This is a genomic window from Ruegeria sp. AB7, from assembly GCF_056542625.1.
In genome coordinates this window covers 284993-400335 of record NZ_JBQGAC010000002.1, presented here as the reverse complement: position 1 = coordinate 400335, position 115343 = coordinate 284993, and the positions used below count along the sequence as shown (strand labels likewise).

The following is a 115343-nucleotide window of genomic DNA, read 5'->3' as shown; positions in this document are numbered from 1 at the left end:
TTCAAGTTGTTCGGCTGGGATACCTGGTCCTTCATCGTCTATGTGAATTGCGGCCATATCATTCGAGGTGTTCAAAGAGACACTTGTTCGGCCCCCGTATTTGACCGCATTTTCCAACAAGTTTCTAAGAACCCGGGTTAGCGCGTTGTGTCTTCCTTTGACCACCGCAGATTGTTCGATGGTGCAGGTCACATCGCGACCCGCCTCAACCTGCTCGTCTACCAACGCCTCAACCAGTGAGCGCAAATCCAGGCGTGCAAGCTCTCCATCGTGATGCGTTTCACGATTGAGGTCGGTGACGGAGTTCACAATATCGCTGATGGTTTCCAACCGCTTGAGCAGTTGCTCTTTGGGTGCTGTTGGTTCCAATTTCTGGATCGCATCGTGCATCCGGGCAATCGGTCCCTTCAGGTCATGCCCGAGGCTACGAAGCAAGGTTGTCTTGTACTCAAGCGCCAGAACAATCCGGGCTTCCATGCGATTGAACGCAATAATTGTGTGGCGGATATCAATGGCACCCGCCTCGACGAGTGGGCCGACTTCTTCACCCCGCCCGATCAACTCGGCATTGACGGCCATCGCGCTCAGTGGTCGCATCACTTTCTGAATAAGAAACGCAAGTGCGCAAAGCAGGGTAAGCGCGACCAGACTGTCGATTGAGCCAACGATGACCAAAGGTACAATGTTCTTGTTTTTCATAAGCAAATAGCAGTTCAGCCATTCGTCATCATCCTTGAGCCGGACCGAAAAAACGCTCACCAGAAACGCGTCAACGCTTTCTGCATCGATAGGTTCGCCCGAGTGGCTCTTGAACAGTTGCAACAGCGCGCTTTGGTCGTGTTTGGCGTCAACGACCGTGTCTGCCACGGACAGTTCCGCGACGGCGATCCCGCGGTGTTCCAGCCGCGCCGTCAGCCAGTTAGCCAGATTCGGGCGGTCGCGGCCATTGGCCAAAGTGGTTGCTGCATCCTGCGTGCCGACCCTGACACTCCATTCTGCAGGAAAGAAACCAAGCGCTGCTTCGGAGCGGCTGTCAGGAGGCACGCGGGCCAGGGTTGAAACCACCTGCGCAAGAAAGGCATCGCCCCTGTTTCGGATCTCTTCAGCGCGAGAGTTTCGGATCTGGACCACGTCGGTGACTACCGAGAACACGCCGACAATCGTCCAGCTGATAAGCACGATGCTCATAACTTGTGTTCGAAGTGTCAGATCATTCCAGCGCATTGCGCGTAGGCTCCCTGTCCCATCCCCCTCACTTGGGACGCTAATTCAAATACCGCCGCATTCCCAAGCGGAAATTGCAACCACCATGCCGCTGATGACGCAAAGGGGTTTCGCCCGCCGGTACCGCACTCCCAGGCACCCGGTTTCGCCAGCTCGGCAAACAACCGGCCAAATTCGTCAATTGAATCAAAGTGTGACAAGCCCTTGGGGCATCGGCGGCTGGTCTCCAAGTATCACCCACAGAGTTTTTATTGGGAGCCAGCTATGTCAAAGCATTCATCCGTTCATCCACAACTTGCCAGCGCCCGGCGCGCGCTGAGGGGCAATCTGATTGCCACCGGCGTTTTCAGCGGTGTTGTGAACCTATTGATGCTGACAGGGCCGATTTTCATGCTTCAGATCTATGATCGCGTGATGTCTAGCCAAAGCGTGAATACGCTTGTCGCGCTCAGCACACTTGTCGCCGGTCTGTACTTGTTCATGGCCTTGATTGACGGCGCGCGGACCCGTGTGCTGGTTGCCATGGGGCATCGCTTTGAACAAAGGCTCGCCCGCACAGCGTTTGATTGCACTTTGTCCGAGCCGTCGCGCAACCGTCCGGGTGGCAACCCTGCGGCGGCAATTCAAGATGTCGAAAAAATTCGCGGTTTCCTGTCGGGTCAGGGTGCCGGAGCTTTGTTCGATCTGCCGTGGATCCCGGTCTATCTGGGATTGGTTTTTGCCATGCACATGTGGCTGGGTATGGTCGGTGTAATTGGCGCGCTGGCATTGGTTGCCATTGCCATCGTTACGGATATCAAAGTCCGCGCTGCCGCGTGCGTTCAGTCTGAGCATTCAGCCAAGCGCAATCGTCTGGCAGAAGCCAGCCGCCGGAATGCCGAAATGGTTCGCGCGATGGGGATGCAGTCCAATCTGGGCAAGACCTGGCAAGATGTGAACGATCTCCACCTTGGTGCGAGTGCTAAGGCGGCCACTACTGTCGGAGTGTCTGGTAGCTTTACCAAGGTGTTCCGCCTGGCACTTCAGTCCGCCGTTCTAGCGGTCGCCGCTTATCTTGCCATCCATGGACATATATCGGCTGGCTCAATCGTTGCGGCATCGGTCATCATGTCCCGTGGCTTGCAGCCTATCGAGACTCTGGTCGGTAGTTGGCGCAATCTGGTTGCTGCCCGGCAAGCATGGGCTCAGCTGAAGCAAACTCTTTCTGGTGACGAAGCTGACCGTCGTATTTCCATGCCCAAGGCACAGAAGTCGCTGACCGTTGACGGCCTGATCGCTGCCCCTCCGATGGCCACTGCCGCTGTTCTCAAAGGTGTTGGTTTCGATATGAAAGCAGGCGAGGCACTGGCTGTGATTGGGACGACCGGCAGCGGAAAATCAACCTTGGCGCGCGCACTTGTTGGTGCATGGTCGGCGGCCAAAGGCAGCATCAGTCTCGACGGTGTGCCGATTGACCAGTACCTGCCTGAGGAGCTTGGCCCCCAGATCGGTTTTCTGCCGCAGGATGTTGAGCTCTTTGACGGAACGATCGCCCAGAACATCGCGCGTTTTGATCCCGAAGCGACGGACGAGTTGGTGATTGCCGCCGCCAAGGCAGCGGGTGTTCACGAACTGATCGCTAGTTTCAAAGACGGCTATGCCACCTCGGTTGGCGAGCGTGGCGCGGCCTTGTCCGGTGGTCAGCGACAGCGTGTTGCCCTTGCACGAGCGCTTTATGGTGATCCATTTCTGGTAGTTCTGGACGAGCCCAACTCGAATCTGGATGCCGTGGGTGAGGCCGCACTGAACCATGCCATTCTCGCCGCCAAGGCACGCGGGGCGATTGTGATCGTCATCGCGCACCGGGCGAGCGTGCTGGGTTCAGTCGACAAGATTCTGATTATGGAAGACGGTCGCGCCGGAGATTTTGGTCCTCGTACAGAAGTGATGGAGCGGTTGCGTCAACGCAATCAGGCCGCCGCCGGAGCTGCACAGCCTGTCGCTGAACAGAAGACCGTCGAACAACCCCAACAAACAGAAATCGTTGCCGCCACGGGCTGACCCAGTCCCGCGCTGTAAACAGAATGAATGGAGGAAGTCATGAATACCAACAAGAATTCCAGCACGAACAACAAAGGGTTTAGGGATTGTTCTGCCCAATCCATCGGCTTTGGTCTGGTCGCAATTGCTGTGCTCGCCATAGGATTCGGTGGTTGGGCGATGAAAGCCCCGATGTCCGGGGCGGTCGTGACGGCTGGTAGTGTGGTGGTCTCGTCCGACCTCAGAGCTGTGCAACATCCCGACGGAGGTATTGTCGGCGCCATTCACGTCAAAAACGGAGATAGGGTTGAGGCTGGCGATGTTGTTCTGACACTTGATGATCAGCTGTTGTCAGGCAGTCAAGCTTTGGTCGATGACAGACTCGTGGCGCTTGAAGCGCAGTTAGTTCGTCTGACGGCCGAGCGCGATGGTCTGGACGATCTTGTACTGTCCGAGGAGCTTGCGTACCGGAAAGACGAAGACAAAGTTGACCGCGCACTCGCAACGCAGCGCGCGGTGATGGAAGCACGTCGTCTGTCGCAGGATGGTGAGGTCGCGGCCTTGGAAGAGAAAATCGAACAGGCAGAGCAGGAAATTGTGGGCCTGGAGGCGCAGCGCGAAGCTTCCGAAGAAGAGATCAAACTGATCGACAGCGAATTGGAGGGTCTGACGCAGCTCTTTGAAAAGGGTTTAGTGCCTGGTACCCGGGTGACGACTTTGCAGCGTCAAAGAAGCAGTCTTGTCGGTAATAGTGGCGGCCTGACCTCTCGGATCGCAGTCGCCCGTGGTCGTATCAGCGAGACGCGTATCCATATCCTGCAACTGGAAAAGACTTTCCGCGAGCAGGTGATGAACGAGATCTCCTCGCTGGAGGTCGAGCTGGATGGCTTGAAAGAACGTCGGAGCGCGGCCGCGTTGCAGCTGGCGCGGGTTGACCTTCGGGCTCCGGCGGATGGCATCGTGCACGAGTTGGGTGTGCATACAATCGGCGGCGTGGTGTCTCCGGGCGAAACGCTGATGCAGATCGTGCCCGAGGATGACGGGTTGGTGGTGACCGCTAGTGTCATGCCACAGGACATCAACAATGTCGCCTTGGGCCAGGCTGCGAGCGTTATGATCGGGGCGTTCGATCAACATGTTGCCCCTCGGTTGGATGGGCACGTTGAGTTTGTCTCGGCTGATTTAAAAACAGATCAGATGACTGGCTTACCCTACTACGAGGCGCGGGTTGCACTAAGCGAGGAGGCTGTCAGACTTTTGTCTGACCGCCAGTTGAGCCTGCTGCCGGGTATGCCGGCTGACGTCTTCATCGAAACCGGCGAACGTACCCTGTTCCAGTACCTTCTTGATCCTCTCAGTAAACAAATCCGGACCACGTTCCGGGAGGTCTGATCGACCCCATGATGTGAGCTGCCCAATAGGAAGAAACAGCTAAAACCAGCGCCAGAAATGGCGCTGGTTTTTTCGATCCTGAAGGCGAGGAGGGGCGTAGGTGGTACCTGAGCGGGTGCTGGTCCACATCTTGGAAGCGCGTCCTGTCTGAAAAGAGATGATGCCCGGCTTAAGAGCCTATTTTTGTCATACTTTGTAACAATTTAGCCCCCTTTTTCGCGTTGTAATGAAGGGGCCGGATAACCACCTTTTTGTTATACCCGAGGAGGAAGTTTCTAAGATTTTTTGGGTGCTAAACAAAGTGTGTAACAAGGAGAAATACAATGAAACATGTAACCACTACGAGCTTCGAGAAAGCCAACGACGATGTCATCGCCGTGCCCCCGATTCAGCCTTTTCCAATGTGCGGAACCGAGGTGCCAAATGATGGTGAAGACCTGGTGGCTGTAAATCCGTTGCCGATTGATCCGCTGGTTGCCGATCCCATCGAAGATCTGGTTGCCGTGAACCCGCTGCCTTTTGGTGCGGTTCCTGCCGGTGAAGGTGACGACGTCACCGCAGTTTCCCCGATCATGCCTGACCCCCGGTGTGGTACCGAGGTTCCGCAGGATGGTGAAGACCTGATCGCAGTAGCCCCGCTGCCTTATGGAGCGGTTCCTGCTGGTGAAGGTGACGATGTGACCGCAGTTTCGCCGATCATGCCTGATCCCCGTTGCGGCACCGAAGTGCCTCAGGACGGTGAAGATCTGATTGCAGTGAACCCGCTGCCTTTTGATCCGATCGTTCTGGATCAGGGTGATGACGTCATCGCTGTACCCCCGATCCTGCCGCTGCCCAAATGCGGCACCGAAGTACCGGAGGATGAGTATGACCTGACGGAAATGGCGCCTCCGCCGCTGTGCGAAATCGTACCGACTGCAGGCGGCGAAGACATCTGCGGAACCCCCGTTCCGACCGACAGCTTCTTTGTCGATATGGTCGCCTAAGTGGGGCGAAAACTCAGCGATCATCTATCGCTGCACAACCAAAATCCGGGCGTCTTAGTTCCTGTTGAAACGGACGCCCGGGCAAACAAAGGGAAAACCAAACTCACCGGCTGGGGCCTGAAACAGGCGCCAGCCGGATTGCTGGTTTTCTCAGGCCGTGGATTCCATTTTTGTCATACTTTGTAACAACTTAACTGGCTTTCACCTGTTGAGATCAACAGCCTGAAAAACCACATCTTTCCTATGATCTGTGATGCGTATGGGCCCGAACCTCGGGTGTCGACCATCCAGGAAACAGGAGGAAAGACATGAAACATGTTAGCAAATCAAAATTCCAGCCCAACTCGGCGAGCACGCTCAACATATCGGTTGGTCTTGGTGAAACGGTTGACGATCCTATCGTGATCCCGCCGGTTAGTCTGCTGTCGGAAGAAAGCAGCGAATTGCAGGACTACGTCTGGGAAGATTCAGCCTCGGACGACGAGACTGTAGCCAGCAACAAACCTGATATTCCCGTCTGGACCGGTGGTAAATCACCTGGCGATGGCCACAGCGGTTGGTGGGATAACTATGGGACCCATCTGCATGACACCAGCGGCACCTATGTCGGCCGCGATGTCAAAGCCCGTGGTGAATACAAAATGGCAGACGGTGAGGTGAGCTTTGAAAACCTGATGCACCGTCTCTCAAGTGGGCAAAGCAAGGGGACATATCTTTACACCCGTATCGAAGGGAATGATGGGGATAACGTCATCCACGGTTGGAGCCCCGAAAACTGGGATAACTATGATGGCGGCACCTCGATCAAGAACTACTATTCCAACTATCATCATCGGGACAATATCTCGGGCGGTGACGGTGACGACATCATCATCGCTTATCGTGGGAACGACCAGTTGTTCGGTGATGCTGGTAATGATGTGATTTACGGCGGCGGCGGCCACGACTACATCGATGGAGGTGAAGGTGATGATCAGCTGTTCGGCGAATCCGGCAACGACAAGATCATTGGCGGCGGAGGCAAGAACATCCTTGTTGGCGGCGAAGGCGATGACATCCTGATTGCCGGGAATGAAGGCGACAAACTGTACGGTGGTACTGGTAACGACCTTCTTGTCGGCGGTGACGGTGATGATGTCCTGTTTACCGGGCATATCGACGAAACCTCTGCCGACACGCTTTACGGTGGAAAAGGGGCCGACACGTTCGTTATTGGCTCTGTGCCTGAACCAACAACTCATGATCCCAACCATAACCAATCGAATGGTCTGGGCGAAGAGTGGCTGGAAGAGGCAGGTAATCTGGCACTCGCCAAGATGCTGCCGGGCGCGAAGCTGTTCATCAACCTTGCCAGAGGCCTGATCGACGGGATCAAGAACATGTTCAAGACCGAGGAGCAGGTTGTCGAAACCGTCAACCCGCCGAAGGTGTCTCTGGTCGAGATCCTCGACTTCAACCCGCTTGAAGACAAGATCATTGTACCAGTCAACGTGGAGGGGCCAGTAACGCTGGACCTGCAAGCATCGATCGTTGATGGCGCGGCATTCGATCTGGTCGCGCTTGATCCGGCCGACAACAAGTTCAAGGTGATTACAACCTTCTATTGGGATGAGGCGTCGAACATATTTCCGGGCGCAACAAGTATCTCGCAGCAGAACACAGATGCCTTCATTCAACGGTTGAAAGAAACTGCTCTGATCACGGGGCCGGATGGTGCGCATTATGGCTTGGGCCAAAAGATCGACCTTGGCCTGAGTAGTGAAGACCTTGCAGGTCTTGGAACCAGCAAGTTCGTCACATTCGGGGCGTTCGGCGGTGTTTCGATGGTCGGCTTTCATGACGAGGATCGTCAGTTGGGAACAAACCACAACGACGTTCTGCAAGCCTATACGTCCGAGCGCGATACCCACGGCGGAAACGAGGCCGAAATCCGCAATGACGGCAATGATGTTCTCTACGGCTTTGGCGGTGACGATATCATGGCTGGCGGTGGCGGCTTTAATAAGCTGTATGGTGGAGAAGGCAATGACACGGCCTGGTATGGTGACAGTCTGAGCGGCATCTATGTCGACATGAACAACAAGGCGGAAGATGCCAGCGGTGAGTATTACTGGGCCTGGCATGGCAACAGCGCCAATCCGTTCGATCTCAATGACGAGATTCGCGACAAGGAAGGCTATGATCTGCTCTGGAGCGTCGAGAACATCTATGGCAGCGACCATGATGATGTGATCATCGGCGACGACGGCGATAACGTCTTCACCTCGGGTGATGGCAAAGACGTGCTGACCGGTAACGGAGGAGCTGACACCTTCATTCTGAACGGCGGCGAGAACACGATCACCGATTTCGATGCCAATGAAGGCGACCGTATCGAGATTGACCTCGACGCCTACGGGATGACCGGCTGGTTCGATCTGGATCACCGCATTGAAAACGGCCAGATCGTGCTGTTCAACAAGCTGACAGACGAGATCATCGTGCGCTATGACGATGACGGGAACGGATTTGACCCGTCATACATCGACCTGCGCAGCTTGGTTGGCAACGATGAAGAAGGCTATCAGGTTGTCTACGAACCGCCCTTTGGCGCAAACACGCTGGAGTGGTTCGAGAAGTACGGCAACCGGATTGATGCCGAGGTGGGCGAAGAGATCACCACCGTAGATGGCACCGATAGCTGGGACTATATGGTTGGCGATACCGGCAGCGGTGGATTGACCCTGAATGGTGGTGCTGGTGATGACTACATTGTTGGCGGTGCGCTCAATCAGTTCGCTACTCTGAACGGCGGCGACGGCAATGACACCATCGTGATCCGCAAAGGTGCGATGATCACCAATGCAAATGGTGGAGACGGCGACGACGTCATCATCCTTGATGCAGACCAGTCTTCAGAAGCCGGGTTTGCCAATATGTTCGGTGGCGAAGGCAGCGATACTTTTGTCATCACCGGCCCGGGCAGCCAGTATGGTGGTCAGGTGATCCGGGATTTTGAGGCTGACGACTCGATTGTTATCGATCTGGAAGGGTTCGGGATCTCGTCTCTGGATCAACTTCAGATCGAATGGCGTTCCAGCACTCACTGGGTCACGGCAAATGGCCAAAAGGTGATCAGCGTACAGGGTGTTGATGAGCATTTCGATGTCATGCAGCACATCAGCGATCTGACGGCTCAGCAATCACAGGATTGGGGTCTCTGATCATCGCCTGATAACAAAAAAAACGCCTCAGCCGGTCTGGATCGGCTGAGGCTTTCTTAACAGTTCGATCTGGCAATAATGCAAAGTTAATTATTGCGACATTCCAAATTTGGCGAAGACTCGCGCAACTACACCGATCTTTTGCTCAAACCCCGCCATAACCCACTGACCTACAGCGTTTTTTAGCGCATCAAAAGGTTGGCCTAGGCCCGCATCCGCTCAGATTAATTCGTTAATGAACTCTTAACGTGTCCTGAACTTCTGACTTGTTACGCAAGTTGGGCCTGAATTCATCGGGCTAATAAAGCCGAAATACTTGGGCTGAAACAACGACAAGATGGGAGTCTGTTTCAAGATGAGTAATGGAACATATGAAGAATTTCGCGACGCTTTGCGTGCATTTGAATCTGGTTGGGATCGAGATCGATACGACGCAGGAATCATTAAGGATTGGCAGCTGAACCAATGGGCCGGAGGGGCCGTTGCCGACTTCTATCCAAGCTATTCCAGTTGGTCTGATCTAAGCAGTGATGAATGGGACGCGATGTCCTATCGCTCGATGAACTCGCTTGGTTTTGTTGGATATCAGTTCGGCGAGGCGCTGTTAATTGACCTCGGGTATTACACCGATGATGTCTATTATGGGAATGGCGCGGCTTCGAACACCTGGGATGGCACATGGACCGGTAAGAACGGGGTGAATTCGCTGGCAGAGTTCACAACCGCCGAAGCGCAGGAGCGCGCGATTCAAGAAGCGTTTGGCTACAATCTTCAAGTCATCGAAACCGGGCTGGGCTATCAGGGAGAGAGCCTGTCCGACTATCTCGGCACGACACGCACTTATCTGGAAAATGGCCAGGCCGTCTCTGTCACGCTCAGTCTTACTGGCATAATGGCCGCCGCGCACCTGCGGGGGGCATGGGGTACGTTGGCTCTGCTTCAGGGTGGAAGTGTATCCACCGATGAATACGGTACTTCGATCCTGCGGTATGTCTCGCAATTCGGCGGTTATGACGCGCCGAGTATCGAAGACGCTATCAAGGTATACACCGACGGTGTCTTGCCCACGGATACAAATGGCGGCACCGATAACGGGAATACGTCGCCGCCCGTTGTCCCACCGGTTATACATCCGGAACCCACGGAACCGACCGGCAACGGGACTGCTGACACCACAGAAGATACTGCGGATGTGGTGATTAACTGGGCTTGGGGCACGAATGCAACGATCCCGGATTTCGACCCTACGACAGATACGATCTTCATCGCATGGGTCGGTGCCGACGCGTTGGAGGTTGCCGAGGTTGATGGCGCGGTTGTGTTCTCGATCCCGTCCAATAACCAGGCCACGACCCTCAGCGGTGTGACACTTGCTGAGCTGAGCCCGGCAAACTTCGCTATTCTGGACAATACCGCCGCAGCTGAAGTGCTTGGGCTGATAGGCACTGATGGTTCAATGCCGACCAGCGGTGGCGATGGTGGCGGAGATGGTGGTGGCGGTGGCCATAGCCACCAACATATGCACGTCATGCTGGGCCTTGCCAGCGAGGCACAGACGGTCGAAGGCTTCCTGCCCGCGATGGGAGATGTCATTGAAATCGGACCGGACATTGGGACTGATAACTTCTCGATTTTCGAAGAGAGTGGGGACGCTCTGGGGCAGACCGTTAGAATTGAGCTGACCTCGGGCAATGTAACCAAGCAGATCGTATTCACTGGCTTTGGCCTGTCCGATCTTTCGCTCAGCAATTTCTCTATCACGGATCAGACGGTGTTGAACGAAGTGTCCACAGCTTTGGGGCAAGTTATCGTCTCGCCGGGAGACGGAGAGGGCTATGACCTCAGTTATGATGCAGACGGGTCAAACCCGCCCGCGATCACTGGCAATACAGACACGGGCGGGGTGAAATACCGGGCCGATAGCAACGCTGACGACATAACCGGATTCCGCCCCGGTGTGGACGAGTTGGACTTTGGCGGTACGTCGGTTCACGGCATGATCGTCACCAAATCCAAGGCCGGCGAGATTGTTATCGACAGCCCATGGTCGGACGCGGCGCAAATCGTGCAAGGTGTCACCTTCCAGGACGTGACCATCGACAGCTTTGGTGTGGTCGGCAACGAACACCTCCGTCAGGATATGGGCGGCGTTCTTAGTTGGGAGCAGGGCGTAGGACCTCGCGATGCTGACACAGTCTATGTTCGCAGCCACGAATATGGCGTGCACGAAGTTATTGACGGCTTTGATCCTTCAACGATGAAGATCAGCTTTCTGTATTTCGGAACCCGCGAGCGGCTTAGCGTCGAGGACAGTAGCGATGGTCTGGTGATCTCATCCTTGCCGACTGGACAAAGCATCACGCTGACCGGCGTGACCAAGGCTGACCTGATCCCGGGTCTGGTCGAATTCCATTTTGATCAGGTGATGGAAGACAATCTCGAGGTACCATTTGGCTTTGATCAGAGCGATGTGACGTTGGTTGATCGCACCATACTGCTGACCCCACAGGCTCCTGTCGGGGCGACGACAGACGGTCATCAGACACGGGTCGGAGATCTGACAGGGGGATCGACCCAATCAGATATCGGTAGTGGAACCAACGAACCCGGAAACAGCCAAACCCCAGGAGTTGTGACCTTCGGCGCTGAAGCGGATGTGGCAGAGCTTACCTGGAACTGGGGGGTAAAGACCCAGATTATCGGTTTTAATGCCGATGAAGATATCATCGATTTCAACGCTTTGAGCGAAAGCGATGTGTCGGTCACCGAAATTGATGGCGATCTTATCTTTGAAGTTGTCGGAAATGGCGGCCATACCGTTACACTTCAGGATGTTCAGGCCGAGGATCTGGATCTTGGCAACCTGACGGCTGATGACTGGAACAGTGTTGCCGAAGCAGAAAGCGCCCTGACAGACCAACTTGAAGCGCTCGGCATGTCCATCGCCTGAAGCACTCCAATAGGTGGTTCCCGGTCTGCGCTAGGCCGGGAACGAAAACAAACACATGAAAATCGATGGGCACTGGCCTCGTTTCCGGTTCGGTTCCGTGATTAAGCCATGCGACCATAATATTAATGCTCGGATCGCTTGCGCTAGGTTCTCGTGGCTGGCTTTCTTATCGTTTGTCCTTCCGGCTCTACTTAAACATTACTCCAATAGGCTGCCGGACGGAGCGTTTAGCATATCAATTTGCTAAGCCAAACTAATCGGATGTCTTTGACAGAATTTGGCCACCGCTGCAGAGTCGGGTTGCAGGCGTTTCCAGTGCGGAAGAAACCCATGATCGCAACCGTTAGAAGTGTGAATCCGATTAAAGCCTTCTTTTTGTTCGTTTTGTCCTTCGCTTGTTTTTGCGCTACAAGCGCTATGTCCCAAAACTCAGTGCCGCAAGTCGTTCTAACGGATGAGATCGTCCAGCGCATAGAAACACAGCGCGCAGCCGATCAGGTATTCGCGGCTGACTATCAGGCATTGATTGACAGTGCAGAAGCGCATTTGCAGTCGCCTACTATTGTTGAGGCAGTTCGGAATGGAGATGGTCAGCTTCACGAAGCTTTTCGTGGATTTGGACAACGTCCGGTCGAACGCCTCACCACACTGGCTTTGGCTTGGCGATTGACTGGCGAAAGTCGATATGTTGATCGCGCCAGAACCGAGCTCTTGCAGTTTTCGGAACTGGAAACATGGCAGCCCGCACACTTTCTGGGATTAAGCCGTGTCACATTGGCGGTGTCGCTCGGATACAGTTGGATTAGTGACAATCTGGACGAAGAGGATCATCAGACTATTCGATCGGCACTTGTGGAGAAGGGGTTGAAAGAAGCCGCAAAAATCTACGATCTGGATACGCTTTATTATGACAAGGGTTGGATCGCCCCCCAACGCTGGGTGAACCCAGTGTCTGTTCCCGCGTCGCTTCCTGATGGGACGGCTACCGCAGATATCGCCTGGCCCGTTGCTTCCTTCAACTGGAACATCGTTTGCAATGCAGGAATGATCGTCGCTGCTCTGGTTGTGTCAGAAACAGAACCGGAACTGGCTGATCATATTATTGAGCAGGCTCAGGTTTCACTTAGAAATGGGTTGGCAATGTTTGCTCCGGATGGTGCATGGCCAGAAGGACCGATGTACGGGGCTTTGTCCGCCAGGGACGCGGCAGTATCGTTTGATGCGCTTGTTTCCGTCCTCGGGCACGATTTTGATCTTTCGCGAATGGTAGGTTTGGAGGAATTCGGGGAGTTTCTGATCCATGCGTCTGGACCAACTGGCATGCTGTTTAACTTTGGAGACAGCGATACAAGCACTGACCTTGTTGTGTTGACCTGGTTGGCGTCGCGGTTCAATCGCCCGGGCTACGACATTAAAATGAATAGCAAAATGCGGTCTTCCCATCCAGCATTCGAGCTGATCTGGCAGCAGCGACGCAATAGTGAACCAATCACTGCCCGATCAACATCCTATTGGTCTGGAGGGCTTGGGATCGTAACCATGCGGTCTGGTTGGAATGACCCTAAGGCCAGCTATATCGGCCTCAAGGCTGGGCCGCTTAGCAGCCATCACAATGACCTTGATGCGGGCACCTTTGTGCTTGAAGCCGACGGTGTACGTTGGGGGGTGGATCTTGGGCTCGGAAATTACCAATTGCCCGGCTACTTTACTGACAAACGTTTTGACTATTATCGAACCGCCACGATCGGGCAGAATACACTGACCTTTGACATGGCAAATCAAATCGAAACGGGGCGGGCGCATGTTGAGGAGTTGGCGCAGTTTCCAGGTTTCGATTTTGCAATCGCCGATCTTTCAGACGCCTATGGAAAGCCCAAGGGAACGGTTAGACGAGGCATAGCTCTTGTCGATGGAACGACAGTGTTGGTTCAGGATGAAATTAGCCCTGATCAACGGGGGCGGGTGGCGTGGGCAATGCATACCAAAGCGCAGTTAACAGTTGATGGCTCCAAGGCCACATTGCGTCAGGATGGGAAAGAACTAACCGCACGCATACTGTCGCCGCCAAACGCCACCTTCTCTCAACTTTCAGCCAATCCTTGCGAAACGGCATTCAATTCTGAATGTGCGATGCAGAATCCGAATTCAGGCGTTACACGGCTCATGATCCAGCTTGATCTTGATGAAAGTGACAAGCGTGAAACCATTGTTGTTACTTTTGAACCTGATGCACAGGCCGCAACCAAGCCGGTCATCCCGTTAGGTGAGTGGCGACTGAACGCGACCCTCTCGAACGATGTTGTGAAAAAGCACATTGATCGGTTGCCTGCTGAAAACTCACGATAGGTTTGGGTCAAACTTGAACGACCTCAACCCTGGCTTTAGGCGATGCTGGGTGCGCTCAAGGAATGTAGTACGCACCAGAAGTCGCACTATGTTTGGAAACGAATTGAAGACGGCACCCTAGCGCCTGAGACAGCTCATGGCGACCTTCAGATACGATAGACTCCGCTGCAAATTGTCTGGCTGACCTGATCCAAATTTTGAAAACTATACAGCTTCGTGCTCACTACTGCTTAGATATCGACGCAGGGTTAGGCCAAGCCCAAACACAGCTACATCCCCCAGAACCGAGATCGCGCGATGCGCGATCGCAGCGCTTAGACCGACTCCCTGATCAGTGAAAAGGCCAAGTCCGAGAGCAATAATTCCGTCTCGAATACCGATACCACCGGGTGCGCCTGGCATCAGGAAACCGATGACCCAGGCTGTCGAAAAGATTGCGATGCATTGCAATATACCGGCACCACCCTGAGGGTAGATCGCCCGTGCGACACACCAAAGTGACAAACCCAGCATCAAAAAGTTGAAGCTATGCAGAAACAATAGGATCAGGCATTTTGAAAATTTAAGTTTCGGTTTTCCAGCTTTGCGCCAGATCACAATCTGGCCAATCATGATGCAGGCCAGAATTCCGAAGAAGATGATTATCATCTGTCCATCGAGCCAGGATCCTGGAAGGTCTGCAATTACTGCAGCGACAAGATCGGGCATGGTCAGGAGCACAATTCCGACGACCAGAGCGCCGCTGGCGAGCAGAAAACCGATCTCGAGCAACAGAGATGACGCAATAATTGCGGATGGCACTCCATCACTCCTTGCGAGGGCGAAACGTCCCAAAAGGTGGGCAACATTGCCGGGGATGTATTTCCCGATCTGCGATACCATTAACTGACTTTCAGCGCGTGTGCGCGGTAGGGCAACGTCATAGATGTTTAGCGTCACCCCCCAAGCCACAGCACCTACGAGCTGCGACAGCACATAAAGGGTAAACCCACCTAGCAGTGTATAACGGGCGCGGCCTGACCCGAGGTCGAGCACTGCAATGTCTCCTGCGTGTCGAACCAGAATGATTCCGATGAAGATCAGGGCAGCAGCGGTGCCGATATAGCGCAGGGCGGTAGCCATGTGTTTACGTTTTGCGCGCTACTACAAGAAAACCATTTCCAAATTCGGTGTTAAGGAAAGGGCGTTGTAGCTGGAAAAAAAGCCGCATGACCGTGACTGCGGGTATGGAAGAAAACACAGGCCAGAAGCGCCGCTCAATGGAACGATCGCTACCGCTCTCGTTTGTAAGGTCGTTCGCTGTTTTACCAGATTTGGCGTTGGTTTCTAATATCTGCCCATAGGCCCGAGCACGCCAATACTCCATGATATTGGCCAAAGGAAAACCGTAGCACTCAATAGTTTCGACCGTGAAGCCGGCTTCCTGAACCGAATGTACTAAAAGTTCTTTACTGTAGCGTCGAACATGCCCTGCCCAAACGTCGGCCGCATTCCAGCGGGATGGGTGCGCAGGCGTCGACAAGATCATTGTTCCACCGGGTTTCAGATAAGTTTGCCATTCTCTCATGGCCTCAATATCTTGCTCCAAGTGCTCAATCACTTCAAATGACATGATCAGGTCGAAGGAGTTTTTCCAATCCGGGTCAAGCTCGGCCAAGAGTGTCATAGGGCTGGCTTGAGTGTTGAGCTTATCTGCCAGTTCAAGGGCCTGCTGCGAACGATCTACGCCATAAGCTTCAAAACCCTGTTCTGCCAGTTCTGACAATAGCGCAGCCGGTCCGCACCCGATGTCAAGCACTCTGCAAGGCATCAGATTTTTGAGATGCCGCATAACCCGATCACGCCTTAGAAGATACCGCGGCGCGGGTACCCAATTGGATTGCGGCAGGGCCGGGCCAAAGTGCCTGTGATAGATGGCAGAAGCACTATGCTCTGCGGAATTAATGGCGGTATCAGTCATGTCGACCACAGTTTTATCCGGCTTGAGGTGCACAATGAAACAAGTATCCGCAAAGGGTCCGCGCGATCTCATGCGGCTGGGCCATTTTCAGTTTGTCTTCAGGCATTACCGGATAGCCCTCGTGCCTCAATTCAGCGATGGCATCCAGCAGCGCTTCGGGATTTGAATGAGGGATAAGCTTCACCCCGAGAGCTTCGGTGCCGAATGTTTCGATCATGGCAGGTGAGCTTCGGGTGATCACTGAACGCCCTGACAACAGCGCCTGATAAACCTTGTTCGGCACCACTGACGCAGCCTTGCCAGAGGCGCCAAAAATGCCGAGGCAGATGTCGGCATTTGAAATTGCCTCGGTCAGTTCCTCATAGGGAACCCACTTCTGCCAGGAGATATGCTTATGCTCCGCATCCACCAGAGCTGTCTCGAGCAATAGGCGCTCTTGCCCGGTGCCAATCAGGTGCCAATTGATATCGCGACCTCGACCCGAGGTAGCTGCCGTCAATATCGTTTTAAGCCCATGCAGCGGGATGAGCTGTCCATAAAACAACACTCTAGTGGGACCGTCGTGGCGCGCAGGAGGAGGCAGACGCTGGAAGGATCCCGGCTCAGCTCCCACCGGCACTGCTCCAATCCTGGATTCAGGCAAATTGAAGATCCGTGCAATATGCTCGGCATGCGCCTTCGTATCGAGCAAGACATGATGCGCTGCCCGGCAGGCCAGCCATTCAGTGACCCAAAGCATCCGGCCCGGCAGTGACTTGGCCCCAACCATACTTCGATCGTTAACGACAGTGTCGTAAAGCGAAAGGAACATGTCCCAGGTGATCTGCCGCCGACGTAGCAGGGCAAAGGGCCACAACACCAATGTATCGAGCGCGCCAAGATAGGGAACCATCACTGCATCATGACGAGGCGCACGCAAATAATGCAGGATCAGAAGCGGATAGGCCAAGAGCGCGCTGAACAACACTCGGATCATTACAGCCATGTTCAACTGGCTTTTATCCGCGTGTTTGGGCCAAATCTCTGCGTGGATTTCAATTACTTCTACGCCGAGCTCTTGCAATCCAGTTCGGAGAATTCGAGTACGCGGTTTGCTGAGATCATATGTTCCCCAAAAAATCACCCGCTTGTTGCCGGGCTCAGATGGTATCGGAGTGGTGCTGACCACCGGAGGGGAAAGAGGCATATCGGCATTCATGGCGAAAGCATCCGGAAGCCGGTATAAACCTCTCGATCCAAGCTTTCTGGCGCAACCGGAGCCACACCAGTATCCCAGATCAGCCTGACAGCAACACCTTTCGGTCCGTTGATTGTTACTGCCTCTGCCGCAATGCTGAGAATGTCTCCAGATGCGACGGCACTTGTATCAATCTGTACTGGCTGGCTGGTTTCGACCCGATACCTCCCGGGGAACGGAAGTGCCAATTCAACCGGTTCGCCGGTCAGCGTCACTGATCCTCCGGCAAGCCAGATCGATCCCGAATAGTGCACATATGACTCGCGTAATATCTTGTGGTCCTCAGGCAGCAGCACAGGCTCGGCTCCATTGGCCGAACTTGGGTCCATCGTCAGCGTCAGAGCAGTTTTGTTGGCGATGAGCAAAGGCGGCTGCTGTTCTGCGATGATTTTGGCAAATACGGGCTGGCCCGCCGCCTGATAGCGTGCAACGCCCCAGCCTGACATGAAGAAACCAGGATTCGGGAAACTTGCGATCATGTGGCTGTCATCAATATAGGCGACCGGATCTGGGAACAGGCGATGAATTTCCGCAATAGTGGCGCGCTGGTTTCCTGCACGATCTTGCAGTGCTAGGGCTGCCTGGACAAAAAGCCCCGCAAGCATCACCATCACCAGTTGTGCCGAGCGTCGTGATGATCCAAGCCTCTGTGCTCCGATCGCGACGGCTGCCATCAGGAGTGGGGTAGCGAAGGGGTAAAAATAGACAAAGGCATTGCGATAGATCACCACCGAGAGGAGTGGTGCAGCAAAGAGCGCAATCAGCAGAACCCGCCGAGCATTCCGACCGGCATACAGTCCGATCCCCACAAGAATGATCTGTGGGAGACTGAGCATAGCCCAACTCATGAATTCAGTTGATCGTGGGAATATGCCGCTTTTTAAAAGCGTCGTATTCAGCGCGTCCTTTGCATTGTTTGCCGTCTGGTTGCCTTCGGCGACGCGAAGGCCAGACGCATGCCAGAGGTAGAATGACACGCAAATGCCAGCCGCCAAGATACCCGTGATAATGATGCGCCGTACCGCTATTCGATCTTCGATCCTCCATATCAGCACGGCCAGAAATGCGGGCAGATAGAGTGCCGATTTGATCGTAACCAGTACGGCTAGAGCGCTCAGAAGCGCTGCCGCCAGTGTTTGCCAGACAGACAGGCGCGTGGTCAGCAAGATTGCAATCGAAGAAGTCAGTAATGCCGCAGCAATGGGATCGGCACGGAAACTGGCGCCATAGGCCAAAACGTAGCCCGAAGTCAGGAAACCCAGAGCAGCGATATCGGCAAATCGCTGTTCGGTAAAATACAGGGCGATACGGTGCACAGAAATTGTGGTCAGCCCGACGCATGCAACCATCACAAGCCGGGCTGCAAATATCTGTTCCATCTCATGACCCGGCAGCGCATCGAGCCATGTGAAACCATGCACGAAGAAGGTCTGCATTGGACGGTCCAATCGACCGTCGAGGAAGGCATGGACATGTGACAGGAAATAGAATTCGTCCCAATTCACATTGTGAGTATACGCCAGCACCAGCATAAACACGAAGACAACGACAATGCTCGCTCGTACCACTCGATCAAGAGTGATAGCCCCTACCAATCCGGCGTTTCGCTGATCGCCTAGCGCCGGATTATCCATTCTCTACCGCCCTGACCTGGTCGAGGGTAATTACTTCAGTAGGTCTAATCGGCGCGCGCAGTAACTCTCGGGCCCGGATGTCTTCCAGCAGACTACGGTTGGTGGCGATAAGATCGGCGAGGATACCAACGGCGAACAGTATCGTGGCCATTGCCAGCAGCACACCGGACAGAACCAGCGACTGAACATGCCCGGCCCCCCCGTCTGTCGCGTAATAATAGAGAAATCGCCCAACCCCGATTAAGCCAGGCAAGGCGAATACTGCCGAAAGCGTCAGGAAGAACTTCAATGGTGCGTAGATCACAAAAACGCGCAGAATAGTTCTTGCTGAGCGGATGACATACTCTCCGATACCTCTGAACAGACGAGACGGGCGTGTTACCTTGTTGACCCGAACAGGCACCGAGGTCATCGGGATATGTTTGCGTCCGGCCTGAATGATGGTTTCCAGAGTGTAGGTATAAGTGTTGACAACACAGAGTCGGGCAGCGGCATCTCGGGAATAGGCGCGAAATCCGCTGGGCGCATCAGGGATTTCTGACTTGCTTGCCAGTCTCACGACCCAACTGCCCAGCCGTTGAAGGGTTTTCTTCAACGGCGAGAAGCCCTCGATCTCTCTGATCGGGCGAGCGCCGACCACGATTTGTGCCTTACGCTTCAGTATCGGATCAATCAGGGCCGGAATGTCGTCAGCGCAATACTGATTGTCTGCATCGGTGTTGACGATCACATCCGCGCTCAATGAAAGTGCATACTCGATGCCGGCACTGAACGCACGGGCGAGGCCGACATGGCTGCTCATTTCCAGAACGTGATCAGCTTTGGCGTCCCAGGCGACTTCAACGGTCCGATCGGTGGAGCCGTCGTCGATGACCAGTACTTCAACTTTACTGACGCCAGGAATCGATCGGGGAATTGCCGCGATCGCTTCGGCAAGGGTTTCCTCCTCGTTAAGCGCCGGTATTTGGACGACAAGCATCATGATCATGCCACATTGATAACTATTGAGTGCAATTACATTTTATTTTGGGACAAAATTGTGTCCAAAAGGGGTAATTGTTGAGCCATCTGAAACGGTTGAAACGCTCCTTTGAAACAATTCGTATGAATACTCAATGGTTGGTGCGTTATCGGTGTCGACCGAAAACTGCGTTACTCTAAATCCGTGAATTGCGACCAGCCGTCTTTCTTCTCAAATCAACTTGACGCTGTAAATCGCTTCGAGCGATCAAGAGATCAACTCATTGGGGCCGATCAGTTTTACTCACGCCCGGCCTGGAAAATCCATTCTGTGTGAGGATTCGCCTTCACGTCTTCCAACATTTTTAAGACCTCGGCTTTCCATCCAGCTTTGATCTTTAAAGCCAGTTGAGACGGCGGCCGGTGGTTGGGTTCAAGGATCGCGTATTCATATCTGAGCGGTTTCTTGAATGGCAAAAAAGCGACCTTTCCGTCGGACAGGTTCAATTCTTGCTCGGTCACGACGGTCAGCGGATCAACGATGCTGCAACACTGCCCGGAGCTGACGAAGGGGATGAGCGGCTGAAAATACTGGCAGGTTACTGTCGGATTGTACTCAGCACCGACCTCCTCGAATTCCTGCCGGATTTTGCGCTGGAATGGGTGTGACGCATGCAAGCCGCCCATGGGCGTATCGTTCAGATCAGACAGTGTCAGGCTCTTACGCGAAGCAAGTGGGTGGGTGCGGTCAATGGCACAGAAGCAATCTGCTTTGATTAGTTCGGCAGAGTACTGCGGTTCTTTGCCCGCTGAATGTTCGAAATCAGCAAATCCGAAGTCTATGTTCTGGGTCCCTGCAAGCTCCATAATCTGAGGTGAACTGCGGGTGGAAAGAGTGATGCGAATATCGGGGTTTTCTCCGACCGACTGGCTGATGAAACGCGGGAACAAAAAGGCGGACGGGCCGGGCATCGTTGCGATGTTCAGGCTGCCTGCATGCCCTTTGATCAACCCTTCCATTGTGCTGGAGATGGTGGCGAGACGGTCCAGAATGCCTGTGGTTTCGGCCAGAAGGTAGTGCGCTTCAGGAACCGGAACCAGGCGTCTTCCCTTGCGTTCAAACAGCGTCAGTCCCAGCGTTTTTTCCAGGTTTTTCAACGCAAGGCTAATCGCCGGCTGAGTGCGATTCAGTTTCTTGGCAGTTTGCGAGATAGAGCCGGTCTCCATCACTTCGCGAAACACTGTGAGCTGCATAAGGTTCATGGTGAATGTATAAATAAAACCTTAGTTTTGTGAAGTATAAAAAATTTGCATTTATGCGAATCGTCTCTACGCTGAGAAGATCGAATTCGGGAAAACCGAATCCAGCGATCCAACAACGGAGATGATTATGAAATTCGTGAAATGTTTGACCGGACTGGCCTTGGCAGGCGCGCTTGCCGCCCCTGCGCTGGCGCAGGATCCAACATTCTTCCGCATCGGGACCGGTGGCGCAGGCGGAACCTACTTCCCCATCGGCGGCACCATCGCCAACGGAATTTCTGCCCCTCCGGGATCTCGCCCGTGCGAAGAAGGTGGCCAATGTGGCGTCCCGGGCCTGATCGCAATCGCGCAATCCACGACAGCGTCGGTGTTCAACAATGCCGCAGTGCAGAATGGTGAGCTTGAGGCCGGTCTGGCCGCAGCCGATGTGACCCGTTCAATGTATCTGGGTGAAGGCAAGTTCGAGGGTAAACCTCATCCCAACCTCCGCATCGTTGCAAATCTGTTCCCCGAGGATCTGCATCTCGTACTGCCCGCTGGTCAGACGATCAACGACCTGGGCGATCTGGAAGGCAAACGCGTCGGTATCGCACAGGCCGGATCGGGTACGCAGGTTGCAGTTTTGCAGATGCTCGACGCCTGGGGCGTGAATCGCGACAATATGGATGAAGCGGAACTGAACAACAGTCAAAGCGCCGAGCGTTTGGCTGACGGTCAGTTAGACGCCTATTTCTACGCTGCGGGCTGGCCAGTTGCCGCGATGGTACAACTGTCGTCGACCAAAGGCATGAACCTGCATTCGTTCAGCGATGAAGATCTGGCCAAGATCAACGAGATCATTCCGGCCTATATCCCTTCGGCTATTCCGGGTGGTGTCTATGAAGGCATAGATGCGGAAACCAAGACCCCTGCGGTCAGTGCTATGCTGGTTGTGTCCTCGGATCTGTCGGAAGATCTGGTCTATCAGCTGACCAAAGCCCTGTGGAACGACAACACCCGCAAGCTACTGGACAACGGCCATGCCAAGGGTAAGCAGATCACGCCCGATACCGCGCTGGATGGTGTAGAGGCGCTGGGTGTTCCACTGCATCCGGGTGCCGAGAAGTTCTACAAAGAAGCCGGACTTCTTCAGTAAACGCAACAAACTGAACCGTATCGTCGGTGCCCCTATGTGGGGCACCGCACACTGGAACTATGCGAAATCGGGAGGCCATCATGTCCGAGACCCAGAAACTTGATGACCACGAATTGACGGCCGAGGAACTAGCGGCCATCGAGGAACAGTTCGATGAAGGTGCCGCCGTCCGAAAGGTGACGCCCACCGCTGGAAAAGTTCTCCGTGTTGTGGCCCTGATTTTAGCGTTCTACGAATTCTTCACGGCCGGATTCGGCCTGCCCGCAGACCACTGGCACATGGGCATCTACCTCGCCCTGCTGTTCATTCTGGTCTACGCCACAATCCCGATTGTCGGGGCCAAAAGCCTTTATGCCCTTAAGGTCAGCCGGTTCCGCATCGGTAACATCCCGCTCTATGATCTGGTTTTCATGGCGCTTGGCATCATTGCCGCGCTCTATGTTGGCATAGCCTGGCGCGGCATTCCGTTCCTTGGGATCGAGGAACAGACGTTCCGGATGGGCAACCCCAACAACTATGATGTATTTCTGGGCGTCGTCATCATCCTTTTGGTGTTGGACACTGCGCGGCGCACGCTGGGCTGGGTGCTGCCCCTTATCATCTGTGTTTTCATCTCATACGCCCTGCTGGGGCCGTACTTCCCCGGACTGCTGCAGCATCCCGGCGTGAATTTCAAAACCTTCGTATCGTCGATGTATTTTCCGCAGGAAGGTATCTACGGCGTCACGCTCTGGGTGGTTTCGACTATCGTCTTTCACTTTGTTTTGTTCGGCGTCATCGCGCAACGCACCGGTCTGGGGCAGCTGTTCATCGACAACGCGACTATACTTGCGGGCCGTTATACTGGCGGTCCAGCAAAGGTATCAGTCGTGTCCTCAGCTTTCTTTGGCACGATCTCGGGCTCATCGGTGGCCAACACCGTATCGACCGGAGCATTGACTATCCCCAATATGAAGCGCCTCGGATACCCGGGCCATTTTGCGGGCGGGGTTGAGGCTGCGTCTTCGGCCGGCGGCCAGATTACTCCGCCGATCATGGGCGCTGCGGCCTTCATCATGGCCGAGTTCCTTGAGGTTCCGTACACCACCATTGTGATCGCAGCGATCTTCCCGGCAATTCTGCACTATGTCGGCGTCTTCGCTGTGGTGCACTTGATGGCACGCAAGCTGAACCTGAAGGGTCTGGCGAAAGAGCAACTGCCGCAACTCAAAGCCGTCTGGGCGGAAGGCTGGGCCAATATCGTGCCACTGATCGGCCTGCTGGTGGTGCTGTTTACGGGCTACACGCCATTCATGTCCGCTTTTTGCGGTATTTCTCTGGCGGTCATCGCGGGCATGTCGCGGATCAAACAGCCGCCAACGCTGGTCTATGCCGCGGCTTTCCTGGCTTTTGTGCTTTGGAAATTTTCGGATGGCGGGTTCGACCTGACGATGACCGCAATCCTTTGTGGCCTGTCGGTTATTGCCACGCTGAATCCACAGAAACGGATTGAAGTGCCCGAGATGCTGCAGGCGGTCGAACTGGGCGTGAAGTACTCGCTGGCCGTTGGTGCCGCAGCGGCTGCGGTTGGCATCGTGGTCGGAGTGATCAACACCACTGGCATCGGCTTTCGCATTGGCTTCATGGTGACACAGGGCGCGGGCAATCTGGCTTCAGATATTTACAACATGATCTCGTTCGGCAGCTTCCAGCTGTTTGCCATGGAAGACCTGCAACTATTCATCTCACTGGTCTTCATAGCCATCGTCTGTATCCTGATGGGCGCGGGTATCCCGACCACAGCGTTGTACATCATGCTGGTATCGGTCGCACAGCCTGCTTTGGCGCAGCTCGGCGTTCCTCCCATCGCCAGCCACCTGTTCGTGCTCTATTACGGCGTGGTGTCAGAAATCACACCACCGGTCTGTACGTCGGCCTACGCGGCTGCTGCAATTGCCAACTCGAATCCGTTCCGCACTGGCCTGTCGGCATTCACTCTTGGATTGGGCAAGGTGATTGCGCCGATGGCTTTCGTATATGCGCCAGTTCTGCTGTTCGTATCCTCAACCGGCTTCAATTTCTGGGAGTTCACTTACACCGCCGCCAGCTGTATCGCCGGGGTTATCGCGCTGTCGGCTGCGGTTGTGGGCTACTGGCTGAAACCGATGAATGTTGCGGCGCGGATTCTGATGGCCCTTGCGGGGATTATCTTTGTCGCGCCCAGCCTGACGGCAGACCTGATCGCGCTGGCCGTTGCCTCGCCTGTCATCGTCACCCAATTGATCGCGCGCAACCGCAGTCAATCTCCGGCCTGAACTGATGACAGAACAAGTGACCATCATCGGCGCAGGAATCGTCGGCATCTGTTGCGCTTTGTCGCTGCAGGAACGGGGCATTCAGGTTCGGCTGATCGATCGAGGTGAGCCGGGTCAGGAAACCTCGTTCGGGAATGCTGGTGTGGTTTCGCCTTGGTCGATCATTCCGCAAGCAATGCCCGGTATCTGGAAAATGCTGCCCAAAATGCTGCTAGACCCTAAGAGCGCGCTGTCAGTCAGGCCCAGCTTCTGGCCCAAAATGATTCCTTGGGGGTTGCGATTTCTCGGAAACTCAGGAGAAAAAACTGTTCGCGAAGTTTCGGACGCGATGGAGGTTCTTTGTCGCCCCTCCGTCGATCTGTACCGGCGTCATTTACTTGGTACCGGGCACGAGAACCTGATCACCGATAGCTATTACATCCACGCCTTTCGCCGACCAGAACAGGCTGATCTGGACGGGCTTGGATATCTTATCCGCCGAGAAAAAGGCGGCGATCTGGAACGCGTCGACGGTGACGAACTGCGCCGATTGGAGCCCGCTATGTCCGAAGCGTTCAAAGGTGCGATCGTGATCAAAGGGCAAGCGCGTGTAACCGCTCCGGGACGTGTGGGAGCGGTTTTGGCCGAAAAGGCGCAAGTGCAAGGTGCTGAGATTGTGCAAACCGAAGTCACCAAGCTTACCCCCGCGGAAGAGGGTGGTTGGCAGATTGCAACTGCGCAGGATACGCTAACCGCCAGCCATGTTGTTCTTGCGGCAGGCGTATGGTCTGCCGACCTGTTGAAACCATTGGGATTGCCTATGCCCCTCGTGGCCGAAAGGGGCTATCATGTCGAATTCCCAACCCCTGCGGTCGAACTGAACAACTCGGTCATGGATGTGGATGCAAAGGTGGTCGCAAGTTCGATGCTTGGGGGGCTTAGGGTCGCCGGTACGGCTGAATTCGGCAGCGCCGATGCACCCGCTGACCCACGGAAGAAGCAAATCCTGTCCCGACAGGCCAAGGCCATGATGCCCGAGCTTGATACAGGTGAGGCGCGGTTTTGGATGGGTCGGCGCCCGTCATTCCCGGACAGCTTGCCCGCAATCGGGCAAGTAAAAGACCAAGAGGGACTCTATGCAGCGTTCGGGCATTCTCATTACGGGCTGATGATGGCCCCGAAAACCGGCGAGCTAGTGGCGGATATCGTCTCGGATCGCATCCCGAATATCGATTTAGCACCGTATACACCAACCCGGTTTTGAACTTTCAAATCAAAAAAGGACCTGATGACAATGCCAATTTATCAAGGCGGCCAGAATATCTGCGGGGCCTCAATCGGTGTGCTTTGCCTTGAAAGCTATTTCCCAAAGCCACCGGGCCATATCAAGAACCCGTCCAGCCTGCCATTTCCGGTTCTGTATGAAATGATCGACGGGGTGACTGTCCCGAAACTTCTGAACAACCCTACGCCGGAATTGCTTGAACCCTTCATCGAAGGTGCCAGACGGCTTGAGGCCGAAGGCGTGCGCGCCATTACCGGCAGCTGTGGCTTTCTTGCGCTGTTTCAAAAGGAACTCGCGGCAGCGGTTTCTGTTCCCGTCTTTGCCTCCAGCCTGATCCAAGTGCCGCTGGCTTATCACATGACCGGCGCGAACGCTCCGGTGGGTGTTTTGACTGCAGACGCGTCTGCTTTGACCGCCCGGCATTTTGAAGGCGTCGGTGCCGCCGGTGTTCCGGTGGCGGTGAAGGGACTGGAGGACACTAGTGAATTTGCAGAAGTGATCTTGCGGAATACCCGCACCCGTATGGACACAGACCTGATCGAGGCCGAGGTCCTGAACGCAGCCCGTAGCCTGATGCTTGAGGCCCCTGATATCCGCTCGCTGGTTTTGGAGTGTACAGACCTGCCGCCCTACGCATCGCGCCTTCAGGAAGAACTGCGCCTTCCCGTGTATGATCTGACGACACTTGCGCAAATGGCACATTCCGTAGCGGCCCGCGAGCTATACTCTGGATTGATGCCCTGGCAGCGTTAGTGCGTGCCAATCAATTCGAATGAAGGAATGACATGGACCATGGCCGTAACCTCAGGATATCTGAGGTCTTGCAACAATGCCAAAGCTGCAGGAGTGCTATGTGACCATTGATCTGTCTATTTTGATGGCCGCCATTTGCCTCGGGGCAATGCTGCAGGTTGGCGTGGGCATCGGTTTCAGTATCATCGCGGGTCCCCCGATGATGATCCTGCTCGGCACCTCGACGGCGGTTCCCATATTGCTGTTGCTGAATACCCTTGTGTCAGTAGTCGCGACGGACCGTCATGTACTGAAGAACAACAAGCCACTCATTCTTAATGCGATCATCGCATGTTGTGTCGGTGTAGCTGCCGGTCTTACTGTTTATCCGTTGTTGAACGAGACATTTGTTCTGGCCTTGACGGCCTGCTTGTTGTTGATCGGCTTGATCACCACCCTGCTTCCCTTGCGCGGCACAATCGGGCGTTTTGGGTTTTCAGCCATTACAGGATTGTCCGGGCTTGCAACCGTCTGGGCGGCAACACCGGGCCCACTTATGGTGTTTGGTTTGATCGCAAAGGGCCGTTCAGCAAAAGAGGTGGCCAAGCTGGTGCAACCCATCGCGCTGGTGGCTTATGGCATTGCATTCCTGTTGCACAGCCTGTCCGAAACGCAGGCCATCACATACGGGCCGCAACTGCTCGGCTTTGTCATAATCACGCTGGTAGGCAGCCTGCTTGGACGGGCAGGGGGCCCTTACTTGCCGCAATCGGTCGTCATAGCCGCGATCCGCGTGGTTTCTTTCATCGCTTGCTGTGTCCTGTTCCAGCGCGCCTATATGATTGCATAATCCCGGGAGGTACACGATGCAACGAAACGACAATCTGGAGAGATTTCCTCGCGCCCGGCTTATGTCGGGCCCGACACCTCTGGAACGTTTGGACAGGTTGTCAGCGGAATTGGGGATCGATCTCTGGCTCAAGCGCGATGATCTGACGGAGCTTGTGTTTGGCGGCAATAAAACACGGCAGCTCGAATTCTACCTCGGCGATGCTCAGCAACAAGGTGCCGATACCATTCTAATCACCGGTGCTGTTCAGTCCAATTTTGTCCGATCTGCAGCAGCGGCGGCCGCTAAGCTGGGCATGCAATCCGTGCTTCAATTAGAAGAGCGTGTCCCAGATATGGACGAAGAGTATTACAGGTCCGGGAACGTATTTTTGGCACAGATTCTGGGTGCCGAGCATATGAGCTATCCCGAGGGCGAAGACGAAGCTGGGGCCGACGCGGCATTGCACGCGCGTGCTGACGAATTGAAGGCCCAAGGCCGCACGCCATACGTCATTCATCTGGGCTTGAATCATCCACCTCTGGGGGCGTTGGGCTATGTCGTTGGCGGACAGGAATTGTGCGCCCAGATGCCCAATTTCGATGCGGTGGTTGTGCCGTCAGGCAGTGGTGCTACGCATGGCGGTTTGCTAACCGGTCTAGCACTGGAAGGCAGCACGGCCCCGGTATTTGGAATATGCGTGCGCAGAGATCGCGAGAAGCAACACGCCCGCATGATGATCGTTCTACAGAAACTTGCAAACTTGCTGGATGTTGATGCCGCTCAATTGCAGGCGCGGATCGATGTCTATGACGATGCATTGCCGCCAGGTTACGGCAAAGTGAACGCGAGAACGCGTGCCGCACTGGAAAAAATGGCACGGACCGAAGGGGTTTTCCTCGACCCGGTTTATTCCGCCAAGACATTCGCCGGTTTGATGCATCTGGTTGAAAGCCAGAAGATTAAACCGGGTCAGAAGGTCATTCTGCTGCACACCGGCGGGCTGCCGGCCCTTTTTGGATATCAAAATGAACTGGCGGACAATCTGACTTGAATGAACCTCGGCCTCGGAATGCCGGCTTCTGATCTATGGCTCCCATTGGCATTTCAACGCTTGTGCCGTGGGCAGCTCAAATCACTGCTAAATTCAACAATGAGAAAGTACAAGTTATGACAATCACCCGCATCGAAACCGGTCAGCGCATGAGCCGGATCGTCAAACACAACGGCGTTGCCTACCTGTGCGGTCAGACTTCGGACGCGCCGACCGTGGCAGATCAGACGCAGGACATTCTAGCCAAGGTTGAGGATCTTTTGCAAAAGGCAGGCAGCGACAAGACCCGCATCCTAAAATGCGAAATCTGGTTGGCGGATATGGCAGACTTTGCCGAGATGAATGCCGTTTGGGACGCTTGGGTGCCCGAAGGCCACGCGCCCGCCCGCGCCTGCGGAGAATCCAAGCTCGCCCGTGATGTATTGAAGGTCGAAATGATCGTGACGGCAGCTTACGACTGAGCGGCGGCTGATTGCGGTTAATAGGGTAGGTTTTCTGGACCTTTGCAAGTCCAATCCCTCGGAGATTGAGCTATTCACGGTCCAGAAAACACCCTAGGTCTTCGCGTCTGCGTTCGCGTGCCCACATTTGCGTCTCTGAAAGCGATTGCTGACGGGAGATGACGGCGATGCGTTAGTTTCGCAGTTTCACCACCAACTGGCATGTGATGCGCGCCCAGTGGGTTCATATCGATTGACCGAAGTCATCGTCGTGGATTCAAATCCTCACGCATCCTGGGTGAGTCAAGAAACAACGCACGATAAATAGCGCTATTCGAGTGCTATCTCAGATCATTTTGGCCGATTCAGGACTGCGCTATGCCGCTGCTAATACAGCAAATTATTGCTTTCCGAATTTGACCAAATAGCTGCCGCGTATTAATCGACTTGCAACGAAACGAGCGATCAACTCTTTGTCCTTGCAAGATACGTCCAAGTTGGCCCGGCAGTTTCCCCTGATCCATCCGGCAAAGGAATACGCATCAATTTCTGCGCCAGAGACTTGATGTCATACATTGCTGGGACCAATGACCTTAGCGCAGTCTTGTCCGTGTTGAACGCAATGTGCAGACCATCAAGCAGGCCGGACCAGGCCGCGTTAAATTCGGCAGATATTTCTGCGATCTCTGGCGCGTTTTTGAAGTCCTTTTCGGACGGATCATCCCGCATCGGGGATACCGCGCTCCAATCGACGATGAGGTCGCCACCGGTGGGCGGGCCGTCTATGCTATCATCTGGCTTATAATACCGGCTGTGCAGGATTTCGTTGAATTTGAAATAGTGCGCAACATCCTCGCGGTGGTCAGGGCCAGGGATGATGTCATTGTCGCCAGCTCTGTGACCAAGGTCTGCGCCTTCCCCTTCATCCATGATTTTCTTTATCGCCTTCAGCGCGGCCTTACGGCGCTGCGACGGGGTGCCAATCACCTCGATCACCTCACCTCCAGCACCGAAATAGTCGGCGTCGGTGATTTGTCGTGCCTCATTACCAGTAAAAATCGCGGCATCCCCATAAGTATCACAGGCTTTGCGCAACCTTTCCCGGATGTAGATGTAAAAACCTCCGATCGTATGATAATCACCGCTTTTCGCAGCTCTTTCATCTTTTGGTGCCGTTTCAACCGCACGAAAGCTCTTGATTTGGTCTGGCGTAAACCTGCGCAGATAAACAGTTGGACCGCGCCCGTTTAGCAGTGGCTGGGGGTATTTGGGTAGCAGCTTAGGATTGTTCAGCTCCGGAGTTCCGCCTATCGAATTCATGACATTCGCCGCAAGAACCATGTGCAGCATTTCTTCGACCATAACCTGCCGGATCACTTCGATGGGTTCGGCGTTTACGATTGTTGGCTCAGACCGGTCATACTGGCCTTGTTCGAGGATCGAATAACACGCAGTCGCATAGGGAGGAATGGTAGTGAGTTCAAGAATAAGCGCCTCCTGAAACAGTTTACACAGTGTCGCGCGCTCTTTCTCCAGTTTGTCTTTCGAGGTCATTTTGCACCCCCTTTCCGAACAGCATCCGATATTGCTCTGGAGGCTCGGTAAGCCATTGCCGACATCGTGAGTGTCGGGTTCGATGTTGCGATTGTTGGCATCGATCCGGCGCCTACCATCCACAAATTGTCGTGATCCCAGGTTCGCATTACGTCATTAGTCACCGAATTGCGCGGGTGCGTTCCGATCCGATGGGTTCCGACAAGATGACCTGCGCCAAAGAACGTGTATCCCCGGCCGTCATAGGTGAAATATCCGGCGTCAGATGGGTTGTATGCCGTGTGGTTTCGAATACCCAGGCGCTGAAAAATCTGCGTACAGGTGTCGTACGCCGTCGCCAAACCGGCCCGCGAATAGTCATCCAGATCATAGCTGATCACAGGGCGATATTCACCCATCGGTGTGCGATAGGCGGGATCAATCGTGACTCGGTTGGTCGAGCGGGGCAGTTGTTCGACCATCGTACCGATGCGAACCTGTCTTTGAACATCGTGATATAATTTGTCACGAAGCGCTTTGCCAAAGAGGTTCTCCTGTTCAACAAAGCGCGCCACATCCGTGTTTGGGGCCCCGGTGGCAAAGTTCCAGCCCCAGTTTCCGATCTCGAGCCTATGTGCGGCAGTTCTGTCACGAAAGGTCCCGTCCCGGAAATTGGCGTAGCTTGACGTCGATCCCGGCCCACGAAACGGACCAACCGGCTCGGGCGCGGAACCCCAAGTCATCATGTAGGGATGATCCATCAGGTTGCGGCCCAGTTCGCCGCTGGTCCGACAAATCTCGGAAGCCAGCGCAAGAGTTACGTTTTCCACCGCTCCACCAGCAAGGACGTATTGTTTGCCCTTGGCACGGCGCAGTTCGTATTGCGCAACACCGGAGAACGGGTATTTCTTGTACACGATACCCGAAACCCGACCGCTTTCGGCAAGCTCGACCTTGGACGCCACGGCTTGCGTGATTGTCTGCATGTGATGTTTGCGGAGATGCCTGGCATCATCCAGCGTTTTCATTGCATTGTATTTTGCCTGGATTGGGCAGATCGGGATACAGCTTGAGTTGCCCTCGCATCGTTGGCCCATATAAGCAAACGGGCCGGTTGACCCGCGCGGTCGGAATTGGGGCCTCATCTTACGGCCCACAGGTATGCCATTGGCATTTTTTGGCTTGCGCGGGGTTGAGTTGCGGCCTTGTGGAGTGCGTGAGACTTTCAGTCTAACTGTATCTTTAGGGTCTTCGCCAATTTCAATGGGCATGCCGTCTGCCCGGGCAAAGAACCCGTCGATATAAGACGAGGGTATCGAGTGCATGGGGAAGTCATATCCTTTAGCAAAGTACCCCCGGTTATCATGCTTGCCCGAGGTCTTTATTCCCAATGCTCTGGGTGTCTGTTCCTCGGCGTCCGCAGAGACGCCGATTTCCCACTCGGCTCTTTCATAGTCGGATCGAATATCCTTGTAGCCAAATGGCCAATCGACCCCTTGGCCGAACCTGCTCTGCATTTCGAAATCTGCGGGCATCATCCGAAGGCTGGTGCCCAGCCAATGCAAGGAGGTTCCGCCATAGGCACGCAGATAGTTGCTGCCGAAGGGCAACGGGCCACGTTGAACAAAGTACCCGTTCGTGTCCGGTTCGGTGCCGCGAACCGCCGTGATGTCCAGCACCGAGGGTGACGGCAAAGTCGGCAGATCCGGATAGGGTGAGTTCGGTGTTTTCGCCAACGAGAGGTAGTACTGATCCAGATAGGATCGGTAGGTCTCCCACGTTTTACCGTGATCTGCACCGGCCTCGAGGATCAGAACTGTATGCCCTGCTGACACAAGCTCTTTCGCCAGAATGGCACCAGAAAATCCAGCGCCGACAATGACCACATCATAGGTTCTGTCGTCGTCTGTAATCGCGTTCATTGGCCCGCCTCCCGTTTCCGAGGAGGTTCAAGCGCCCAAGCACCAAAACCCTGCTGCTTTGCCCCCATGGGATGGGCACCGATGGCGTCCCAGACCAACCCTTCCTTGTACGAGCGTGTCGAGATGATCTTGACCACATCAAAGCGAGAAGCGCCGTAGCTTTCGCGCCATTCTTGCGAAAGCGGAACCCACTGACCCGTGTACCAAAGCTGAATCAGCGAACGCGCAATCGGGCCAAGGCACCTGTCCGACAGATAAGTTTGGCGGATAATCTGATCATCTTCCCCTTTCCCAAGGGATTGAGCGTGAGACAGAAACCGGCTCAAAATCTCTTCTGGTAGAACCTGTCGGAATTGATGCCAGTATTCCCCGGTGCACCCGGTCCCTTGCAACTCGGCACTATTGTAACCCGTCAATGCCGCGCTGACCGTCAGGAAGGCCTGATGGGCGGGACTGTTGTCATGCTGTGACATGGCGGTCTCCATCAATGGCATCCACGTAGAACCCGCGCGGCTCGAAGCAGGCGGGGGGGCTTTCGAAAACCTGTACGGCGACAGGGGTGAAGTCGGTGAACAACCGATGCATGTCCCGTGTCATCGGGAAATCGTTGTTGCCGAGTTTCAGTTTGAATGTCTTGGCGATGCGCTTGCCGTCCTTGTTGTCCAGCATTGCAGTTTCGAAGAGGCCCGAGATTGTCCAGCGGGTCCAAACAGTGCGGCCAAGACCGGTCGCGAATTCTGGGATCGGAGTGCAATTTGTCGTCGTCCACTGATTGCCACTGAGCTTTCCCAAATCGGCGGTCAAATCGTAGACGATGGTTTGCGGGTCGTCGGGGTTGACCAATTGAATCCACCAGGATTTCGGAGAGATTGGCGGATGGCCTTTCATCTTGGCGTTCAGCGACGGCACCTTGTAATTGAACTGCCCCAGAAACTTGGGCTCACCAAAGGCCTGACGCCCAGCCTTGACTGCAACCGCATTGTCTGCGGCTACGTGTATTCGCAGATGCCCGATGGTTTTGGTCTGATCGCGGCCGTGCAGATACTCGGTCAGGGACATCTTCGGAACGCCGGGCACCCGGTTCGAAGGGTAAGCCAGAAGGTTAAATTCAACCTCGTTCACAAAGCCCAAGGAATTGTCATAGTGGGCGGTGTAGCGTTGAAAATTCAATAGAATGACAGCTTTGTTCTTTCCATTTTCATCGGGGAACTCCGCCACGCACAATCCTGTACCCTTGACGAAGGGTTTGGCGGCTTCGACTGAGGTATACCAATACATCCATTGGCATTGCAGAGAGGCATAATAGAAGGGAAATGTATCAAACTGCTTGGGCAGTTTTGGCATGACACCGGTGACATTCGTCTGATGGCAGCGGTCACCTTTTGATTTCTTCTTAGTCATAATGGCTATGTCCTCCCGACTGGCTTTGACTATCTCGTATTTTTCAAATGTCCTGTGATGAGCTCTCCGTTTTTGCAGTTCCAAGTTTATTCAGAATAGCGCGTGTCTCGGCCAAATCCGGACCATCGAACCCGGCGACTTCTTCAACCGCTTTTTTGATCCGGTTCAGGCAATCGGGGGTTGGATCAAGCTTTGCCAGCTCTTTGATCGTACGCAGCAGTGGACCAAAATGCCCGCGGTCCAGCGCCAAACTGACAGCCTGCTCGAAATGATCGATACACGCTTCTTCATGACCTTGGGCAAGCGACAGACGTCCTCTTAGCCGGGTCAAACCGACAATCCAGAATTGTTCCCCCCCACCCAACGTGATCTGCTCGGCTTCGTCCAAAAGCTCTTCTGCGAGTTCGAGATGTCCGTACAGGATGGCCGCGTCTGCATAAAGATACAGAAAGAAACTCAACCCCAGCCGGCAGCCGGTATCCCGCCATTCCTGAAGACCAAGTTCGATTTCCTTCAGCGCGCCGTCGCCCAACTCGTTCCGGCGTGCCCATCCGTTCATGATCCGCGCCCATCCACGCCAGAACTGAAACGAGTACTCCTCTGACAGCGCAATCAGATTGGCCGAGCTTTCCAGTACAAGGTCTTCATCACCGCGGAACTGCGAGATCCAACCCAGAAATGCATTTGCAAAGGATTGACTGAAGGGATGCGCTGTTTCTTCCGCGTGAAGCACGGCCTTTTCGATCGCGTCCAAAGCGCTTTTCGTGTCGCCCGACAACCAGCAAGACAGCGCACGATATCCCTGAAGCGCGACGGATAGATCAACGACGTCAAAATCCAGCCCCATGAACCGGTGCTCAAGCGACAGATTGACATCAATCCCTGCCTGCAGATGCGTTAGGGCGTCCTGCGGCTGGCCAAGATATGTCTGCAGCGAGCCAAGTGATCTCTCGGCGGATACAATGGCAAGAGGGCTTTTCAGATCCTGACAAAGCGACACCAGGCGATCCGCATTCTGTTTCGATACAGCATATTCGCCCCCCAGCATTGTCGATCGGAACTGGCCATAGACGACTTTGAACAACCGCTCTGTTTCGCCGTATTCACGACACAAGGTTTGCGCCCGGGCATAAGCGGAGAGGACCGAACTATGTGCGTATCCGCGTACAAAGGCCAACGGAACCGCGATAGTGATTTGCAGATCAATCTCGCGCCTGTCGCGGTCTTGCGACGCAGGCAGTTCCTGCAGACATTCCAGGGCGTGTTGCAGATGGGTGATGGCCTCAACATTTGCAGAATGATCCAATGCCTGGCGCGCGGCCCGCATAAGGTTGAGCTCGGCCGCCAAATAATCACCGGCCCGCCAATAGTGATGGCCCAGAATCTCTGGCTCGTGTTTAACAATTTCCTTGTAGTTCTCTTCAAGAACCGCCGCGATTTGACCGTGCCATCTGGACGCTGTCGAACGCAGCATGGATTGATACGCCGCATCCTGTACCAAGGCGTGACGGAACCGATATGTGTCTTCCACGCCTCTCAGCCCTGCGGGAACAATCAACTCTGTTTCAAGTAGCTGCTCCAGCGCTGAGGTGATTTCCTGATCACTCCATTTCAGTACGTGGCCGAGCAGGTTTCTTTCGAAATTGCGCCCGATCGCAGCGGCGACCTGCACGATCTCGCGGCTGGCGGATAACCGGTCCAGCCGGGCCATCAAGGAATCCTGCAGGGATTCCGGAATTGCCATGGACAATTCGGCCTTGCTTTGCCCCCGGCTTGCCAGCAATCCGGATTCCATCGCCATCTTGGTCAGTTCTTCGACAAACAGCGGCACGCCATCGGTTCGGTCAGCCAACTGGCTCAGAACCTCATCTGAGGGGCGGATTCCCGAAATGCTTTCAACCAGTTTGAAGATATCGCGCCGGACCAGACGGTTCAGCTCCAAGGTGGTAACATGTGACTGGTTTCGCCAGGGTGACTGGAATTCACTGCGGGCCGTCATCAAGACCAGGCAGCGTCTACTTGACAGTTGCTCAACCCATCCGTCGACAAACTCAAGCGTGGAAGCATCGAACCAATGTACGTCGTCTAGCAACAACATCAGCGGTGAAGATTGTTCTAAGCCTGCGCAAAGCCGCAGCAACGCTTCGATCAACGCACCCTTTTCCCGTTCAGGCGCCATTGGTTCAGCCGGGATTGAAGTGTCTTCCAGCGCCACTAGGCGCAGAATGGGCATAACACAGTCAGGATCATCGAGACCGAGTTCAGACAAAAACCCGATGATCTTAGCCCGGTTCTGTTCTGGAGTCTCATCAGGTGTCATTCCGGTCAACGCCGTAAGCGCGTTTTTTATCGGGTAAAATGCGCTGCTTTGATGAAGCGGTGAGCCGAACAGAATGAATTGCGACGCATCTTCTTCGGCCAGGTCATCGCTTAGCCCAAAGGCGATCTTAGATTTTCCGACACCCGCATCGCCGGTCAGCAACAGCACTTGCCCTTCACCTTCCAGCGCACCCTCCCACCGAGATCGGACCAAGGCAATTTCCGCCGTCCGACCGATGGTTGGTGTTTTGTCGTGTGAAAAGTCTTTGCGCCCCGTTTCGAACCCCAAAACCTTCTGCCGGGCCTCAAACAGCTCTAGCGGAGCGCTAATCCCTGCCAATTGCGGCGCGCCCAAAGACACAAAGTCGAGCCGTTCACCAATCAGGCGTCGCGTCACCTCGGAGATCACGACTTGCCCGACCTCGGCAACGGACTGAATACGGGCCGCCACGTTCGGTGTGTCTCCGAACAGCCACATCTTTTCGTCCAATGACGAGCTGTTGGCGGTGCCAACAACAACGGGTCCGGTATGCATTCCGATGCGAACGTTGGTCGCAACCGGCTGGCTGGAAAATCCAACTTCAATACCCTCTGCCATCTGGGTAATTTCAAGCGCGCACAGCGCGGCCGAATAGTGACTCGCCTCTTGCGCGACGGGGTAACCAAAGACAGCCACAACACCATCACCTGCATAGTTTGCGATCTCACCGCCAAATTTCGCAACCGTGCTACCGACCAGATCGCGATATTGGGTGATAAGCTCACGATAGTCTTCGGGATCAAATTTTTCGGACAACGCGGTAGAACCAACCAGATCGCAGAACATGACGGTCAGTTGCCGCCGTTCCGCAACATTTTCAGGTGCGGGCGTTAGTGGCGGTGAATTGTCTTGCTCTGACTTTTTGACCGGCGCTGATCCGACCACAGACGCACCGCAGGCCGTGCAGAACTTTGCCTTTTGCAAAGCTGGGGCTCCGCACGCTGTACACGTAAGGGACAGGGCGTTTCCACAGCTTTGGCAATATTTCGATCCGGCAGGATTGGCCGAACCACAATTTGGGCAATTAACGTCAGGACTTACCAAAATGGTCGCCTTCGTAAGTTTAGATAGATCAGGTCAAAATTAGAAACGATAGAACGAAATCACGGCTTCTTATAACATAATATCAACAATGCGTCGCCCAACAATTCCTGATGGATGAACCAGGCTGCAACTTTACCCGGCGCAAAGCCCCGTGGATCAACAAAATTACAGGGTTTCCTTGGGGCGGCCGGGATCGCCCGACCTACCTTTAGCCGTTGCTCGACCCAGCTTCGGGGCGCACGAATCCCTGAATGCGATCAACGTTCATGACCTGAAAGAATGGGCTCTCGCTCCCTGGGGCCGAAAGAAAAAGGTGACCACTTTTTTTCAGGAACTTCGAAAAATCCGATCCTTTGCTCAGGTGTTTTTTGAATGCCTTTTCGTTTTTGTAGATTTCCACGAACACAATCTTATCGTCATCGCATGGCGGGACCGAGTCCGCGCCACCTGAGTGCACAAGGTAACCCCAGGTATCAGGTTCGTTTTTCTTGACGTCCCTAGCAAGCCGCCGGAGTGCAGCAATACCTTTGGACCGGGTTTCTGGGTTCAGATACCAAATCGCAATCGTGGTTAGCATTTCCTCGCTCCTTTCATGGGTTGGACCGATCGTCTAAATGCGGGTCCAACGGTTTGGTTGCCGCTCAATATTGGCAACGTCACCGGCGGAACGGGTCGCTAATCCTGGGCATTTGTTGAGTTCAATTCTTCACTTACTGCGCAGGTCTTTGGCCACCTTGAACCGGTGACACGGTTCCGCCGAAAAATAGTCTTTAACAAGTATCCAAGCGGTGATGGTTATGCATCCAACTGCAAGTCGGCCGCACGTGGAAGAATGCGCCCGAACTCACCGCCACCGAGGCTGTGTTTGACCTGCGTGTATATCATAAAGACGGGCGTAAATCCCGAATTTATGTTGCGACCACGCCTTCTGCGACCCATTCATCGAACTGGGCCAATACATGATCGCAAAACGCGGCATCGTTGATATGTGCGTCTATTTCGGTCATAGGAACGCGCCCGGGCATGACTTTATGGGCCTCATCCATCATCTCGGCCAGGGCTTCGGGATCATACGCCTCTTCACCCTCCTTGTCCCAGGCTTCGACCCCGTGAACGGGCAGAAAAAAGTGAACCGGGCCAGTTGCGGCCTCCAATCGGTTGGCAAGCTCCCGCACCCAGGCACGGCGTTCATCGCCATTGAAGACCGAGCTTTTTATCAGGCGGTTGTGTTCATGAAATGGACGGTCGGCATACTGGTCAGGGATGTCCTGCCATCCGGCAAAATCCAAAAGGTCCAGCGCGCCTGGCGCAACCAGCTGTGGTGTGCCCACACGCCCGGCATTTGTCACGCGATCCTCACCGCTGGAGACCACGGAACCCGCCATCAGGTTCCCGAATTCCTGCATGCAGAAGTCCATGACGCAGGCAAACGCCCCTTCACCCGCCAGTTTTTCGAAAGCCATGCCGCCCATTCCGGTGGAATGAAAAACAGCAACCTCGAACCCGCGCTCTTCCAGCGCTGGTTTGAGCGTTTTCATGTAGCGCAAACACGAGGATCCAAGACTGGTCATCCCAATCAGCGGTTTGCTGCGATCCGGTATTGTGGCAGCCTTTGTGGCACCAACAACAGCGCCGGCCGCTTGCGCAAGCGAAGACTGGCAGATCGAATTCATACCATAGAGCCCCCCGGCCCACAGGATCATCTGAATGTCCGGAGCCAGTCGGTGCGGCGGGATGAGCGGAGAAAAACTGACGGTCGACACGATGTATTTAGGCACCCCCATGGGTAAGGCCTGTGCACAGTCCAGGGCCAGATCGGTGCCCATAGTGCCCCCGGTCGCCAGCATCCCGTCAAATCGCCCATCCGCATAGGCTTGGGTAACGGCCTTTGAGGCACCGTCTGACATCACGCGAAAGGCTTTGTTCTCGTCCCCTTGTGCGATGACATCTTCGATGGTCATTCCAGCCGCTTGGGCGACGTCGTGCTTGGAGATGTCGGTTGGCTCCAAAGGGTCGCCCAATACCGAGACATCCATCGACAACACATCCGCGCCCTGCGCCTTGATCGCCTGTTCGATGAACCGCATCTCGGGTTCCTTCGTGTCGTAGGTCCCAATCAGCAGGATTGTCTTTGTGGTCATTGGTTCCTCCTATTCATGCGACCTATGGGCCTCAGACAAAGCGGTGAAGACATGTCGTTCAGACGCCCCGCAGTCAGAGCTTTATCCAGGCGGTTTTCAATTCAAAGTACTTCTCAAGCGCGTGCAAAGATTTGTCATGCCCGTTCCCGGATTGACCCACGCCCCCAAGCGGAACGGTCAGGTCCGAGCCGCCATAGGTGTTCACATGCATGACCCCGGTCCGCACTTCGGCCACCATGCGATGCGCGCGACTGAGGTTCGAGGTCCAGACTGCGCCTGCGAGCCCATAGACGGTGGCATTGGCAAGCCGGATCGCCTCGGCTTCGTCTTTGAAGGGGGTCACTGCCAGAACCGGGCCGAAGACCTCGTTCTGGAACAGATGATCCGTTTCTTTGACACCTGCCATGACAGTGGGGGACATATAGTACCCGCCGGTTTCGGTCAGAATGCGGTCACCGCCTGTGCGGAGTTCAGCCCCCTCTGTTTCGGCTGTTGAGACAAAATCCAGGTTGGCCTCCAGCTCTGAAAGGCTGTGCACTGCACCGATCTGGCTGTTCAGGTCCAACGGATCACCAACACGAAAGGCTGCGGCGTGGCGCGTGATCTCGGCCACAAAATCTTCGTAGATGTCCTGCTGCACCAGCAGGCGCGAGCCTGCGATACAGACCTGACCGGAATTGCGGAAGATCCCCGCGGCCGAAACTTTGGCAGCTTCCGCCAAATCGGGCGCGTCAGCGAAAACAATATTCGGAGACTTGCCGCCCAATTCCAGATAGCAGCGTTTCAGATTGGACCGCGCCGAGTATTCCAGCAGTCGCCGACCTGTCGCGCCGGATCCCGTGAAGACCATGATGTCCACATCCATCGACAAGGCCAAAGTTTCCCCCACGACCGACCCGCGCCCGGTCACCACGTTGAAGACGCCATCCGGAACTCCGGCTTCGGCGGCCAGCTCAGCGATTTTAAGCAGGCTGAGCGATGCGCTTTCTGCAGGCTTCAAGACGATGGAGTTGCCCGCCGCAAGGGCAGGGGCGATTTTCCAACTGCCGATCATCAGCGGGAAGTTCCAGGGCACAATCGCCCCGACAACTCCGACAGGTGCATGATGCACAAGGCCCAGAACGTCATGGCTGGTTGGCGCAACCTGTCCGTAAATCTTGTCGACGGCTTCGGCATAGTAGCGGAAGGTGGCGGCGGCCGAGAGCGCCTCGGCCTTATAGGCCATATTGATCTCGGTTCCGTTGTCGCGTACGCCCAGCACCGCGATCTCAAGCGCGCGGGATTCGATCAGATCCGCCAGTTTCAGCAGAATCTTCTTGCGTCCTGCAGGGGCCATGCGCGACCACCGGCCATCCTCAAACGCGGTCTGCGCGGCGCGCACCGCTGCATTCACATCCGCCGGGCTGCCCTCGGCGATTTGAGCGAGAGGCTGGCCGTCGATGGGCGACAGCACCTCATGCAGGGCGCCAGTTTCACCGGCACGGAAATCGCCATTGATAAAGTGTCCGCGTGTGGCAATCTCCTGCACGCGCAAGGCATCGATGGAAGACTGATCCATGAAAGCTATCCTTGTTGGTTCGGGTGGTCGGAATCCACGGCTGGGACATGGGGTTCGGGGCGCAGCTTGTTTTTGAACTCGTAGTACAGTGTGCGGAAATGCAGGATCAGGATCAGCACGATCAGGCAGAACAGGATGGCTGCGATGGGCCGGTCGATGAAGTCCAGCGGCGTCTTGACCCGTGCCATTGCGCTGCGAAGCTTGGTTTCCATGATTCCGCCCAATACCATGCCCAGGATGATCGGGACGATCGGCAGATCAAGCCGTTTGAGGATTAGGCCAAAGACACCAAACCCAGCAGCGATCGCGCAATCGGTGATCGAGTTGCGTAAACTATAAACCCCGACAAAGGCTAAGATCAGGATCATCACACCCAGGAAGCGTGTGGGAATCTGAATGATCTTTAACAACAGGTTTGTCGAAAACAGCAGAAAGACCAGAACGATCACATTCAGCAGGATCAGCGCCATATATAGGGCCATGACGAAATCCATCTGGTTCTCAAACAGTTGCGGGCCGGGGATCACGTTGTGAACATAGAAGACCGACAGCATCATCGCCGTAAGCGCTTCGCCGGGTATACCGAGGGCGAGTAGGGGGATCATCGCTGCCCCCGGCACGGCGTTGTTCGCGGCTTCGGATGCCACCAACCCTTCGGGCGAGCCATCGCCGAATTTGTCGGGATTTTTCGAGCTTTTCTGAGCATAGGTGTAGGACAGAAACTGCGAAGTGAACTCACCTGTTCCCGGCACCATGCCCATAAATACCCCGATGCTTGAAGAAACGGTAGCGATCCGTTTCAGGCCCAACAGTTCCTTCAATCCGGCAAAGATATTACCGCTGACGTGAGTGTCTTCTGGTGCATGGTTCTTTTCCAACAGCAAAAGAAATGCCTGGCTGAGCGCAAACAGACCCAGCACAACCACGATCAGGTCAACGCCTGACGCCAGCCAGCTTTGATCGAAAGTGTAGCGGCGCGTATATTTGACGGGCTCCAGTCCGACCGTGTTCAAAAAGACGCCAAAGGCAGCAAGCATACCTGCTGCAAAGATCTGTCCTCGATGGGCTAAAACGACCAGAACAATACCTAGCAACGCGGCCAGAAAAATCTCTCGGCTGCCAAAATGCGGGGCGATCATGGCCAACACGGGCGAGAGGACCATCAAGCAGATGATGGCAAAGACCCCCCCGAAGAATGAAGCTGAATAAGCCAGCGATAACGCCCTGTGGCCTTGGCCGCGCTTGGTCATTGGATAGCCATCATAGGTCGTCAGCGCATTGACCGCCGTGCCGGGCGTGTTGATCAGGATGGCCGGGATCGCGCCGCCATACATGGATGATCCGTAAATCCCCAACAACAATGTCAAACCGACGATGGGCTCAAAGGCAAAGGTTGCGGGCAACAGGATGGCGATGGCAACGGCAGCGCCCACACCGGGCAGCGCGCCGATGATGACACCACCGATCGAGCCGATGAACAAGGCCACGATGACCTGCCATTGCAGCAGGATTGAAACACCGGACAGAAGGGTATCCATACGTGCCTCCCTACAAATATGTCAGCGCAAAGGCGCGGATCGAGTCGGGAAGGTATTCATAGACAGCCCCTGCTGGGATTTTGACTTGCAGAAACGCTCGGAACACGATGGTGACGACGAAGCCGAACAGGGCTGCGATGCCGATCGCGCCCGAGCCTCGAAACCCGGAGCGCAGCGTCAGAAACACCGCGAACAACATGGTGGACGGCAGATAGCCAAGCTGTGGCACCAGTAGGACATAAATCAGGAAATAAGCCACATATTCCAGAGACCGGACCCAAAACCCGACCTCGGCCCAACGACCATCGATCCGATCGGATAAGGCAGAGCTGAGCCAATGTAAAAAGCTGAACAAGACCATGCACCACACGGCAACGGTGGGCCACAGACCGGGTTGAGCAAACCATTTGGTCCGCTTGACGACCTGTGTCTGCTCCCCAAGCTGAGACAGCAGAAACACCGAGAAAGCCAGGAACAATACGGCAAAGACAATATCACCCGGACGGCGATACCGTTTGAACATGTCCTGAAGCGTTCTTGCGATCATTTCATCCTCCCAGCCCTATGAAGAAGGCGCGGAAATCACTGCCCGCGCCTCGATCCGGGGTGTTACTCGCCTAGAATTTCTTCTATTTTGGCGAATGACGCTTTATCTTGCTCGATCTGGGCATTCGAAGCATCGGGATCCTGCCAATAGATCAGCGCACCGGTTTCTTCGGCAAGCTTTTTAGCCTTGTCCGATTGCAGTGCTTTTTGGGCTGCGGCGGTGATTTTTTCGCGAGCCTCGGGCGGCGTGTCTTTGTGAACAAACAATCCGTTCCACAGCGCCAATGGCAGGTCTGGGTTAAGCTCAACCACTGTCGGCGTATCCGGTACCAGAGCGATCCGGTCGCCGCCGATGCTGGCCAGCACGTTCACTTCATCCAGACAGGGCAGAATAAGCTGGAGCGTGGTGTTGATGACATCAACGTCACCGGACGCCAAGGTGTTGCAGTCCAGCGCATCGAACGCGGCTTCGCTGGCAAAGTCGAAACCGCTGCTGACAGCGGCGGCAAAAGTAACCTGCGTGGGTGGCAGAACCGAGCCAAAGTGGCCGAGTGCCACGTCGTTTGACTTGCCGTGTTCCACCAACTCATCCCAGCTTTGGAACGGGGCGTCTTTGCTCGACGCGATTACGAACGGGTAGGTCAGGAAGATGCCGATCGGTTCAAACGGGTTCGGGTTCAATTCAGGAATACCAATCTCGGGCCCGATGACCGGAACACCAATCACAAACGACCCGATCGTATAGCCATCCGCCGGTGCTGTGGCGACTTCGACTGCGCCGGGGAAAGGACCACCACCGCCGCCGGGCTTGTTCACAACAGCTGCCGGTACCCCGTACATCGCCTGAAATTCATCTGCGATCATTCTGGTCAGGACGTCTTCAAGATCACCCGGAGGCCAAGGAACCACAAAGGATACCGGCTTTTCGGGGTATTCTGCCAAAGCGGCCGTTGCAGAGGCGGCCATCACGGCTGCCGCAATAAACTTTTTCATTTACACCTCCCAGTGAATGGTTCATTATTTGAACCGTGTTAACAATAATAATCTTGCTTTGTTAAGTTCATTCTGTCAAGGATAACCTCTGCGGAAGGAGGCAAAACACATGGGTGCCGCACTTAATGCGCTAAAAATGCTGGACTTATTCTCAAACACGATGGCCGAAATCGGCCTGAGTCAGGCCGCGCGCCTCTCAGGGTTGAATAAGGCGACAGCCCTGCGTCACCTACGAGCGCTTGAAGAATTCGGGTTGATCGAACAAAACCCGCAGTCAAAGACCTATACCATCGGACCAGCTGCGCTGCGGCTTGCGGCACTGCGCGAGATTGCCAAACCTGGCCTTGAAGGCGCGCGCCAAAAAATGCACTTGGCCATGCAGGAGGTTGGCGAGAGCCTGCACCTAACGCTGCTGGAACAGGGCAGCCTGCAAACCGCCATCGTGGTTGAGACAACCAAGCACAGCGTTCGCGTCAGCCTTGATCCAAGCGAGATCATCCCGGTCAACGCGACTGCGGCGGGTCTATGTATGCTCAGCTTTGGCCCACCTTTCCTGCTGGATCGTCTGGATCAGGAAGCGCAGGTACGTTTCACCGAATCCACCCTGACAGACCCGGATCTGATCAAGGAAAAAGTTGCCCTGATCCAGCGGGCTGGCTGGGCCAACAGCAACGGCAGCTACGAAGAAGGTGTTTTTGGTTTTGCAACGCCAATCTTCGGCATCGATCAAATCGCCCTTGGAACCATTTCGATCGCCGTGCCCGAGATTAGAGCCACTCATGAGCGCCTGCCCTTGATCCTGAAATCACTTCAATCCCTCTCGCGCGATCTGACCGCAAATTTCGGCGGCCAAATGCCCGAGGCCTTTCCAACCGAGTTCCACCCATAAGCGAAAGTGGACAACCCCCGGAGAACCGCAACATGAAAGACTCCAACTTTCTTAAGGAGAACAACGCCCGCCATTTCTGGCATCCGATGGCGCACCCGGCCGACAGCCGGAACAACCCTCCGACCATTCTGACCGGCGGGGAAGGGGTTAGCATCATCGATGTGGACGGGCACAAGGCCATCGACGCCGTGGGTGGCCTTTGGAACGTTAATCTGGGCTATTCCTGCGATCCGGTGAAACAGGCGATCACTGATCAACTGAATGCGCTGCCGTATTATTCGACCTTCCGGGGCACGAGCAATGACAAGGCGATCGAGCTGTCTTACGAATTGGCGCAGTTCTTTGCCCCTGACGGGCTTACGCGTGCCTTTTTCACCTCGGGCGGATCGGATTCGGTGGAAGTCGCACTAAAGCTGGCACGCCAGTACCACAAAGTTCGGGGTGAGGCCGGTCGCACCAAGTTCATCAGTCTCAAGCAGGGATACCACGGCACCCATTTCGCTGCCGCTTCGGTTAACGGCAATCAGAAGTTCCGCGCCGTGTATGAACCCATGATGCCAGGCTGTTTTCATGTGCCTGCGCCTTGGACCTATCGCAACCCGTTTGACGAAACCGACCCTGAACGCCTGGCTCAGCTTTGCGTCAAAGCGCTTGAAGCCGAGATTGCGTTCCAGGGGGCCAACACGGTTGCCGCCTTCATCATGGAGCCGATTTTGGGCGCTGGCGGTGTAATTCCGCCGCACAAAAGCTTTATGCCCATGGTGCGTGAGGTTTGTTCGATGAACGGTATTCTGCTGATTTCAGACGAAATCATCACGGCGTTTGGTCGAACCGGTAGTGAAAGCGGAGCGAGACATTGGGGCGTCCAGCCTGACATCATGACGACGGCCAAGGCGATCACCAATGGCTATTTCCCGTTTGGCGCCGCGATGATCTCGGGGGCAGTTGCCGAGGTATTTGAAAATGACACAACCGGGTTGGCATCCGTTGATCAGGGATACACCTATTCCGGTCACCCCGTCGGCGCGGCGGCGGCACTGGCGGCTCTTTCAGAAATCAATCGTCTGCGGATTTGGGAAAACGCTGCAGCACGCGGAGATGAGCTGTTCGAGGGCTTGAAGAAACTGGCTGAAAAGCACGAGGTGATCGGTGACGTCCGAGGGGGCGAGGGCCTTATGTGCGCGCTGGAGCTGGTCTCGGACCGCGCAACCAAAGCGCCGATTGCCAAACAACTGCCAATACAGGTGCAAAAGGCAGCTTATGAGGATGGTGTGATGGTGCGCGTATCTGGCAACAACATCATCATTTCGCCACCTCTGATTGTCACATCCGACGATGTTGCGAAGATCCTGTCAGCGCTGGATACAGGATTGTCGAGTTTGTAGTCGTCGCGCGTACCCCGCTTGCCAACTGGCGGGGTCAAACCTTAACAGCTTGCAGCTCTTCAAGCAGGTCCAGTAGCTCATCAAGCTTCTCTCGCCCCATCTGCGCCTCAATACTATTTGAAATGGCCAATGACGCTTGCAGGTTGTCTTTCAAAATCTGCCGACCCGCATCTGTAATCATCACCATCGTCCGCCTTTTATCCTGGCTGTCCTGACGACGTGTGACCTGCCCATCGGCTTCCATACTGCGCAATATTCGCGTCAGGCTGGGCAGCAACAGACAAGCTTCTTTGGCGATAGCGCTTTGCTCGACCTCGCCAAGCTCATCCAGTACGCGCAGGACGCGCCATTTTTGCTCGGATATCTGGATGTCCTGCAGCATGTCCCTGATGGGGGCCATGATCGTTTCGCGGGCGCGCAATAATGCAATGGGAAGCGACCTTGAGGTGCTCTTGGTATGGCTTTGAGTGTTCATGCCGCCTTCTAGTGTGCTGCCCCAGGAAATGCAAAGATTAACAACGCAACTTCTTGACGACATAAACTCATAATGCTAAACATGTTAATTAATAACGGAGGAATCATGCCGCATTTTCACGTCGAATATTCCGGGAATCTGGAAGACAGGATCGACATGGGCGGTCTGTGCGATTGCATCCGTGCAACGGCCGCTGAGATTGACACCTTTCCGCTAGCAGGCATTCGCGTCCGAGCGATCCGTGTTGATCACTATGCCATCGCAGACGGAAATCCAAAGCATGGGTTCATCGATATCTCGATCCGGCTGCGGGCCGGTCGTTCGCAGGCCGACAAGAAGGACGCAACGCAGCGCATCTTCGAGGCGGCCCGAACCTATCTGGAGCCCGCCATGAGCCAGCATTCCATCGCGCTGTCGCTTGAGATGCGCGACATCGATCCCGACCTCTCCCCCAAAACCGGCACGATCCGCGACCATCTGGAGGCCTGACCATGAGTGACCTGCACAAGAATATTGAACGGCTTGATGGTTTCCTTGCCCGTTTCAAGAGGACTGGGATAAAGAACCGGATCGCAGGAGAAGATCAAGATGGGTCAGCAGGGGTGTTCCAGTCGATCTCTCCGGTGGATAAATCGGTGATCTGCGACGTTGCCCATGGCACGGCGGAAGATATCGATACGGCGGCACAGGCCGCGCATAATGCCTTTGCAGACTGGCGCGACATGCCCGCTACGGAGCGCCGCCGGATATTGCTTAAAGTTGCAGATGGCATTGAGGCAAGAGCCGAAGAGATCGCGCTGTGCGAATGCTGGGATACTGGTCAGACCCTGCGCTTTATGTCCAAAGCCGCTCTGCGAGGGGCTGAGAATTTTCGCTATTTTGCCGATCAGGTGGTTCAGGCGCGGGATGGTCAACACCTGAAATCACCGACACTGATGAACATAACCACCCGCGTCCCAATCGGGCCCGTTGGTGTCATCACGCCGTGGAACACCCCGTTCATGCTTTCGACATGGAAGATCGCTCCGGCACTGGCCGCTGGCTGTACGGTCGTCCACAAACCAGCTGAAGATTCACCGCTGTCTGCGCGGCTATTGGTCGAAATTGCGGAAGAAGCCGGTCTGCCCAAGGGTGTGCTGAACACTGTCAACGGTTTCGGTCCAGACGCCGGTAAACGGCTGACCGAACATCCATTGATCAAAGCCATTGCCTTTGTCGGTGAAAGCCGTACGGGCAGCATCATTACCAAGCAAGGCGCAGATACGCTGAAACGGATGCATCTGGAGTTGGGCGGTAAGAACCCGGTCATCGTCTTTGACGACGCCGACTTGGATCGCGCGCTGGATGCGGTGATCTTCATGATCTATTCGATCAACGGCGAACGCTGCACGTCTTCTTCGCGGTTGCTGGTACAAGATACAATCAAGGAAGAGTTCGAAGCCAAGCTGATCGAGCGCGTGAACAATATCAAAGTCGGCCACCCGTTGGACCCTGCAACCGAGATTGGCCCTCTTGTAACGGAAGAGCATTACAACAAGGTCACTTCATACTTTGACATCGCCAAGGAAGACGGCGCGACCGTCGCGGCCGGTGGCGTCAAGGTGGGCGAAGAGGGGTACTTCGTACGGCCCACCCTGTTTACTAACGCTAACAATCAAATGCGCATCGCACGCGAGGAAATCTTTGGCCCTGTCCTGACCGTGATCCCGTTCTCGACTGAGGAGGAGGCGCTGCAGATCGCAAATGACACGCAATATGGTCTGACCGGCTATGTCTGGACCAACGATCTGACCCGCGCGTTACGTTTCACGGACAAGCTTGAGGCCGGAATGATCTGGGTGAACTCGGAAAACGTGCGCCATCTGCCCACACCGTTTGGCGGGGTCAAAGCGTCCGGCATCGGTCGCGATGGCGGCGACTGGAGCTTTGAGTTCTACATGGAACAAAAGCATGTCGGCTTTGCCACAGGCCAGCACAAGATCATGCAGTTGGGTAAGCTATAGCGGCCCCTCAGACGACAATCGCGCGAAAAACCTTAACTCTAGGAGGAGACCATGGGAGAAATCGTTCTTGCCGCCAAAATGACCCATGTGCCGACTCTGCTCATGTCTGAGCAGGAAGGCCCGGTTAAGGGCAAACGCCAGCCTGCCATTGATGGTCACCGCAAAATCGCGCGCCGTGCAAAAGCGCTGGGGGCGACCACGGTGATCATTTGCGACACGCATTGGGTGATCAATGCCGGGTTTCACATCAACGCCAATGAAAAATTCGAAGGTCTGTTCACGTCGAACGAGTTCCCGCAGTTCATCCAGGACCTGCCCTATTCCTATGAGGGCAATCCTGAAATGGGTGATGCCATCGCAAAGATCGCGTCGGACAAAGGCGTCTACACTTTAGCGCATCACTTGGACAGTCTCGAACTGGAATACGGTACGCTGGTCCCGATGCGCTTCATGAGCCGCGAGCATGATATGAAAGTCGTCTCAGTCGCGGCCTGGGCCACGGTGCATAGCCATGACGAAAGCCGGGTCATTGGTGAGGCCATCCGTGAAGCGGTTGAGGCCAGCAATGAAAAGGTGCTGTTGGTCGCGTCAGGCTCGTTGTCGCACAAGATCTGGGCGAACAAGGATTATGCCGCCAATAACGGCACTTTCACCATCAGCTCGGAATTCAACCGTCAGATGGACTTGCATGTGCTCGAGATGTGGAAGAACGGCGACCACGCCACGTTCCTGAAAATGCTGGGCGACTATGCCAATTTCTGCTGCGGCGAAGGCTCGATGCATGACACGTCGATGCTCTACGGAGCGTTGGGTTGGGACGCCTATGACAAAAAATGCGAGGTTGTGACCGAGTATTTCCCAAGCTCCGGCACTGGTCAGACCAACGTCATCTTCCCCGTTTAACAGGAGGTTTCAATGCCCGTTCCAGCCCCCAACCTGTACCCCGACTTCAACACGATCCGGTTGAGCCATGTTTGCCTGAACGTCAGCGATCTTGTTGCTTCGCGCAAATTCTACTCGGAGGTTCTGGGTTTGCAGGTCTCGGACGAAAGCGACACACATGTCTACCTGCGCGCTATGGAGGAACGTGGACATCATTGTGTGATCCTGCAGAAATCCGATCAGCCGGCGACTGTCGAGGTCATGGGCTTCAAAACATTCGACGAGGATGATTTGGATCGGGCCGAGGCGTATTTTATATCCAAAGGCCGACCGACCTCATGGGTTGATCGCCCCTATCAGGGCCGGACTCTGTTAACCTCGGACAATATGGGCATACCGCTGGAGTTCTATCACAGGATGGATCGCCTGGAGCCGATCCATCAGAAATACGCACTCTATCGTGGTGTGAAACCGCTGCGGATCGATCACTTCAACTGCTTCTCGACCAATGTCGATGACAGTGTCGCATTCTACAGTGATTTCGGGTTCCGCGTGACCGAGTATACGGAAGACGAAGACAGCAAGAAACTGTGGGCCGCGTGGATGCACCGCAAGGGTGGGGTGCATGATATGGCCTTCACCAATGGCAAAGGCCCACGGATGCACCACGTGGCCTTCTGGGTGCCAACACCGCTGAACATCATTGATTTGCTCGATCTAATGGCCACCACCGGCTATGTGGACAACATCGAACGCGGCCCGGGGCGACATGGTATTTCGAATGCTTTTTTCCTGTATATCCTCGATCCCGACGGACACCGGATTGAGATTTATTGCTCGGATTATCAGACCGTTGACCCCGATCTGGAGCCGATCAAATGGGACCTGAAGGACCCGCAGCGTCAGACGCTCTGGGGCGCTCCGGCGCCGCGCAGTTGGTTTGAACACGGCACATCCTTTGTCGGTGTGGATGTAAACGAGCCAGACCTATCTGCGTCTCCCATCATCGCACCGTAAGCAAAGTATGCTTGATCTAAAACATCGTAGTATGGGCGGGTTCCATAACGCCGAGGAGGCCTGATGCGCATTGCAACCTACACTGCCAACGGTGAAACATTTTTTGGTGCGATCACTGATGAAGGCGCGGTCGCACTAAACAGCGAATTTGCCGAGTTCAAAAGCCTCTACGAGGTTGTCGCCGCCGGGGCGTTTGGCCAATTGACCAAGGCTGCCGATGGAAAGCCCGTAACCCACACGGATTTCACCTTTGAGATGGTGATGCCGGATGTCCGCCGTATTCTGTGCGTTGGCGTGAACTTTCCAGATCGCAACGCGGAATACAATGATGGCAGTGCCCAGCCGAAATACATGTCGCTGTTTCCACGCTTCGCCAGTGGATTTACCGGCCATAATCGCCCTCTGATCCGCCCGCCCGAAAATCACACGCTGGATTACGAGGGTGAAGTGGCCATCGTGATCGGCAAAGCAGGCCGCCGGATTTCGCAGGACGATGCCTATGAGCATATCGCTGCCCTGACCCTTTGCAACGAAGGTACGATCCGCGATTGGGTTCGCCACGCCAAGTTCAACGTCACGCAAGGCAAGAACTGGGACAATTCGGGTGCCATCGGCCCTTGGCTGGTCCCGTTCACCGATGCCGCCCAACTGGACGACGCCCGCATTCAGACCCATGTGAATGGTGAATTGCGGCAGGACGATACGTTGAACCGAATGATGTTCCCGATCCGGCGTGAGATTGAATACATATCGACCTTCATGACGCTTCAACCGGGCGACATAATCGTCACCGGCACCCCAACCGGCGCAGGTGCACGATTTGATCCGCCAAAATACCTGGCCCCTGGCGATGTGGTTGAGGTATCCGTCGAAGGTATAGGCACCCTGAGCAACACCATCGAGGATGAGCAGATATGACCCCGGAAGACCACGCGCGCGCTGCCGCCGATCTGCTGAACGCGGAAAGGACGCAAGAGCAGGTCGGTCTACTGACATTGCGGTATCCCGAAATGGCGATGGATGACGCATATGAAGTGCAGAATGCCATCTATCGGGCCAAGCTGGCGGAAGGGCGCAAGGTCATCGGCTGGAAGATCGGGCTGACCTCGAAGGCGATGCAATATGCATTGAACATTAATATTCCAGACAGCGGCATTCTGTTTGACAACATGGCTTTCGGAAATGGAGACACCGTTCCCGCTGGTCGTTTCATACAGCCCCGGATCGAAGCCGAGATTGCCTTTGTGATGAAAGATGCCATTGGTGGTGCAGATGTGACCCGCGATCAGGTTTTGCAAGCGACCGACTATGTTACTCCGTCCATTGAAATCCTCGACACTCGTATAAAGCGGGCAGACCCTGAGACTGGAAAGTCACGCACTGTATTCGACACGATCAGCGACAATGCCGCAAATGCCGGCATTGTACTAGGGGCGGAACGCCACCCAGCGGATGCGTTTGACCTGCGATGGGTAGGGGCCCTAACCTTCCGCAACGGTGAAATCGAGGAAACCGGCTTGGGTGCGGGCGTATTGAATGATCCGGTCGAAAGTGTGGTCTGGTTGGCCCGTCGCATGGCGCAATACGGCCAGAGGATTGAACCCGGCCACGTGATCCTGTCCGGCAGCTTCATTCGCCCGATCGAATGCCCATCGGGTGCGGAAATCCACGCCGATTTCGGATCGTTCGGATCCGTCGACATCAGTTTTGCCTAAAGGAGCAGCGACATGCCCGCACCAAAGAACACCTTTAAGGCTGCATTGAAGGCTGGAAAGCCTCAGGTCGGGTGCTGGATCGGAATGGCCGACGCATATGCAGCAGAAATTTCCGCGACCGCAGGGTTCGATTGGTTGTTGGTCGATGGCGAACACGCACCAAACGACCTGCGCTCGACCCTTGAACAGGTGCGAGTGATCGAAAGTTCGGGCAGCGCGCCAGTTGCACGTCTACCGATTGGTGAGACATGGATGATCAAGCAATATCTCGATGCGGGTGTTCAGAGTATTCTGGTGCCGATGGTCGAAAGCGCTGATCAGGCGCGCGAACTGGTGCGCGCGGTGCAATACCCCCCACGCGGCGTCCGAGGTGTGGGATCATCCCTTGCGCGGGCTTCGCAATTTGCCAAAATCCCGGACTACCTCGATACGGCGGATGAGCAGATTTGTCTGCTGCTACAGGTTGAGAACAACGCGGGCATGGCCGCTCTGGACGACATTCTGACGATTGATGGAGTAGACGGAGTTTTTATCGGACCTGCAGATCTGGCCGCCGACATGGGTCATATCGGCAACGCCGGGCATCCAGATGTTGTGGAGGCCATTGAAGACGCGCTGACCCGCATCGTCGCGGCAGGTAAAGCCGCGGGTATCCTAACACTGGACCCAGCAATGCAGCGTAGGTGCCTTGAGATCGGCGTGACCTTTCTGGCCACTGAAATTGACGTCACCCTTTTCGCAAAAAGCATGCGCGCCAAAGCGCAAAAGGGCCTCGCGCTTTTGCCGCGGCAGAACGCAATCGGATCGGCGACAACAGAAAATGCCAGCAAGTACTTACAGCAATTATGCAAACATTGGTCACATAAGGGACAGGTCGAGTTCGATGCAGATACTGGAACCGTTTCTTTTGGCAGTGGCAATGCCGTTGAACTAAAGGCTACGCCAGTAGCACTGGAAGTTTGCGCCTCGGCGCATCAACGCGGTGACCTAGACAGTTGGAAGACGGTGATTTCCGATCACCTAAAACGGTTTGCCTTTCGCGAAGAGTTTGAACTGAACTGGGATGACTAGCGACTTTTGCTAAGCTGGATATCGCAGAAAAACAAAGAGGCCCTACAGGAACTTTGTTTTTGGTCGGAGTGAGAGGATTCGAACCTCCGACCCCTGCCTCCCGAAGACAGTGCTCTACCAGGCTGAGCTACACTCCGACCGTGGCGCGTGATCTATACCTCGTCATATCGATGTGCAAGAGGGATTTTGGGCGTACACACATATGTCGTCGCTGGATTCGAGGGGTGGTTTTAACCCTTCGCCTGATCCGCGAATTCGCTGAGTCACTGCAACGGATCGGTTCGATACAGTCGGATTTTTGTTCCGCCGTGATCAACGATTGGGCCGGGGGGAAGCATTGGCAATCGCGTTGCGCGGGCAAGTCCGGGTGTGGTGGTGATGATGCCCACACGCCATCGCTGGAAACGACTGGATAATACCTTGCCTAAACTGCCATAGAGCGACCGCAGGCGCTTTTCATCACCGATGCGTGCCCCATAGGGCGGATTGACGATGACCAGCCCAGCTGGGCCTTCTGGCGGCTTGATATCACTGACCGAACAGTGCTGAAATCGGGTGGCATGATCCACTTGTGCCTGTCGGGCGTTAGAGCGTGAAGCCTCAATCGCGCCTGTATTGCGATCTGAGCCAAAGAATCTCAGCTCTGTTTCGGGTTGACCGATACGAGTGCGCATTTTTTGCCAGACATCTGGATCGAAGCTTGCCAAATCTTGGAATGCGAACTGACGTGAGCGGCCTGGGGGCAGACCAAGTGCAATTTCAGCCGCTTCGATAACGAATGTTCCAGAGCCACACATCGGGTCCAGAACCGGTTCAGACCCGTCAAACCCACACTCACGCAGGAACATCGCGGCCATTGTTTCCCGCATCGGGGCCTTGGCGACTGCAGGCTTATGACCGCGCTTGTGCAAGAGCTCGCCGGATGTGTCGACGGAGATCGTGCATATGTCTTTTTCGATTCGTAGCAGCACGCGGACTTTGCCATCGAGTGAGATTGAGGTGCCGAGCCCCTCGGATATGGCTTGTTCGATGCGCTGTCGCGCCGCTCCTGCATGATAGATACGAGATTTGCGGCAGGTTGCTTCGACCTTCACGGGAATGTCTGGCCTGAGATAACTCGCCCACGGGAACTTTCGGGCGCGCTTGTCCAATTGCGCCAAATGCACGGCGGGGAAACTGCCCAGTCGCACCAGAACCTTGTTGGCACCGCGCAATTCCAGATTGGCGCGCCAGACTTCCGGCCAATCGCCACGGCACACGACACCACCTGGAACGATCCTGGCGCCTGAGAATCCGCGCTCTATGGCCTCGGCACACAAAGGCGTTTCGAGCCCTGGAGTGGCAATCAGAAAAATCTCGAATTTATCATTGTTGTCCATTGTGGTTGCTTACACCGGTTGATCAGCCTGTGCGACACGCAAATTAAATGGGCAAATTGTTCTGAACGACCGTAAGCTCAAAAGAATGTGACATTCCTTTTCGATTTTGGGCGGTAACAGGTTTGCGTTTGCACTCATCCCCGCGTAAAGGAGCCGTGATCGGAAATACGCCTGCGGATTCTGGTCGGATAATGGCGCTTTCGCGACCGGACAGACGGGAAATTTCGTGTTATTTCCTGGCATCATTGTAAGATGGCGCGCAGCAGGCGCAGGACAAAGGCTTGGAAGAACGTAGCAACATGCAAACTTTCAAACTAAAAAAAGGGTTGGATTTGCCGGTTGAAGGCGCGCCCGAACAGAAAATCCAGCCGGGGCCTGAATTCTCGTCGGTTGCCGTTCTGGGCAGTGATTATATCGGATTAAAGCCCAAGATGCTGGTGCAAGAGGGCGACGCGGTCCAGCGAGGAACGCCGTTGTTCTGCCACAAGGATGCGCCCGACGCGATGATGGTCGCGCCGCTGACCGGTAAGGTCGTGGCAATTAATCGCGGGGCGCGGCGTGTATTGCAGAGCGTGGTGATCGAGGTTTCGGATGCCAATGACGCCGGCATAGATTTCTCGGGCACCGGCGATGCCGAGACCGCCGAAGGTGTTACGGCTAAGCTCTGCGCGGCCGGGCTGTGGACTTCTTTCCGGACACGTCCTTATTCAAAGATGCCCGAACCAGGCTCCAAGCCTACAGCAATCTTCGTGACAGCCATGGACAGCGATCCACTGGCAGGTGATGCGGCATTGGTTATTGCGGATGCGGGCGAGGCATTTGCGGCTGGTCTCGCAGCTGTCTCAAACCTGACCGACGGCAAGACTTATCTGTGCCAGCAAGAGGGGGCATCCATCCCCGGTTCCGATCTGCCAGGTATAGAAGCGGCTGCGTTTTCCGGCCCACACCCCTCGGGCCTTGCTGGAACTCATATTCACTTCCTTGAGCCGCTGGGAGGGGACAAGCAGGTTTGGACCATTGGCTACCAGGACGTGATCGCGATCGGTCGTCTGATGCAGACCGGTCATCTGGATACAAACATCGTGATTGCTCTGTCTGGACCGGGCGCGCGCCAACCGCGCCTGATCCGCACCGTGATGGGCGCGTCGACGGATGACCTGACCCGGGATGAAGTGAAAGTCGACGGGATCGCGCGGATCATCTCGGGGTCGATCTTGTCGGGGCAGCATGCCGATGGTCCGACCGCCTATCTGGGCCGTTTTGCGCGCCAGATCAGCATTATTCGCGAAGATCATGATCAGCACACACTGGGCTGGATTCTTCCTATGCCTTCGAAATATGCGGTACAGCCTGTTTTGGGATCGGCTTTTGCCAAGAAGCTCTATTCATTCACGTCAAACCTGAACGGTGGCCGCCGCGCGATGGTGCCGACGGGTGTATTCGAAGAGCTTATGCCCCAGGATTATCTGCCGACGCAATTGCTGCGGGCGCTACTGGTGATGGACACCGACACCGCGCAGGCGCTGGGTGCACTGGAACTGGACGAAGAAGATCTGGGCCTAGTGGGCTTTGCCTGCCCTGCGAAATATGAATATGGGCTGGCGCTGCGCGACTGCCTCACCAAGATTGAAAAGGAGGGCTGATCCACATGGGTTTGCGCAGCTTCTTCGATCGGATCGAGCCGAACTTTACCAAGGGCGGCAAGTACGAAAAATATTTCCCCATCTACGAGATGGTGGAAAGTTTTATCTACACTCCGAAAACCGTCACGACCGTCGCGCCGCATGCGCGCTCTTACGTGGATATGAAGCGGATCATGACCTACGTCGTGATTGCTACGATCCCCGCAATCCTCTGGGGGATGTATAACACCGGCTATCAGGCAAACTCGGCCATTGCTACGTTGGGACCGGATTCGGCAACAGGATGGCGGATTGCGATCCTGCAGATGTTCGGTATCTCGCTGAACCCTGACAGCATTTTCGCCAATGTGATGCATGGATTGATGTATTTCCTTCCGATCTACATCACCACACTGGTTGCGGGCGGTATTTTTGAGGTCATCTTCGCCACTGTGCGCGGCCATGAGGTCAACGAGGGTTTTCTAGTAACCTCCATGCTTTACACCCTGATTATGCCTGCGACTGCGCCATTGTGGCAGGTCGCGTTAGGCATCATTTTCGGTGTCGTGATCGGTAAGGAAGTATTTGGCGGCACGGGCAAGAACTTCCTCAACCCGGCGCTGGTCGGGCGTGCTTTCCTATATTTCGCCTATCCCGCGCAAATGTCGGGGGATTCAGTCTGGACCCCGGTGGACGGATTTTCCGGTGCGACTGCATTGGGCATCTCCGCTGCTGAAGGCGTTCAGGCACTGGCGGCCGACGGGATCACCTGGGCCAATGCGTTCTTCGGGCAAATTCAGGGTAGCTTTGGAGAGACATCGACGCTGGCTTGCATGATCGGCCTGGCCTTCCTGCTGACGACCAAGATTGCCAATTATCGCCTGATTGTGGGCTGTCTTGCGGGCACCATAGGCTTCACGCTTCTGCTGAATCTGATCGGATCAGACACAAATCCGATGTTCGCGATGCCTTGGTACTGGCATATCGTTCTTGGGGGCTACGCCTTTGGTCTGGCGTTCATGGTAACCGAGCCCGTTTCGGCCAGTCACACCAATATGGGCCGCTACATCTATGGCGCGCTGATTGGTATCATGGTTGTGATGATCCGCGTCATTAACCCCGCTTTCCCAGAAGGTATGATGCTGGCAATCTTGTTCGGAAACGTTTTTGCGCCGCTGATCGACTATTTCGTCGTCCAGGCAAACATCAAACGGAGGGCGCGTCGCCATGTCTGATACGCAATCCAATGAACCCAAGGGAGCGATTGCCAAGTTTCTGGCTGCTTCGCCAGATTCGGTTGGCAAGACTATCTTTGTTGCCGTTGCCGTCTGCCTTGTAGCCTCGATGGTCGTGTCTGCTGCTGCGGTCAGCCTGCGCCCGGTGCAGGAAATCAACCGTTTGAAGGATAAGCAAGTCAACGTTCTGCAAGTTGCCGGCATCTACGAACCAGGCATTGATGTGACCGAGGCATTCGCTGCCTTTGAGCCGCATGTACTGGAATTGTCTACAGGTGAATTCGTTGACGATCAGTTCGACGCGACCACCTTCGATGATATCGCTGCTGCCAGCGATCCAGAACTGAGCGTCGCTTTGGACGATGACCCGGCCGGGATCGGGCGCAAGTCCAAGTACCGCGTGATCTATCTGCTGCGTGATGATGCCGGGGCGCTCGACAAGGTAATCCTGCCGCTTCACGGCTATGGCCTCTGGTCCACGCTCTATGGTTTCATCGCGCTGGAAAACAACGGCAACGATATCTACGGCCTGCAGTTCTATCAACACGGTGAGACACCGGGCCTTGGCGCCGAGGTGGACAATCCTCGCTGGAAGGCGCTGTGGAATGGCAAAAAGCTGCGCGATGATGCAGGCGATCTGCAAATCACCGTTGCCAAGTCGCAACCCGCAGCAGGCCCTGATTTCTATGTCGATGCGCTGGCAGGCGCGACGCTGACTTCGGTTGGTGTCGACAACCTGGTGAAATTCTGGATGGGCGACGCGGGCTATGCTCCGTTCCTGGCCAAACTGCAAGCAGGAGAGCTCTGATGTCTCAGACCAAGAAAGAGATGCTGGTCGACCCGCTTGTCGACAACAACCCGATCACGCTGCAGGTGCTCGGCATCTGTTCGGCGCTGGCGGTAACCTCGTCGCTACAGGTATCGATGGTGATGGCGCTGGCGGTGATCTTCGTGACCTCGTTCTCGTCCTTCTTTATCTCGTGCCTGCGAAACCAAATCCCGGGTTCGATCCGGATCATCGTACAGATGGTTATCATTGCCTCACTGGTGATCCTGGTGGACCAGATCCTCAAGGCCTATGCATTTGAGATTTCCAAGACGCTGTCGGTTTTCGTCGGCCTGATCATCACCAACTGCATCGTGATGGGCCGCGCCGAGGCCTTTGCGATGAAGAACCCCCCGGTCGCGTCCTTTATCGACGGTATGGGCAACGGCATGGGCTATGGTCTGATCCTGCTGCTGGTAGGCTTCATTCGTGAGCTGTTTGGCGCCGGGTCACTGTTCGGTGTCACCATTCTGGAGACCGTCAACAACGGCGGCTGGTATGTGCCCAACGGCATGCTGCTGCTGCCGCCGTCGGCTTTCTTCATCATCGGTCTGATCATCTGGGCCTTCCGCACATGGAAGCCGAACCAGGTGGAAGAGCGTGAATACAAAATCCAGCAGGTAGAGGCCCACTGATGGAAGGTCTGATTTCACTGGCCGTAAAGGCCATCTTTGTCGAAAACCTTGCGCTCAGCTTCTTTCTGGGGATGTGTACCTTCATCGCTGTTTCGAAGAAGATTTCAACTGCGCTGGGTCTGGGCATCTCGGTCATGGTGGTGCAGGCCATCACCGTGCCGGCGAATAATCTGCTGCTGAACTATCTGCTGAAACCAGGTGCGCTGGCTTGGGCAGGTTTCCCGGATGTGGACCTGACTTTCCTTGGACTGATCTCGTATATCGGCGTGATCGCAGCGATGGTTCAGATCCTAGAGATGGTGCTGGATAAGTACTTCCCCCCGCTCTACAACGCGCTTGGGATTTTCCTGCCGCTGATCACTGTAAACTGCGCCATTTTGGGTGGTTCACTGTTCATGGTGGAACGCGACTACAATTTTGCCGAAGCGGCGACTTACGGTCTGTCCTCTGGCTTTGGCTGGGCTCTGGCGATTACTGCGATGGCGGGTGTTCGGGAAAAGCTGAAGTATTCGGACATTCCCGATGGTCTGCAAGGCCTGGGCATCACTTTCATCACCGCTGGACTGATGGCGATGGCCTTCATGTCCTTCTCGGGCGTGAAACTGTAAGGAGGGCGGAATGGAAACCTTTGGCTTAGGTGTAGCCCTTTTCACCGTTATCGTTCTTGGTTTGGTTGCCATCATTATGGCGGCGCGGTCCAAGCTGGTTTCAACCGGTAACGTGAACATCACCATCAATGGTGAGAAAACAATCTCGGTCCCGGCGGGTGGCAAACTGCTGCAGACGCTTGCGGCAGAGAAGCTATTCGTGCCCTCCGCTTGTGGTGGTGGTGGCACCTGCGCGCAATGTCGCGTGCGCGTGCATTCCGGCGGTGGCTCGATCCTGCCGACCGAGGAAAGCCATATCACCAAGCGCGAGGCGTCTTGTGGTGACCGGCTATCCTGTCAGGTTGCAGTCAAGCAGGATATGGACATCGAAGTTCCCGAAGAGGTCTTCGGCGTCAAGAAATGGGAATGCACAGTTCGCTCGAACGAGAATGTGGCGACCTTTATCAAAGCCCTGACGCTGGACCTCCCGGAAGGTGAGGATGTGAATTTCCGCGCTGGTGGTTACATCCAAATCGAAGCGCCTGCACACCAACTCGCCTATACGGATTTCGACGTAGAAGAAGAATATCGCGAGGATTGGGATCGCTTCAATCTATGGCAGTACAAATCCGTCGTCGCCGAACCGATCGAACGCGCCTATTCCATGGCAAACTATCCGGATGAAAAAGGCATGATCATGCTGAACGTCCGCGTGGCTTCGCCCCCTCCTGGGTCCGAAGGTATCCCTCCGGGTCAGATGTCGTCGTATATTTTCAACCTGAAACCGGGCGACAAGGTCACAATCTCAGGTCCCTTTGGTGAGTTCTTTGCTCGCGAGACAGAAAAAGAGATGGTCTTCATCGGTGGTGGTGCTGGTATGGCCCCAATGCGCAGCCATATCTTTGACCAGCTCAAACGCCTTGAAAACCGCAACCGCAAGATCAGCTTCTGGTATGGAGCGCGGTCGAAGAAAGAGATGTTCTTTGTCGAAGATTTCGACACGCTGGCCAAGGAATTCGACAATTTCGAATGGCACGTTGCGTTGTCGGACGCCCAGCCCGAGGATGACTGGAAAGGCTACACTGGCTTTATCCACAACGTTTTGTTCGAGGAATATCTGAAGAACCACCCCGCACCCGAGGATTGCGAATACTACATGTGTGGTCCGCCAATCATGAACCAGTCGGTCATCAACATGCTGCTGGATCTGGGCGTGGACCGCGAAGACATCATGCTCGACGATTTCGGCGGATAAACAGAATCGGTCGGTTCCAACCCTTGGGACCGACCATTTTCATTTTGGGGCTGATGTTGGGCAGGCTGCCAATATCAACGTCTGCATTTGGCGAATTCCGCTTCATACTTTGCCGCATTGGGCAGCAGGTCTTATGTTAACCGGATGGATCAAAAGGCTTATCGCATCTCAAACACCGCCTGATCAGACGGTGAATCTGCATTCATTGGCGCCTACAGAAAAATTCTACGCAATCGGAGACATTCATGGGAGGTTGGATCTTTTACAACGGCTCCTGCCTGCGCTGGATAACGACTGTCCGGTGGTGTTTGTAGGCGACTATGTTGACCGGGGCGGATACAGCGCGCAGGTGTTGCGTCAGCTACATCACCTCGACACGAACCCCGAAACCTGGGCGATCTGCCTGAAAGGCAATCACGAAGATATGCTGCTTGGGTTTTTGTCCGATCCAACACGGATGGCGCGTGTCTGGCTGTATAATGGCGGTGCTCAGACTTTGGCTTCGTTTGGGCTTGCGGATATTGACCAGTCCAACCCGCAAGCCGTTGCCGAACAACTGCAGCAAGCGATGGGACAACCGCTTCTGGACTGGTTACAAGATCGGCCGCTGACCTGGACGAGCGGGAATGTAACGGTTGTTCATGCCGCGCTTGATCCTTCGCAGCCGGTCGATCGGCAACAGGACAGAACTTGCCTTTGGGGGCATCCTCATTTCCGCAAGAAACGCCGGAAAGACGAGCAATGGGTGGTGCATGGCCATACCATCGTCGACGAAGCTCAGGTCGAGCATGATGTCATTTCGATTGATACAGGTGCGTTCATCACCGATCAGTTGACGGCTGCGGAAATCTCGCCTGGTTCTGTCCGATTTATCTCGACCGCGCACACCGGAATCGCGCGCGTATCAGCGTAAGTCGCTAGCCGACGATCATTTGCTTCATTCTAAGTGCTTCGTATTCCAGTTCTTTCAAGCGGAAATGAACCACATCGCCAATGGTGATCACCCCGCGCAGATTTCCATCACTCAGTACGGGCATATGCCGGAACCGGCCTTCGGTCATGGTTTTCAGCACGTCGTTCAGATAATCTTCGGGGCTGCAGGTTTTAACCTCGGTCGTCATAAGATCAGCCACGGATTGGGGTAGGGTCTGGCCGGGCGTTTCCGCCATACGGCGCACGATGTCACGTTCGGACAGGATACCCTGCAGGGCACCATTCTGATCCGTCACAACAACGGCCCCGATGCGTTTTTCGCGCAAGATATCCACGACCGAGTGAATCGTGTCGTTGGGCCGCACCGAAAACACAGCATCACCTTTGCCTTCCATCAGTTTCGCAACCGTTGTCTGGGTATGCGACAGATTGGTCTCAACTGATTGACTGCGGGTTGTCGCCGCGGCCTTGTCGCCGCGTGTCGGAGGCTGGTAAGAGCTTGGGGCCATGGGCGGTCTCCTCTTTCACCGGTATTGTCCTTACAACCTACCTTACCGCAGGGACCGGCCCTGTATAGGGTGCAATTTCGAAAACCGGCGTAACTTGGCCACTTCAAAAGGAAATTGCTTGTGAGCAACCTGTATCTGACGCCACCAGTTGCCGCGCTGATATTCTTTATAGTGGTGGTCTGCGGCCATAATTTTCGCATGGCTTGGAAACAGCAATCGGAAGGTTGGCAAAAGCGCGCTTGGCTGTTTGGCGTCCCGGCAGCAATCGGGCTTTTTACATTGGCGTTTTTGCCGCTCAAGATTTGAGGCCGGTTTGACTCTGAACAGGCTCACTGGCATATGCCGGGCAAGAACACTCCCGGGAGATTGCACCATGCGCCCACTGATCGCACTGGCCTTACTTTTGACTGTTTCGGCCTGCTTGTTTGGCAAAGAGCCTGACGTGGTACGCCTGTCCGGCGAGACGATGGGCACCACGTTCAACATCACCGCAATCGGCGATGATTTGGACGAAGCAGCGCTGGGGCAAGCGGTTCAGGAGACCTTGGCGCAGGTCAATGCCAAGATGTCCAACTGGGACCCGAATTCCGAGGTCTCGACCTTCTCGGCCTCAGGCAGCACGGACCCCATGCAAGTGTCAGACGAATTTGCCTTCGTCATCGAGGCCGCAAATGAGGTTCACGAGAAATCCGGTGGTACGTTTGATGTTACCCTTGGTCCGCTGATCGAATTGTGGGGGTTTGGACCGCGAAAACCTGAAGACCCAATTCCGGCAGATGACGAGATCGCGACAGCGCTTGGGCAAGTGGGGCAAGCGCGGCTGTTAGACTTGGATCGCGGAGCGGGCACTTTGGCCAAGTCAGAGGCCGGAGTCGGGATCAACCTGTCTGCGATTGCAAAAGGCTATGGCATCGATGCGGTTGCCGCACAGCTGCGCGAGGCCGGGATCGAGAACTATATGGTCGAGATCGGTGGTGATCTGGTGACCATGGGCGAGAATGACAAAGGCGAAAGCTGGCGCATCGGGATCGAAAAACCCGAGACTGGCGCGCAATCAATCCAGTTGATCGTGCCGCTCGACAATCTGGGAATGGCGACCTCGGGTGATTACAAGAACTTCTTCGAACAGGACGGGGTGCGCTATTCGCATATCATTGACCCGACGACGGGCCGCCCGATTACTCATCGCACCACTTCGGTTACTGTTTTAGCAGACAACGCCATGATGGCGGATGCGTGGGCAACGGCGATGCTGGCATTGGGTCTGGAAAAGGGTCTGGAACTGGCCGAAGAGCATAAACTTGCCGTGTTCTTCATCTCGCGGGATGTGACAAGCGGAGAAGAAGCCTATATCACCGTACAAAGCAGCGCCTTCAAGGATGCGCTGGGGACCAACTGACCGGTAGGAACCGCTATGAGCACCTTTATTCTAGCCTTTTTCCTGTTGCTGATCGTCATGGTTGGCATGGCGCTGGGTGTGATGTTGATGGGCAAAACCATCAAAGGCAGCTGCGGTGGCCTGAACGCGATCTCGGGTGCCGATAAATGTGTGGTCTGTCAAAAGGATATCGATCCCGACAGCCCTCTGCGCGACCAGTTGCAGTGCAAGCGTGCGAAAAAGATGCTGCAACAGATGGAAGGCTAGGATAACCCTCTTGGCATGAACAAAGCCAAGAACGTCCTCTTCATCATGTTCGACCAATTGCGCTGGGATTACCTCAGCTGCTACGGACATCCACATCTGCATACGCCAAATATTGACCGTCTCGCCTCGATGGGTATGCGGTTCACACGTGCCTACATCCAGTCACCGATCTGCGGCAGTTCCCGTATGTCGACCTATACCGGCCGCTATGTGCATTCGCACGGCGCTTCATGGAATGGAATCCCGCTGAAAGTTGGTGAGATCACCATGGCCGATCACTTGCGCAAGGCGGGGATGGATTGCTGGTTGGTCGGCAAGACTCATATGCGCGCAGATGCCGAGGGCATGGCCCGTTTGGGGCTTGAGCCCGACAGCCTGATCGGCGCGCGCGTCGCTGAATGCGGGTTTGATGTCTTTGAACGCGATGACGGGATGCGCCCCGAAGGGCCGGATGGGTATTATGACCCGGATGGCGCCAAAAGGTACAACGAGTATCTGAAAGACAAAGGCTATGAGAGTGACAACCCCTGGCACGACTTCGCCAATTCGGGGCTGGATGAAGAGGGCAATGTACTTTCAGGTTGGTTCCTGAAGAATTCGTCAGAGGCCGCGAATATCGCCGAGGAAGACAGCGAAACGCCTTATCTCACCTCTCGCGGCATGGAGTTCATGGAAAACCATGAGGGGCCGTGGTGCTGCCACCTCAGCTATATCAAACCGCATTGGCCCTATATTGTGCCAGAACCCTACGCCTCGATGTATGGTCCCGAACACATTCTGCCTGTCATTCGGTCCGAAGCTGAACGGCAGAACGCTCATCCGGTGCTGAAAGCGTTCATGGATACGAAAATCGGCCAGACCTTCTCGCGTCAGGATGTACGCGAGGCCGTGATCCCAGCCTATATGGGCCTGATCAAGCAGGCTGACGACCAAATGGGGCGGCTGTTTGACTGGATGGATCAGACCGGACGAATGCAGGACACGATGATCGTGCTGACCTCGGATCACGGGGATTTTCTGGGCGATCACTGGATGGGAGAGAAGACCTTCTTCCATGACGCCTCTACCAAAATGCCGCTGATCATCTTTGATCCATCGCCCGAGGCTGATGCCACACGCGGCACCACATGCGATGCATTGGTCGAATCCATCGATCTAGCGCCCACGTTTCTGGAGATTGCAGGCGGTGAACCCGCAGGGCACATTTTGGAGGGGCATTCGTTGCTGCCCATCCTGCACGGTCAGGCCGAAAGCACTCCGCGCGATGTGGTGATTTGTGAGTACGACTACTCCGCATCCCCCATTGCGCAGACACTGAACGCCTCGGTTCGGGATGCGGTCATGTTCATGGTTGCAAACGAGAAATGGAAGCTGATCCATTGTGAAGGGGGCTATCGCCCGCTTTTGTTTGATCTAGAGAATGATCCGAATGAGCTGACGGACCTTGGCGTAAGCGATGAGCATGCAGACATCATCGCCGAGATGTATGATCACCTGTTCACCTGGACGCGGCGCCAGTCGCAGCGCACGACCCGGTCGGAAGAACAACTGCTAAACATGCGTGGATCAAGCCGAGGAACAGGCGTGGTGATCGGTATTTACGACGAAAACGAGATGCCGCTTGAGCTGACCGTTAAATACCGTAACCGCAAAGCGCGACCCTTTGGGGACTACAAGACAGATTAATTCTTCATTCGCGGCCCTAATGACGGTTCAACCTTGAGCGGGCAGGGGGTAGAAGACAGCAACGCCGCCTCAATCGGAGAGCTTTCATGACCGCGCCAAAGCCCGTTGTCCTTTGTATCCTTGATGGTTGGGGCCTATCCGACGACACCAAGGCCAATGCGCCTTATCTGGCAAATACGCCAACCTTTGATGCTCTCATGGCTGAAGGTCCTCATGCGCAACTGATAACGCACGGGCCGGATGTGGGTCTACCTAGTGGTCAGATGGGTAATTCCGAGGTTGGTCACACCAATATCGGGGCTGGGCGCGTGGTTGCGATGGATCTGGGGCAGATTGACCTAGCCATAGAAGACGGTTCTTTCTTTCACAATGAGGCGCTGCAGAGCTTCATCGCTAAGGTGAAAGCTGCAGGCGGGACAGCGCATCTGATGGGGCTGGTATCGGATGGGGGCGTGCACGGGCACCTGGATCACATCGTAGCTGCCGCCAAAGCGGCTACCGATGCGGGTGTGCCTGTGGCGCTACATGCGATCACCGACGGGCGCGATGTGGCCCCGAAATCGGCCTTTACCTATATCGCCGAACTCGAAGACCGGTTGCCCGATGGCGCAAAGGTCGTCACCGTCTGTGGGCGCTACTTTGCCATGGACCGCGATAATCGCTGGGAACGCGTTTCCGAGGCCTATGACGCAATAGTCAAAGGTCAGGGGCGCACCGTGGCCTCGGCCCAGGAGGCCGTCGACCATGCCTACGCCCAATCCGAAACCGACGAGTTTATCGCGCCCACGGTTCTTGCTGGTTATTCCGGTATTAAGGACGGTGACGGGTTCTTTTGCCTGAACTTCCGCGCCGACCGTGCCCGAGAAATCCTGCGGGCAATTGGGGAGCCCGGTTTTGCCGAGTTCGACTCCGGTCCGCGCCCGCAGTTGTCGGCGTTACTGGGCATGGTTGAGTATTCCGATGGCCATAACGATTATATGACGACCGTATTTCCCAAGCGGGATATCGTGAACACGCTGGGCGAATGGGTTGCAAAGCAAGGCCTGCGCCAGTTCCGGCTGGCCGAGACCGAGAAGTACCCTCATGTCACTTTCTTCCTGAACGGTGGCAAAGAGCAGCCTGAGGGTGGCGAGGATCGCTTCATGCCCAAATCGCCCAAAGTGGCGACATATGATTTGCAGCCCGAGATGTCCTCGGCCGAAGTGACAGAAAAGTTCGTCGAGGCGATCCACGGCGGATATGATCTGATCGTCACCAACTACGCCAATCCAGATATGGTTGGTCATACCGGTGATGTGCAAGCTGCGATTGAAGCCTGTGAAGCTGTTGATCAAGGTCTGGGCCAGGTGGTTGCAGCGCTGAAGCAGGTCGGGGGTGCGATGATTGTGACCGCAGATCATGGTAATTGTGAAATGATGGTCGATCCGGAAACGGGCGGTCCACATACGGCCCATACGCTGAACCCCGTGCCTGTCGTTCTGGTCGGCGGCCCCGAAGGTTCAAGCCTGCGCGATGGGCGCTTGGCCGATCTTGCTCCAACTTTGTTGCAGCTTATGGAATTGCCGAAACCCGTTGAAATGACAGGGGAAAGCTTGCTGACATGAGAATGTGCCCGATCGTTGCTGCAGCGCTGATTTGGGCCAGCCCTGTCGTCGCCCAAACCAGCCCGTCAAAGGCGGCACTAGAAGCGGCCGAGATGCTGGAGCAAGCCTCGATCGCGTTGACAGAGGCCGAATCTGCCCGCGACCGGGTCAAAGCTCTGACCGAAACCATAAAAGCCTACGAGGCTGGTCTGAGCGCCATGCGCGACGGCCTGCGCCGCGCGGCCTTGCGCGAGGCGCAATTGACTGCAGAATTGCAGGTACAAGAGCAGGAGGTAGCGCAGCTGCTAGGTGTTCTGCAGACGATCGAAACCACCGCGCCTCCGGTACTTATGCTGCACCCGTCCGGCCCACTTGGGGCCGCGCGCACTGGTATGATGTTGTCCGAAGTCACGCCTGGGTTAAACGCGCAGGCTCAGGCGCTAGCAAACGAATTGCAAGAGGTACAGACACTGCGACAGCTTCAACAAAACGCTGCCAATACGCTGACCGAAGGGTTGGAGGGTGTTCAGGATGCCCGCACGCAGCTTAGTGAGGCGATAGCGGACCGGACCGATCTGCCGCGCCGTTTCGTAGAAGATCCTGTGCGTACAGCGATCCTGATATCTTCGACCGAAACGCTGGATGGGTTTGCCAGTGGGTTATCCGAGATCACCGATGGTGAGATTGAAGATACAAATGCAGATGTCTCGGGCCGGAAAGGTCAAATCGCGTTACCCGCACAAGGGGTCATGCTGCACCGGGCGGGCGAAACGGATGCCGCGGGGGTAACGCGCCCCGGGCTGGTGCTGGGCACGCGACCCCGCGCATTGGTCACCGCGCCAACGGCTGCCACGATCCGTTACCGCGGGCCCTTGCTGGATCTCGGGAATCTTGTGATCCTTGAACCCCAGCCCGGATTGCTATTCGTGTTCTCAGGTCTGCAAGAGGTATATGGTCTGACCGGGGAAGTGATACCCGAGGGTACTCCGGTGGGTTTGATGCCGGGTGAAACTCCGGAAATCGGCGCTATTATGTCAACAAGCGGTGATGGCACTGGAACTGACTGGTCAGAAACGCTCTATATAGAAGTAAGACAGGATAACAGCCCAGTGGACCCGGAATCATGGTTCCGGACGGACAAGGATGGATAAACGAGTATGAAGAAATTTGTGATGGCCGGACTGGCCGGCACCGTGGCAGGGATAGTCGCAACAACACAGATCGCAGGCCCTCTGCTTGCGCAAGAAGCCGAGAACAAGGCAAGCGTTTACGAACAACTTGATCTGTTCGGTGACATTTTCGAACGTATTCGCGCCCAGTATGTCGAAGAGGTAGAAACCGACGAGCTGATCGAGGCTGCGATTGACGGGATGCTGACCTCGCTAGACCCACATTCCAGCTACCTGTCGCCTGATGATGCCGAGCAGATGCGCGTGCAGACACGTGGCGAGTTTGGCGGGCTCGGTATCGAAGTCACGCAGGAAGAAGGCTTTGTCAAAGTTGTATCGCCCATCGATGACACTCCAGCGGATGCTGCTGGTATCGAAGCGGGCGATTTCATCACTCATGTGGATGGCGAGAGCATTTTGGGGCTGACGCTGGATAAAGCCGTGGACTTGATGCGCGGCCCGGTGGGATCGGAAATCGTGATCACAGTCGTGCGTGAAGGCGAGCAGGAGCCATTCGACGTAACGATCGTTCGCGACACGATCAAGCTGACCGCAGTTCGTGCACGTACCGAAGGTACAAGTGTCGTGTTGCGTGTCACGACCTTCAATGACCAAACCTATCCGAACCTCAAGGAAGGACTGGAAGAACAGATCGAAGAGGCCGGAGGCATCGAAAACGTCAATGGCATCGTTCTGGATCTGCGTAACAATCCGGGCGGGCTATTGACACAGGCCATCAAGGTCTCTGACGCGTTCCTGGATGAGGGCGAAATCGTCTCGACCCGGGGTCGCAATCTCGAAGATGGTGAGCGATTCAACGCAACACCCGGCGATCTGACCGGGGGCAAGCCCATCGTTGTGCTGATCAACGGTGGTTCGGCCTCGGCGTCGGAAATTGTCGCGGGCGCCTTGCAGGATCACAATCGCGCCATCGTGGTTGGCACTAAGAGCTTCGGCAAGGGATCGGTGCAGACGGTCATGCCGCTTCGGGGTGACGGGGCTATGCGTCTGACAACCTCTCGCTACTACACGCCCTCGGGTCGTTCGATTCAGGCGCTTGGCGTCAGCCCGGACATCATCGTTGAACAACCACGCAACAACCCGGTTGACGAGGAAGAGGAAGATACAAACACCCGCACCCGGTCCGAGGCCGATCTGCGTGGCAGCCTGAACAATGACAGCCTCAGCGAGGACGAGATTCGCCAGATCGAAGAAGATCGCGCCAAGGCCGAAGCCACCGCGGAGCTGCGGGAAGAGGATTATCAACTGGCCTATGCCATCGATATTCTCAAAGGCCTGTCCGCATTCAATCCGACTGGACCGTCACAATAAAGGGTAGGGGCCGCCACCAGCGGCCCCATACTTACACCTGTACGGGTTACCCTTCGACCTTGTGCAGTTTCTTCTCATCCAGCATCAGCGCTAGGACGATTCCGGCAGCGACTGAGATCGTGGCGAATACAAAAGCCATATTCATTCCGGTATCAAAGGCCGCCGCAATGGCGGCCTGAACCTTTTCAGTTTCACCTGAATTCAACTTTTCAAGCACTGCTTTTGCCGAGTCTGTGTTCAGCGTTCCACCATTGATCGCTTTCTGATCAGCCTCGGACATGTTGATGCCTGACGCGGTCAATCGGGTTTTCAGGCTGGACAGGCTTGTCACATACATGACCGCCGTCGCACAGGCGACCGCGATTGCTCCATAGACAAGATGGGTCATGAAACTCAGGCCGCCAACCAGTCCGGCGCGTTCCGGCTTGACCGCGCATACAGCGGCTGTTCCCGAAGGCCCGACCGTCAGCGTTGCGCCCAAACCAATCAGCGCCATTCCGGGAAGAATCTGAAAATATCCGGTCCCGGAAGGCATGATGACAACGCTTGCCGCCCCGACTGTGGCGCAAATATATCCCCAAAACAGCAGTCGCTTGGGCCCAAAATCGTTATACAGCGTACCCGAGACGATTGATCCGACCGCTAGCAACACCGTCAGCGGTGCCAAACCCAGCGCCGATTGGAACACAGACCATCCCAAGACTTTTTGCATATACTGCGGAAAATAAAGCAGCCCGACAAAAGCTGCCGAGACGTTGAACATATTCAGACCTAAGGTAATCAGAAACTCTCGGTTCTGCATCAACTGAGGCATTAGCAAGGGTTCCTTGACCCTCTTTTCGACTTTCGGAAACAGGAGGAACAAAACGGCGCTGACAAAAAACAGCAGCAAAAGCGGCAGCGAAGTCCAGCCCCAATCGGCACCAACGTCCAAACCGTAAAGCAAGAGCAAAACTGCAAAAGACAGGATACCCATCCCGGCAAAGTCGATGTGTTCACCTTTCTTATGCTCGGTCTCACGCTCCATCAGCAGGATCGCAGTCGTCATCGAAATGCTGGAAAACACCACATTGGCGAGGAAAAACAACCGCCAATCACCCAGATTGACCACCGCGCCGCTAATCATCGGTCCAAAGACATTACCCGTGGTGACACCCGCCAGTATCAGCCCCATCACCAATGCGCGGTGTTCTTCTTTCGACACTTTGGTGGCTCCAAATGCAAGCGTGCAGGGCCACACGCATCCCGCCCCGATCCCCTGCAAGGCGCGTGCGCCGATCAGGTAGTCCAAACCGGGTGAGACAAAGCATAAAACCGACGCAAACAGAAAGATCGAAAGACCGATGATCATCATCTTGCGATGACCATACATGTCACCCAGGCGACCTCCGGCCACCATCGTCATGGCAAAGAACAGAGCGTAAATATTCAGAACCCACTGGGTGCTGGTGATGTCGGCGTCAAAGCTGTTTTCGATTGCCGGGACCAGCATGAGGGCACCGGTAAAATCGATCCCGATCCCGAAACCCGTCACCATCAGCGCGATGACCTTTATGATGCTGTTGCGATCCATAGGCCAATCCAATGATGCACGTATGGACCTGAAAAGATAGGGACAATCCTATCAGTACTGTGGTCAGGTTTCGCTTTGAGATGCCTGAGAGCGGCGGAACGCACGCTTTAACATGTCCAACTCGGCGCGCAACAAAGCGACTTCGGCCCTCAGATCATCTGCGGCGGGTGAGCCGGCGATGATGGTGAAATCCCCCAGCTTATGGCCTGTTGTTCCATCGTGAATCACGACAGTATGGACACCTTCCGACAGGGCGGCGGGCGGCACTGGGATGCGCAAGGCCCAGCCATCCGTTGCTGGTTCCAACTCAACATCATTCACGGGCTCACCAAGAAACAGCACCTCGATCTGAGGGGGGCTTTCGCTGGTCAAATGGCCTTCCCACAGGCCGTTTTCGAAGCGGATTGGTGTCAGGGTGGTATGAGACATTGAGTACCCTTTTACAGATCGGCCCGGTGGTAACGGCAGAATGTCAGGTCACGAAACACCACACGGTTCATCGCGGGTTGATCAATGATCAGATCCAGCCAGAGTTTTTCAATTCGACGCTCATTCACGTTCAGATGGGCCAGATCAAAATCTACAGTCGCCGCAGGTGTTGAAAGATCAAGTTCGCGCAGAACCTGCTCGGTATTAGGGCCATGCTGAATGTTCAGGCGGGCAAAGACAACGGTAGAACGCTCGCACTCAACCAGAGTGTCGACCCGCATCAGATGCTGGCGGGACAGATTTATGGCGGCATCCGTGGGCAGATCAACGGAGAGCGACAGGAAAGATCCCTGAAAATCAAATACCTCAACGGCCAGACTGAAAGGCGCCAAATCCTTGTCTCGCCGATTTCGGATTTGCTGCAGCCCGATCTCGACCTGGCTGCAATCGTGAAACAGGATGATCTGCCCATCCATCCGCGCCTTGCGCGGGGCCGAGGCTATACCTTTGCGGATTAGTGGCGTCCGCCACAGGTCCGGTCGCCACGACCAATCCGTTCCCAGGGGTTTTGGAAACTGCGTCGCCCCAATCAAGGGTTGGATCAGTCGAGCATCAGCTTTTTGAATTGCTTGTTCAAGTTTGCCGCGCAACCGCCGGGCGTCATCACGTTGGCGGCGAAGCTCAGGCAGTGCGAGGTGGTCAGACTGCTGCGCGGCACGCTGCCAGCGCCCCAGAGCCTTTAGTTGAATATATCGATCCAGTATTCTGCCCATCGCCCCATCTTTCAAGACAGCCCCTCTTTAGTCAAAGTCGGGGCAGGGGACAAACCAGTCTTACTTGATTAGCGGATAAATCTTCCCGATTCCTAAATGTGATCTCCTATCCAGCTGGTTTCTGCGTCGCAAAGAGCCGCCATTCTTGCAATAGCTCGGGCCGAGGCTTACCGTCGGCGCTCGGGCAATCGGCATTTGTCCCGGATCATACAGGCTCATCATGAGGCAGGGGAATGGAACCCACCCTATTTTCATTCATATGGAAGCATTCGAAAAAGCAGCAATTGGTCCTGCTGTTGCTGACCGTTCTGTCATTTCCGTTCCTTTACGCTTCGTTGGAGCTTCCTAAGCAGATCATCAACGACGCGATTGGTGCGCCCGCAGACACCGTGACAGTACTCGGTATCACCGTGACACAGGTGCAGTACCTGCTGATTCTGTGCTTTGCCTTTTTGGCAACTGTCATCGCCAGTGGCGTGATGAAAATGCGCATCAATACCATGAAAGGCATTCTCGCCGAGCGGATGTTGCGTCGCCTTCGCTTTACATTGATCAGCCGCTCGATGCGCTTTCCCAAATCCTATTTCGCCACCACCAGCCAAGGTGAACTGGTATCGATGATCACGTCCGAGGCCGAACCCATGGGCGGGTTGATGGGAGATGCCATCGCGCAGCCCGTTTTTCAGTTCGGCCAGATGATGACGATCGTCACGTTTCTTTTCATGCAAAGCGTGTGGTTTGGTCTGGCCAGTATTGCATTGATCCCTTTGCAGGCTTGGCTGATTCCCAAATTGCAGCGTCAGATCAACCTTCTGAACAAGGATCGCATTCAGGAGGTCAGGCGGCTGAGCTCTGAGATTGGCGAAAGTGCTGCTGGTATCAGCGATCTGCGCACCAATGGCGGCTGGCGCTATCGTCTGGCGCAATTCAGCCATCGGCTAGGAACCTTGTTCGAGATCCGCTTTAAGATCTACAACAAGAAGTTCTTCATGAAGTTCCTCAACAATCTGATCACTCAGATGACACCCTTCCTATTCTATTCAGTAGGCGGCTATCTGGCGATCACGGGCGAGGTGACAGTGGGCGCATTGGTCGCCGCGTTGGGTGCATATAAAGACCTCAGCGGCCCTTGGAAGGATCTTCTGACCTACTACAACCAGGTACAGGACATGTCACTGCGCTGGGAAATTGTGACCGAACGGTTTGCCCCATCGAATATGATACCCGAACAGTTGTTTGAGGGCGTCCCCGAGGCAATCCCGCACCTAACCGGCGATATCGAACTGCGCAACGTGACCGTTCGTGATGATGACGGCAAGACCATACTTGAGGATATTGATCTTACCATTCCCCAAGGCGCTCGGGTTGCGATTCAGTCGAAACACGCTTCGGAACGCAGTGCGCTTGCGCAGTTGCTGACGCGCGAAGTGCTGCCGGTTCAAGGCGAGGTTCTGATGGCTGGCCACAACCTCAACAGCCTGCATCAGGCGGTGATTGCGGCGCGGATCGGCTATGCCTATTCACGCCCTTACCTGTTCGACGGAACATTGGGTGATAACCTGCTAATGCCGCTGCGCACGCATCCTCAACACGAAAGTGGTGCATTGCAGGCCCCCTCACGCCGCCAGATCGAAGCCGTGCGCGCCGGGAACCCACCCGATTCACTGTCCGATGAATGGATCGATCCAAGCCTCGCGGGTCTTGATGACATCGAGGATATTCGCGATTGGTGGTTCCAGCTTGTCGAAGCGATGGGCATTGATGAATTTATGTTCCGGCGCACTTTGCGCTCTCAGTTCGACCCGGAAGTACACCCGGTGCTGGCGAAAGAAATAGTCGATCTGCGAGATACCGTTGCGACACGCCTGCAAGAGCGCGGGTTGGACAAGTATGTCTATCGGTTCGATCCTGACCAGTTCAATCCCGCCGTGCCCTTGGGCGGGAATCTGCTGTTCGCTTCACCGACGCATGATATCGCGCCGGACATTCTGGCGGGGGACCACCGGTTTCTGTCGTTGCTTACGGGCAATGGCCTTGATGATGACGCGCTCAGCATCGCTCAGGCCGTTCTGGAAACCCTAAACCAGACTTTCGGGCGAGATGGGGCCGATCACCCATTGTTCTTGCGGCTTGGCATGTCAAAAGACATGTACCACCGTCTGCTCGATATCGAAGAGCGCCGCAAAACCAAGGGCGAAGAAGCCATCGGCGATCAGGAACGTGCGCTGCTGTTGACCGTCCCATTCATGCTGACCGCTGAACAAATCGGCCCGAGTTTCCCTGAGGAGTACAAGGACAAAATCCTTTCCATTCGTCACAGTCAGGCCGAACGGCTGCGGGGCGCTATGGGTGCGATGTTCGTGCCGGTGTCACCGGACGTCTACGTTCCCCGCCTGACAGCAATGGAAAACGCTCTGTATGGTCGGGTATCCATCATGGCTGGTGCTCATGCAGAAGAGATCGAAGATCTGGTCGCGGAGGTTCTGAACGAGGCCGGGCTGCGCCGAAGGGCCGCCGCGATCATCTACGACCTGCCGTCCGGGTTAGGTGGGAACAACCTTCCGACAGTGTTTCAGGAGCGTGCTGCCTTTTCTCGTGCCGGGATCAAACGCCCCGATATCCTGATACTCGACAAGGCACTGGCCAGCCACGACTCTGAAAGCCGCCTGCGGACCCGTCTGAAGCTGCGCGAGTTATTACCCGACTCGATTATGATCTTTATGGAGGATCATTTTGCCCATCCGGAAGCCTATGATTTGTTTGTTGAAATAAAGGACGGTCGCATCGATGGTGTCTCACGCGTGTCCACCGATGCTGAAGACACCGGGACGGACGACCTGAGCCGGAAACTCAAGATCATTTCTTCGACCGAGTTGTTTTCACGAGTCGATGGGCGTAACCAGCGTCTTCTGGCGTTTTCGGCCCAATGGTACGAGGTCGCGGCAGGTCAAACCATTTTCGCACGTGGCCAGGCTCCCGATGCGGCGTATTTGTGTATTTCAGGTTCGGCAAGCCTGAATTGGCTGAATGAACACGGTGAAATGCGTTCGCTCTCGATAGTAGAACCCGGGCGCCTTATCGGCGATCTTGCGATTATCACCAATGAGCCGCGACAATTGGATTTGGTGGCCCTCACGGATTGCTCGTTCCTGCGGATCGGCGCGGAGGAATTGCGTGCTGTGATTGAAAGTGACGCGGGCGTTGCGATGAGGCTGCTTGAAACCGTGGCCGGATACCTGTCCACGGTGTCCGAGCGGTTGCGTGACCCCAACACTCCAATTGGGGATGACCTGCCTTCGGTAAGTGCTGAGCAATCCGATGAGCACTAATGAAAGGCGGGGGGCCTATTCAAGTCATCAGCAATTGCTAGGTGCCGCCCGCAGATATCCCGAGATATGGCGCTTGTTGGCTGGTCTTGCGCTGGTCTCAGTGGTTGTGGTCACGCTCAATGCAATCTTGTTCGCAATCGTTGCCAGTCTTGGCTCATCAGGATCGGCGGTCACATTCTTGAATGGATCGTCGCCAACAGCGCTCCTTATTGTGCTCTCCAGCTTTATTTTTGTCACTATTGGCGTGGCGTTGGGGGCACGATTATTTCAGCACCGGTCACTTGCCTCGATCCTGGGCGAACAATCCATCGCAATCTGGCAGTTTTGGCGCGTTGTTCGCGCATTGCTTCTGCTGGGTGCAGTCATATTCATACTCCCCCCCTATGACCTTGGTGCACCATTGGTGGCGAATCTCGCGTTAACCAAATGGCTTTTGCTGCTTCCCTTATCCGCTGTTGCGGTGCTGATTCAGACCAGCGCCGAGGAAATCCTGTTCCGAGGCTATATGCAACAGGGCCTGGCCGCGCGGTTTCGGTCTCCGCTGATCTGGATGGGTCTGCCTTCAATCTTGTTCGCAGCTGGCCACTACAGCCCCGCGACGGTCGGAGACAATGCGGTCTTGATTGCCATCTGGGCGCTGACATTTGGGCTTTTGACCGCCGATCTGACCGCGCGAGCGGGCACGCTGGGCCCCGCCATTGCGCTGCATTTTTTCAATAACATCGCGGCTCTGCTTGTCATTTCGCTCCCCGACAACCTTGGTGGCCTGGCCTTGTTCCATCTTCCTTATGAGGCATCGGACGCCGAAGCGTTGCGACCTTGGTTGCTAGTCGACTTTGCGCTGATGATCGTGGGGTGGCTCACCGCAAGATTGGTCCTCAGGCGCTGATTGCATTTCCCGGCATTGCGTCTTATTTGACGTCAACGCCGCATTATCAAGGTTCCGACATGAACTGGATCACAAACTACGTCCGCCCCCGGATCAATTCGATCTTCTCGCGCCGCGAAGTGCCCGAAAACCTTTGGCACAAGTGTGATGAGTGTGGAACCATGCTGTTCCACCGCGAATTGGCGGAAAACCAGAATGTCTGCACCCAGTGCGACCATCACATGGCAATCACGCCGCGCGATCGGTTCCAACATCTGTTTGATGGCGGTATTTTTTCCGAGGTTGATGTCCCGGCACCGAAAGACGATCCCCTGCAGTTTCGGGATCAGAAAAAATACCCTGACCGCATGAAGGCGGCCCAGAAAAAGACCGGCGAGAAAGAAGCGATGCTGGTCGCCGTTGGCGAAATCGGCCGTACCCCGATCGTGGCTGCCGCGCAGGATTTTTCGTTCATGGGCGGATCGATGGGCATGTATGTAGGCAATGCCATCATTGCTGCAGCACAGGAGGCTGTTAGGCTACAGCGGCCCCTGATCCTGTTTTCGGCAGCCGGTGGCGCGCGGATGCAGGAAGGCATTCTGAGCCTGATGCAAATGCCGCGTACGACGGTCGCAGTGGAGATGCTCAAAGAAGCAAACCTGCCCTATATTGTTGTCTTGACCCACCCGACAACAGGCGGCGTTACAGCCTCGTACGCGATGCTGGGTGACGTTCATATTTCGGAACCCAATGCCCTGATCTGTTTCGCCGGACCCCGTGTGATCGAACAGACCATTCGTGAGAAACTGCCCGAAGGATTCCAGCGCGCTGAATATCTGCTGGATCACGGGATGCTCGACCGAGTGACCAAACGCACCGAGATGCGGGATGAGCTGATCACCATCACCCGAATGCTGATGAAGCAGCCCCCTGCGGTCAAAGGCGACCTTCCTGCGCCCGAGCCGGAAGAAGCCCCAACCGAGGCACCCACCGAGGACGCGGTCGAAAAATGACCTCCCCATCTTCGGATGCCATCCTAGACCGGATGATGGCGCTGCACCCCAAGATCATCGACCTGACCTTGGACAGGGTATGGCGTTTGCTGGCGGTGCTAGACAATCCTCAGGTTAAGCTGCCTCCGGTCATTCATATCGCTGGAACCAATGGCAAGGGCTCGACCCAGGCCATGATCCGGGCGGGGCTTGAAGGGGCAGGGCATGCAGTCCATGCCTATACCTCACCTCATCTGGCCCGGTTTCACGAGCGAATCCGACTGGCAGGTGAGCTGATTTCCGAACCCGACCTTACCGCCGTGCTGGATGAGTGCTATGCCACCAATGGCGGTGAGAACATCACCTATTTTGAAATCACCACCTGCGCCGCGCTGCTGGCATTTTCCCGCACCAAAGCTGACTATACGCTGCTCGAAGTCGGGCTGGGCGGGCGGCTGGACGCCACCAACGTGATCGAACGGCCCGAGTTGACGGTCATCACCCCCGTCTCGATCGACCATGAGCAGTTCCTGGGCGACACTTTGGGCAAGATCGCCGCTGAAAAAGCCGGAATCATCAAGCCGGGCGTTCCCTGCATCGTCGGCCCGCAGCAAGATGAGGCGCTGGAAGTCATCGAATATACCGCAGCCCGTCTGGGCGCTCCGCTAATGGTCCACGGGCAGCACTGGCATGTTCATACTGAGAACGGTCGCCTTATTTATCAGGACGAAACCGGTTTGCGCGATCTGCCTATGCCAAACCTACTGGGTGCTCATCAGATCGAAAATGCAGGCGCGGCTCTGGCTGCGTTGCGCCACCTGCAAATGGGCGATGATGCCTACGAGGCCGCTGTGGCCAAGGCCGAATGGCCCGCGCGCATGCAGCGGCTAAAAACCGGTCCTCTGGTCGAGCAGGCCCCTCAGGCTGAGTTGTGGTTGGATGGCGGTCACAACGCGGCTGCAGGCACTGCTTTGGCCGAGGTTTTAGTGTTACTACCAGAACGTCCCACGCATTTGATTTGTGGTATGCTGAATACCAAAGATGTCACCGGTTATCTCGCGCCATTGGCCCAAAGGGCAGACAGCCTGACGGCCGTATCGATCCCGGGTGAGCAGAATACGCTGAGCGCAGACGAAACCGCCGCCGCTGCTGCTAAGGTGAATCTGGCCGCCACAACAGCAGACAGCGTCACAGACGCGCTCGCCGCAATCACCGCTCAAACCCCTGATGCACGCATTCTGATCTGCGGGTCGCTTTATCTTGCGGGAAACATCCTTAGAGAAAACGCCTGATCCTCCGCCTGATGAAAAAGATTCTGCGCCAGGGCAGCAGCCCCTATCTGCCCCAATCCTTGTCTTGCATCTCCCGCAGGCGCGAGGCCGTACGCTCAAACTCAAAAGTTCCTTCCCCTTCGACATAGAGCATCTCGGGCTCGGCAGCGGCGGAACAAATCAGCCGAACTTTCGCCTCATAAAGCGCATCGATCAGGGTGACGAAGCGCTTGGCCTCATTGAAATTATTGCGTGACAAACGCGGGATGTCTTCAAGAACCAATACCTTCAGCGCTTCTGCGATGGCCAGGTAGTCTCCCGGACCCAACATTCGTCCGCAGAGGTCATAAAACGAGGCCCGTGCAACGCCGTTGCGAAAGGCGGGCAGGACAACTTCGCGACCCTTCACCTGAAGGGCCAGCTCTTCTGCCGGTCCACCCGACAGATCATTCCACACCTCACGAATCTTTTCCCGCGCTTCGGGCCCGATGGGGGTGAAGTAAACCGGCGAGCCTTCAAGTCGGTTCTGCCGGTAATCCGTGGGTGAAACCAACTCCCACACTTCCAGTTGCTCTTTGATATGCTGAATGAAAGGCAGAAAAAGCTGCCGGTTCAACCCATCCTTATATAGATCATCCGGATGTCTGTTCGAAGTCGTAACGATAACGACACCACCCTTGTAGAGCAGATCAAACAACCGCCCCACGATCATCGCGTCGGTGATATCGACGATCTGCATCTCATCAAAGGCCAGCACCCGCGCCGATTTGATGACTGCATCGGCCACAGGGACCAGCGCGTCCTCAACGCCGTCTTCACGCGCCTTGTGCAGACCGGAATGGATTTCCTGCATGAACGCATGAAAATGCACCCGTCGAACTGGGATTTCACCCAATGTCTCGACAAACATGTCCATCAACATCGACTTGCCGCGCCCAACACCTCCCCAAAGATACAAACCCTTGGGTGGCGGCGGCGCTTTGCGGAAAAATCCACGCTTAACCGGTTCGGCCAAGGCTGCCCGAATGCGCTCAAACCGGGGCAGCACAGCCTCTTGCGCGTCGTCCCGGGTCAGTGTCCCATCAGCAATAAGATCTTCATAGTGTGAAATTAGATCCGTCATGAGTTGAGCCATACCGATCGCTTCGTGTGTTGAAAAGAAACCTTTTTTCCAGACACATCAATTTTGCTGAACTGGCGTCACAAAACTCCTGAATTGACGCGCCGAGTTGTACCGCTAACGTCTGCTGGAACCAATCTTCGGAGCCTTAATGTCGCAATCCACCCGTTTGCTGAACCCGATCCTGATCGTCGGCTGCATCGTAATTACAGTCAGTTTTGCCGTACGCGCCTCTTTTGGTGTGTTCCAGATACCGATTGCGGATGAGTTCGGCTGGCTACGCAGCGATTTTTCGATGGCGATCGCCATACAAAACCTGGCTTGGGGGATCGGCCAGCCGATCTTTGGCGCCATTGCGGAAAAGATTGGGGATCGGCGCGCCATCATTCTGGGCGCTCTGACCTATACGGCGGGAATGGTCCTGACGGCATGGTCCGTTACCCCGTTTGAACATCAGATGTATGCCTGGCTCGTGGGTTTCGGGATCGCTGGGACGGGGTTTGGCGTGGTCCTTGCGGTCGTAGGTCGTGCCTCATCGGATGCGAACCGCTCGATGTCATTGGCGATTGTCACCGCAGCGGGCAGTTTCGGGCAAGTCATTGGCGCACCCACAGCGGAGTGGTTGCTGACTTTCTTACCCTGGCAGCAAGTGTTTCTGATCTTTGCGGTGGCTATCCTTGCATTGATCCTGACATTGCCATTCATGCGCGCGCCTCAGCCCGTCAGCAGGACGGAGCTAGAAGAGAGTATGGGGCAGATCCTGTCCAAGGCATTCCGCGACCCGTCTTATTCGCTGATTGCGATCGGCTTTTTCAGTTGTGGCTATCAACTGGGCTTTGTCACAGCCCATTTCCCCGCCTTCGTCACCGAGATGTGCGGCCCGATCCAACCCGGAGGCCTCTTACATTCGATGGGGATCACCACAACTTCAGCCTTGGGGGCGATTGCGATTTCGTTGATTGGGTTGGCCAATATCGGCGGAACCCTTTTGGCCGGATGGGCTGGAAATCACTTTCCGAAGAAGTACCTGCTCGCGGCGGTTTACACCGGCCGAACGCTTGCCGCAGGTGCCTTCATCGTGTTCCCAATCACGCCCTTGTCCGTGATCGCATTCTCGCTTGTGATGGGGTCGCTCTGGTTGGCGACCGTACCGCTAACATCTGGCCTTGTCGCACATCTCTATGGCCTGCGGTACATGGGCACGCTCTACGGGATCGTATTCCTGAGCCATCAGATCGGCAGTTTTCTGGGCATCTGGTTAGGCGGGCGCATGTACGACCAATTCGGTGATTACACCATGGTTTGGTGGATCGGCGTCGCTATCGGAGCGTTCAGCGCCATCATTCACCTGCCCATCCGCGAAAATCGCTCACCAACCGGCGTGACAGCCTGAGCTATGCGGCCTCTTCAGCGGTCAGCAGCCCCTCAGAAACCAATCGATCCGCCCAACCCTGCGGATCGATGAAGTGATGCGTTTGCCATCCGCGCGCCCTTGCTGTTTCGATATTCTCGATCCTGTCATCTGCAAACAAAAGCGCCGAGGGAGGGATGCCGCAATCGGCCTCAACCATTTCGTAAATTGGCATATGAGGTTTGACCGTCTTCATCCGACCCGAGACATATTGACGATCAAACTCATTCAGAAACGGATAAACGGTAGTGGCATAGTCAAAATTCTGAACCCCAAAATTCGTCAGGGCAAAAACCGGGATCTTCTTGGTCCGCAACGCGCGCAGCAGTCGCGCTGAATGTGGGATCTCGGGCGCGGCCAGTTCGATCCAGTTGTCATGCCACATTCGGATTTCATCGTGCCATTCCGGGTACTTATCCGCCCAATTGTAAATTGTATCCGTGAAATGATGGCCCTGATCTACCAGATCATTCATCCCATGCAGATCGACCTCGTCAAACATGGCGCGACGACGATCCTCGCCGATTACCCGATCATAATAGCGCTCGGGCTGCCACTCGATCAGCACATTTCCGATGTCAAAGATGACGGCTTCAATGGCCATGACTTAATCCCATACCAGTTCAATCATAACGACTGAACCAAGCGCAGGTCAGAGATGCAAGCGCCAACCGCAGCGCCGCACGCGCTGCCCAGCCCAACGGAAGGATATGCATCTTTGATGCGTCTCTGACCGGCGGGAGCACTACCTGCGAAGGGCAGCGCGTATCTCGCGCTCAAGCGCATCTAGAAAACGCGACCGGTCGGCTTTGCCAAATGGTTTTCCTCCGCCACCTGTCCCCAGCGGGTTTGCCGCGCGAAGGTCCGCCATCAGATCGCGCATTGCCAATTGCTGACCGATATTGGCCGCGGTGAAAGCCTCGCCACTGGGCCGAAGCACACGTGCTTCGGCTTCAATACACTTGGCGGCCAGCGGTATATCAGAGGTAACGACAATATCGCCGGTGCCGCAGCGTTCGGCAATCCACTTATCCGCCTCATCTGCTCCCGAGGCGACGATCACTACCTGCACCAACGGGTTGGCAGAGGGGCGTAGCCCTCCGTTTGAGACCAGAACCATCGGCACCTTGTGCCGGGTTGCCACCCGTTCAGCCTCGGCCTTGACCGGGCAGGCATCCCCATCGATGTAAAGCGTCGTCACGCCTCTTTGACCTTTGGCGCTGACTTTGCCTTTGGCGTCGATTTGCGCACCTTGAATTCGTCCGGAATGGGCATCCGGTTAAAGGCATCCAGCCCCGCGATTTTGTAAGCTTCGGCAAGGGTCGGATAGTTGAACGTGTTCTGCACGAAGTAGTCCACCGTACCTTTCAGGTTCAGCACCGCCTGCGCGATATGGATCAGCTCGGTTGCGCCTTCGCCGACAATCTGAACCCCTAAGACCCGGCGGGTCTTGAGCGAGAACAGCATCTTCAGCATGCCATGCTCCAACCCCATGATGTGCCCGCGCGAGGTTTCGCGGAACCGGGCCACACCCACTTCGTAGGGAATACCACGCTCCTGCAGTTCTTCCTCGGACATCCCGCAGGTTGAGATTTCGGGGACCGAGTAGATCCCATACGGATACCAGGGGCTTTCCGGCAGGGTTGGAGTCTCCAGCGCATGACAGGCCGCGACCCGTCCCTGTTGCAACGAAGTTGAGGCCAACGACGGATGCCCGATGACGTCTCCGGTGGCATAGATATGCGGCACCGAGGTCTGATAGGTCTTGCGGTCCACACTGATACGATTGCGATGATCCGTTTCAATGCCAACCGCGTCCAAGTTCAGCGCCGAGGTCGCCCCCATCCGCCCGGCTGCAAACAGAAGCATCTCGGCCCGGACGTGTCGCCCATTGTCCAGCGTGATCTCAACATGGCTACCGGCGTCTTCAATTTTCTCGACGGCTGCCCCCAACCGCAGATCGACGCCATTTTCACGGATCTGATGCGTGAAATCGTGGATCAGTGTCTTGTCGATGAAATCCAGAAACGTCTCGCGCGGTTCGATCAACGTCACCCGGACATCAAGCGCCGAGAACATGGTTGCATATTCAACGCCGATCACGCCCGCACCGATCACGCAGAGCGAACGCGGGATTTCCTCCATCTCAAGGAAATCATCCCCATCGACGACAGTTTTGCCATTGAAAGGCACGTAATCTGGCCGGTAGGTCTTGGTGCCGGTGGCGATCAGGAATTTGGCTGCTGTCAGACGCGTGGATTCGCCTGCATCCGTAGCCACCTCGATCTCGTGTGGACCCGTGAACGTCGCCAACCCGTTCAGCGTTTCAACATGGTTGCGGTTGAATTGATGCTCCAGCACATCGACCTCATGATCGAGTGTCATGTGCAGCCGTGCTTTCAGATCCTCGGCGCTGATCTGATCCTTGACCCGGTAGGAGCGCCCATAAAAACTGCGCTCGCGCCAGCCTGACAGGTTCAGCACCGTCTCTCGCAAGGTTTTCGATGGGATCGTTCCGGTATGAACAGAGACACCACCAAAACGATCTTTGCGGTCAATCACCAGCACCCGGCGCTGCAATTTGCCTGCCTGAATCGCCGCCGCCCGGCCTGAAGGGCCCGAGCCGATGATGATCAGGTCATAGTCATATTTGCTCATGCCTCAGTCCCCATACAGCGCTTCGGCGTGGAAGGTGATGTGATCCTCCATAAAGGTGGACACGAAATAGTAGGAATGGTCATAGCCGGGCTGCAGGCGATAGGTGGCCTGCTGGCGACGCTCGGCAATTGCCTGCGCCAGTGCCTCCGGGCGCAACAGATCCATAAACTGATCGTTTGCACCGGTGTCGATCAGGATCGGTCCGTCAAAGCCTGTGCTTTTCATCATCGCCGACGCGTCATGCTTGGCCCATGCGGCCTCATCACCGCCCAGATACGCGCTGAGTTGCTTGCGGCCCCAATCCGCACCCATCGGGTTCGAGATCGGCGAGAAGGCCGAAACAGAGCGGTAACGCCCGGGCAGGTTCATCGCCAGCGTCAATGCGCCATGCCCACCCATCGAATGTCCTGTGATGGCCTGACGATCAGGATCAATCGCAAAGTTCTTGGCCAGAAGGGCCGGCAACTCTTCGGCAATATAATCCCACATGTTGAAGTGAGGCGTCCAAGGGCCTTGCGTGGCATTGACATAGAACCCTGCGCCTTGGCCAAGGTCATAGTCTTCGTGATCTGCCACGCCTTCGCCGCGTGGTGAAGTGTCGGGGAACACCAGCGCAATGCCCTGTTCGGCCGCCCAACCCTGGGCACCCGCCTTCGTCATGGCGTTTTCATGGGTGCAGGTCAGGCCCGACAGATACCACAGAACAGGAACGGGGCCGTCCTTGGCTTCGGCTGGAAGAAAAAGGCCAAATGTCATATCACATTTGCAGGCCGAGGAAGCATGGCGATAAACGCCCTGCACACCACCAAAACAGGCATTTTCCGAAAGGGTTTCCATCAAGCTGATCCTTACGTTGTGTCCGGGCCATGGCTAACGCTCTGCAGCGTCGGCGTAAAGTGCAGCCACCTCTGGAAAGCTCATTTTTCGAAAAGGTGAAGATCAGAATCCGCTGACCCATCCTATCGCCAGCGGGACGGTCAGAATGCTGGCGATGGTAGATAACAGGATGGCAGCAGATGCCCGTTGCGGGGCCACACCGTAGTGCGCGGCCAGCATGTAAACATTGCCCGCTACTGGTAAAGACGCCGCCGCGATTGCGACCATCGCCGGAAAGGCGGCAACCGGGATCAGCCAAATCACCATTAGTGCGACGAAAAGCGGATGCAGCACCAGCTTGCAAAAGCTTAACCAACCCGCGATCTGGATGCGCTCGGCCGATTTGTCCGCCAGTGATGCCCCGATGGCAAATAACGCACCTGGCGTAGCAGCGCCGCCCAGAATCGTCAGAAAATCATTCAGAGGCACCGGTACAGGCGCTTTTAATGCAGACCAGAGCAATCCGGCGGAGATTGACAAGATCATGGGGTTTCTCAGCAGGCCAATCCCGATCAGGCGCATCGTCCCCAGGCTGAGCCGACCATCGCGGCCACCGTTGATCAGGATCACGATCAATGAGGAAAACACAACCAGATCAACTGTCAGCACCAACATCACTGGACCTATGGCAGCTTCGGAGAATAACAGCGCAAGCATGGGCAGGCCCAGAAACCCAACATTGCCAATAGCAGCACATTGCGCCTCGACCGCGGCGGTGGGGATGTCCAGCCCTCGGAGATAAGCGATAGCCGTCGCCAGCGCATAGACGCCAGCAGTGCCGATCAGATACCCGATCACCAGCCGACCGTTGAAAATTTCGGCAAAGGGCAGGGTGGCGGCAAACCGAAATAGCATAGCCGACAAAGCAAAGAAAAACACGAACTTGGTTAGATATGCTGTCGCCTCGGGAGGGAAAAACCGGCTGCGTCCGGCCCAGAACCCCAGGCCGATGATTGCGAAAAAGGGGAGAGTGCGCAGAAATATCTCGACCATGGCAACGTGTTAACATGGCTGGTCTGGCTCGCAAGGTTGACGCACGGTCGGCGGTACGATTGAAGCCGTAACGTTGTGCCAAAACCGCTATCGGAGTGAAAAGCGTTGAAACTGAACCGAACGGTTTATAGTGTTGCAGGATATCGCAATCCGGAGACACCATGACCCAAGCCGCCACCATCCTGCGTACAGGCCGTAAATTCGACCAGGTGTTACGTGGGGCCCGAGAGGTTTTCATGGCGGATGGGTTTGAAGGTGCAAGCGTCGATGACATCGCGCGTGCGGCGGGTGTTTCGAAGGCAACGCTATACAGCTATTTCCCCGACAAGCGACTGTTGTTCACCGAGGTTGCCCAGACCGAATGTCGCCTGATGTCCGAGCGCATCCTGTCGATGATCGATGAGACCAAGCCAGCCCGCGAGGTGCTGACGATAGCAGCCACTCAGCTTACGGCTTTTCTCGTCTCGGACTTCGCGCAACAGGTCTTTCGCATATGTGTGGCCGAACGCGACCGATTCCCCGAGCTTGGTAAAGCGTTTTATGAAGCAGGACCGAGGAACGGCCAACGCCAGATGGCCGAATATTTGACCAAGGCAGTTAGCAAAGGTGAGTTGGCGGTTGAAGACGTCAACATCGCGGCCGAGCAGTTTTCTGAACTGTGCAAAGTCCGACTATGGGGCCGCGCGGCGTTCGGTATCCAAAATCGATTTGACCAGAACGAAATCGACGAGGTCGCATTGCAGGCCGTCGACATGTTTATGGCCCGCTACGGCGTTTGAACTGCGTAAGTTCGCCAGCGATAAGTCACATTGATGGTAAGAAGTCGTGTTGGTGCGGGTGGAGGGACTTGAACCCCCACGCCTTGCGGCGCCAGAACCTAAATCTGGTGCGTCTACCAATTTCGCCACACCCGCAACCCGATGCCGAAGCACCGCGACGACGCGCTGAATAGCAAAGCTTTTGAATGAGTGCGAGAGGTAAAATCAAGCGAGAGGGCAGTTTATTATCGTCTCGCTGGAAACAATCTTTTGCCCAAGTAAGTTTAACCAGAACTCGCATGTGCCAAATGTTAAAGAACGTGCCTTGGACAGTGAGAATGCGGTTTGGCCAGTCTTTTCAGCACGAACAGTACTCAGGTGCTGGTTTTGGTCGTAATTTCACCTGTGTGAAGGCCCGTTTTCTGGTCCTTCTTTTTGTTTCCATTTAGCGAACATTTATCGCAATTTTTCTCTTTATCTTAAACTCGCATACGTTGAGTCGCTCAAAGACTTCTTTGTGTGGAGCACATTCCAAAAAGTGTAACTTGAGGTGAGTGGTTTCGTATCGAATTTCAATCAGAGGTTCCTTCGATCACAGAAATAGAAATTATTTCTATATATTTCAAAAAAGTAAGAAGCAGCATGTAAATCCTTGACGCCACGGAACCTCGGACTTTTTAACAAGCAATCAAAGCCATAAAAACTTGGGCAACTCGTCAACGTCGTGGTTTACACTCTCATAGGTTGAGGTATTTCTATGAGACGCCATCATAATTGTGCCACATTTCAAACGCCAAAATATCCTATTCGCGTCAAAATAACACCGCGGTAATCGTAATTGATTGGGCGCAGGAGTTAATGAGTCTTTTTGCCTTCTGGCACCGTGCGAGTTTCTGCTCAACTCCAGAACAAGGGTCTCTGTCGTGACCAACCAGATCAAATCCGTTGCTTCCGAGCAAGACGCTGTCAGCCTTGCGCGTGAAAGCTTTATTGGCGAACTGAAAACCCTGAACCGTCAGCACCCTGGCACAGGATTCGGCGTCGCTCTTCGTACGCATTCGGGCAATCGCTACTTGCTGGCTAATGCCCGCATGCCGCTGCCTGCCAACAAAACAGATGATTTTCCGACCGGACGCCGTGTGGCTTGTTTGGAAAATGGTGAAGGCTTCAGTTCAATCGAAGTTCTGGCTGATTCTTTCGCATATGAATCGATTTCACCGCGAACCGAGGCCGCAATCCTCGGCAACGCGCTGGACCTGATCGCACGAATCGACACGCTTGCAAGCCTGCCTGACGGGGCAGGGAACCACATCGCTGCAACTGGTACCGGAGGCTGACCATGGCGCGTAACGACCACCTTCTGTCTGTCGGAAACGAGTCCCTGTCTGAGATGACAGAGGCAATGACCTCGTTGACGACACAGATCGACCAACTGACAGAGGTGGCGGATGCACGGTCTTCCGCACGGCTGGCTGCGCTCAAGACCAAAATGGAGAATTTTACCGCCAGTGTCACGATGGTGGGGCAGGTGAAGGCCGGCAAATCCTCGATCGTGAACATATTGGCCGGGCGGCCAAATCTTTTGCCTTCGGATGTGAACCCGTGGACCTCGGTGGTTACAACGCTGAACATCAACACCCGCACAGAAGGCGACACCCGTTCCAAATTCACATTCTTCGAGCAGGAAGAATGGGACAATCTGATGGTTGGCGGCGGTCGTCTGGGCGAGTTGGCCAATCGAGCCGGTGCCGATGATGAGATGGACGATATTCGCCGTCAAATCGGCGAGATGAAGGCCAAATCAGAAGAGCGGCTTGGGAAGCACTTTGACCTGATTCTCGGTCAGAGCCACCAGTATGATTATTTCGACGATGAACTGATTCAGCGATATGTCTGCCTCGGGGATGAGGATGACCCGGATATCGACCCCAAGACGGGCCGTTTCGCAGATGTGACTAAATCGGCCGAGTTGTTCATGGATATCCCGCAATATCCGATCTCGCTCAAGCTCTGCGATACCCCAGGTGTGAACGATACCTTTATGGTACGCGAACAAATCACCCTACGCAGCCTGCGTGGATCAGAGGTGTGTGTTGTTGTTTTGGCTGCCAGTCAGGCGCTGACCACGATGGACATGGCGCTAATGCGGATCATCGCACAGTTCGAGAACCGCCAGATCATCCTGTTCGTGAACCGCATCGATGAATTGTCAGACCCGGTCAATCAAGTGCCTGAGATACGTGATCGTATTCAAGACACACTGAAACAGAACTACATAGACGCCAACACCAGCGTTGTTTTTGGCAGCGCTCTGTGGGCCGAGGCTGCGCTAACCGGAAACCCGGACATTCTAACTGAGGAATCGCGCGAGGCGTTGAACACCTTCTATCTGGCGGCTGGATTTGGCGATCAGGCTGCATCGCTGGATAAGATCTGGGCGCTATCAGGATTGCCTGATCTGCTGCTCGCCATGAATGAGCGTATCGCTGAGGGTGCAGGAACGCGTCTTTTGGATCGCGTTCGCCATCGGGCGCGCAACATCGCCAGCCAGATCCGGGCTACTGCAGTGGCCAAGACGCTGTCAAACTCCGACGGTATCGTTCGGGATCTGGACGGTGCGTCGCCCGAAGAAGCGATCGCAAAGGTTTCGGCTGAGTACGAAAAGAAAGCCTCGGAACTGACAACCAAGCTTCGCGACAAGGTATTAGAGCGACTTGCGTCCGCAGAAGCAAATTTTGTCAAACGTGCGACGGATTCTCTGATCTCACATCTGGAACAGAATGGTGAGCAGGGTACATGGCAATATGATCCGGCAGGTCTGCGCACCTTGCAGAAGGCGGCATATTTCAGCTTTGCCCGATCCATGCGTAAGGATGCCGGTGCTCTGTATTCGGCTGCTGCAGCGGATGTCGAGGCACTGTATCAGAAGCTGCTGGGCAACCACTTAGGTGAATTCAACATTGAAGCTCCGATCGTGCCGCGTGTACCCCCGCCATTAGGGATTGGCCGCACAATCGCACTGGACCTGCAGAGCACATGGTGGCGACGTTGGTGGCAACGCCGCAAAGGGTTTGAAGCTTATGCCGCAGACTATACGCGTTTGATCGCGTCCGAGGCGAACTCGATCACCAAAGACATCGAGGAAAACCAGATCGCCGCCGTCTTAGAGAACGTGCGGGCCACGTTGACCGACTTTATTGCCGAACAGAAGGACACGCTGCTCAGCATCTCGCAATCGCCTGAAAGGGCTGCGGCCCAGATGGCCGAGCAGAAGCCGCAGAAATCACGTGACGATATTCTGGGCGATATCCTGAAAGACCTTAGTAACGAAGCAGCATAAGAAGAGTTATGGTAAAAGAATCACAAACCCGCTTCGTCTCTCCCAAGGCTTGGAACCGCATCGAGCAGTGGTCCCGCCGCAAACCTGTGTTTGCGCTCATGGGGGAATTCAGTGCAGGCAAATCGACGTTGATGAATTTCCTGCTGCGCAAACAGGCACTGCCGACGCAGGTCACAGCGACGCAACTGCCGCCGATCTGGTTCAGCTGGGGCAATCGACCCGCCTATATCAAACGCCATGATGGTAGTACGCAGAATATCGAATTGGATCAGCTTGAACAGGTTGGTGTCAACGACGCCCAGTTCATTCGCATCTTCCTTGAAGCCGACATTCTTGAGGCGGTCGACCTGATCGACACACCCGGCATTTCGGACCCGAAGATTTCGACGGATGTCTGGCAACGCGCAGTTGGCCAGGCCAATGGTGTGTTGTGGTGCACGCACTCGACCCAAGCTTGGCGGGAGACTGAACGTGCCACTTGGGTTTCGCTGCCAGAACGTCTGCAGCACAAGTCGCTGCTATTGGTGACGCGCGCAGATGCCTTGAATCAGAAAGACCGTCAAAAGGTCTTACGCCGTGTAAATCGGGAAGCGGGTCATTTGTTCAATCGCACGATCCTGTTCTCGGCCCGTGATGCCATCATGGCCCGTGACAAAACCGGCGACGCCGAGTTGTGGTCACGCAGCGGCGGCGGCAAGATGGTCGACAGTTTCCTTGAGATCACTGAGCAGATCATGGACAGCCGTGCGGATATGCTGTCGCGCTATCAAATTGACAAATCCCTGTCAGACGCACCCAAAGTTCAGCCATCGCGGCCCGAGAAAACCTCTGGCGATGCACCGCTGAAACTTGTCACGCCGATGGAAGATGACTCTGCCGAGAATGATGTGGTTACAAGTTTCCCGGTACGCCCTGCCCGCGTGGAGCGTCGCACCGAGGAATCCGGACAGGCGCGGATTGATGCAGAAGAAGCCGAGCGGATGCGCGCGGAAATGGCGACCGAAGCGGAGCCTGCTGATGAAGACTTACGTGCCTTGTTCTCTGACAAGACGGAAGATCCGCTGGATTTGAACCTCTTGGCAAACCCCATCACCGACGTGGATGAGTTTGATTTCATGGATGACGATGATGAGGAAGAGCAGGAAGATGCCGAACTGATCGTCTTGGGCGAAGAAGAGGACGAAGCGGAAGCAGTCGAAGCTGCGGACACCGAACAAGAGCCGTCGGAAGACGCCGAAGAATCATCAGATATCGAAGTATCGGTTTCGTCGATTACGGCCCTGTTGGCGGAACAGTCGGAAAACTCGGCAGACGAATATGAACCGGAGCCCGAATCGAATGCGCTGGCTCCAAACCGCGTCGTATCAATGGTGGGTGAAGCTGCTGCCGAAGAGATTGAAGATGCAGCCGATGACAAGGCAGATGATTTGGGCGATCGCCTCATAGAAACGCCACTCAGTGCTGCAGCAATGTGGGGCGAAATCGTGGCGCGTGAGAACCTGCCTGACGATGCAAATGGCCTGAAAAGCGCCTTTGCAGCATTCTTGTCCGAGTTTGACCAGATTGCGTTGGAACATGACGCTAAGCGGAATCAAGACATACCGCGCGCCGTTTCTGAGGCTCGCAAGAACGGCGGAGCGGAGTGGCATGCGATTTAGATTAAACCCGAAGGTGGGCATCTGAATGTCGATTGACTCTGCTCTGGCTTCGGCCATCGAAACCATACCCGACTGCATCGCAGCCGGGTATGTCGACATGGAGACCGGCATGTTATTGGGCGTCGACGCGGCGGACCAAGACAGCGCTGATGCGCTCGAAAATCTCGCACTTGCAGTAGCTAATCTGTTTCAGGGACGCGGTATGAAGGGATTCGAAGAACTCCTGCGTGCGGCAAAAATCGACGATACTGAACACCCCGGATTTGGGGAAATCGCGGTGTTCTCAAACGACCGGCTGCACATCTTTCTCAGGACAACAGAATATCCTGATCACGTGGTATGCTATATCTGCCGCGACAGCGCGAATGTCGGGCTGGCGCTTACGAAATCACATCTCAGCCTCGGGCCGGTGGCGGCCGCGGTGTAGACGGGACCAGAGGGGGTCACGCATGATGGATAGTGAAATACTGGATATGCTCGAAGGGATCGGGCGGACTTCGATCGCGCGCTTATCGCCTGCAATCTACCTATCGGGTAGCAGCGCACTGTTACGCCGGAATGAGGTGCTGGGGGCCATCCGGGGCACGATCTTGCCTCGGCGTTTGGAATTTACGGCGGCTGACGGGGCAACTTTGGCTATCGAAGTCAACAGCTCTCGGGTCACCGACGTATTCCGCTGTGCTTCGGGCCCTGTCCCGGATTTTGAAACCGAAGCACGCGAAAAACTGATCGAACGACTGGCGCAAGTGGTGTCGGAAATTGCAACGGCACCCGGCCCGCTTGAGTTGGTTTCTCTGCGCCCGGATACGGCGCTTGAGGCTGATGACGTAGGGGTTACCTTTTCGGAGGTCGAAGCGGCCTGCGCGCGGATTGAACTAATCGAAGAGCCGCGCATGGCCATCGTTTCCGACCAGACCTTAGAACCAGAAGCCCAGCCAGAAACTGCGTCACAAGGCGCCACCAGTATTGCCGGAAAATTCTTTGAGGGCGCGGATCGGTTCGCATTAGGTCGAATACTGATTGGGTCGACTGAAGACGAGATGCAATTTGACGGGTTGTGTGCGCAAGGCCAAGACGCACATCCGGACACGGATATATTGGCCCGATTCACCCGGGATCTGGCGGGATGGCAGGCCGATGGTTCCGATGCTTTAACTGATCCACAGCTGATCGTCATTCGCCCGACAGGTGGACAAGGCGCGGGTCTCGCCATCTTGTGCGACGGTCAGGAAACCGCCGCCGCCGTTCATGACGCCCGCAAGCTGGGCGCTGTCGTCAACCTATGGAAAACATTGAATAGCGCCGTTGAATAACCGCGTTCCTGCCAAATAGTGTCCACTTTGCAAAGTTAAACAAAATACGAGTTACCAGGGTAAATCTTATGAGTGAGTTAAACCGCCGCGAGCTTATTCGCATCGCAGAAGACATGAACGGGACGAGCAATGACGAAACGCGTCACTTCATCTCGCGCATCGTTGACGACTTGTCGAACCTCAAGCCTTCGATAGCATTCGTAGGTCAAATCAAGGCCGGAAAATCGCGCTTGATCAACGGTTTCACCGGGCATGCAGAATATCTACCCTCGGACGTGAACCCATGGACGACAGTGATCACCGACATGCATTTCGGTCATCCGTCCGGTCGGACGTCGGGTGCCGAGTTTCATTTCTTCGACAATCGCCAATGGCAGGCCCTGATCGCCGAAGGTGAAGAGTTGCGCAACATGTTCCCTGATGAAGAGGACAGCTACAAGCGCGAGATGATCGAAGAGCAGGTCGAGGCAATGAAAACCCGCGCCAAGCTACGCTTGGGGGAAAGCTACAAACACCTTCTTGGCGAGCATCACGATCTGGATGAACTGACCTCGGATGACCTGGCGCGCTATGTCTGTGCCGGGGATGACCCGACAGATGAAGACCAGTATGACCCCGGTTCAGATCGGGGCCTTTACAGCGACATCACCCGTAAGGCCGAGGTCTATTTTGACATTGGCCATTTTCCGTATCCGGTGACAGTCACAGACACACCCGGTGTCAATGACCCGCTGCTGATCCGTGAAGAGATCTCGCGCCAGTATCTCAAGGAATCCGACTTTTTCGTCGTCGTGCTGTCTGCGCATCAGGCGTTGTCGCGGGCCGATCTGAAGCTATTCCGCCTGATGCAAGCGCTAGAGCTTGGTCAGATCGTGGTCTTCATCAACCGCGTGGACGAGTTGGGCGGTGGCGCCGAAGATGCCGGCAAGGTGCGCACAGACGTATTGGACGGGCTCGAACAGGCGCTTGGCAACTCGGAGATTGACGTTCTGATGGGCAGCGCCCAATGGGCCCATTATGCGCTGACCGGGGATGAAACCGGAATCGACCATGATCAGATATTGGCGTGGCTGCGGGCGCATCCCGAACAGATGAAGCAATATCTTGACGGCGTCGAAGAGATCAAACAAGGCCCCGGCCCCATCAGCCGCGAAGGTGTATTGCGATTTGCCGCGATGATCGCGTCGGGCCTGCCCGATCTGCGCCGTCATGTGACCAAAGCCCTGACCGAAGGACCGCGCCAAGAACAGCTTAATATTGCGTGGCAGCACCTCAACAGTTTTGCCCAAGGTGAGCTTGAGCGCAGCACTGCGCGGCTTCGTGCGATTGAAGAAAAGGATGGTCCCGACACAGCGGATGTCGAAGAAAACAACAAAACGCTTTCTGAGTTGCGCGCGCTAGTTGAAGATAAATCCAAGGCCATCACCAATGATATGGACGATGTACTGGCCAATTTGCGAGGTGTTATGGATGACACCGTCGCCGAGGCTGTCTCGATCGTTGTGCGCGGCCCTGATGGGCAATCGCCTTTGCTGGCCAAGGACGGAGATACCGAGCTGAACTTTACGCCTCTGCGTGAGCGGATGCGCGAGCTTGTTCAGGGCGCGACCCAGGTGGTGCGGCAGCGCATGCTTAGTGAGCTTTACGCAATCGATATGCAGACCAATGCTGCTTTGCGCGCCTTGCCCGGATGGCAGGAGCCCGTGGACAATCGCATGAATACCAGCGCGGTGCGTTGGTTCCGTCCAAATACAAGCGCGCTGACGCGTGGCATTACGGTTGAGTTGCGTGTGACATGGCTGTCGCGACTGATATCGCGTCGCAGTGTGTTGAACCGCGCCGAACGGATGATCGTTCAAGAGTTTGAGATGATCGGAGACGATCTTGTAGATACCGCCAGAAGCGACCTGATCGAACGGATGAAAACCGTTCTTGACCATTATATGGCGCTGCTGGCCGGGCATCTGGAACATCGCGCAGGCCCCGATGGGTCGAACGCGCGCGCCGAAGCGCAACGTGCGGTTGACCAAGCGCGGCGCATCAGCGATGAACTAGGGGCGGTGCACGGAACTGCACCCGTGGACACTCGACAGGCAGAGGCCGCAGAATGATTGAATTCCCCGGAACCGAGAAGGAAGTGCGCCAGCTAGAGCGTTTCCTGACCGCCACCGAAAATGCACCCTCATCGGCAGAGCTGGATGATATGCGCGCCCGCGCGCTGGCCCATGCCGAGCGGCTTTCGAACGCGGTTTCCATTGGTTTTGCCGGGGAGTTTGGAGCCGGAAAGTCCAGCCTTGCCAACATGCTGGCGGGGGCAGACATTCTGCCCACCGGGCCGCAGCATCTGAAATTGCCCCTGGTGATCGTGGCCTATGCTGATACGCCTGAGACAACCGTTGGTTGGTGGGACAAGGAACCCAAAGTCTATTCGGGTATAGCGCTGGAAAAGGCAGCGGCGGACGAACCCGATTTCATCTCGGTCGGGTTGAACACCCCTGCCCTGCAGGAGATTTCGCTGTTTGATCTGCCCGGTGCCGGTGCACTGGATGATACCTACAAACAGACTCTAAATTTGCTCGACTATGTGGATTGTGCGATCTGGTGCACCAATGGCACCAACGCCTGGCGTGAAACCGAACGCCATTTGTGGTCGCAGGTCCCTCAAAAGCTGCGCAATAACAGCTTGTTGGCTGTAACACATGCCGATTTGCCTCCGGTGCGGGATGCTCTGGATCGGGTAGTCGCACGCCTGAACAAGGAGAAGGGCGATTTGTTTCGAGCGGTTGTGACCATCGGCACCCCGGTAGCGGTACGGGCCATGGAACAAGAGCCTGAACCCGACTTTGCTTTGTGGGAAGCCTGTGGCGGGCAGAACTTGGCAGAACAGGTTTTGCACATAGCCTCTGATCACCGTCGCCATGATCTTGAGGCCGCCCAAAAAGATCTGGCTGAAGAGTTTATGCCTTATCTCGAGAACCTTACTGGTGCGGCTTCGACAGATGGCGCTGAGGCCGACGGCAATACTGTGCAGGCAAGCCTAGAGGCCGCCCTGCCCCCCCTGGACAATCCGATCCTTGAAGACTGGCTTGCGGCCATCGCCAGCATTTACAACGATCTGCGCGAAAGCTCAGATATTGAACCGGCGGCCTTCCTGCAAAGCTGTCAGGAAATCGTCGAGGATTTTGCCGAAAGGTTAGAATCTGGTACCGAAATCGATCCCAAAGCAGACTGGATTCCGGCCGAGTTTGAAAAGGCCACTGACCTGTTGCTGTTGCTGCAGTTTGAAACCGGGGACGCACCGCTGAAGGATGCAATAAGCATTCTAGCACAACTCAGCGACAATCTGGCTTGGGCGGGCAGCTCTGTTGCGTCGGCGCCCCCAAAAACCGGCACATAAGTTTTTCCCGCTTGAATTGAGCCGCATCGCAGCGATTCGAAGCGTTCGGAATCAGCGCGATATTGTTTCGAATTCGTGGACCAAGCCTCTATTTCGGCGGTATAGAATCCATTTCCCCCATCAAGCAAACACAACATATAGTGTAATGAGGGTATGGATTTACTATATGGGCGATTTCGAATTTTGTGATCCATAGTGAAGCCATCAGGCGGCCCCAATAAAGTCAAATTTGAAACGTCTAACCGTCTTAAGTGTCCTGCGGTTGTGTTTGGTTGTGAGTTCGCGGGCTGAAGCCCTGGTTATCTATGCCGCAACAAACGAGTAGAATGGGCGGGAAGAAATGAGCCACAACCAGGCGGTCGGCGCAACGCACGACGAACCTCAGATCGAAGGATTGCAGCCAGGCGCAAAGCTGCTGCGCGGACAGTATGAAATCCTCCGGTTCCTAAGCAACGGCGGGTTTGGGATCACCTATCTCGCGCGCGATAGTCTGGATCGCGATGTGGTCATCAAGGAATGCTATCCGGGGGCGCTCTGTCAGCGGAATGGTGATCTGGTCGAACCTGCCAACCCTGACCACAAAGAAGACCTGCGCGCCATTATCGACCTGTTCATTCAGGAAGCACGCAACCATGCGCGGCTGGTTCATCCCAACATCGTCGACGTGCATCAGGTGTTTGAGGACAACGACACCGCTTATATCGCGATGGACCTGATCCGCGGATGCGATCTTCTGGATTATGTCGAAAAACCCGAAAACAAGAGCGGACCGGACTTTATCGTTCAGGTCACCGAAAAAATGCTGTCTGCGGTGTCGTTCATTCACCAAAGCGGCATGCTACATCGCGATATTTCACCCGACAATATCCTGATCGATGAGAATGGCGAACCCATCCTGATCGACTTTGGCGCAGCACGCGAGCAGGCGGCACACAAGTCAGCGGCGCTATTGACGCTGCGCGTGATTAAGGACGGGTATTCGCCGCACGAATTTTATGTGCGTGGCGCGGATCAGGGCCCCAGCAGTGACCTCTATGTACTGGCTGCAACGCTGTATCATGCGATCAGCGGCGAGCGACCGATTGATGGCCAGACACGTTTGAATGCGTTCAACAACGGCCAAGACGATCCTTATGAACCGCTGACAGGGCGATTCAAAGGGTATCCAGACGGGTTCCTTGAGGCGATCGATAAAGCAATGGAAGTGCACGCCACTGACCGTGTGCAAACCGCATTGGACTGGCTGCGTATGTTCCGTGGTCCCGGTGTGATGTTCGACAGTTTCGCGTATCGCCCGGTTTCGGTCATTGTTGGCATGGATCGCAAAGACGAAGAGGCCGAAAAAGAACGGATCAAAGCCGAAAGCGAGAATGCGGAGGCCGTCGTGACCGCGCTGCTGGCCGGGAACTCTGATCTGGCCCTCGGGAACGAGGAAAAAACGGAAGACACTCTTGCTAAATTTGCACCTCAGGACGAGGCCGTAGCTGCAGTCGACACCGTTGTAAAAAGCGGCTCGGGCGGCAGTGGCAAGATGATCGCGGGTATCGCGATTGTATTGGCGGCTCTGGCCGGAGGTGGATACTTCGTAATGACGGGCGATCAGAAATCGCCCGAGGCAACTCCGGTGACTGCAGAGGCTCCGACTACTCCGGTGCCCGCAGAAGCAGCTCCGGAACCCGTCGAGCAGACCGCCGAAGCCACAACAGAGCCGCAACAGGCCGAAGTCGCTTTGGCATCAGAACCAGAAGCGGCGCAGGAACAACCTGTCGAGCAGGCTAATGAGGTGCCGGAAGCCGCCATTGTGTCAGAGCAGCAACCCGAAGAAATCGCCTTGGTGGAACCTGAAGTAGTGGAACCTGAAGTGGCGGAACCTGCGGTTGAAGACATCACACCCATCGCACCTGCGACGCCGGTAAATCTAGCCGAAAACCAAGTCGCATTTGGGCACTGGGATATTGAGATTCCATTCACGATGTCCAAGCGTCGCAGCTCGACCGGGAGTGTCATTGCCATCAATGCATTGAACGCCGGGCAAGATAGGTCGGTGATCGGGGATTGGGTCGAACGGGGCGCTACGATTTTTACTCTGAATGGTGAACCTATTCGTCCGGACACAACGCTTGCATCGTATGTTCTAGATAATTTCTCGGTCGATCCAGACGGGTATATCCGTGTAGCAGCGCGCTATCGCAGTCTGGGCGAAACACGCGCGCAGAATGGATTGCTGGCCCTGCCCGCCTTCCGCAGTTTTGGCCTTCTGAACGGTTATTCGTTTGATGTGGCTCATGCGGGCGAGGCAGGTTGGCAAACCGTCGTCGCATCTGTTCCGGAAGAAGTTGCTGGCAGTTTGCAGCGGGGGGATGTGCTGCTGCGCGAAACACAGACTGGTGTCTCGATCAATGAGCCCGAAAGTCTGGACGGCATCCTTGCTCAACTTGTTTCCGACAACCAACCCGAGGCGCGCCTAAGCATTCTGCGCAACGGAGCTGAAAGTACTGCGGTCATGCAACTAACGCAGGAGTGATCGCCCAGTTGATGTGACTATCGCCAGTTTCAGTGTGCTGGGGGTGCCGCCCATCGCGTCACCCCGTCGGGGACCAACCCGTCGCGACGTAAATGTTTCTCTGTTTCCTCTTCATCAGTGCCCTGCGCCTACGGCGAAGCGGTTTGTAGCAGTCCCGCGGGTAAAACCCCGCATCAGAAATCAAAGAAGGTGACGACACCATGTTCAAATACAAAAGCCCTCTGAGCCGGCTTCTAGAAGGTGCCGGAAAACCGAAAGAAGAAGATGCGGTGGAAACCGAAACCGAAACCGTTGCGGAAGCGGTCGAAACAGAAAACGCTGCTCCGATTGCGGATTTCAACGCCCTGCGCGCGGCCCTTGCGGGTGGAAACGTTAGCTCGGACAGCTACGAGGAAGCAGACGAACTGATCCCCGAAGAACCGATGCCCGAGTTTTCGGAAGACCAGATCGAAGATCAGGCGACCGAAGAAGAAGTGGCCGAGGTTCAAGAGGTCGAAGAAGATGAACAGATTGTCACGCTTCATCTGACTGCGGAAGACGAGGTTCAGGACGATGAACCCGAAGTCACCGTAGAAGAACCAGACGCCATCGAACCTGAAGTCGTATCCGAAGTTGCGGGCGAGGTGGAAATCGTCGCAGAACCCACACCGGAACCGGAGTCTGTTGATGTAACCCCGGAACCCGCCATGGTCGCACCTGCACCTGCACCTGCACCGGCTGAAGATCGGCGTTCTCGTGTGAAGACGACGTTTTTGGGTTTCGAGCGTGCAGACACGCATGTTCAGGAGCTGATGGAAACAGCTGAGCCTGTTGAAAAGACAGAAGCGGCCGAACAGACATTCCCGGTTGGCTGGCTGGTTGTGACCGCCGGACCGGGCCGGGGTGCCGCGATTACCTTGACCGAGGGATTGATGCAGATCGGTCGGAACGACGATCAGGCTATTCAGCTGGATTTCGGCGACACCGGGATCTCTCGTAGCAATCACGCCGTCATCGCATATGACCCAGAGGACCGGAAATGCTATCTGGGCCATGGCGGCAAGGCCAACTTGGTGCGCCTGAATGGCAAGCCTGTGCTCAGCACCATAGCCTTGTCCAGCGGCGATCTGATCCGGATCAGCGAAACCTCGATCCGCTTCACCGCTTTCTGTGATGACGGCTTTGACTGGCGGGATGCCGATTAATGCTGGCGACTCCTGCATATGATATTGCCCTGATCCTGGACCAGGGTCAGCGCGACTCGCAGGAAGACGCGATTGCTGCGCGGGTCTCTGACGCGGCAGACGCGGGTTATGTCGTGATTGCCGACGGTATGGGCGGCCATGAAGCGGGCGAAGTCGCTTCGCAGTTGGTCATTTCAGCCTGGCGCGATGCGATGGATGCCCAGTTGGATGGGCCCGACCTTGCTGAGAGCGCACTGCTCGACGCTCTGCCGTTGGCCGCAATGCAGGCCAACGCCGCTATGGCGAGCCATAGTGAGGAAAACGAGGTCAATCTGGGCTCCACCCTTCTGGGCATGTTGATGCTGGATCAACGCGTATTCTGGATCTCGATCGGTGACAGTCCACTTTACCTGTTCCGCAATGATGCCCTGTCACAGGTCAACGAAGATCACTCGATGGCCCCGGTGATCGACGAACAGCTCGCACAAGGATTACTGAGCGCGGAAGAGGCACAAGGCCATCCGGATCGTAACCAACTGACTTCGGTGATCATGGGGGCTGCGATTCCAAAAGTGGATTGTCCGGAACAACCATTGGCGCTGATTGCGGCAGATGTACTGATCCTTGGCAGTGATGGTCTGCAATATCTCGGCAATTCCGAGATCGAAACGCTGGTGCGCACGCATATTCATTCCCCGGCTCGCGATATTGCTGATGCGCTGCTTCAAGCACTGCATGCAAAGGCAGACCCGGATCAGGACAACATTTCAATCGCCGTGGTCAAACCGGCACAGACTTAGACAGGCAGTGAAACAGGACAAAATGCGAAACCATCTTATCATATCCACCCTTGCTCTTGCTGCTGCAACAGGTGCAGCATCGGCGCAAGAGGCGTGTTCGACTTATGAAATCCAGCCCGGTGACAGCTTGCGGGAACTGGCAATTGCCGTCTACGCGACGGAAGATTACCGGGTCATCTATGATGCGAACCGGGATACGATCGGGTCGAACCCCAATATCATTCGCGTCGGTGATGTCCTGACTTTCCCTTGTCTTGAAGATATCGGGCGCGCGGCGCAACTGCCGGATACCGAAGCTGGCCGCATGGCTGCCGAAATGGCCTCGGAACTGGTCAAAGCTGCCGAGGAACGGGCTGAAAAAGCCATTGCCGAGGCCGAAGCTCGCGTCGCCGCTGCAGAGGCCGAAGCTAAAAAGACCAGCGAAGAAGCCGTAATCGCGGCCAAGGCTGCGGCCAAGAAAGAGATCGAAGCAGCGCGTGCGGAAGGTGCCGCATTGATCCGCAACGCGGATGGTGGCGAAAGCCCTGAAATTCGTGACCGTCAGATTTTGTTGATCACGGGTGGTAACTACGCCCCGTTTACGGATGAAGCGCTGCCAAATCGTGGGCTTTATACCAACCTGGTTGAAACCGCGATGCTGCGGGCCGCGCCCGAGCAGTCCTACAAGATTCAGTTCGTTAATGACTGGTCGTCGCATCTGGACCTATTGATGCCGACTCTCGCCTTTGACGCCACATTCCCTTGGTCGCGGCCGAACTGTGAACAAGCCGCTACGTTGTCGGAAAATGATCGTTCACGGTGCGAAACCTATAATTTCTCAAACCCATTCTACGAGGTCGTTGATACGTTCTTCGCAAAAAGCGGTTCGGGTTACGAAGAGACTCTGACTTATGCAGATTTCGCGGGCACAACGATTTGTAGGCCGGAAGGTTGGTCACTGTCGCATATGGATGCAGTTGGTCTTTACGAGCCTGCAATCACGCTGATGCGCCCCGTTTCACCCGATGATTGTTTTCGCGCAGTCATGGATGGCACAGCCGATATCGTCGCGATCGAAGCGCATCTGGCGGTCGAAGCAATCGGGCGTCTGGGCTACGAACATCAGATCATCGAAAACCCCAACCTAGCGGCAATCAAGTCGCTTAACGTCATGACCCACAAAGATAATCCGGATGGGGAAGCGATCCTTGAGACGCTCAACCAGGGTCTGGCGATCATGCAGCAATCAGGCGAGTGGCGCGACATCGTATCTACCGCACTGCGCTATCAAATGGAAAATGGCTAAGGCCTTGATTGGCCCAACGAAACAAAGTCTGGAGGAAGTGGACATGTTTAACAAGAAATTGAAGAAAGCAGTACTGTCGGCATCAGCCTTCACCGCCCTGAGCGCAGGTGCAGCCGCCGCTCAAGAGGCCTGCTCCAACTATACGGTTCAGGATGGTGACACATTGGCGACCATCGCCATTGCCGCCTACGGCACCTCAAACTATCAGCCGATCTTTAACGCTAACCGCAATGCAATCACCAATCCCGGTTCGCTAACCCCCGGTCTGGTACTGGCGCTGCCCTGTGAGGATGGCAGCCTGCCCAACGGTCAGAGCGCGCAAGAACTGATCGCTGCAGAAGAACAACGTGCTGCAAGCGTCAAGCGCTCGAATGTCTACGCGCCTCCGATCAAGATGGTCGCTGGCAACGGTTGGGAACCGTTCACTACTGAAGATCTGAGCGGCGGTGGCATCATGACCCGTCTGGCGACGACAAGCCTTCAGCGTGCTGGTAACAGCCGCGATTTCTCGGTCAGCTTTGTAGATGACTGGAGTTCGCATCTGGACACACTGTTGCCACTGGGTGCGTTTGATATTTCGATCGCGTGGACTGTACCGGATTGTACCAACCGCTCCTATGAGTGGTCTGCAGAGACCGAAGCCCGGTGTACCCAATTTGTCGCTTCTGTTCCGGTATATGACATTGTCGGAGGTTTCTTCACTTTGCCTGAAAGCGAATACGCAAAGGCGACAGATTTCTCCGACCTTGAGGGCTCGACCGTTTGCCGCATGGCAGGCTGGAGCATGGTGGTGCTGGAAGAACAAGGGCTGAACCGCGAGAACACAACCGTAGTCCAACCCAATTCGGCCCGCGAATGTCTAGATGCCGTATTGACCGGTACAGCAGACGTGGCTGCATTCGAAGTTGATCTGTTTGCCTCGACAATGAAAGACATGGGTTTGACTTCGGCGGATATTGTTGAGAACCCGTATGTCTCGACACTGTCTTCGATGAGCTTCCTTGCACACCGCACCAATCCATTCGCGCGCGAGTACATCGCGATGATGAACAAGGGTTTGATCGAGATGCGCGAATCCGGCGAATGGTACGCGATTATTTCCGACACGCTGCGCGAACAAAATGAAAAGCTGAACGCAGCATCAAACTAATCCCTCGGTCGTTATGACCTTTCTTAGGGGCCGGTCTTCGGACTGGCCCTTTTTTTGTCGGTGGGTCAGAATCTTCAATGATAACGGCAAAGCCAACTGACTAGGTCTCAGACGTGGCGCAGTCAGCATTTGGTCCTATTTGCACATACATAATGATTATTTTTATCCTTAATCGCTCATAAAAGGCGGCCGTCTACGGGAATCCCCGAATATTCAGCGTGAACGATAAGCGTAGGATGAACTCAACTGCACCGGTGAGGCGTAAGCCCCGCCACTCACTCAGAAAGAGGCTGGCTATGGGGGCTGGCCTTTTTCTTTTTCAGGGCATGAAAAAACCGGCCCTCTTCGGACCGGTTTCTTTTTAGGCGTTTATGCAACCCTCGGCTTATCCGATGATCGCATTCAGGGTCGCACTTGGACGCATCACCGCAGCCGCTTTGGCCGGATCAGTGTGGTAGTATCCACCCAGATCGGCGGGTGCGCCCTGCGCTGCCGCCAACTCGGACAAAATCTGTTCTTCTTTGTCCGCCAACTCTTTCGCGAGCGGTGCAAACTCGGCGGCAAGCCCAGCATCATCGGATTGCCCCGCCAAAGCTTCGGCCCAGTAACGAGCGAACCAGTAGTGGCTATCGCGGTTATCCGGCTGGCCGACTTTGCGGCTGGGTGACTTGTTGTTATCCAAAATTCCCTGCGTGGCAGCCTCGGCAGCGGCGCCCAATACGCCCGCTTTGGCGTTGCCCTTGCTGTCAGCAAGGAAGTTCAGGGATTCTCCGAGCGCACAGAATTCACCCATGGAGTCCCAGCGCAAGTGGTTTTCTTCAACCAGTTGCTGAACATGTTTCGGCGCCGAACCACCTGCACCGGTTTCGAACAGACCGCCGCCATTCATCAGTTTAACGATTGATAGCATCTTGGCCGACGTCCCCAGTTCCAGGATCGGGAACAAGTCGGTCAGATAATCCCGCAATACGTTACCGGTGATGGCGATGCTGTCCTTGCCCGCCGTGATAGTTTCCAGCGACTGGCGGGTTGCTTCACGCGGGGCCATAGTCAAGAACTTGTCGGCCACGCCTGCAGCTTCAAGCGCTGGTTTGACATACTTGATCAGCTCGGCGTCATGTGCGCGGTTGGCATCCAGCCAAAAGATCGCCTCGGACCCGGTCAGGCGCTGACGGTCCATCGCCAGCTGGATCCAGTTCTCGATCGGGGCCTTCTTGACGGTGCAGGCGCGCCAGATGTCGCCCTTTTCGACGTCATGGGAATGCAGCGTTTCGCCATTGGCCAGAACGATACGGATTGTACCATCTGCGGGCGCTTCAAACGTCGTCGGGTGCGAGCCGTACTCCTCGGCCTTCTGCGCCATCAATCCAACGTTGGCGACGGCTCCTGCGGTGGCTGGGTTCAGTGCACCATTGACTTTGAAGAAATTGATGGCCTCATCATACACCGGTGCATAGCAACGGTCAGGGATCACACAGTTGGTATCGCCCTTGGCGCCGGTTTCGTCCCAACCCTTGCCACCAGCACGGATCACTGCGGGCATCGAGGCGTCAATGATAACATCAGACGGGACATGCAGGTTGGTGATGCCACGGTCCGAATCCACCATATACATCGACGGACGATCCCCTTTGATCGCATTGATTGCGGCGACGATGTCTGCGTTGCCCTGAACCCGCTCAAGCAGGTCCCCCAGACCCGAGTTCGGGTTTACACCCAGCGCGTCCAGCTCTGCACCGAATTTCTCGAACACGGGGGCAAGCCACGCCTCGACCGCATAGCCGAAGATAATCGGGTCACTGACCTTCATCATCGTCGCCTTCATGTGCAGCGAGAACATGGTGCCGTCTTTCTTGGTGTCCTCAATGGCTTCGGTCAGGAACGACGACAGCGCCTTGACCGACATGAATGTTGCGTCGGCCACGGTGCCTTCGGCCAGTGGCCAAGCGTCTTTCAGAACCGTAACGCTGCCATCTTTGCCCACAAACTCAATCTTGGCATCGCCGGCTTGCGCCGCAGTGATCGTTGCCGATTTCTCATTGGCGTAAAAATCATTGCCCGGCATCGAAGACACTTTGGTCTTGCTGTCCGCGCTCCACTCTCCCATCGAATGAGGGTTCTTCTGGGCATAGTTCTTCACAGCGCGCGCTGCGCGGCGATCGCTGTTGCCTTCGCGCAGGACCGGGTTCACGGCCGAACCCTTGATGGCGTCATAACGCGCACGGATCGCCTTTTCGTCGTCCGTCGAAGGCTCTTCGGGGTAGTTCGGAATGTCATAACCCTGTGATTGCAGCTCTTCGATGGCTGCCACCAGCTGGGGCACCGACGCCGAGATGTTGGGCAGTTTAATGACATTTGCGTCCGGTGTTTTCACCAGTTCACCTAACGCGGCCAGATCATCCGTAATACGCTGTTCGTCTGTCAGCTTTTCGGGGAAGGTCGCGATAATGCGCCCGGCCAGCGAAATGTCTTTGGTTCCGACGCTGACACCGGCTGCTGACGCAAACTTGCGGATAATGGGCAGGAACGAGGCGCTCGCCAGCTCAGGCGCTTCGTCTACAATGGTATACAATACGTCGAAGTTCGATTTTTCTGCCATATTCCCTTACCTTTTTTAAGCCTTTCAGGGGCGTGCGATCCAAGAGCATGTGCCGCCGTGACATAGGCACCAATCCCAAAGGGGACATGACGGCCCCACGGGTGACTCTGATTTGACAGGGCCTCCCTTAAATGAGGATTGGCTTGGGATCAATCGTATTGAGCGGCGCAAATTGACACGGGTCGAATTAGTTTGGGCTATTGAGTGATATCACACACCCGGAAACACCAACTCAAATCGCGCACCGGTCTTGGAAGGCACCAGCAAAATCCGCCCGCCATGTGCCCCCAACAGGTTTGTAACGATGGTCAGGCCCATCCCGGTCCCTCCCTTCTCGCGCGCGGTTGTAAAGAATGGGTTGAAGATGCGGTCCCGATTACCGTCGGATATGCCTGAACCATCGTCTTGGACAACCAATCGACCGAGTTCTGCGTGCAGGACCACCTGCCTTGCCCCGTGACGGCGTGCATTGTCCAGAAGATGTTGCAGGGCAATTTTCAGGCCAGAGGCTGCAAGGTTCAATGCCTGATCGCCGCCTTCTATGCTGATGTCCAATTCGGGAAACGAAGCGCGTAACTGATCGGCAAGATCGTTCAGGCTTGCCTCCCCATGATGTTCCGGCACTCGTGCCTGTGCAACCGTGTTAAGAGCGCTGAGCTGCGTTTGCATCTGATCGCTTGCGCCCAATATCTGTTGCAGCAATGCGTGATCCTGGTCCGAGAGCGTTTCGGCCTCGGCCAACAACTCTCCTGCCGCACGGATCGCGGTGACAGGGGTTTTCAACTCATGCGTGACATGATCTGCAAAGACGCGGATCGAAGCTTCGCGCCGTTGCAGTGTATCCGCCATGCTCAGAACCGAACCGGCGAGGCGCGACAGTTCTTGTGTGCCGTAGTGATCGGGCGGCTCGGCGCGTTGCCCTTGTTCAATGGCCCCTGAATAGGTCGCCAGCGACGTTATGGGGCGGAGCAGAAGCCGAACCATAAGGTATCCGACCACTCCGGTCGCACATCCGATCACGATCGCCAGCAAGCCCGCAGCGTTTCGAAACCCGATCTCAGGTCCAAGATACCGCAGCGCGATCAGACCCAGCAGAGACAGGGCGAGCGTACCCGCGAGACCTCCGCCAAGAACAAAACCCAGCGAAGGGCGCCATTTGCGTCTCAGCCCGGCCATGCACCCATCCGCAATCCGATCCCATGCACGGTTTCGATGGCACCGGCCCAGCCCTGATCCCCCAACTTGCGTCGTAAGTTCCGCAAATGACTATCCAGTGTCCTATCCGAGACCGGACTGCCTGCGCCATAAATCGCATCAACCAATTGTGGTCGCGAGACGATGGCGGCGGGCGTTTGCATCAGGCGACGCAAAATCGACAGCTCGGTTGCGGTTAAGGCAAGCGCATTGCCGTCGACCCGAACCAAATGCGCCGACACATCCATTTCAACCGGGCCATGCCGCAGGAGAAGCTCTGCAGCACCCGGTTTGCTGCGTTTCAGGATGGCTTTGATCCGTGCAACCAACTCACGGGGGCTGAAAGGTTTGGTCACGTAATCATCCGCTCCCAACTCGAGGCCCAAAATGCGATCAATCTCGTCATCACGCGCGGTCAGGAACAAGATTGGTACCTCCGAGCGTGCCCGCAAGCGGCGGCAAACCTCAAGCCCATCGATCTCAGGCAGGCCGACATCCAGCACGACAAGATCAGGCGCTTCCCGCATCGCGTGGGTTAGCGCCATTTGGCCATCGCGGGCGGTAACCGTCTGGTAGCCCGCGCGCTCAAGCGTGATCGAGACCAGCTCTCGCAGGCGTGGATCATCATCCACGACGAGGATTTTCATCTACCTTCTCCGGCATGGGTTCGACGGCCAGATTACGGATCACCCGATCTGCGCGAAAGCCCCAATTCCTCCAATTGTCGACGACCGGAGGGGTTGCGCAAGCGCGTACCCGTTTGTCATTCAGCAACTCTGCCGCCGCCATCTCATTGAGCTGACATGCGTAGTAGGCATCAAACCGTATCGGATTTTCCAGATTCCAACGGGCGATTAAGGCTGAAAAATTCACGAAGCAGCATGCATAGAGCACGCCAATCCCCAGGATCGCAGATCGCAGCAATAACCAACGGTTCGATTTGCCCTGCAAAATTTGCCAACCGGTCAGACACAAACCCACAGCAACCAGCGCCATCCATATTGCCGCATGAACACGCAAATAGGTCAGCCCGTAGAAATCAACGTAAAGCGACAGGCGCATCAGCGATGAGATCACCAACAGTACATTCTGCGCCAGCCACAGCATCATCCATCTTGTCAGCCCCTGCCGCTCGTTCAGATAGGGTCGCGCGGCCAAGGCAAATGCGCCCGCCAGCAAAGCTGTGACCAAGAGTGGGTATGCCCCGCGATGAGCATATTCAGCATAGGTCATCCCCTCGGGCAACTTGGCATTGCCCCAGAGAAAGACCATGTCCATCCCAGTTTGCACCGCCAGCAGCAAGTTGAACACCATTAGCGCATTGGCAACGGATTGGGCATTCAAGCCAAAGGCAGGCAATGGGCGCTTGCGTCCGGGGCCAAATCGGGGGGCAAGCAAGTCAGGCCGCAAGGTGACCGCAAGAAAGGGCCAGATCGTGATTGCCGCCCCGATCCAGAATAGCAGTCGGTCGAACCGCAGATCAAATCGCCAAATCCGATCGATCCAATCAGACAAGATCGGATTGGCCGCAACCATCAGCGAAGCAAGGATCAGTGCGCCTCCGATCGGGAAACTCCAGTTGCGCAGTGCACGAAGGGCAACCCCGTCAATGCGGGAAACCGAATGACCTTTCTGAACCGCCTCTACCCCGTGTCTGAGCGCCAATATTGGAAACAGAGACAGAAACCGGCGAACCGAAGCGACCTCATGATTGCCCAGCACGGCCCAACACAGCGCAATGGTCGATCCACCCAGCAAGAAAGCTACGGACAGGGCTTGAACATATTCCACCACCGGAAGAATGCTAAGCAGCAAAAGAAGGGCTGGCCCGACAAGTCCACCACGGCGGCGCAGTAAGGCAAACACGACAGCGGAAAACGCCAACATAAAGAGCGCGATTGAAAGGCCAGTAGAATGGTCGAAAAACAGAAAATCGGCGAGCGCAACCAGAAACACCAAACCCAAGAAAGCATGGCGATTGCCGGGTTCCGCTAAGCCATCGGCTCGGTTTGTGCCTCGATCAGGGGTGTCCAGCCACCAACTATCTTGTAAAACTGATGCCGGTACGCCGCGCACGATGAACTGTCCCATTTAACTGCTCCTTGTTTGTGTTGGTTCTGTCTGGCCTTGGCAGGTGCAGATCACCGCGTAAGGGTCGTGCATTTTTTGTGCAGAGGTGCTTTTAGCGGTACAGCCTCTTCCCCTTGCGCGTGCCGGTAGCTAAGACGATTTTCCAACCGCAAGTCAGGAGGCCCCTTTGGACCGTATCACCCGCACCATCGCCACCGAGATTAACGCCCGCGCGGAACAGGTTGGGGCCGCGGTCAGGTTGTTGGATGAAGGTGCGACCGTGCCCTTTGTCGCCCGTTATCGGAAGGAAGTGACCGGCGGGCTGGATGATACCCAATTGCGCACCCTTTCCGACCGACTGAATTATCTGCGTGAGCTTGAGGCCCGGCGCGAGGCGATTCTGTCCTCGATCAAGGATCAGGGGAAACTGACGGACGATCTGGTGAAATCGATCGCCCAAGCCGAAACCAAGGCGCAGTTGGAAGACATTTATCTGCCGTACAAGCCCAAACGCCGGACCAAGGCGATGATTGCCCGCGAGAATGGTCTGGAGCCGCTGGCCGATGCGATTCTGTCGGACCGGTTGGCTGAACCAGAAGGGCTGGCTGAAGGGTATCTGATTGAGGCTGTCCCCACGACCAAAGACGCGCTGAATGGTGCACGGGACATCATCACAGAGCGGCTTACCGAAAACGCTGCTTTGCTGGGAGAGCTCCGAAACTTCATGCAACGTGAGGCGTTGCTGAGCGCAAAGGTCGTCGAGGGCAAGGAACAGGAAGGTGCCAAGTTCAGCGATTACTTTGATCATTCCGAGCTTTGGTCGAAAACCCCGTCGCATCGAGCGCTGGCAATGCTGCGCGCCTCGAAGGAAGGGATCGTAACGCTAGACATTGCTCCCGAACCCGAAGCGGGCGCCGCGCGGGCCGAGGCCATGGTTGCGGCTCATCTGAACACGCGCGGTGATACTCCTGGTGACAAGTGGCTACGCAAGGTTGCGGGCTGGACATGGCGGGTCAAGCTGTCGCTGTCGATGATGGTCGAGCTGATGGCCGACCTGCGCAGCCGCGCACAAGACGAGGCAATTCAAGTGTTTTCGCGCAACCTAAAGGATCTGCTATTCGCTGCTCCGGCGGGGGCACGTCCGACGCTTGGGTTGGATCCCGGCATTCGCACCGGGGTTAAAGCCGCCGTGGTGGATGCAACCGGCAAGGTGGTTGCAACGGATACGCTATATCCGTTTCAGCCCAAGAATGATCTGCGTGGTGCACAAGCGGCAATCCTGAACCTTATCGCTACACATAAAATCGAGCTTATTGCCATCGGCAACGGCACAGCCAGCCGCGAGACTGAGCGTTTGGTGGCGGATACGCTGTCGCTTCTGCCCAAGACCGTCAAAGCACCGACCAAGGTCGTCGTTTCCGAGGCTGGAGCCTCGGTCTACTCGGCATCCGAGCTTGCCGCGCGCGAATTTCCCGACCTCGACGTCTCGCTACGTGGAGCGGTCTCGATTGCCCGCCGGCTACAGGATCCCTTGGCTGAACTGGTCAAGATAGAACCCAAGAGCATCGGCGTCGGCCAGTATCAGCACGATGTGGATCAGCACCGCTTGTCACAGTCACTGGAGTCGGTGATCGAAGATGTGGTGAACGCTGTGGGCGTGGATCTGAATACCGCTTCAGCCCCCTTGCTTTCGCACGTCTCAGGTCTGGGACCGGGATTGGCCGAGGCGATCGTCACGCACCGAGATATTCATGGTGCCTTTGCGTCTCGCAAGGATTTGCTGAAGGTGGCCCGCCTTGGTCCGCGCGCCTTCGAGCAGTGTGCAGGTTTCCTGCGAGTTCGTGACGGGTCGGAACCTCTGGACGCCTCCTCGGTTCACCCCGAGGCTTACGATGTCGCCCGTCGGGTAGTGGCAGCATGTGGGCGCGACATTCGCCAAATCATGGGGCATGAAGGCGCGCTGAAAGACCTGCGCACCGAGCAGTTTGTGAGTGACACCTTCGGCTTGCCAACGGTTCGCGACATTTTCACCGAATTGGAGAAGCCCGGCCGAGACCCGCGACCCAGTTTCAAAACGGCGTCGTTTACGGACGGGGTTGAGGAAATCACGGACCTGAAGCCCGGCATGGTGCTGGAGGGTACCGTCACCAACGTCGCCGCCTTCGGCGCGTTTGTCGACATTGGCGTGCATCAGGACGGGTTGGTTCATGTCAGCCAACTGGCCGATCGGTTCGTGAAGGACCCGCATGAGGTGGTCAAAACCGGGCAAGTTGTCAAAGTGACGGTGGTCGAAGTCGACGTTCCACGTAAGCGCATTGGGCTGTCCATGCGCAAGGACGGTGGTGCTTCGGCACGCGAGGGCAATGCACTTCGTGGCAAGGGCAAACCGGCACGAACACCCAAGCCAGGGGAACAGCGGCGCAGCCATGGGGGTCAGAGCACCCAGAACGGGGCCTTTGGTGACGCTCTTAGAGACGCCTTCAATAAACGTTAGGCGGCAACCCTGTCATAGGGCTAAATACGAGGCGTGTTTCTGCAAGACCTACATTCACCTAAGCCCCGGCAGACAGAAAGAAAAGCAGGGCGCTAACATTCGGGTGTTGCAACTCGGACCATGATCTGGATGATGCTGGCCCATGATGGCCGAAAAATTCGGCCAACCGTATGAAAATGCGGCCACAACAAAAAATGGGGAGACGACTTATGTCATTCAAAACTCTGATGCTTGCCGCCAGTGCAACGGCGATGATCGCGGCGGGCGCTTCGGCGGAGACGCTGCGATGGGCCCGTGCAGGTGACGCGCTTACGCTGGACCCGCATGCACAAAACGAAGGCCCGACCTCGGCCATGGCGCACCAGATCATGGAAACGCTGGTGATGCGTGATCACTCAGGTGCACTGGTTCCATCGCTGGCGACCGAATGGGCACCATCGGAAGAAAATCCGAATGTCTGGGTGTTCAAACTGCGCGAGGGCGTTACCTTCCACGACGGTGCCGAGTTCGACAGCGAGGATGTCGTGTTTTCGCTGAACCGCGCGATGACGCCGGATTCGGATTACAAAGAACTGCTGGCGTCTGTGAAAGAGGTGCGTGCGCCCGACAAGTTCACGATCGAGATCGAAACTGACGGCCCGAACCCGATCATGCCCAACAACCTGACCAACATGTTCATGATGGACAAAGGTTGGGCCGAGGCAAACAACGCTGTCAAGGTTCAGGACTATGAGGGCGGCGAAGACACGTTTGCGGCCAAGAACGCCAATGGCACCGGTCCCTACAAGCTGGTCAGCCGCGAGCCGGACGTGAAAACCGTCCTGGCCGCCTATGACGGCTATTGGGGCAAGGATGAGTTCCCGCTGCAGGTGACCGAGATCATCTATACGCCGATCCAGAACGCCGCGACCCGTGTTGCCGCGCTGCTGTCGGGTGAGGTTGATTTCATTCAGGACGTGCCCGTACAGGACCTCGAGCGTGTAGCCGGAACCGATGGTCTGGACGTACGCACCGCGCCGCAGAACCGGGTGATTTTCTTTGGCATGAACATGGGCGATGCTGATCTGACCTCGGACAATGTGGATGGTAAGAACCCGCTGGCTGATGTCCGCGTTCGACAGGCGATGTCAAAAGCGATCAATCGCGATGCGATCAAACAGGTCGTGATGCGTGGTCAGTCTGCTCCTGCTGGCATGATCTCACCTCCATTTGTGAATGGTTGGGATGCAGATATGGATGCGTCCTCGTCAACCGATATCGAAGGGGCCAAGGCGTTGATGGCCGAAGCAGGCTATCCTGATGGATTCTCGCTGACCCTGAACTGCCCGAATGATCGCTACATCAATGATGAGGCGATCTGTCAGGCAGCGGTTGGAATGCTGGCCCAGATCGGCGTCACAGTTAACCTGGACGCCAAACCGAAAGCCCAGCACTTCCCGTTGATCAACAACCTAGAAACAGATTTCTACATGCTGGGCTGGGGTGTTCCGACTTATGACTCGGAGTACATCTTCAACTTCCTCGTCCATTCGAAGGGCGAAAAGTACGGCTCGTGGAATGGCACACGCTATTCCAACCCGGATCTGGATGCCAAAATCGTGGCCCTTGCCTCTGAAACTGATCTGCCCGCACGTGATCAGCAGATCGGTGATATCTGGCAGGTTGTTCAGGACGAACAGCTTTATATCCCGATCCACCATCAGGTGCTGAACTGGGGCATGAAATCGGGCGTGGGTACCATCGTCGAGCCGGAAGATTCACCGAAGATCAAATACTTTGAGATGAACTAAACTATCCTCTGTGATGGTATGCAGGGCGCGGAAACGCGCCCTGTTCTTGTTTGCGCCGTCGGTAACGGACCTGTGATCTCGGCGCAGGAACGGCTTTACGTGGCAGCGAAAAAGCTGGATTGTTTCAGCGCTAACAGGGAGATTTCGCCATGATCCTCAGAAACAGTGCAATCGGCCTGACCATGTTGCTTGCAAGCGCCGCGCAGGCGGCCGAATTCAAGTGGGCCTCGACCACCGATCCGCAGACGATGGACCCTCACGCGGTCAACTCGGCCCCAGTTCTCGGGTTCCTGAACAACGTCTACGAAGGGCTGGTCCGCCGCGGAAAGGATATGAGCGTTGAGCCCGCGTTGGCTGTCAGTTGGGAGCCGATCGGCGACGGCGAAGGATGGCGGTTCAATCTGCGTCAGGGCGTGACTTTTCACGACGGAAGCAGCTTTGACGCGCAAGATGTGCTGTTCAGCTACCAACGCGCCTCGGGTGAGGCGGCGGACACGCGTAGCTGGTTCGCTCCTGTCAGTGAAGTCATCGTAGTTGATGACTACACAGTTGATATCATGACCACAGCACCTAACCCGCTGTTTCCGTCATCGATTGCCAACTGGATGATCATGGATCAAGACTGGACTGAGGCCAACGACGCCGTGGTCCCCGACAAAGAAACCGGAAACTACGCCACCATCAACGCCAACGGCACTGGCGCGTTCAAGGTGACCGAGCGCGAGCCGGGTCTTAAGACCGTGTTGGAGCCTTATGAAGGCTGGTGGGGGGATGTTGAACACAACATCACCCGTGCAGAATTTAATCCGATCCAGAATCCTGCCACCGCCGTAGCGGCGCTGCTATCGGGCGATGTGGACATGATCAACCCGGTCCCCATTCAGGACGTCGCACGGCTGCAGCAGAACGCAGACGTCGATGTCATCCAGGGCATTGAGGCGCGCGTGATCATGCTGGGCTTCGACCACGAGGCTGACACGCTGAAATACACAGACGATGCGGGCAAACCCAACCCGTTCCGTGACGCGCGCGTGCGGCAGGCAGTTGCGCAAGCGGTGAATGTCGACGCCATTCTGGCCACGATCATGCGCGGAAATGCCGAGCCCGCATCGCAGCTTGTCAGCCCAGCCATGAGCGGGTTTTCCGAGGCCAACGCCGGACGCCCCGCGTTTGATGTGGAAGCTGCCAAGTCCCTGCTGGCCGAGGCCGGATATGCAGATGGTTTCTCATTTGGCCTGAAATGCCCCAATGACCGCTATCTTAATGACGAGGCCGTCTGTCAGGCCGTCGTTGGTATGCTGGCTCAGATCGGGATCACCGCCGAGCTGGACGCGATGCCAGTGCGGAACTATTGGCCGGAACTGCGCGAAGATAATTACGACATGTACCTGCTGGGCTGGAGCCCCGGTACGTTCGACGCCGAGCATCCGGTCCGGTTCCTTGTCGCAACCCCGAACGAAGAGAAAAAGCTGGGTAGCTGGAACTTCGGCGGCTTCTCGAATGCACGTGTCGATGAGCTGTTGCCGATGATCCAGTCAGAACTGGATGAGGCCAAGCGTCAGGCGATGCTGGACGAGGTTACCCAAATCTATCAGGACGAACACGTTTATGTGCCGATGTATGTCCAGCCGTTGGTTTGGGGCACGCGCAGCAATGTCGAGGTCACGCAGCGTCCGGACAACTTCTTCCTGCTGCGTTGGGTGAATGTGAATTGATCGGCGGCAA

91 protein-coding genes and 2 tRNA genes (1 of these 93 cut by a window edge) are annotated in these 115343 nt (G+C 55.6%); 57 read left to right on the top strand and 36 right to left on the bottom strand.

Annotation, left to right across the window (positions count from 1 at the left end; translation table 11 throughout):
* On the bottom strand, positions 1-1224 hold the 5' portion of the coding sequence (locus ACR0EN_RS07795; RefSeq protein WP_480586040.1) for a sensor histidine kinase. Its footprint begins 189 nt before the window's first position; 1224 of the gene's 1413 nt are visible here — the first part of the coding sequence; its start codon is at positions 1222-1224; the stop codon falls past the left edge of the window.
* Positions 1225-1488: 264 nt separating this feature from the next.
* Here ACR0EN_RS07795 and ACR0EN_RS07790 point away from each other — a divergent pair, with 264 nt between their 5' ends.
* From ACR0EN_RS07790 to ACR0EN_RS07765, 6 genes are all read left to right on the top strand, one after another.
* Positions 1489-3264: a type I secretion system permease/ATPase gene (locus ACR0EN_RS07790; RefSeq protein WP_170818289.1), complete on the top strand. Its 1776-nt coding sequence runs from the start codon at positions 1489-1491 to the stop codon at positions 3262-3264.
* A 39-nt stretch (positions 3265-3303) separates the two neighbouring features.
* Complete coding sequence (locus ACR0EN_RS07785) at positions 3304-4635, top strand: HlyD family type I secretion periplasmic adaptor subunit (RefSeq protein WP_480586037.1); 1332 nt, start codon at positions 3304-3306, stop codon at positions 4633-4635.
* Positions 4636-4958: 323 nt separating this feature from the next.
* A complete protein-coding gene (locus ACR0EN_RS07780) occupies positions 4959-5621 on the top strand; it encodes a hypothetical protein (RefSeq protein WP_170818291.1) in 663 nt (220 codons plus the stop codon).
* 308 nt (positions 5622-5929) lie between these two features.
* Complete coding sequence (locus ACR0EN_RS07775; RefSeq protein ID WP_170818292.1) at positions 5930-8824, top strand: hypothetical protein; 2895 nt, start codon at positions 5930-5932, stop codon at positions 8822-8824.
* Between the two features lie 355 nt (positions 8825-9179).
* Entirely contained in the window at positions 9180-11774 is a 2595-nt protein-coding gene (locus tag ACR0EN_RS07770; RefSeq protein WP_480586034.1) for a hypothetical protein, read from the top strand.
* Between the two features lie 417 nt (positions 11775-12191).
* Positions 12192-14120 carry a heparinase II/III domain-containing protein gene (locus ACR0EN_RS07765; protein ID WP_480586031.1) on the top strand — a complete coding sequence of 643 codons (1929 nt, stop codon included), beginning with the start codon at positions 12192-12194 and terminating at the stop codon, positions 14118-14120.
* 204 nt (positions 14121-14324) lie between these two features.
* On the opposite strand, the gene ACR0EN_RS07760 is transcribed toward ACR0EN_RS07765, so the two are convergent.
* The 6 genes from ACR0EN_RS07760 to ACR0EN_RS07735 form a co-directional block, all read right to left on the bottom strand.
* A complete protein-coding gene (locus ACR0EN_RS07760) occupies positions 14325-15242 on the bottom strand; it encodes a hypothetical protein (RefSeq protein ID WP_480586028.1) in 918 nt (305 codons plus the stop codon).
* Between the two features lie 4 nt (positions 15243-15246).
* Complete coding sequence (locus tag ACR0EN_RS07755; protein ID WP_170625645.1) at positions 15247-16080, bottom strand: class I SAM-dependent methyltransferase; 834 nt, start codon at positions 16078-16080, stop codon at positions 15247-15249.
* 13 nt (positions 16081-16093) lie between these two features.
* The gene (locus ACR0EN_RS07750; RefSeq protein ID WP_480586025.1) at positions 16094-17266 is read right to left on the bottom strand and encodes a glycosyltransferase; all 1173 of its coding nucleotides are present in this window, start codon (positions 17264-17266) and stop codon (positions 16094-16096) included.
* Positions 17267-17274: 8 nt separating this feature from the next.
* Complete coding sequence (locus ACR0EN_RS07745; protein ID WP_170818298.1) at positions 17275-18951, bottom strand: glycosyltransferase family protein; 1677 nt, start codon at positions 18949-18951, stop codon at positions 17275-17277.
* The gene (locus tag ACR0EN_RS07740; protein ID WP_480586022.1) at positions 18944-19933 is read right to left on the bottom strand and encodes a glycosyltransferase family 2 protein; all 990 of its coding nucleotides are present in this window, start codon (positions 19931-19933) and stop codon (positions 18944-18946) included. Before ACR0EN_RS07740 ends, ACR0EN_RS07745 begins: the two co-directional genes overlap by 8 nt.
* A gap of 278 nt (positions 19934-20211) precedes the next feature.
* On the bottom strand, positions 20212-21165 hold the full coding sequence (locus tag ACR0EN_RS07735; protein WP_480562203.1) for a LysR family transcriptional regulator: 954 nt from the start codon (positions 21163-21165) through the stop codon (positions 20212-20214).
* A gap of 136 nt (positions 21166-21301) precedes the next feature.
* Here ACR0EN_RS07735 and ACR0EN_RS07730 point away from each other — a divergent pair, with 136 nt between their 5' ends.
* The 7 genes from ACR0EN_RS07730 to ACR0EN_RS07700 all read left to right on the top strand — a co-directional run bounded on the left by ACR0EN_RS07730 (position 21302) and on the right by ACR0EN_RS07700 (position 28943).
* Positions 21302-22309 carry a TAXI family TRAP transporter solute-binding subunit gene (locus ACR0EN_RS07730; RefSeq protein WP_170394045.1) on the top strand — a complete coding sequence of 336 codons (1008 nt, stop codon included), beginning with the start codon at positions 21302-21304 and terminating at the stop codon, positions 22307-22309.
* A gap of 80 nt (positions 22310-22389) precedes the next feature.
* The gene (locus ACR0EN_RS07725; RefSeq protein WP_480586020.1) at positions 22390-24603 is read left to right on the top strand and encodes a TRAP transporter permease; all 2214 of its coding nucleotides are present in this window, start codon (positions 22390-22392) and stop codon (positions 24601-24603) included.
* Positions 24604-24607: 4 nt separating this feature from the next.
* Positions 24608-25846, top strand: a complete 1239-nt coding sequence (locus tag ACR0EN_RS07720) for an FAD-dependent oxidoreductase (protein WP_170818301.1) — start codon at positions 24608-24610, stop codon at positions 25844-25846.
* Positions 25847-25876: 30 nt separating this feature from the next.
* Positions 25877-26620, top strand: coding sequence for an aspartate/glutamate racemase family protein (locus tag ACR0EN_RS07715; RefSeq protein ID WP_170596466.1), 744 nt, complete (start codon positions 25877-25879; stop codon positions 26618-26620).
* 100 nt (positions 26621-26720) lie between these two features.
* Positions 26721-27449, top strand: coding sequence for a TSUP family transporter (locus tag ACR0EN_RS07710; RefSeq protein WP_480586016.1), 729 nt, complete (start codon positions 26721-26723; stop codon positions 27447-27449).
* Positions 27450-27465: 16 nt separating this feature from the next.
* Positions 27466-28482 carry a D-cysteine desulfhydrase family protein gene (locus ACR0EN_RS07705; RefSeq protein ID WP_170422665.1) on the top strand — a complete coding sequence of 339 codons (1017 nt, stop codon included), beginning with the start codon at positions 27466-27468 and terminating at the stop codon, positions 28480-28482.
* A 116-nt stretch (positions 28483-28598) separates the two neighbouring features.
* Complete coding sequence (locus tag ACR0EN_RS07700) at positions 28599-28943, top strand: RidA family protein (RefSeq protein ID WP_170394035.1); 345 nt, start codon at positions 28599-28601, stop codon at positions 28941-28943.
* A gap of 444 nt (positions 28944-29387) precedes the next feature.
* Here the strand turns inward: ACR0EN_RS07700 and ACR0EN_RS07695 are convergent, their stop codons facing one another.
* The 11 genes from ACR0EN_RS07695 to ACR0EN_RS07645 all read right to left on the bottom strand — a co-directional run bounded on the left by ACR0EN_RS07695 (position 29388) and on the right by ACR0EN_RS07645 (position 43957).
* The gene (locus ACR0EN_RS07695) at positions 29388-30476 is read right to left on the bottom strand and encodes a ferritin-like domain-containing protein (protein WP_170818305.1); all 1089 of its coding nucleotides are present in this window, start codon (positions 30474-30476) and stop codon (positions 29388-29390) included.
* Complete coding sequence (locus ACR0EN_RS07690; protein ID WP_170818306.1) at positions 30473-32377, bottom strand: GMC family oxidoreductase; 1905 nt, start codon at positions 32375-32377, stop codon at positions 30473-30475. Before ACR0EN_RS07690 ends, ACR0EN_RS07695 begins: the two co-directional genes overlap by 4 nt.
* Complete coding sequence (locus tag ACR0EN_RS07685; protein WP_480586013.1) at positions 32374-32850, bottom strand: hypothetical protein; 477 nt, start codon at positions 32848-32850, stop codon at positions 32374-32376. The genes ACR0EN_RS07690 and ACR0EN_RS07685 overlap by 4 nt, the downstream gene beginning before the upstream one ends.
* Positions 32837-33778, bottom strand: coding sequence for a hypothetical protein (locus tag ACR0EN_RS07680; RefSeq protein ID WP_170511785.1), 942 nt, complete (start codon positions 33776-33778; stop codon positions 32837-32839). Before ACR0EN_RS07680 ends, ACR0EN_RS07685 begins: the two co-directional genes overlap by 14 nt.
* Positions 33779-33821: 43 nt before the next feature.
* A complete protein-coding gene (locus tag ACR0EN_RS07675) occupies positions 33822-37181 on the bottom strand; it encodes an adenylate/guanylate cyclase domain-containing protein (protein WP_480586011.1) in 3360 nt (1119 codons plus the stop codon).
* A gap of 208 nt (positions 37182-37389) precedes the next feature.
* Positions 37390-37758, bottom strand: a complete 369-nt coding sequence (locus ACR0EN_RS07670; RefSeq protein ID WP_480586008.1) for a putative quinol monooxygenase — start codon at positions 37756-37758, stop codon at positions 37390-37392.
* A 331-nt stretch (positions 37759-38089) separates the two neighbouring features.
* Positions 38090-39322: a Tm-1-like ATP-binding domain-containing protein gene (locus ACR0EN_RS07665; RefSeq protein ID WP_170818308.1), complete on the bottom strand. Its 1233-nt coding sequence runs from the start codon at positions 39320-39322 to the stop codon at positions 38090-38092.
* A 73-nt stretch (positions 39323-39395) separates the two neighbouring features.
* Positions 39396-40880, bottom strand: coding sequence for an aldehyde dehydrogenase (locus ACR0EN_RS07660; protein ID WP_480586005.1), 1485 nt, complete (start codon positions 40878-40880; stop codon positions 39396-39398).
* Positions 40881-40885: 5 nt separating this feature from the next.
* Positions 40886-42418 carry a tripartite tricarboxylate transporter permease gene (locus tag ACR0EN_RS07655; RefSeq protein WP_170509171.1) on the bottom strand — a complete coding sequence of 511 codons (1533 nt, stop codon included), beginning with the start codon at positions 42416-42418 and terminating at the stop codon, positions 40886-40888.
* A gap of 10 nt (positions 42419-42428) precedes the next feature.
* Positions 42429-42965 (bottom strand): tripartite tricarboxylate transporter TctB family protein, encoded by a 537-nt coding sequence (locus ACR0EN_RS07650; protein ID WP_170394014.1) that lies wholly within the window; start codon positions 42963-42965, stop codon positions 42429-42431.
* 62 nt (positions 42966-43027) lie between these two features.
* A complete protein-coding gene (locus ACR0EN_RS07645; protein WP_170394012.1) occupies positions 43028-43957 on the bottom strand; it encodes a tripartite tricarboxylate transporter substrate binding protein in 930 nt (309 codons plus the stop codon).
* A 109-nt stretch (positions 43958-44066) separates the two neighbouring features.
* Here ACR0EN_RS07645 and ACR0EN_RS07640 point away from each other — a divergent pair, with 109 nt between their 5' ends.
* Positions 44067-44846: an IclR family transcriptional regulator gene (locus ACR0EN_RS07640; protein WP_170511797.1), complete on the top strand. Its 780-nt coding sequence runs from the start codon at positions 44067-44069 to the stop codon at positions 44844-44846.
* A 32-nt stretch (positions 44847-44878) separates the two neighbouring features.
* Positions 44879-46231, top strand: a complete 1353-nt coding sequence (locus ACR0EN_RS07635; protein ID WP_170818310.1) for an aminotransferase class III-fold pyridoxal phosphate-dependent enzyme — start codon at positions 44879-44881, stop codon at positions 46229-46231.
* Between the two features lie 34 nt (positions 46232-46265).
* Here ACR0EN_RS07635 and hpaR read toward each other — a convergent pair whose 3' ends face one another.
* Complete coding sequence (hpaR, locus tag ACR0EN_RS07630) at positions 46266-46706, bottom strand: homoprotocatechuate degradation operon regulator HpaR (protein ID WP_170394006.1); 441 nt, start codon at positions 46704-46706, stop codon at positions 46266-46268.
* A 105-nt stretch (positions 46707-46811) separates the two neighbouring features.
* Here hpaR and ACR0EN_RS07625 point away from each other — a divergent pair, with 105 nt between their 5' ends.
* The 7 genes from ACR0EN_RS07625 (at position 46812) to ACR0EN_RS07595 (ending at position 53394) form a co-directional block, all read left to right on the top strand.
* A complete protein-coding gene (locus ACR0EN_RS07625) occupies positions 46812-47195 on the top strand; it encodes a 5-carboxymethyl-2-hydroxymuconate Delta-isomerase (protein WP_170646866.1) in 384 nt (127 codons plus the stop codon).
* Between the two features lie 2 nt (positions 47196-47197).
* Positions 47198-48709 (top strand): 5-carboxymethyl-2-hydroxymuconate semialdehyde dehydrogenase, encoded by a 1512-nt coding sequence (gene hpaE, locus ACR0EN_RS07620; RefSeq protein WP_170663431.1) that lies wholly within the window; start codon positions 47198-47200, stop codon positions 48707-48709.
* A 51-nt stretch (positions 48710-48760) separates the two neighbouring features.
* The gene (hpaD, locus tag ACR0EN_RS07615; protein WP_170561957.1) at positions 48761-49612 is read left to right on the top strand and encodes a 3,4-dihydroxyphenylacetate 2,3-dioxygenase; all 852 of its coding nucleotides are present in this window, start codon (positions 48761-48763) and stop codon (positions 49610-49612) included.
* Positions 49613-49624: 12 nt separating this feature from the next.
* Positions 49625-50608 carry a 3,4-dihydroxyphenylacetate 2,3-dioxygenase gene (gene hpaD / locus ACR0EN_RS07610; RefSeq protein WP_170818311.1) on the top strand — a complete coding sequence of 328 codons (984 nt, stop codon included), beginning with the start codon at positions 49625-49627 and terminating at the stop codon, positions 50606-50608.
* A gap of 63 nt (positions 50609-50671) precedes the next feature.
* Positions 50672-51526: a fumarylacetoacetate hydrolase family protein gene (locus tag ACR0EN_RS07605; RefSeq protein WP_480586001.1), complete on the top strand. Its 855-nt coding sequence runs from the start codon at positions 50672-50674 to the stop codon at positions 51524-51526.
* Entirely contained in the window at positions 51523-52323 is an 801-nt protein-coding gene (hpaH, locus tag ACR0EN_RS07600) for a 2-oxo-hept-4-ene-1,7-dioate hydratase (protein ID WP_480585999.1), read from the top strand. Before ACR0EN_RS07605 ends, hpaH begins: the two co-directional genes overlap by 4 nt.
* Before the next feature lie 12 nt (positions 52324-52335).
* A complete protein-coding gene (locus ACR0EN_RS07595; protein ID WP_480585996.1) occupies positions 52336-53394 on the top strand; it encodes an aldolase/citrate lyase family protein in 1059 nt (352 codons plus the stop codon).
* Between the two features lie 60 nt (positions 53395-53454).
* Here ACR0EN_RS07595 and ACR0EN_RS07590 read toward each other — a convergent pair.
* Both ACR0EN_RS07590 and ACR0EN_RS07585 read right to left on the bottom strand, forming a co-directional pair.
* A tRNA-Pro gene (locus ACR0EN_RS07590) sits at positions 53455-53531 on the bottom strand.
* A 126-nt stretch (positions 53532-53657) separates the two neighbouring features.
* Positions 53658-54773 (bottom strand): THUMP domain-containing class I SAM-dependent RNA methyltransferase, encoded by a 1116-nt coding sequence (locus ACR0EN_RS07585; protein ID WP_480585993.1) that lies wholly within the window; start codon positions 54771-54773, stop codon positions 53658-53660.
* Between the two features lie 299 nt (positions 54774-55072).
* Here ACR0EN_RS07585 and ACR0EN_RS07580 point away from each other — a divergent pair, with 299 nt between their 5' ends.
* The 7 genes from ACR0EN_RS07580 to ACR0EN_RS07550 all read left to right on the top strand — a co-directional run bounded on the left by ACR0EN_RS07580 (position 55073) and on the right by ACR0EN_RS07550 (position 61846).
* Positions 55073-56416 (top strand): Na(+)-translocating NADH-quinone reductase subunit A, encoded by a 1344-nt coding sequence (locus tag ACR0EN_RS07580; protein ID WP_170818314.1) that lies wholly within the window; start codon positions 55073-55075, stop codon positions 56414-56416.
* A gap of 5 nt (positions 56417-56421) precedes the next feature.
* The gene (locus ACR0EN_RS07575; protein WP_170407221.1) at positions 56422-57630 is read left to right on the top strand and encodes an NADH:ubiquinone reductase (Na(+)-transporting) subunit B; all 1209 of its coding nucleotides are present in this window, start codon (positions 56422-56424) and stop codon (positions 57628-57630) included.
* Positions 57623-58438 carry a Na(+)-translocating NADH-quinone reductase subunit C gene (locus tag ACR0EN_RS07570; protein ID WP_170393983.1) on the top strand — a complete coding sequence of 272 codons (816 nt, stop codon included), beginning with the start codon at positions 57623-57625 and terminating at the stop codon, positions 58436-58438. The genes ACR0EN_RS07575 and ACR0EN_RS07570 overlap by 8 nt, the downstream gene beginning before the upstream one ends.
* Positions 58438-59091, top strand: coding sequence for an NADH:ubiquinone reductase (Na(+)-transporting) subunit D (locus ACR0EN_RS07565; protein ID WP_152460184.1), 654 nt, complete (start codon positions 58438-58440; stop codon positions 59089-59091). Before ACR0EN_RS07570 ends, ACR0EN_RS07565 begins: the two co-directional genes overlap by 1 nt.
* Positions 59091-59699, top strand: coding sequence for an NADH:ubiquinone reductase (Na(+)-transporting) subunit E (gene nqrE / locus ACR0EN_RS07560; protein WP_050603817.1), 609 nt, complete (start codon positions 59091-59093; stop codon positions 59697-59699). The genes ACR0EN_RS07565 and nqrE overlap by 1 nt, the downstream gene beginning before the upstream one ends.
* Before the next feature lie 10 nt (positions 59700-59709).
* Complete coding sequence (gene nqrF / locus ACR0EN_RS07555) at positions 59710-60933, top strand: NADH:ubiquinone reductase (Na(+)-transporting) subunit F (protein WP_170393981.1); 1224 nt, start codon at positions 59710-59712, stop codon at positions 60931-60933.
* 133 nt (positions 60934-61066) lie between these two features.
* Positions 61067-61846: a metallophosphoesterase gene (locus tag ACR0EN_RS07550; protein ID WP_480585990.1), complete on the top strand. Its 780-nt coding sequence runs from the start codon at positions 61067-61069 to the stop codon at positions 61844-61846.
* Between the two features lie 4 nt (positions 61847-61850).
* Here the strand turns inward: ACR0EN_RS07550 and ACR0EN_RS07545 are convergent, their stop codons facing one another.
* Complete coding sequence (locus ACR0EN_RS07545; RefSeq protein ID WP_170393976.1) at positions 61851-62375, bottom strand: CBS domain-containing protein; 525 nt, start codon at positions 62373-62375, stop codon at positions 61851-61853.
* 120 nt (positions 62376-62495) lie between these two features.
* Here ACR0EN_RS07545 and ACR0EN_RS07540 point away from each other — a divergent pair, with 120 nt between their 5' ends.
* The 7 genes from ACR0EN_RS07540 (at position 62496) to ACR0EN_RS07510 (ending at position 69790) form a co-directional block, all read left to right on the top strand.
* A complete protein-coding gene (locus tag ACR0EN_RS07540; protein ID WP_170646884.1) occupies positions 62496-62681 on the top strand; it encodes a hypothetical protein in 186 nt (61 codons plus the stop codon).
* Between the two features lie 67 nt (positions 62682-62748).
* Positions 62749-63774, top strand: coding sequence for an FAD:protein FMN transferase (locus ACR0EN_RS07535; RefSeq protein WP_170561987.1), 1026 nt, complete (start codon positions 62749-62751; stop codon positions 63772-63774).
* Positions 63775-63789: 15 nt separating this feature from the next.
* Positions 63790-64020, top strand: coding sequence for a (Na+)-NQR maturation NqrM (gene nqrM / locus ACR0EN_RS07530; RefSeq protein WP_170393970.1), 231 nt, complete (start codon positions 63790-63792; stop codon positions 64018-64020).
* A gap of 15 nt (positions 64021-64035) precedes the next feature.
* Complete coding sequence (locus ACR0EN_RS07525; protein ID WP_480585986.1) at positions 64036-65706, top strand: sulfatase-like hydrolase/transferase; 1671 nt, start codon at positions 64036-64038, stop codon at positions 65704-65706.
* 86 nt (positions 65707-65792) lie between these two features.
* Positions 65793-67310 carry a 2,3-bisphosphoglycerate-independent phosphoglycerate mutase gene (gpmI, locus tag ACR0EN_RS07520; RefSeq protein ID WP_480585983.1) on the top strand — a complete coding sequence of 506 codons (1518 nt, stop codon included), beginning with the start codon at positions 65793-65795 and terminating at the stop codon, positions 67308-67310.
* Positions 67311-67312: 2 nt separating this feature from the next.
* Positions 67313-68440, top strand: a complete 1128-nt coding sequence (locus ACR0EN_RS07515) for a murein hydrolase activator EnvC family protein (RefSeq protein ID WP_480585981.1) — start codon at positions 67313-67315, stop codon at positions 68438-68440.
* A gap of 6 nt (positions 68441-68446) precedes the next feature.
* Positions 68447-69790: a S41 family peptidase gene (locus tag ACR0EN_RS07510; protein WP_170393963.1), complete on the top strand. Its 1344-nt coding sequence runs from the start codon at positions 68447-68449 to the stop codon at positions 69788-69790.
* Positions 69791-69836: 46 nt separating this feature from the next.
* Here ACR0EN_RS07510 and ACR0EN_RS07505 read toward each other — a convergent pair whose 3' ends face one another.
* The 3 genes from ACR0EN_RS07505 to ACR0EN_RS07495 form a co-directional block, all read right to left on the bottom strand.
* Positions 69837-71363, bottom strand: a complete 1527-nt coding sequence (locus tag ACR0EN_RS07505; RefSeq protein WP_480585978.1) for an MFS transporter — start codon at positions 71361-71363, stop codon at positions 69837-69839.
* 63 nt (positions 71364-71426) lie between these two features.
* Positions 71427-71792 carry a hypothetical protein gene (locus tag ACR0EN_RS07500; RefSeq protein ID WP_170422713.1) on the bottom strand — a complete coding sequence of 122 codons (366 nt, stop codon included), beginning with the start codon at positions 71790-71792 and terminating at the stop codon, positions 71427-71429.
* An 11-nt stretch (positions 71793-71803) separates the two neighbouring features.
* Complete coding sequence (locus ACR0EN_RS07495; protein WP_480585975.1) at positions 71804-72565, bottom strand: DUF6478 family protein; 762 nt, start codon at positions 72563-72565, stop codon at positions 71804-71806.
* 233 nt (positions 72566-72798) lie between these two features.
* Between ACR0EN_RS07495 and ACR0EN_RS07490 the strand changes: the two genes are divergently transcribed.
* Genes ACR0EN_RS07490 through ACR0EN_RS07475 form a run of 4 tightly spaced genes read left to right on the top strand, consistent with a single transcriptional unit; the run spans position 72799 to position 79046 of the window.
* Entirely contained in the window at positions 72799-75894 is a 3096-nt protein-coding gene (locus ACR0EN_RS07490; protein ID WP_170407253.1) for an ABC transporter transmembrane domain-containing protein, read from the top strand.
* A complete protein-coding gene (locus tag ACR0EN_RS07485) occupies positions 75884-76783 on the top strand; it encodes a type II CAAX endopeptidase family protein (RefSeq protein WP_170818321.1) in 900 nt (299 codons plus the stop codon). The genes ACR0EN_RS07490 and ACR0EN_RS07485 overlap by 11 nt, the downstream gene beginning before the upstream one ends.
* A gap of 59 nt (positions 76784-76842) precedes the next feature.
* Positions 76843-77775 (top strand): acetyl-CoA carboxylase, carboxyltransferase subunit beta, encoded by a 933-nt coding sequence (gene accD, locus ACR0EN_RS07480; protein WP_170393952.1) that lies wholly within the window; start codon positions 76843-76845, stop codon positions 77773-77775.
* Positions 77772-79046, top strand: a complete 1275-nt coding sequence (locus ACR0EN_RS07475) for a bifunctional folylpolyglutamate synthase/dihydrofolate synthase (protein WP_480585971.1) — start codon at positions 77772-77774, stop codon at positions 79044-79046. The genes accD and ACR0EN_RS07475 overlap by 4 nt, the downstream gene beginning before the upstream one ends.
* Positions 79047-79089: 43 nt before the next feature.
* Here the strand turns inward: ACR0EN_RS07475 and zapE are convergent, their stop codons facing one another.
* On the bottom strand, positions 79090-80148 hold the full coding sequence (zapE, locus tag ACR0EN_RS07470) for a cell division protein ZapE (protein ID WP_170465594.1): 1059 nt from the start codon (positions 80146-80148) through the stop codon (positions 79090-79092).
* 148 nt (positions 80149-80296) lie between these two features.
* Here zapE and ACR0EN_RS07465 point away from each other — a divergent pair, with 148 nt between their 5' ends.
* Positions 80297-81538, top strand: a complete 1242-nt coding sequence (locus ACR0EN_RS07465; protein ID WP_170596567.1) for an MFS transporter — start codon at positions 80297-80299, stop codon at positions 81536-81538.
* A 1-nt stretch (position 81539) separates the two neighbouring features.
* Here ACR0EN_RS07465 and ACR0EN_RS07460 read toward each other — a convergent pair whose 3' ends face one another.
* The 5 genes from ACR0EN_RS07460 to ACR0EN_RS07440 form a co-directional block, all read right to left on the bottom strand.
* Positions 81540-82160, bottom strand: coding sequence for an HAD family hydrolase (locus ACR0EN_RS07460; protein ID WP_170393944.1), 621 nt, complete (start codon positions 82158-82160; stop codon positions 81540-81542).
* Positions 82161-82301: 141 nt separating this feature from the next.
* On the bottom strand, positions 82302-82757 hold the full coding sequence (locus ACR0EN_RS07455) for a YaiI/YqxD family protein (protein WP_170393941.1): 456 nt from the start codon (positions 82755-82757) through the stop codon (positions 82302-82304).
* Positions 82754-84214 (bottom strand): Si-specific NAD(P)(+) transhydrogenase, encoded by a 1461-nt coding sequence (gene sthA / locus ACR0EN_RS07450; protein WP_170393939.1) that lies wholly within the window; start codon positions 84212-84214, stop codon positions 82754-82756. Before sthA ends, ACR0EN_RS07455 begins: the two co-directional genes overlap by 4 nt.
* 3 nt (positions 84215-84217) lie before the next feature.
* On the bottom strand, positions 84218-85051 hold the full coding sequence (gene fghA, locus ACR0EN_RS07445; RefSeq protein ID WP_170818327.1) for an S-formylglutathione hydrolase: 834 nt from the start codon (positions 85049-85051) through the stop codon (positions 84218-84220).
* Between the two features lie 102 nt (positions 85052-85153).
* On the bottom strand, positions 85154-86083 hold the full coding sequence (locus tag ACR0EN_RS07440) for an AEC family transporter (RefSeq protein ID WP_170509273.1): 930 nt from the start codon (positions 86081-86083) through the stop codon (positions 85154-85156).
* A 161-nt stretch (positions 86084-86244) separates the two neighbouring features.
* Here ACR0EN_RS07440 and ACR0EN_RS07435 point away from each other — a divergent pair, with 161 nt between their 5' ends.
* Positions 86245-86862 (top strand): TetR/AcrR family transcriptional regulator, encoded by a 618-nt coding sequence (locus ACR0EN_RS07435; RefSeq protein WP_170407287.1) that lies wholly within the window; start codon positions 86245-86247, stop codon positions 86860-86862.
* A gap of 50 nt (positions 86863-86912) precedes the next feature.
* Here the strand turns inward: ACR0EN_RS07435 and ACR0EN_RS07430 are convergent.
* Positions 86913-86997, bottom strand: a tRNA-Leu gene (locus ACR0EN_RS07430).
* Positions 86998-87764: 767 nt separating this feature from the next.
* Between ACR0EN_RS07430 and ACR0EN_RS07425 the strand changes: the two genes are divergently transcribed.
* From ACR0EN_RS07425 to ACR0EN_RS07370, 12 genes are all read left to right on the top strand, one after another.
* On the top strand, positions 87765-88178 hold the full coding sequence (locus tag ACR0EN_RS07425) for a hypothetical protein (protein WP_170393931.1): 414 nt from the start codon (positions 87765-87767) through the stop codon (positions 88176-88178).
* A gap of 2 nt (positions 88179-88180) precedes the next feature.
* Positions 88181-90181, top strand: coding sequence for a dynamin family protein (locus tag ACR0EN_RS07420; RefSeq protein ID WP_480585968.1), 2001 nt, complete (start codon positions 88181-88183; stop codon positions 90179-90181).
* Between the two features lie 8 nt (positions 90182-90189).
* A complete protein-coding gene (locus tag ACR0EN_RS07415) occupies positions 90190-91839 on the top strand; it encodes a dynamin family protein (protein ID WP_170393927.1) in 1650 nt (549 codons plus the stop codon).
* Positions 91840-91864: 25 nt separating this feature from the next.
* On the top strand, positions 91865-92266 hold the full coding sequence (locus ACR0EN_RS07410; protein ID WP_170511880.1) for a hypothetical protein: 402 nt from the start codon (positions 91865-91867) through the stop codon (positions 92264-92266).
* Positions 92267-92288: 22 nt separating this feature from the next.
* A complete protein-coding gene (locus ACR0EN_RS07405) occupies positions 92289-93152 on the top strand; it encodes a hypothetical protein (RefSeq protein ID WP_170407298.1) in 864 nt (287 codons plus the stop codon).
* Positions 93153-93220: 68 nt separating this feature from the next.
* Positions 93221-95263 (top strand): dynamin family protein, encoded by a 2043-nt coding sequence (locus ACR0EN_RS07400; RefSeq protein WP_170407302.1) that lies wholly within the window; start codon positions 93221-93223, stop codon positions 95261-95263.
* The gene (locus ACR0EN_RS07395; RefSeq protein ID WP_480585965.1) at positions 95260-96549 is read left to right on the top strand and encodes a dynamin family protein; all 1290 of its coding nucleotides are present in this window, start codon (positions 95260-95262) and stop codon (positions 96547-96549) included. Before ACR0EN_RS07400 ends, ACR0EN_RS07395 begins: the two co-directional genes overlap by 4 nt.
* A 340-nt stretch (positions 96550-96889) precedes the next feature.
* Positions 96890-99073, top strand: coding sequence for a serine/threonine protein kinase (locus tag ACR0EN_RS07390; protein ID WP_480585962.1), 2184 nt, complete (start codon positions 96890-96892; stop codon positions 99071-99073).
* A 200-nt stretch (positions 99074-99273) separates the two neighbouring features.
* Positions 99274-100257: an FHA domain-containing protein gene (locus ACR0EN_RS07385; protein WP_170663469.1), complete on the top strand. Its 984-nt coding sequence runs from the start codon at positions 99274-99276 to the stop codon at positions 100255-100257.
* Positions 100257-101036, top strand: a complete 780-nt coding sequence (locus ACR0EN_RS07380; protein WP_170393913.1) for a PP2C family protein-serine/threonine phosphatase — start codon at positions 100257-100259, stop codon at positions 101034-101036. The genes ACR0EN_RS07385 and ACR0EN_RS07380 overlap by 1 nt, the downstream gene beginning before the upstream one ends.
* A gap of 22 nt (positions 101037-101058) precedes the next feature.
* The gene (locus tag ACR0EN_RS07375; protein ID WP_170625684.1) at positions 101059-102321 is read left to right on the top strand and encodes a transporter substrate-binding domain-containing protein; all 1263 of its coding nucleotides are present in this window, start codon (positions 101059-101061) and stop codon (positions 102319-102321) included.
* Positions 102322-102364: 43 nt separating this feature from the next.
* A complete protein-coding gene (locus ACR0EN_RS07370) occupies positions 102365-103471 on the top strand; it encodes a transporter substrate-binding domain-containing protein (RefSeq protein WP_170393909.1) in 1107 nt (368 codons plus the stop codon).
* 385 nt (positions 103472-103856) lie between these two features.
* Here ACR0EN_RS07370 and ACR0EN_RS07365 read toward each other — a convergent pair whose 3' ends face one another.
* From ACR0EN_RS07365 to ACR0EN_RS07350, 4 genes are all read right to left on the bottom strand, one after another.
* A complete protein-coding gene (locus ACR0EN_RS07365) occupies positions 103857-106070 on the bottom strand; it encodes an NADP-dependent isocitrate dehydrogenase (RefSeq protein ID WP_480585959.1) in 2214 nt (737 codons plus the stop codon).
* 210 nt (positions 106071-106280) lie between these two features.
* Positions 106281-107246, bottom strand: a complete 966-nt coding sequence (locus tag ACR0EN_RS07360; protein ID WP_170422740.1) for a sensor histidine kinase — start codon at positions 107244-107246, stop codon at positions 106281-106283.
* The gene (locus ACR0EN_RS07355; RefSeq protein WP_480585956.1) at positions 107234-107911 is read right to left on the bottom strand and encodes a response regulator transcription factor; all 678 of its coding nucleotides are present in this window, start codon (positions 107909-107911) and stop codon (positions 107234-107236) included. Before ACR0EN_RS07355 ends, ACR0EN_RS07360 begins: the two co-directional genes overlap by 13 nt.
* Complete coding sequence (locus ACR0EN_RS07350; RefSeq protein ID WP_480585953.1) at positions 107889-109355, bottom strand: DUF4153 domain-containing protein; 1467 nt, start codon at positions 109353-109355, stop codon at positions 107889-107891. The genes ACR0EN_RS07355 and ACR0EN_RS07350 overlap by 23 nt, the downstream gene beginning before the upstream one ends.
* Before the next feature lie 166 nt (positions 109356-109521).
* On the opposite strand from ACR0EN_RS07350, the gene ACR0EN_RS07345 reads away from it, so the two are divergent.
* From ACR0EN_RS07345 to ACR0EN_RS07335, 3 genes are all read left to right on the top strand, one after another.
* Complete coding sequence (locus tag ACR0EN_RS07345) at positions 109522-111828, top strand: Tex family protein (RefSeq protein ID WP_480585950.1); 2307 nt, start codon at positions 109522-109524, stop codon at positions 111826-111828.
* 209 nt (positions 111829-112037) lie between these two features.
* The gene (locus tag ACR0EN_RS07340) at positions 112038-113618 is read left to right on the top strand and encodes an ABC transporter substrate-binding protein (RefSeq protein ID WP_170393897.1); all 1581 of its coding nucleotides are present in this window, start codon (positions 112038-112040) and stop codon (positions 113616-113618) included.
* A gap of 149 nt (positions 113619-113767) precedes the next feature.
* Positions 113768-115333 (top strand): ABC transporter substrate-binding protein, encoded by a 1566-nt coding sequence (locus ACR0EN_RS07335; protein ID WP_170625689.1) that lies wholly within the window; start codon positions 113768-113770, stop codon positions 115331-115333.
* Positions 115334-115343 lie beyond the last annotated feature (10 nt).

What these genes read in the sequence shown, in the direction of transcription:
- ACR0EN_RS07790 (WP_170818289.1), top strand. Translation starts at nt 1,489, where the DNA reads ATGTCAAAGCATTCATCCGTTCATCCACAACTTGCCAGCGCCCGGCGC.
- ACR0EN_RS07785 (WP_480586037.1), top strand. Translation starts at nt 3,304, where the DNA reads ATGAATACCAACAAGAATTCCAGCACGAACAACAAAGGGTTTAGGGAT.
- ACR0EN_RS07780 (WP_170818291.1), top strand. Translation starts at nt 4,959, where the DNA reads ATGAAACATGTAACCACTACGAGCTTCGAGAAAGCCAACGACGATGTC.
- ACR0EN_RS07775 (WP_170818292.1), top strand. Translation starts at nt 5,930, where the DNA reads ATGAAACATGTTAGCAAATCAAAATTCCAGCCCAACTCGGCGAGCACG.
- ACR0EN_RS07770 (WP_480586034.1), top strand. Translation starts at nt 9,180, where the DNA reads ATGAGTAATGGAACATATGAAGAATTTCGCGACGCTTTGCGTGCATTT.
- ACR0EN_RS07765 (WP_480586031.1), top strand. Translation starts at nt 12,192, where the DNA reads ATGTCCCAAAACTCAGTGCCGCAAGTCGTTCTAACGGATGAGATCGTC.
- ACR0EN_RS07760 (WP_480586028.1), bottom strand. Translation starts at nt 15,242, where the DNA reads ATGGCTACCGCCCTGCGCTATATCGGCACCGCTGCTGCCCTGATCTTC.
- ACR0EN_RS07755 (WP_170625645.1), bottom strand. Translation starts at nt 16,080, where the DNA reads ATGACTGATACCGCCATTAATTCCGCAGAGCATAGTGCTTCTGCCATC.
- ACR0EN_RS07750 (WP_480586025.1), bottom strand. Translation starts at nt 17,266, where the DNA reads ATGCCTCTTTCCCCTCCGGTGGTCAGCACCACTCCGATACCATCTGAG.
- ACR0EN_RS07745 (WP_170818298.1), bottom strand. Translation starts at nt 18,951, where the DNA reads ATGGATAATCCGGCGCTAGGCGATCAGCGAAACGCCGGATTGGTAGGG.
- ACR0EN_RS07740 (WP_480586022.1), bottom strand. Translation starts at nt 19,933, where the DNA reads ATGATGCTTGTCGTCCAAATACCGGCGCTTAACGAGGAGGAAACCCTT.
- ACR0EN_RS07735 (WP_480562203.1), bottom strand. Translation starts at nt 21,165, where the DNA reads ATGCAGCTCACAGTGTTTCGCGAAGTGATGGAGACCGGCTCTATCTCG.
- ACR0EN_RS07730 (WP_170394045.1), top strand. Translation starts at nt 21,302, where the DNA reads ATGAAATTCGTGAAATGTTTGACCGGACTGGCCTTGGCAGGCGCGCTT.
- ACR0EN_RS07725 (WP_480586020.1), top strand. Translation starts at nt 22,390, where the DNA reads ATGTCCGAGACCCAGAAACTTGATGACCACGAATTGACGGCCGAGGAA.
- ACR0EN_RS07720 (WP_170818301.1), top strand. Translation starts at nt 24,608, where the DNA reads ATGACAGAACAAGTGACCATCATCGGCGCAGGAATCGTCGGCATCTGT.
- ACR0EN_RS07715 (WP_170596466.1), top strand. Translation starts at nt 25,877, where the DNA reads ATGCCAATTTATCAAGGCGGCCAGAATATCTGCGGGGCCTCAATCGGT.
- ACR0EN_RS07705 (WP_170422665.1), top strand. Translation starts at nt 27,466, where the DNA reads ATGCAACGAAACGACAATCTGGAGAGATTTCCTCGCGCCCGGCTTATG.
- ACR0EN_RS07700 (WP_170394035.1), top strand. Translation starts at nt 28,599, where the DNA reads ATGACAATCACCCGCATCGAAACCGGTCAGCGCATGAGCCGGATCGTC.
- ACR0EN_RS07695 (WP_170818305.1), bottom strand. Translation starts at nt 30,476, where the DNA reads ATGACCTCGAAAGACAAACTGGAGAAAGAGCGCGCGACACTGTGTAAA.
- ACR0EN_RS07690 (WP_170818306.1), bottom strand. Translation starts at nt 32,377, where the DNA reads ATGAACGCGATTACAGACGACGACAGAACCTATGATGTGGTCATTGTC.
- ACR0EN_RS07685 (WP_480586013.1), bottom strand. Translation starts at nt 32,850, where the DNA reads ATGTCACAGCATGACAACAGTCCCGCCCATCAGGCCTTCCTGACGGTC.
- ACR0EN_RS07680 (WP_170511785.1), bottom strand. Translation starts at nt 33,778, where the DNA reads ATGACTAAGAAGAAATCAAAAGGTGACCGCTGCCATCAGACGAATGTC.
- ACR0EN_RS07670 (WP_480586008.1), bottom strand. Translation starts at nt 37,758, where the DNA reads ATGCTAACCACGATTGCGATTTGGTATCTGAACCCAGAAACCCGGTCC.
- ACR0EN_RS07665 (WP_170818308.1), bottom strand. Translation starts at nt 39,322, where the DNA reads ATGACCACAAAGACAATCCTGCTGATTGGGACCTACGACACGAAGGAA.
- ACR0EN_RS07660 (WP_480586005.1), bottom strand. Translation starts at nt 40,880, where the DNA reads ATGGATCAGTCTTCCATCGATGCCTTGCGCGTGCAGGAGATTGCCACA.
- ACR0EN_RS07655 (WP_170509171.1), bottom strand. Translation starts at nt 42,418, where the DNA reads ATGGATACCCTTCTGTCCGGTGTTTCAATCCTGCTGCAATGGCAGGTC.
- ACR0EN_RS07650 (WP_170394014.1), bottom strand. Translation starts at nt 42,965, where the DNA reads ATGATCGCAAGAACGCTTCAGGACATGTTCAAACGGTATCGCCGTCCG.
- ACR0EN_RS07645 (WP_170394012.1), bottom strand. Translation starts at nt 43,957, where the DNA reads ATGAAAAAGTTTATTGCGGCAGCCGTGATGGCCGCCTCTGCAACGGCC.
- ACR0EN_RS07640 (WP_170511797.1), top strand. Translation starts at nt 44,067, where the DNA reads ATGGGTGCCGCACTTAATGCGCTAAAAATGCTGGACTTATTCTCAAAC.
- ACR0EN_RS07635 (WP_170818310.1), top strand. Translation starts at nt 44,879, where the DNA reads ATGAAAGACTCCAACTTTCTTAAGGAGAACAACGCCCGCCATTTCTGG.
- hpaR (WP_170394006.1), bottom strand. Translation starts at nt 46,706, where the DNA reads ATGAACACTCAAAGCCATACCAAGAGCACCTCAAGGTCGCTTCCCATT.
- ACR0EN_RS07625 (WP_170646866.1), top strand. Translation starts at nt 46,812, where the DNA reads ATGCCGCATTTTCACGTCGAATATTCCGGGAATCTGGAAGACAGGATC.
- hpaE (WP_170663431.1), top strand. Translation starts at nt 47,198, where the DNA reads ATGAGTGACCTGCACAAGAATATTGAACGGCTTGATGGTTTCCTTGCC.
- hpaD (WP_170561957.1), top strand. Translation starts at nt 48,761, where the DNA reads ATGGGAGAAATCGTTCTTGCCGCCAAAATGACCCATGTGCCGACTCTG.
- hpaD (WP_170818311.1), top strand. Translation starts at nt 49,625, where the DNA reads ATGCCCGTTCCAGCCCCCAACCTGTACCCCGACTTCAACACGATCCGG.
- ACR0EN_RS07605 (WP_480586001.1), top strand. Translation starts at nt 50,672, where the DNA reads ATGCGCATTGCAACCTACACTGCCAACGGTGAAACATTTTTTGGTGCG.
- hpaH (WP_480585999.1), top strand. Translation starts at nt 51,523, where the DNA reads ATGACCCCGGAAGACCACGCGCGCGCTGCCGCCGATCTGCTGAACGCG.
- ACR0EN_RS07595 (WP_480585996.1), top strand. Translation starts at nt 52,336, where the DNA reads ATGCCCGCACCAAAGAACACCTTTAAGGCTGCATTGAAGGCTGGAAAG.
- ACR0EN_RS07585 (WP_480585993.1), bottom strand. Translation starts at nt 54,773, where the DNA reads ATGGACAACAATGATAAATTCGAGATTTTTCTGATTGCCACTCCAGGG.
- ACR0EN_RS07580 (WP_170818314.1), top strand. Translation starts at nt 55,073, where the DNA reads ATGCAAACTTTCAAACTAAAAAAAGGGTTGGATTTGCCGGTTGAAGGC.
- ACR0EN_RS07575 (WP_170407221.1), top strand. Translation starts at nt 56,422, where the DNA reads ATGGGTTTGCGCAGCTTCTTCGATCGGATCGAGCCGAACTTTACCAAG.
- ACR0EN_RS07570 (WP_170393983.1), top strand. Translation starts at nt 57,623, where the DNA reads ATGTCTGATACGCAATCCAATGAACCCAAGGGAGCGATTGCCAAGTTT.
- ACR0EN_RS07565 (WP_152460184.1), top strand. Translation starts at nt 58,438, where the DNA reads ATGTCTCAGACCAAGAAAGAGATGCTGGTCGACCCGCTTGTCGACAAC.
- nqrE (WP_050603817.1), top strand. Translation starts at nt 59,091, where the DNA reads ATGGAAGGTCTGATTTCACTGGCCGTAAAGGCCATCTTTGTCGAAAAC.
- nqrF (WP_170393981.1), top strand. Translation starts at nt 59,710, where the DNA reads ATGGAAACCTTTGGCTTAGGTGTAGCCCTTTTCACCGTTATCGTTCTT.
- ACR0EN_RS07550 (WP_480585990.1), top strand. Translation starts at nt 61,067, where the DNA reads ATGTTAACCGGATGGATCAAAAGGCTTATCGCATCTCAAACACCGCCT.
- ACR0EN_RS07545 (WP_170393976.1), bottom strand. Translation starts at nt 62,375, where the DNA reads ATGGCCCCAAGCTCTTACCAGCCTCCGACACGCGGCGACAAGGCCGCG.
- ACR0EN_RS07535 (WP_170561987.1), top strand. Translation starts at nt 62,749, where the DNA reads ATGCGCCCACTGATCGCACTGGCCTTACTTTTGACTGTTTCGGCCTGC.
- nqrM (WP_170393970.1), top strand. Translation starts at nt 63,790, where the DNA reads ATGAGCACCTTTATTCTAGCCTTTTTCCTGTTGCTGATCGTCATGGTT.
- ACR0EN_RS07525 (WP_480585986.1), top strand. Translation starts at nt 64,036, where the DNA reads ATGAACAAAGCCAAGAACGTCCTCTTCATCATGTTCGACCAATTGCGC.
- gpmI (WP_480585983.1), top strand. Translation starts at nt 65,793, where the DNA reads ATGACCGCGCCAAAGCCCGTTGTCCTTTGTATCCTTGATGGTTGGGGC.
- ACR0EN_RS07515 (WP_480585981.1), top strand. Translation starts at nt 67,313, where the DNA reads ATGTGCCCGATCGTTGCTGCAGCGCTGATTTGGGCCAGCCCTGTCGTC.
- ACR0EN_RS07510 (WP_170393963.1), top strand. Translation starts at nt 68,447, where the DNA reads ATGAAGAAATTTGTGATGGCCGGACTGGCCGGCACCGTGGCAGGGATA.
- ACR0EN_RS07505 (WP_480585978.1), bottom strand. Translation starts at nt 71,363, where the DNA reads ATGGATCGCAACAGCATCATAAAGGTCATCGCGCTGATGGTGACGGGT.
- ACR0EN_RS07500 (WP_170422713.1), bottom strand. Translation starts at nt 71,792, where the DNA reads ATGTCTCATACCACCCTGACACCAATCCGCTTCGAAAACGGCCTGTGG.
- ACR0EN_RS07495 (WP_480585975.1), bottom strand. Translation starts at nt 72,565, where the DNA reads ATGGGCAGAATACTGGATCGATATATTCAACTAAAGGCTCTGGGGCGC.
- ACR0EN_RS07490 (WP_170407253.1), top strand. Translation starts at nt 72,799, where the DNA reads ATGGAACCCACCCTATTTTCATTCATATGGAAGCATTCGAAAAAGCAG.
- ACR0EN_RS07485 (WP_170818321.1), top strand. Translation starts at nt 75,884, where the DNA reads ATGAGCACTAATGAAAGGCGGGGGGCCTATTCAAGTCATCAGCAATTG.
- accD (WP_170393952.1), top strand. Translation starts at nt 76,843, where the DNA reads ATGAACTGGATCACAAACTACGTCCGCCCCCGGATCAATTCGATCTTC.
- ACR0EN_RS07475 (WP_480585971.1), top strand. Translation starts at nt 77,772, where the DNA reads ATGACCTCCCCATCTTCGGATGCCATCCTAGACCGGATGATGGCGCTG.
- zapE (WP_170465594.1), bottom strand. Translation starts at nt 80,148, where the DNA reads ATGACGGATCTAATTTCACACTATGAAGATCTTATTGCTGATGGGACA.
- ACR0EN_RS07465 (WP_170596567.1), top strand. Translation starts at nt 80,297, where the DNA reads ATGTCGCAATCCACCCGTTTGCTGAACCCGATCCTGATCGTCGGCTGC.
- ACR0EN_RS07460 (WP_170393944.1), bottom strand. Translation starts at nt 82,160, where the DNA reads ATGGCCATTGAAGCCGTCATCTTTGACATCGGAAATGTGCTGATCGAG.
- sthA (WP_170393939.1), bottom strand. Translation starts at nt 84,214, where the DNA reads ATGAGCAAATATGACTATGACCTGATCATCATCGGCTCGGGCCCTTCA.
- fghA (WP_170818327.1), bottom strand. Translation starts at nt 85,051, where the DNA reads ATGGAAACCCTTTCGGAAAATGCCTGTTTTGGTGGTGTGCAGGGCGTT.
- ACR0EN_RS07440 (WP_170509273.1), bottom strand. Translation starts at nt 86,083, where the DNA reads ATGGTCGAGATATTTCTGCGCACTCTCCCCTTTTTCGCAATCATCGGC.
- ACR0EN_RS07435 (WP_170407287.1), top strand. Translation starts at nt 86,245, where the DNA reads ATGACCCAAGCCGCCACCATCCTGCGTACAGGCCGTAAATTCGACCAG.
- ACR0EN_RS07420 (WP_480585968.1), top strand. Translation starts at nt 88,181, where the DNA reads ATGGCGCGTAACGACCACCTTCTGTCTGTCGGAAACGAGTCCCTGTCT.
- ACR0EN_RS07415 (WP_170393927.1), top strand. Translation starts at nt 90,190, where the DNA reads ATGGTAAAAGAATCACAAACCCGCTTCGTCTCTCCCAAGGCTTGGAAC.
- ACR0EN_RS07410 (WP_170511880.1), top strand. Translation starts at nt 91,865, where the DNA reads ATGTCGATTGACTCTGCTCTGGCTTCGGCCATCGAAACCATACCCGAC.
- ACR0EN_RS07405 (WP_170407298.1), top strand. Translation starts at nt 92,289, where the DNA reads ATGATGGATAGTGAAATACTGGATATGCTCGAAGGGATCGGGCGGACT.
- ACR0EN_RS07400 (WP_170407302.1), top strand. Translation starts at nt 93,221, where the DNA reads ATGAGTGAGTTAAACCGCCGCGAGCTTATTCGCATCGCAGAAGACATG.
- ACR0EN_RS07395 (WP_480585965.1), top strand. Translation starts at nt 95,260, where the DNA reads ATGATTGAATTCCCCGGAACCGAGAAGGAAGTGCGCCAGCTAGAGCGT.
- ACR0EN_RS07390 (WP_480585962.1), top strand. Translation starts at nt 96,890, where the DNA reads ATGAGCCACAACCAGGCGGTCGGCGCAACGCACGACGAACCTCAGATC.
- ACR0EN_RS07385 (WP_170663469.1), top strand. Translation starts at nt 99,274, where the DNA reads ATGTTCAAATACAAAAGCCCTCTGAGCCGGCTTCTAGAAGGTGCCGGA.
- ACR0EN_RS07380 (WP_170393913.1), top strand. Translation starts at nt 100,257, where the DNA reads ATGCTGGCGACTCCTGCATATGATATTGCCCTGATCCTGGACCAGGGT.
- ACR0EN_RS07375 (WP_170625684.1), top strand. Translation starts at nt 101,059, where the DNA reads ATGCGAAACCATCTTATCATATCCACCCTTGCTCTTGCTGCTGCAACA.
- ACR0EN_RS07370 (WP_170393909.1), top strand. Translation starts at nt 102,365, where the DNA reads ATGTTTAACAAGAAATTGAAGAAAGCAGTACTGTCGGCATCAGCCTTC.
- ACR0EN_RS07365 (WP_480585959.1), bottom strand. Translation starts at nt 106,070, where the DNA reads ATGGCAGAAAAATCGAACTTCGACGTATTGTATACCATTGTAGACGAA.
- ACR0EN_RS07360 (WP_170422740.1), bottom strand. Translation starts at nt 107,246, where the DNA reads ATGGCCGGGCTGAGACGCAAATGGCGCCCTTCGCTGGGTTTTGTTCTT.
- ACR0EN_RS07355 (WP_480585956.1), bottom strand. Translation starts at nt 107,911, where the DNA reads ATGAAAATCCTCGTCGTGGATGATGATCCACGCCTGCGAGAGCTGGTC.
- ACR0EN_RS07350 (WP_480585953.1), bottom strand. Translation starts at nt 109,355, where the DNA reads ATGGGACAGTTCATCGTGCGCGGCGTACCGGCATCAGTTTTACAAGAT.
- ACR0EN_RS07340 (WP_170393897.1), top strand. Translation starts at nt 112,038, where the DNA reads ATGTCATTCAAAACTCTGATGCTTGCCGCCAGTGCAACGGCGATGATC.
- ACR0EN_RS07335 (WP_170625689.1), top strand. Translation starts at nt 113,768, where the DNA reads ATGATCCTCAGAAACAGTGCAATCGGCCTGACCATGTTGCTTGCAAGC.